This window comes from Streptomyces fungicidicus, assembly GCF_003665435.1.
Taxonomy (GTDB): Bacteria; Actinomycetota; Actinomycetes; order Streptomycetales; family Streptomycetaceae; genus Streptomyces; species Streptomyces fungicidicus.
On record NZ_CP023408.1, the window covers coordinates 790,222 to 903,889 of the forward strand.

100 protein-coding genes and 10 pseudogenes (1 of these 110 cut by a window edge) are annotated in these 113,668 nt (G+C 70.6%); 53 read left to right on the plus strand and 57 right to left on the minus strand.

Translation table 11 applies throughout. The annotated features are described in order from the left end of the window. On the plus strand, positions 1–956 hold the 3' portion of the coding sequence (locus tag CNQ36_RS33790) for an MFS transporter (protein ID WP_121549511.1). The gene continues 295 nt to the left of window position 1, outside the view; 956 of the gene's 1,251 nt are visible here — the last part of the coding sequence; its start codon lies off the left edge, out of view; the stop codon is at positions 954–956. A gap of 21 nt (positions 957–977) precedes the next feature. Here CNQ36_RS33790 and CNQ36_RS35665 read toward each other — a convergent pair whose 3' ends face one another. The 3 genes from CNQ36_RS35665 to CNQ36_RS33805 form a co-directional block, all read right to left on the minus strand. Further along, a complete protein-coding gene (locus CNQ36_RS35665) occupies positions 978–3,890 on the minus strand; it encodes a helix-turn-helix transcriptional regulator (RefSeq protein ID WP_121549512.1) in 2,913 nt (970 codons plus the stop codon). A gap of 193 nt (positions 3,891–4,083) precedes the next feature. Next, on the minus strand, positions 4,084–4,281 hold the full coding sequence (locus CNQ36_RS33800) for a hypothetical protein (protein WP_121549513.1): 198 nt from the start codon (positions 4,279–4,281) through the stop codon (positions 4,084–4,086). 79 nt (positions 4,282–4,360) lie between these two features. After that, positions 4,361–7,444, minus strand: a complete 3,084-nt coding sequence (locus CNQ36_RS33805; protein WP_240659538.1) for a type 2 lanthipeptide synthetase LanM family protein — start codon at positions 7,442–7,444, stop codon at positions 4,361–4,363. 530 nt (positions 7,445–7,974) lie between these two features. Here CNQ36_RS33805 and CNQ36_RS33810 point away from each other — a divergent pair. Together CNQ36_RS33810 and CNQ36_RS33815 are read left to right on the plus strand one after the other, a co-directional pair. Further along, on the plus strand, positions 7,975–8,586 hold the full coding sequence (locus tag CNQ36_RS33810) for a response regulator transcription factor (RefSeq protein ID WP_121549515.1): 612 nt from the start codon (positions 7,975–7,977) through the stop codon (positions 8,584–8,586). Further along, positions 8,583–9,218 carry a helix-turn-helix transcriptional regulator gene (locus CNQ36_RS33815; protein ID WP_240659540.1) on the plus strand — a complete coding sequence of 212 codons (636 nt, stop codon included), beginning with the start codon at positions 8,583–8,585 and terminating at the stop codon, positions 9,216–9,218. Before CNQ36_RS33810 ends, CNQ36_RS33815 begins: the two co-directional genes overlap by 4 nt. Before the next feature lie 73 nt (positions 9,219–9,291). Here CNQ36_RS33815 and CNQ36_RS33820 read toward each other — a convergent pair whose 3' ends face one another. The 3 genes from CNQ36_RS33820 to CNQ36_RS33830 form a co-directional block, all read right to left on the minus strand. Next, positions 9,292–10,032, minus strand: a complete 741-nt coding sequence (locus tag CNQ36_RS33820; RefSeq protein ID WP_121549516.1) for a Type 1 glutamine amidotransferase-like domain-containing protein — start codon at positions 10,030–10,032, stop codon at positions 9,292–9,294. A 149-nt stretch (positions 10,033–10,181) separates the two neighbouring features. After that, the gene (locus CNQ36_RS33825; protein WP_121549517.1) at positions 10,182–10,961 is read right to left on the minus strand and encodes a 4'-phosphopantetheinyl transferase family protein; all 780 of its coding nucleotides are present in this window, start codon (positions 10,959–10,961) and stop codon (positions 10,182–10,184) included. Beyond that, entirely contained in the window at positions 10,954–11,205 is a 252-nt protein-coding gene (locus tag CNQ36_RS33830) for an MbtH family protein (protein ID WP_121549518.1), read from the minus strand. Before CNQ36_RS33830 ends, CNQ36_RS33825 begins: the two co-directional genes overlap by 8 nt. A gap of 244 nt (positions 11,206–11,449) precedes the next feature. On the opposite strand from CNQ36_RS33830, the gene CNQ36_RS33835 reads away from it, so the two are divergent. The 5 genes from CNQ36_RS33835 to CNQ36_RS33855 all read left to right on the plus strand — a co-directional run bounded on the left by CNQ36_RS33835 (position 11,450) and on the right by CNQ36_RS33855 (position 19,011). Further along, the gene (locus CNQ36_RS33835) at positions 11,450–13,774 is read left to right on the plus strand and encodes a lantibiotic dehydratase (RefSeq protein WP_121549519.1); all 2,325 of its coding nucleotides are present in this window, start codon (positions 11,450–11,452) and stop codon (positions 13,772–13,774) included. Beyond that, positions 13,774–15,270: an amino acid adenylation domain-containing protein gene (locus CNQ36_RS33840; protein ID WP_121549520.1), complete on the plus strand. Its 1,497-nt coding sequence runs from the start codon at positions 13,774–13,776 to the stop codon at positions 15,268–15,270. The genes CNQ36_RS33835 and CNQ36_RS33840 overlap by 1 nt, the downstream gene beginning before the upstream one ends. Next, entirely contained in the window at positions 15,267–16,280 is a 1,014-nt protein-coding gene (locus CNQ36_RS33845) for a threonine ammonia-lyase (protein ID WP_121549521.1), read from the plus strand. The genes CNQ36_RS33840 and CNQ36_RS33845 overlap by 4 nt, the downstream gene beginning before the upstream one ends. After that, a complete protein-coding gene (locus tag CNQ36_RS33850) occupies positions 16,277–16,531 on the plus strand; it encodes an acyl carrier protein (RefSeq protein ID WP_040905218.1) in 255 nt (84 codons plus the stop codon). The genes CNQ36_RS33845 and CNQ36_RS33850 overlap by 4 nt, the downstream gene beginning before the upstream one ends. Before the next feature lie 197 nt (positions 16,532–16,728). Continuing rightward, complete coding sequence (locus CNQ36_RS33855) at positions 16,729–19,011, plus strand: lantibiotic dehydratase (RefSeq protein ID WP_121549522.1); 2,283 nt, start codon at positions 16,729–16,731, stop codon at positions 19,009–19,011. 65 nt (positions 19,012–19,076) lie between these two features. On the opposite strand, the gene CNQ36_RS33860 is transcribed toward CNQ36_RS33855, so the two are convergent. Further along, on the minus strand, positions 19,077–19,943 hold the full coding sequence (locus tag CNQ36_RS33860) for a class I SAM-dependent methyltransferase (RefSeq protein ID WP_121549523.1): 867 nt from the start codon (positions 19,941–19,943) through the stop codon (positions 19,077–19,079). A gap of 123 nt (positions 19,944–20,066) precedes the next feature. Here CNQ36_RS33860 and CNQ36_RS33865 point away from each other — a divergent pair, with 123 nt between their 5' ends. Beyond that, positions 20,067–20,651 carry a TetR/AcrR family transcriptional regulator gene (locus tag CNQ36_RS33865; RefSeq protein WP_163013471.1) on the plus strand — a complete coding sequence of 195 codons (585 nt, stop codon included), beginning with the start codon at positions 20,067–20,069 and terminating at the stop codon, positions 20,649–20,651. A gap of 37 nt (positions 20,652–20,688) precedes the next feature. Here the strand turns inward: CNQ36_RS33865 and CNQ36_RS33870 are convergent, their stop codons facing one another. Beyond that, the gene (locus tag CNQ36_RS33870; RefSeq protein WP_390339851.1) at positions 20,689–21,843 is read right to left on the minus strand and encodes a pentapeptide repeat-containing protein; all 1,155 of its coding nucleotides are present in this window, start codon (positions 21,841–21,843) and stop codon (positions 20,689–20,691) included. Between the two features lie 84 nt (positions 21,844–21,927). On the opposite strand from CNQ36_RS33870, the gene CNQ36_RS33875 reads away from it, so the two are divergent. The 3 genes from CNQ36_RS33875 (at position 21,928) to CNQ36_RS33885 (ending at position 23,799) form a co-directional block, all read left to right on the plus strand. Further along, on the plus strand, positions 21,928–22,662 hold the full coding sequence (locus CNQ36_RS33875; protein ID WP_121549525.1) for a translation initiation factor IF-2: 735 nt from the start codon (positions 21,928–21,930) through the stop codon (positions 22,660–22,662). Between the two features lie 172 nt (positions 22,663–22,834). Next, complete coding sequence (locus CNQ36_RS33880; RefSeq protein WP_338058025.1) at positions 22,835–23,437, plus strand: hypothetical protein; 603 nt, start codon at positions 22,835–22,837, stop codon at positions 23,435–23,437. A 29-nt stretch (positions 23,438–23,466) separates the two neighbouring features. After that, a complete protein-coding gene (locus CNQ36_RS33885) occupies positions 23,467–23,799 on the plus strand; it encodes a DUF952 domain-containing protein (protein WP_121549527.1) in 333 nt (110 codons plus the stop codon). A 173-nt stretch (positions 23,800–23,972) separates the two neighbouring features. On the opposite strand, the gene CNQ36_RS33890 is transcribed toward CNQ36_RS33885, so the two are convergent. From CNQ36_RS33890 to CNQ36_RS33900, 3 genes are all read right to left on the minus strand, one after another. After that, a complete protein-coding gene (locus CNQ36_RS33890; protein ID WP_121549528.1) occupies positions 23,973–25,064 on the minus strand; it encodes a M23 family metallopeptidase in 1,092 nt (363 codons plus the stop codon). A 451-nt stretch (positions 25,065–25,515) separates the two neighbouring features. Further along, complete coding sequence (locus tag CNQ36_RS33895; protein ID WP_121549529.1) at positions 25,516–26,163, minus strand: dihydrofolate reductase family protein; 648 nt, start codon at positions 26,161–26,163, stop codon at positions 25,516–25,518. An 81-nt stretch (positions 26,164–26,244) separates the two neighbouring features. After that, a complete protein-coding gene (locus CNQ36_RS33900; protein WP_121549530.1) occupies positions 26,245–27,357 on the minus strand; it encodes an FAD-dependent oxidoreductase in 1,113 nt (370 codons plus the stop codon). 53 nt (positions 27,358–27,410) lie between these two features. Here CNQ36_RS33900 and CNQ36_RS33905 point away from each other — a divergent pair, with 53 nt between their 5' ends. Further along, on the plus strand, positions 27,411–28,136 hold the full coding sequence (locus CNQ36_RS33905) for a TetR/AcrR family transcriptional regulator (protein ID WP_121549531.1): 726 nt from the start codon (positions 27,411–27,413) through the stop codon (positions 28,134–28,136). 78 nt (positions 28,137–28,214) lie between these two features. Here the strand turns inward: CNQ36_RS33905 and CNQ36_RS33910 are convergent, their stop codons facing one another. Next, positions 28,215–28,523, minus strand: a complete 309-nt coding sequence (locus tag CNQ36_RS33910) for a protein kinase domain-containing protein (protein ID WP_121549532.1) — start codon at positions 28,521–28,523, stop codon at positions 28,215–28,217. Between the two features lie 34 nt (positions 28,524–28,557). Between CNQ36_RS33910 and CNQ36_RS33915 the strand changes: the two are divergent. Then, positions 28,558–29,057 (plus strand): annotated as a pseudogene (locus tag CNQ36_RS33915) (transposase); the annotation flags it as partial. Here CNQ36_RS33915 and CNQ36_RS33920 read toward each other — a convergent pair. Together CNQ36_RS33920 and CNQ36_RS33925 are read right to left on the minus strand one after the other, a co-directional pair. Beyond that, positions 29,047–30,744: a protein kinase domain-containing protein gene (locus CNQ36_RS33920; RefSeq protein ID WP_121549533.1), complete on the minus strand. Its 1,698-nt coding sequence runs from the start codon at positions 30,742–30,744 to the stop codon at positions 29,047–29,049. The pseudogene CNQ36_RS33915 and the gene CNQ36_RS33920 overlap by 11 nt on opposite strands. Positions 30,745–30,834: 90 nt before the next feature. Beyond that, positions 30,835–31,431 carry an MBL fold metallo-hydrolase gene (locus tag CNQ36_RS33925; protein ID WP_121549534.1) on the minus strand — a complete coding sequence of 199 codons (597 nt, stop codon included), beginning with the start codon at positions 31,429–31,431 and terminating at the stop codon, positions 30,835–30,837. A gap of 107 nt (positions 31,432–31,538) precedes the next feature. Between CNQ36_RS33925 and CNQ36_RS33930 the strand changes: the two genes are divergently transcribed. Further along, positions 31,539–32,327, plus strand: coding sequence for a class I SAM-dependent methyltransferase (locus CNQ36_RS33930; protein ID WP_121549535.1), 789 nt, complete (start codon positions 31,539–31,541; stop codon positions 32,325–32,327). Positions 32,328–32,361: 34 nt separating this feature from the next. After that, positions 32,362–34,749, plus strand: coding sequence for an ATP-binding protein (locus tag CNQ36_RS33935; protein ID WP_163013472.1), 2,388 nt, complete (start codon positions 32,362–32,364; stop codon positions 34,747–34,749). 416 nt (positions 34,750–35,165) lie between these two features. Here the strand turns inward: CNQ36_RS33935 and CNQ36_RS33945 are convergent, their stop codons facing one another. Both CNQ36_RS33945 and CNQ36_RS33950 read right to left on the minus strand, forming a co-directional pair. Then, positions 35,166–37,478, minus strand: a complete 2,313-nt coding sequence (locus CNQ36_RS33945; RefSeq protein WP_121549538.1) for an FdhF/YdeP family oxidoreductase — start codon at positions 37,476–37,478, stop codon at positions 35,166–35,168. A gap of 36 nt (positions 37,479–37,514) precedes the next feature. Then, the gene (locus tag CNQ36_RS33950) at positions 37,515–38,135 is read right to left on the minus strand and encodes an SRPBCC family protein (protein WP_121549539.1); all 621 of its coding nucleotides are present in this window, start codon (positions 38,133–38,135) and stop codon (positions 37,515–37,517) included. 371 nt (positions 38,136–38,506) lie between these two features. Between CNQ36_RS33950 and CNQ36_RS33955 the strand changes: the two genes are divergently transcribed. Next, entirely contained in the window at positions 38,507–39,493 is a 987-nt protein-coding gene (locus CNQ36_RS33955) for an ATP-binding cassette domain-containing protein (RefSeq protein ID WP_121549540.1), read from the plus strand. A 73-nt stretch (positions 39,494–39,566) separates the two neighbouring features. Then, the gene (locus CNQ36_RS33960) at positions 39,567–40,310 is read left to right on the plus strand and encodes an ABC transporter permease (protein WP_240659544.1); all 744 of its coding nucleotides are present in this window, start codon (positions 39,567–39,569) and stop codon (positions 40,308–40,310) included. Between the two features lie 109 nt (positions 40,311–40,419). On the opposite strand, the gene CNQ36_RS33965 is transcribed toward CNQ36_RS33960, so the two are convergent. Continuing rightward, positions 40,420–42,741 (minus strand): hypothetical protein, encoded by a 2,322-nt coding sequence (locus CNQ36_RS33965; RefSeq protein ID WP_121549542.1) that lies wholly within the window; start codon positions 42,739–42,741, stop codon positions 40,420–40,422. Between the two features lie 219 nt (positions 42,742–42,960). Continuing rightward, positions 42,961–43,530, minus strand: a complete 570-nt coding sequence (locus CNQ36_RS33970) for a dienelactone hydrolase family protein (protein ID WP_121549543.1) — start codon at positions 43,528–43,530, stop codon at positions 42,961–42,963. Positions 43,531–43,596: 66 nt separating this feature from the next. On the opposite strand from CNQ36_RS33970, the gene CNQ36_RS33975 reads away from it, so the two are divergent. Then, on the plus strand, positions 43,597–44,160 hold the full coding sequence (locus CNQ36_RS33975; RefSeq protein ID WP_254895705.1) for an ArsR/SmtB family transcription factor: 564 nt from the start codon (positions 43,597–43,599) through the stop codon (positions 44,158–44,160). A gap of 90 nt (positions 44,161–44,250) precedes the next feature. Here the strand turns inward: CNQ36_RS33975 and CNQ36_RS33980 are convergent, their stop codons facing one another. Then, positions 44,251–44,850, minus strand: coding sequence for a TetR/AcrR family transcriptional regulator (locus CNQ36_RS33980; protein ID WP_121549544.1), 600 nt, complete (start codon positions 44,848–44,850; stop codon positions 44,251–44,253). Positions 44,851–45,032: 182 nt separating this feature from the next. Between CNQ36_RS33980 and CNQ36_RS33985 the strand changes: the two genes are divergently transcribed. After that, positions 45,033–46,481 (plus strand): FAD-dependent monooxygenase, encoded by a 1,449-nt coding sequence (locus CNQ36_RS33985; RefSeq protein WP_121549545.1) that lies wholly within the window; start codon positions 45,033–45,035, stop codon positions 46,479–46,481. A gap of 263 nt (positions 46,482–46,744) precedes the next feature. On the opposite strand, the gene CNQ36_RS33990 is transcribed toward CNQ36_RS33985, so the two are convergent. From CNQ36_RS33990 to CNQ36_RS34005, 4 genes are all read right to left on the minus strand, one after another. After that, on the minus strand, positions 46,745–48,784 hold the full coding sequence (locus tag CNQ36_RS33990; RefSeq protein ID WP_206278598.1) for a TerD family protein: 2,040 nt from the start codon (positions 48,782–48,784) through the stop codon (positions 46,745–46,747). A 350-nt stretch (positions 48,785–49,134) separates the two neighbouring features. Next, positions 49,135–49,392 carry an HU family DNA-binding protein gene (locus CNQ36_RS33995; protein ID WP_040905192.1) on the minus strand — a complete coding sequence of 86 codons (258 nt, stop codon included), beginning with the start codon at positions 49,390–49,392 and terminating at the stop codon, positions 49,135–49,137. A gap of 235 nt (positions 49,393–49,627) precedes the next feature. After that, positions 49,628–49,843: a hypothetical protein gene (locus tag CNQ36_RS34000; RefSeq protein ID WP_121549547.1), complete on the minus strand. Its 216-nt coding sequence runs from the start codon at positions 49,841–49,843 to the stop codon at positions 49,628–49,630. 193 nt (positions 49,844–50,036) lie between these two features. Further along, positions 50,037–51,080, minus strand: coding sequence for an alpha/beta fold hydrolase (locus tag CNQ36_RS34005; protein WP_121549671.1), 1,044 nt, complete (start codon positions 51,078–51,080; stop codon positions 50,037–50,039). Positions 51,081–51,535: 455 nt separating this feature from the next. On the opposite strand from CNQ36_RS34005, the gene CNQ36_RS34010 reads away from it, so the two are divergent. Then, on the plus strand, positions 51,536–51,832 hold the full coding sequence (locus tag CNQ36_RS34010) for a hypothetical protein (protein WP_240659546.1): 297 nt from the start codon (positions 51,536–51,538) through the stop codon (positions 51,830–51,832). A 139-nt stretch (positions 51,833–51,971) separates the two neighbouring features. On the opposite strand, the gene CNQ36_RS34015 is transcribed toward CNQ36_RS34010, so the two are convergent. The 6 genes from CNQ36_RS34015 to CNQ36_RS34040 form a co-directional block, all read right to left on the minus strand. Next, positions 51,972–54,002 carry a hypothetical protein gene (locus tag CNQ36_RS34015; RefSeq protein WP_163013473.1) on the minus strand — a complete coding sequence of 677 codons (2,031 nt, stop codon included), beginning with the start codon at positions 54,000–54,002 and terminating at the stop codon, positions 51,972–51,974. A gap of 266 nt (positions 54,003–54,268) precedes the next feature. Next, positions 54,269–54,628, minus strand: a complete 360-nt coding sequence (locus tag CNQ36_RS34020) for a hypothetical protein (protein ID WP_121549673.1) — start codon at positions 54,626–54,628, stop codon at positions 54,269–54,271. 316 nt (positions 54,629–54,944) lie between these two features. Further along, the gene (locus tag CNQ36_RS34025) at positions 54,945–55,145 is read right to left on the minus strand and encodes a hypothetical protein (protein WP_121549549.1); all 201 of its coding nucleotides are present in this window, start codon (positions 55,143–55,145) and stop codon (positions 54,945–54,947) included. Positions 55,146–55,480: 335 nt separating this feature from the next. Further along, positions 55,481–55,804: a hypothetical protein gene (locus CNQ36_RS34030; protein ID WP_121549550.1), complete on the minus strand. Its 324-nt coding sequence runs from the start codon at positions 55,802–55,804 to the stop codon at positions 55,481–55,483. 133 nt (positions 55,805–55,937) lie between these two features. Continuing rightward, on the minus strand, positions 55,938–56,588 hold the full coding sequence (locus CNQ36_RS34035; RefSeq protein ID WP_121549551.1) for a phosphopantetheine-binding protein: 651 nt from the start codon (positions 56,586–56,588) through the stop codon (positions 55,938–55,940). Next, on the minus strand, positions 56,585–57,184 hold the full coding sequence (locus tag CNQ36_RS34040) for an RNA polymerase sigma factor (protein WP_121549552.1): 600 nt from the start codon (positions 57,182–57,184) through the stop codon (positions 56,585–56,587). The genes CNQ36_RS34035 and CNQ36_RS34040 overlap by 4 nt, the downstream gene beginning before the upstream one ends. A gap of 397 nt (positions 57,185–57,581) precedes the next feature. Here CNQ36_RS34040 and CNQ36_RS34045 point away from each other — a divergent pair, with 397 nt between their 5' ends. Then, positions 57,582–58,073, plus strand: a complete 492-nt coding sequence (locus tag CNQ36_RS34045; RefSeq protein WP_206278599.1) for a hypothetical protein — start codon at positions 57,582–57,584, stop codon at positions 58,071–58,073. Positions 58,074–58,138: 65 nt separating this feature from the next. Here the strand turns inward: CNQ36_RS34045 and CNQ36_RS34050 are convergent, their stop codons facing one another. Continuing rightward, entirely contained in the window at positions 58,139–59,668 is a 1,530-nt protein-coding gene (locus CNQ36_RS34050; RefSeq protein ID WP_121549553.1) for a glycoside hydrolase family 43 protein, read from the minus strand. 140 nt (positions 59,669–59,808) lie between these two features. On the opposite strand from CNQ36_RS34050, the gene CNQ36_RS34055 reads away from it, so the two are divergent. Beyond that, positions 59,809–60,387 (plus strand): DUF6368 family protein, encoded by a 579-nt coding sequence (locus CNQ36_RS34055; protein ID WP_163013474.1) that lies wholly within the window; start codon positions 59,809–59,811, stop codon positions 60,385–60,387. Between the two features lie 221 nt (positions 60,388–60,608). Next, a complete protein-coding gene (locus CNQ36_RS34060; protein WP_476756073.1) occupies positions 60,609–61,421 on the plus strand; it encodes an SCO4651 family lipoprotein in 813 nt (270 codons plus the stop codon). A gap of 144 nt (positions 61,422–61,565) precedes the next feature. On the opposite strand, the gene CNQ36_RS34065 is transcribed toward CNQ36_RS34060, so the two are convergent. After that, complete coding sequence (locus CNQ36_RS34065) at positions 61,566–62,309, minus strand: AraC family transcriptional regulator (protein WP_121549556.1); 744 nt, start codon at positions 62,307–62,309, stop codon at positions 61,566–61,568. A 55-nt stretch (positions 62,310–62,364) separates the two neighbouring features. Here CNQ36_RS34065 and CNQ36_RS34070 point away from each other — a divergent pair, with 55 nt between their 5' ends. Beyond that, positions 62,365–63,552, plus strand: a complete 1,188-nt coding sequence (locus tag CNQ36_RS34070) for an MFS transporter (protein ID WP_121549557.1) — start codon at positions 62,365–62,367, stop codon at positions 63,550–63,552. 228 nt (positions 63,553–63,780) lie between these two features. Here the strand turns inward: CNQ36_RS34070 and CNQ36_RS34075 are convergent, their stop codons facing one another. The 3 genes from CNQ36_RS34075 to CNQ36_RS34085 form a co-directional block, all read right to left on the minus strand. Then, positions 63,781–64,617, minus strand: coding sequence for an alpha/beta fold hydrolase (locus tag CNQ36_RS34075; RefSeq protein WP_121549558.1), 837 nt, complete (start codon positions 64,615–64,617; stop codon positions 63,781–63,783). A gap of 436 nt (positions 64,618–65,053) precedes the next feature. Beyond that, positions 65,054–65,683, minus strand: a complete 630-nt coding sequence (locus CNQ36_RS34080; protein WP_121549559.1) for an MBL fold metallo-hydrolase — start codon at positions 65,681–65,683, stop codon at positions 65,054–65,056. Next, a complete protein-coding gene (locus tag CNQ36_RS34085; protein WP_121549560.1) occupies positions 65,683–66,768 on the minus strand; it encodes an S-(hydroxymethyl)mycothiol dehydrogenase in 1,086 nt (361 codons plus the stop codon). The genes CNQ36_RS34080 and CNQ36_RS34085 overlap by 1 nt, the downstream gene beginning before the upstream one ends. 168 nt (positions 66,769–66,936) lie before the next feature. Between CNQ36_RS34085 and CNQ36_RS34090 the strand changes: the two genes are divergently transcribed. From CNQ36_RS34090 to CNQ36_RS34105, 3 genes and pseudogenes are all read left to right on the plus strand, one after another. Then, positions 66,937–67,950: an Lrp/AsnC family transcriptional regulator gene (locus tag CNQ36_RS34090; RefSeq protein ID WP_121549561.1), complete on the plus strand. Its 1,014-nt coding sequence runs from the start codon at positions 66,937–66,939 to the stop codon at positions 67,948–67,950. Positions 67,951–68,137: 187 nt separating this feature from the next. Further along, on the plus strand, positions 68,138–68,914 hold the full coding sequence (locus tag CNQ36_RS34095) for a restriction endonuclease (RefSeq protein ID WP_420857172.1): 777 nt from the start codon (positions 68,138–68,140) through the stop codon (positions 68,912–68,914). A 306-nt stretch (positions 68,915–69,220) separates the two neighbouring features. After that, a pseudogene (locus tag CNQ36_RS34105) lies at positions 69,221–70,038 on the plus strand (DUF2332 family protein). 338 nt (positions 70,039–70,376) lie between these two features. Here the strand turns inward: CNQ36_RS34105 and CNQ36_RS34110 are convergent. The 3 genes from CNQ36_RS34110 to CNQ36_RS34120 form a co-directional block, all read right to left on the minus strand. Further along, positions 70,377–71,315, minus strand: coding sequence for a sigma-70 family RNA polymerase sigma factor (locus CNQ36_RS34110; RefSeq protein ID WP_121549563.1), 939 nt, complete (start codon positions 71,313–71,315; stop codon positions 70,377–70,379). Positions 71,316–71,325: 10 nt separating this feature from the next. Next, positions 71,326–72,516, minus strand: a complete 1,191-nt coding sequence (locus tag CNQ36_RS34115) for an NAD(P)/FAD-dependent oxidoreductase (protein WP_121549564.1) — start codon at positions 72,514–72,516, stop codon at positions 71,326–71,328. Positions 72,517–73,015: 499 nt separating this feature from the next. Then, entirely contained in the window at positions 73,016–73,684 is a 669-nt protein-coding gene (locus tag CNQ36_RS34120; protein WP_121549675.1) for a DUF2238 domain-containing protein, read from the minus strand. A 341-nt stretch (positions 73,685–74,025) separates the two neighbouring features. On the opposite strand from CNQ36_RS34120, the gene CNQ36_RS34130 reads away from it, so the two are divergent. Further along, positions 74,026–74,574 (plus strand): YciI family protein, encoded by a 549-nt coding sequence (locus CNQ36_RS34130; protein ID WP_121549566.1) that lies wholly within the window; start codon positions 74,026–74,028, stop codon positions 74,572–74,574. Between the two features lie 36 nt (positions 74,575–74,610). On the opposite strand, the gene CNQ36_RS34135 is transcribed toward CNQ36_RS34130, so the two are convergent. The 3 genes from CNQ36_RS34135 to CNQ36_RS34145 all read right to left on the minus strand — a co-directional run bounded on the left by CNQ36_RS34135 (position 74,611) and on the right by CNQ36_RS34145 (position 78,858). After that, entirely contained in the window at positions 74,611–75,765 is a 1,155-nt protein-coding gene (locus tag CNQ36_RS34135; RefSeq protein WP_240659548.1) for a COG1361 family protein, read from the minus strand. A gap of 341 nt (positions 75,766–76,106) precedes the next feature. After that, positions 76,107–76,679 (minus strand): hypothetical protein, encoded by a 573-nt coding sequence (locus CNQ36_RS34140; RefSeq protein WP_217711911.1) that lies wholly within the window; start codon positions 76,677–76,679, stop codon positions 76,107–76,109. Between the two features lie 13 nt (positions 76,680–76,692). Next, positions 76,693–78,858: a DUF3289 family protein gene (locus CNQ36_RS34145; RefSeq protein ID WP_163013475.1), complete on the minus strand. Its 2,166-nt coding sequence runs from the start codon at positions 78,856–78,858 to the stop codon at positions 76,693–76,695. A gap of 536 nt (positions 78,859–79,394) precedes the next feature. Here CNQ36_RS34145 and CNQ36_RS35490 point away from each other — a divergent pair. The 4 genes from CNQ36_RS35490 (at position 79,395) to CNQ36_RS34165 (ending at position 82,564) form a co-directional block, all read left to right on the plus strand. Further along, the gene (locus CNQ36_RS35490) at positions 79,395–79,562 is read left to right on the plus strand and encodes an ALF repeat-containing protein (RefSeq protein WP_240659549.1); all 168 of its coding nucleotides are present in this window, start codon (positions 79,395–79,397) and stop codon (positions 79,560–79,562) included. A gap of 134 nt (positions 79,563–79,696) precedes the next feature. Then, a complete protein-coding gene (locus CNQ36_RS34155) occupies positions 79,697–80,473 on the plus strand; it encodes a hypothetical protein (RefSeq protein WP_121549570.1) in 777 nt (258 codons plus the stop codon). A gap of 352 nt (positions 80,474–80,825) precedes the next feature. Continuing rightward, positions 80,826–81,638, plus strand: coding sequence for a phytanoyl-CoA dioxygenase family protein (locus CNQ36_RS34160; protein ID WP_121549571.1), 813 nt, complete (start codon positions 80,826–80,828; stop codon positions 81,636–81,638). 59 nt (positions 81,639–81,697) lie between these two features. Further along, positions 81,698–82,564 (plus strand): AraC family transcriptional regulator, encoded by an 867-nt coding sequence (locus tag CNQ36_RS34165; RefSeq protein ID WP_121549572.1) that lies wholly within the window; start codon positions 81,698–81,700, stop codon positions 82,562–82,564. 23 nt (positions 82,565–82,587) lie between these two features. Here CNQ36_RS34165 and CNQ36_RS35910 read toward each other — a convergent pair. Next, a pseudogene (locus tag CNQ36_RS35910) lies at positions 82,588–82,952 on the minus strand (helix-turn-helix domain-containing protein); the annotation flags it as partial. Between the two features lie 212 nt (positions 82,953–83,164). On the opposite strand from CNQ36_RS35910, the gene CNQ36_RS34175 reads away from it, so the two are divergent. The 13 genes and pseudogenes from CNQ36_RS34175 (at position 83,165) to CNQ36_RS34245 (ending at position 94,878) form a co-directional block, all read left to right on the plus strand. Beyond that, positions 83,165–83,920 carry a class I SAM-dependent methyltransferase gene (locus tag CNQ36_RS34175; RefSeq protein WP_121549573.1) on the plus strand — a complete coding sequence of 252 codons (756 nt, stop codon included), beginning with the start codon at positions 83,165–83,167 and terminating at the stop codon, positions 83,918–83,920. A gap of 830 nt (positions 83,921–84,750) precedes the next feature. Continuing rightward, the gene (locus CNQ36_RS34185) at positions 84,751–85,164 is read left to right on the plus strand and encodes a hypothetical protein (protein WP_121549575.1); all 414 of its coding nucleotides are present in this window, start codon (positions 84,751–84,753) and stop codon (positions 85,162–85,164) included. A 1,148-nt stretch (positions 85,165–86,312) separates the two neighbouring features. After that, a complete protein-coding gene (locus tag CNQ36_RS34195; protein ID WP_121549577.1) occupies positions 86,313–86,855 on the plus strand; it encodes a hypothetical protein in 543 nt (180 codons plus the stop codon). 45 nt (positions 86,856–86,900) lie between these two features. Further along, a pseudogene (locus CNQ36_RS34200) lies at positions 86,901–87,411 on the plus strand (integrase core domain-containing protein); the annotation flags it as partial. A 276-nt stretch (positions 87,412–87,687) separates the two neighbouring features. Beyond that, positions 87,688–88,575 carry a hypothetical protein gene (locus CNQ36_RS34205; RefSeq protein ID WP_240659550.1) on the plus strand — a complete coding sequence of 296 codons (888 nt, stop codon included), beginning with the start codon at positions 87,688–87,690 and terminating at the stop codon, positions 88,573–88,575. A 56-nt stretch (positions 88,576–88,631) separates the two neighbouring features. Next, complete coding sequence (locus CNQ36_RS34210) at positions 88,632–88,985, plus strand: helix-turn-helix domain-containing protein (RefSeq protein ID WP_240659551.1); 354 nt, start codon at positions 88,632–88,634, stop codon at positions 88,983–88,985. Between the two features lie 197 nt (positions 88,986–89,182). After that, positions 89,183–89,389, plus strand: a pseudogene (locus CNQ36_RS35500) (hypothetical protein); the annotation flags it as partial. A gap of 10 nt (positions 89,390–89,399) precedes the next feature. Beyond that, a complete protein-coding gene (locus tag CNQ36_RS34220) occupies positions 89,400–90,632 on the plus strand; it encodes a sensor histidine kinase (RefSeq protein WP_121549578.1) in 1,233 nt (410 codons plus the stop codon). Positions 90,633–90,644: 12 nt separating this feature from the next. Next, positions 90,645–91,319, plus strand: a complete 675-nt coding sequence (locus tag CNQ36_RS34225) for a response regulator (protein WP_121549579.1) — start codon at positions 90,645–90,647, stop codon at positions 91,317–91,319. 131 nt (positions 91,320–91,450) lie between these two features. Next, positions 91,451–91,588, plus strand: a pseudogene (locus CNQ36_RS35505) (ABC transporter ATP-binding protein); the annotation flags it as partial. Further along, positions 91,582–92,055, plus strand: a pseudogene (locus CNQ36_RS34235) (ABC transporter permease); the annotation flags it as partial. The pseudogenes CNQ36_RS35505 and CNQ36_RS34235, both read left to right, overlap by 7 nt. A 208-nt stretch (positions 92,056–92,263) precedes the next feature. Further along, positions 92,264–93,661, plus strand: coding sequence for an MFS transporter (locus tag CNQ36_RS34240; protein ID WP_121549580.1), 1,398 nt, complete (start codon positions 92,264–92,266; stop codon positions 93,659–93,661). Continuing rightward, positions 93,658–94,878: an FAD-dependent monooxygenase gene (locus CNQ36_RS34245; protein ID WP_121549581.1), complete on the plus strand. Its 1,221-nt coding sequence runs from the start codon at positions 93,658–93,660 to the stop codon at positions 94,876–94,878. The genes CNQ36_RS34240 and CNQ36_RS34245 overlap by 4 nt, the downstream gene beginning before the upstream one ends. Before the next feature lie 378 nt (positions 94,879–95,256). On the opposite strand, the gene CNQ36_RS34250 is transcribed toward CNQ36_RS34245, so the two are convergent. Next, positions 95,257–95,610 (minus strand): hypothetical protein, encoded by a 354-nt coding sequence (locus tag CNQ36_RS34250; protein WP_121549582.1) that lies wholly within the window; start codon positions 95,608–95,610, stop codon positions 95,257–95,259. A 211-nt stretch (positions 95,611–95,821) separates the two neighbouring features. On the opposite strand from CNQ36_RS34250, the gene CNQ36_RS34255 reads away from it, so the two are divergent. After that, the gene (locus CNQ36_RS34255) at positions 95,822–97,102 is read left to right on the plus strand and encodes an MFS transporter (RefSeq protein ID WP_121549677.1); all 1,281 of its coding nucleotides are present in this window, start codon (positions 95,822–95,824) and stop codon (positions 97,100–97,102) included. 40 nt (positions 97,103–97,142) lie between these two features. On the opposite strand, the pseudogene CNQ36_RS34260 reads toward CNQ36_RS34255, so the two are convergent. The 13 genes and pseudogenes from CNQ36_RS34260 to CNQ36_RS34320 all read right to left on the minus strand — a co-directional run. After that, positions 97,143–97,974 (minus strand): annotated as a pseudogene (locus tag CNQ36_RS34260) (transposase); the annotation flags it as partial. A gap of 82 nt (positions 97,975–98,056) precedes the next feature. Next, positions 98,057–98,182 (minus strand): annotated as a pseudogene (locus CNQ36_RS35510) (AraC family transcriptional regulator); the annotation flags it as partial. Positions 98,183–98,520: 338 nt separating this feature from the next. Further along, the gene (locus CNQ36_RS34265; RefSeq protein WP_121549583.1) at positions 98,521–98,820 is read right to left on the minus strand and encodes a hypothetical protein; all 300 of its coding nucleotides are present in this window, start codon (positions 98,818–98,820) and stop codon (positions 98,521–98,523) included. A 1,666-nt stretch (positions 98,821–100,486) separates the two neighbouring features. Then, on the minus strand, positions 100,487–100,765 hold the full coding sequence (locus tag CNQ36_RS34270; RefSeq protein ID WP_121549584.1) for a gas vesicle protein K: 279 nt from the start codon (positions 100,763–100,765) through the stop codon (positions 100,487–100,489). Continuing rightward, positions 100,762–100,992, minus strand: a complete 231-nt coding sequence (locus CNQ36_RS34275; protein ID WP_121549585.1) for a gas vesicle protein — start codon at positions 100,990–100,992, stop codon at positions 100,762–100,764. The genes CNQ36_RS34270 and CNQ36_RS34275 overlap by 4 nt, the downstream gene beginning before the upstream one ends. Next, positions 100,979–101,812, minus strand: coding sequence for a GvpL/GvpF family gas vesicle protein (locus CNQ36_RS34280; protein WP_121549586.1), 834 nt, complete (start codon positions 101,810–101,812; stop codon positions 100,979–100,981). The genes CNQ36_RS34275 and CNQ36_RS34280 overlap by 14 nt, the downstream gene beginning before the upstream one ends. After that, positions 101,809–102,225: a gas vesicle protein gene (locus CNQ36_RS34285; protein ID WP_121549587.1), complete on the minus strand. Its 417-nt coding sequence runs from the start codon at positions 102,223–102,225 to the stop codon at positions 101,809–101,811. The genes CNQ36_RS34280 and CNQ36_RS34285 overlap by 4 nt, the downstream gene beginning before the upstream one ends. After that, positions 102,222–102,467 carry a gas vesicle protein GvpG gene (locus CNQ36_RS34290; protein ID WP_121549588.1) on the minus strand — a complete coding sequence of 82 codons (246 nt, stop codon included), beginning with the start codon at positions 102,465–102,467 and terminating at the stop codon, positions 102,222–102,224. Before CNQ36_RS34290 ends, CNQ36_RS34285 begins: the two co-directional genes overlap by 4 nt. A 1-nt stretch (position 102,468) precedes the next feature. Beyond that, the gene (locus CNQ36_RS34295; protein ID WP_121549589.1) at positions 102,469–103,224 is read right to left on the minus strand and encodes a GvpL/GvpF family gas vesicle protein; all 756 of its coding nucleotides are present in this window, start codon (positions 103,222–103,224) and stop codon (positions 102,469–102,471) included. Beyond that, the gene (gene gvpJ, locus CNQ36_RS34300; RefSeq protein ID WP_121549590.1) at positions 103,224–103,673 is read right to left on the minus strand and encodes a gas vesicle protein GvpJ; all 450 of its coding nucleotides are present in this window, start codon (positions 103,671–103,673) and stop codon (positions 103,224–103,226) included. Before gvpJ ends, CNQ36_RS34295 begins: the two co-directional genes overlap by 1 nt. 48 nt (positions 103,674–103,721) lie before the next feature. Continuing rightward, positions 103,722–104,069 (minus strand): gas vesicle protein GvpO, encoded by a 348-nt coding sequence (locus CNQ36_RS34305; protein ID WP_121549591.1) that lies wholly within the window; start codon positions 104,067–104,069, stop codon positions 103,722–103,724. Between the two features lie 592 nt (positions 104,070–104,661). Next, positions 104,662–105,072, minus strand: a complete 411-nt coding sequence (locus tag CNQ36_RS34315; protein WP_121549592.1) for a hypothetical protein — start codon at positions 105,070–105,072, stop codon at positions 104,662–104,664. Positions 105,073–105,267: 195 nt separating this feature from the next. After that, complete coding sequence (locus tag CNQ36_RS34320) at positions 105,268–106,011, minus strand: ArsR/SmtB family transcription factor (protein ID WP_240659552.1); 744 nt, start codon at positions 106,009–106,011, stop codon at positions 105,268–105,270. Positions 106,012–106,601: 590 nt separating this feature from the next. Between CNQ36_RS34320 and CNQ36_RS34325 the strand changes: the two genes are divergently transcribed. Both CNQ36_RS34325 and CNQ36_RS34330 read left to right on the plus strand, forming a co-directional pair. After that, a complete protein-coding gene (locus tag CNQ36_RS34325; protein ID WP_121549593.1) occupies positions 106,602–107,000 on the plus strand; it encodes a YunG family protein in 399 nt (132 codons plus the stop codon). 399 nt (positions 107,001–107,399) lie between these two features. Further along, a complete protein-coding gene (locus CNQ36_RS34330) occupies positions 107,400–108,512 on the plus strand; it encodes an ABC transporter substrate-binding protein (protein WP_121549594.1) in 1,113 nt (370 codons plus the stop codon). Between the two features lie 59 nt (positions 108,513–108,571). On the opposite strand, the pseudogene CNQ36_RS35520 reads toward CNQ36_RS34330, so the two are convergent. Further along, positions 108,572–108,805, minus strand: a pseudogene (locus tag CNQ36_RS35520) (IS5 family transposase); the annotation flags it as partial. Between the two features lie 75 nt (positions 108,806–108,880). After that, positions 108,881–109,657: a DUF6232 family protein gene (locus CNQ36_RS35525; protein WP_240659553.1), complete on the minus strand. Its 777-nt coding sequence runs from the start codon at positions 109,655–109,657 to the stop codon at positions 108,881–108,883. Positions 109,658–110,359: 702 nt separating this feature from the next. On the opposite strand from CNQ36_RS35525, the gene CNQ36_RS34345 reads away from it, so the two are divergent. From CNQ36_RS34345 to CNQ36_RS34360, 4 genes are all read left to right on the plus strand, one after another. Next, positions 110,360–111,025, plus strand: a complete 666-nt coding sequence (locus CNQ36_RS34345; RefSeq protein ID WP_121549595.1) for a hypothetical protein — start codon at positions 110,360–110,362, stop codon at positions 111,023–111,025. A gap of 37 nt (positions 111,026–111,062) precedes the next feature. After that, positions 111,063–111,407 (plus strand): MFS transporter, encoded by a 345-nt coding sequence (locus tag CNQ36_RS34350; protein WP_240659554.1) that lies wholly within the window; start codon positions 111,063–111,065, stop codon positions 111,405–111,407. Positions 111,408–112,134: 727 nt separating this feature from the next. After that, positions 112,135–112,530, plus strand: a complete 396-nt coding sequence (locus CNQ36_RS34355) for a MerR family transcriptional regulator (RefSeq protein ID WP_121549596.1) — start codon at positions 112,135–112,137, stop codon at positions 112,528–112,530. Positions 112,531–112,636: 106 nt separating this feature from the next. Next, positions 112,637–113,560: an NADP-dependent oxidoreductase gene (locus CNQ36_RS34360; RefSeq protein ID WP_121549597.1), complete on the plus strand. Its 924-nt coding sequence runs from the start codon at positions 112,637–112,639 to the stop codon at positions 113,558–113,560. Positions 113,561–113,668 lie beyond the last annotated feature (108 nt).

Genomic DNA, 113,668 nt, shown 5'->3' on the forward strand with positions numbered 1-113,668 from the left:
CGTCCGTCGGCGTCGCCGGGCTCACCGGCGACCTGACGGTGTGGATGCTGTGCGCCGCGGCCGCCGCCTTCGGCACCGTCGACGCCTTCTTCCAGCCCGCGCGGGTGTCCATCCTGCCCTCGGTCGTCGACGACGAACTGCTCACCCCGGCCAACGCGCTGATGGGCGCGGGCGCGCGGACCGCAGCCGTCATCGGACCGGCCATCGGCGGCCTGGTCATCGCGCTCACCCGGGCACCGGTGGCCTTCCTCGTCGACGCCGCCTGCTTCGCCCTGTGCGGCCTGTGCGTCTCCAGGGTCCGCACCCGGCCCAGGAAGCCCCGCCCCGACACGGACGGCACGCCCGAGAAGCAGGCGTCCCTCGGCGCCCGCATCCGCGAGGGCATCACGTACACCGTCCGCGACCCGCGGCTGCGGACCGTCGTCGCCCTCGACACCGCCGTCAACTTCTGCTACGCCGGGCCCTTCACGGTCGGCTTCGCCACCCTCGCCGACCAGGTGCTGCGCGGCGGCTCGGCCACCCTCGGCGTGCTCAACGGCTCCCTCGCCGCCGGCGCGGTGCTCGGCACGCTCGCCGGCGGCGCCCTCGGCGGGCGGCCCAGGGTGGGCCTGCTGGTGGCCGCCCTGGCCGGCTGGCTCGGCGCGGGAATGGCCGTCCTCGGCCTGGTGCACAGCACCCCGGTCGTCGTGGGAACCGTCCTCGCCATGGGCTTCGCCATCGGCTTCCAGGGCGTGTTCGGGCTGAGCTGGATCCAGCGGAACATCCCGCAGGACGTCCTCGGCCGCGTCGTCTCCGTCGACATGGTCCTCGGCTACGCCGTCGCCCCCCTGTCGCTGATCGTCTGCGGGGCGCTGGCCGGCAGGGACGTCTCCGCACTGTTCGGGGTGGTGGCCGCGGTGCTCGCCGCGACCGGGCTGGCGGTGCTGGCGTCCAAGGCGGTGCGCGAGATGCGGTAACGGGTCTCCTGCTGCCGGGACCTACTCCCTCAGGGCGGCCGACCGCGCGCACAGATCCGCGCGGTTGGCCGCTCCGGTCTTGGTGATCAGGCTCGCGATGTGCTTCTCCGCCGTGCGGGGCGAGATGAACAGCCGGTCCGCGATGTCCTTGTTGCTGAGCCGCTCCGCGAGCAGCCGGAACACGTCGAACTCCCGCACCGTCACACCCTGGGCGCGCAGTTCCTCCGGGATCGCGCGGGTGCCCGAGCGGTGCTGGTGCACCGGGGCGCCGGAACGGCGCAGCGCCGCCCGGCAGGCTCCGGTGACGGCCACGACGTCCCGCTCGTGGAAGTAGTGCTCGGCCTGCCGCAGCCAGCCCACCGGATCTCCCCAGCCGTCCTGGTGCGCGGCGTCCGCGATCAGCCGCAGCCCCAGATGCCGGGCGAGCGGATACGGCCGGGCCGCGGCCAGCGCCGACTCCACCGCCGCCACCGCACGCGGCCCTTCCCCCTCACGGCCCAGCAGCACGGCGTCGGCGAGCAGCACGAACTGGCGGTTCCACCGCATCCGCGCCATCGCCGTGGCGGTGGTCTCCTCGTGCCGGACCCGGTCCGCGTCACCGGCGAGCACGTCCAGCAGCAGGACCAGGCCATGGGTGCCGCCGAGGTGGTAGGTGGAGGGGTTGCCCGCCTCCAGCGACTGCACCGCACGCAGTTCGGCGCGCGCCAGGTCACGGTCCTCCTCCAGCAGCGCGCAGAAGGCCCGGGCGAGACCGAGGCTCAGCGGCTCCTCCTGCGAACCCGCGCCGTCCCACTCGGTGAACGCCGCCAGCGCCTCCTCCATCGCCGCCCGGTCCGCGCGGTGCGCCTCCAGGGTGGCCCGGGCCATCAGGACGTACCGCACCACGGGCGCCAGGCGCAGCCGCCGCGCCACCGCCAGGCAGTCCGCCGCGGCCGACCGCGCGCTCCCGTGGTCGCCGCGCAGCACCGCGTCCAGGACGAGGATGCCGTCCACCGTGTGCACGATGTTCACCGAGCCGAGCCGCAGCGCCTCCTCGCGGGCCGCCAGCAGGCCGGAGGTGTCGCCCTCGGCGAGCCAGGCGTTGCCGCTCATGCGGGTGGCCGCGTACATCCGCTGCAGCGGCAGCCGGTGCCGTTCCGCGGTCTGCAGGGCCTGCCGCAGCATGTCGGCGGACTCCTCGGGGTCCCGCTCGCGGGCGACGGTGGCCAGCAGCTCCCACGCCTGGCAGGCGACGACCGGCAGGCCGTGCCGCTCGGCGGTGTCGGCCGCCGAGCGGGCCAGCTTCTCGGCGTGCTGGGTGCGGTCCGGGCCCGGGGTGTCCAGGGCGAGGTAGGCGGCCGTCACGTCGACGGCCGCCGCCGTCGCCTCGTCCGGGGCCGCCGCCAGGACCTCGCGGGCCCGGACGACCTGCCGGTTGCCGTCGCTCCACCGGCCCGCCGTGTGGGCCACCTTGGCCAGCCGGGTGTGCAGCGTGGCCAGCCGTACGGCGTTCAGCCCGGCCCCGCCCAGCGCGTGCAGGTCCTCGGCCAGGTCGAAGGCGCGGGCGAAGTCGCCGGCCTCCGCCAGTGCGGGCAGCAGGTCCTCCAGCACCGAGGCCCTGGCCTGCGGGTCACCGGCCTCGGACAGCAGCCCCTCGGCACGGCTGAGCAGCGTCACCGCCGAGCCCAGGGCGCCCGCCGCGAGGGCCCGCCCGCCGGCGTCGGCGTACAGCAGTCCCGCCTCCACCCGGTCCCCGGCCTCGCAGCGCAGCCCGGCCGCCAGCGCGCACCAGTCGTCCTCGAGGCCCGGGTGCAGCTCCTCGACGGCGCGCGCGCCGCGCCGTGCCAGCTCCGCCCGCTGCCCCGGCGTCATCTGGGTGAACAGGGCCTCGACGGTGGGGGAGTGGCGGAAGGAGTACCAGTCGGGGGCCGGCTCGTCGGGGATCACCAGCCGGGCGGCGACACCGGCATGCAGATGGCTCAGCAGGGTCCGGTCGTCGACGCCCGTCATGTGCTGGAGCACGGTGAGCGGGAAGCGGCGGCCCAGCACCGCGGCGGCCGACAGCAGCGTCAGCCCTTGCGTGCCCAGCCGGTCGATGCGCCGCAGGATGCCCCGGGCCAGCGTGGAGGAGACGTCCCGCCGCAGATCGCCGACGGTGCGCCAGCCGTCGGCGCCCTGCACCAGGGTGCCCGCCCCGATCATGGACTGCAGCAGCTCCTCGACCAGGTAGGGGCTGCCCGCGCTGTCCTCCCACAGACGCTCCCGGACGGCCGGCGGCACCTCGTGCGGGCCGCCCGCCCCCAGCTGCGCCGACGTCATCTCCTCCACCTGGGACCGGGTCAGCGGCGGGAGTTCGGCGAGGGTGGCCGCACCGCGGCGGCGGGCGGACTGCGCCAGGTCCAGCGCGTCGCTGAAGTCGGTCCGCACGGTGGCCAGCAGCAGCACCGGCGTGTACTCCAGGTTGTCCACCAGGTACTCGAGGACGCCGAGGGTCTCGGGGTCGGCGTCGTGCAGGTCCTCCAGCAACAGCAGTTGCCCCTGCCCGCGCCCGGCGGCCAGCAGCAGCCGCAGCACCGCCTCGCCCAGGATCACCATGGAGCTGCTCTCGCGCTCCCCGGTGTCCCACTCCGGTATCAGCCGCCCCAGGACCGGCCGGTACGGGCCGAGGGCCGCGTCGTCCAGGGGCTCGCCGCCGCGGAACAGCGGCATCAGCGCCTCGGTCAGCGGACGGAACGGCACCGCGGGGCCGGTGGTGCTGCTGCGGCCGCGCAGTACCCGCATCCCGGCGCCGAGCGCGCCGCCCACGGCCTCCGCCGCGAGCCGGGACTTGCCCACGCCGGCCTCACCGACCAGGAAGACGACACCGCCCCGCCCCTGTCGCGCCTCGGCCAAGGCGCTGTCGAGCTGGCTGAGTTGGGGGTCCCGCCCGACGAGGGAAGGCGCATGGGAACGCATGAACGCAGATGATAATCAGGATGTCGGGATCAGGGGCAGACCGCATCGGCGCGGTCACCCGCCGTGAAGCCCCCCGGCCCGCCGCGCCGAACCGCCCTCCGCCGCGGCGGAAGCGGGCGGCCCCGCCGGACGCACCGCGGCGCGGGCCCGTCGCCGGGCCCGCGCCATCACGCGAAGTGACGCCCGAACGGGGTCAGCTCGGCGCCGAGACCGAGGTGTCCAGCGAGGTCAGCGTGATGACGATGCCGCTGGTCAGCACCATCCCGGCCAGGACCCGGGCGCGGGCACAGGCGCGGTTGCGGCCGGTGAGCGTGATCCCGCCCGCCGCGTCCTGCTCCTCGGCGGCGTTCGCGGCGGAGTCGGCGGTGGTGGTGTTCAGGTGCTGGTCCATGGGGGATGCCCTTCTGACGTCCGTACGGCGGGTACGGGGCGGGAGGTGGAAGTGCCGTGGATCTGCGGTGCTCTGCCGGTCAGTCGCCGGGGTGGGACAGGAGCAGGACGGACGGGACGGTGTCGGGATGTGCGAGGCGCAGCAGCCCGTAGCCGATGCCGGACAGCCCGTCGAGCAGTCCGGGGGAGGGAACGTGGTCGGGGGTGGCGCAGCGGTGGTTCTGCGCCTCGACGAGGGCGAGTGCCCGGCCGGCGTGCCGGGTGAGGGTTCCGGCGGCGGCCGTGTCACCCCGTCCGGCGCGGACGGCCAGGGCTTCCAGGGTGCCGAGCGTGCCCTGCCCGAGGCTGAGGTCGGGGCGCACGTCCGGGTCCGCCGGCCGGTCCCCGGCGGACGCTCCGGGTACGGAGGGCAGGTGGGCGGCGACGGCCGCCGCCCCGGCGAGCCCGCGGGACCAGGAGACGTCTCCGGTGTCCCGCGGCGCGGTCTCCAGCAGCGCCCGGGCGGCGGCCGTGTGCGCGGCGGTCTCCCGGGGGAGGCGGGCGGCGTACCGCAGCAGGGCCCACGCGATGCCCGCGGCGCCGTCGGCGAACCCGGCGGCAAGGCCGTGCGGGGCCCCGTCGGCTCCGGACACCGCGCCGAGCAGGCGGTCCGCCAGGGTGGTCGCCAGCCGCAGCGCCGCCGGGTCGCCGGTCGCCTCGTGCACGGCGACGGCGGCGGTCAGGGCCCCGGCCGTACCGCTGCCGAACCCCGGATCGCAGGAGGCGGACGCGGCGTGGCCGAGGGCGGTGAGCGCGTCGGGGAGGCAGTCGGCCGGCCCCGGCCCGAGCAGCGCCGACAGCCGCAGTACCGCGTACACGATGCCGCCGAGACCGTCGTAGGCGCCCGGCCCGGCCGCCGCGCTCAGTTCGGGATCGTCCGCCAGGGCCTTCAGCAGGGCGGGCAGCGGACGGACCGCCTCCCGGGCGAGCGCGGCGTACCTGCCCGCCCCGGCCAGTGCGTCCGTGTGCGCCAGGAACAGCGCCACCCCGCAGTAGCCCTGCGCGAGTCCGGCGCCCATCGGCAGCACCGCCCAGTGCGGGCCGGACACCCTTTCCAGGCCGAGCCAGTTGGTCCGGTTGCCGTCCCGCACCGCGCGGGCGGCGATCTCGTCGGCGATCCCGCACGCGGCGGCGAGCAGCCGGGACGCGTCGGGCGCGACGGCGGGCACCGGCTCCACCGCCAGTTCGGACCGGGGCCGGTCCAGCGGGGAGCCCGCGCCCCGTGCCGCGATCGTGGCCGTGATGATCCACTCCTGGTCGTGGCAGTCGACCTCGTCCATCCGGGCGATCTTCTCCCGCACCGCGGTCATGCCCGCCACCGGCAGCAGACCGGGCAGCCACGTGCCGTCGTCGGCCCGCACCGCGGTCCCCCAGGGGCGGTGGGTGAACAGCGGGACGTCACCGCGCCACAGCGCCGCCGTCTCGTGCTCGATCAGCCGTTGGCGCGCCCGGTCGTGCTCGGACTCCGTCCACAGCACCGCGAAGACCCCTTCCCGGGCGAGCGCGTCGCCCAGCAGCGACGGGTGGGTGGACTCCTCGAGGAGCGTCGCGTACAGCCGGGTGGCGCGGGCGACGAGCCGGGCGGGACGGTCCGCGCCCACTGTCAACGCACCGTCCTCGCGGAGCAGTTCGTGCCCGTCGGCGGCGAGTGCCGCGTACGCGGCACGGAAGCCCTCCAGCAGGGCGGCCCTGTGGTCGGCGCCCTCCAGGGGGCGACCGGCCGGCAGGGGCTGGTTGTGCGCCGCGGGGCTCAGCAGCGGTCCGCGCACGGCCCGCATGGTGTCCAGGCCGCTGTCCCGCCAGTGCAGGCCCTCGCTCGGGTAGGTGCCGTCGGTGCAGCGGCCGAGCGCGGAGATGTCCAGGGCCCCGTGCTCGCCGATCAGCAGGTGCGGCAGCAGGCAGGTGCGGTGCACCGAGGCCCGAAGCGCCTCCGCCGCCGGGTCGGCGCCCGCCGTCATGGACTGCGCGAGCCCGGTGTGCAGCAGCGTCTCGGCGTCCACCAGGACCGGCTGGTCGCCGCAGGCGATGACGTTCTCGTAGTGCATGTCGGCGCCGTCCACCGCGTACAGCAGGGCCAGCAGGGCGCCCTGGCGCCGGTAGAAGGCGTCGGTCTCGGTCACCGAGCGGCACCAGCGGTGCTCGACGAACTCCAGCCAGCCGTACGCCTCGCGGCGCACACTGCGCGGGGTGCGCAGGCCGAGGCCGGGCACCTTGGCGTTGAGCCAGCCCACCAGGTCGTCGAGGAGGGCGTGCTGGCCGAGGGGACGCGGTTTGTAGACCAGCCGCTGCCCGGCGAAGCGCAGGACCGCGACGGACCGGTTGCCCTCGTGGGCGTCCCCGAGGCCCAGGTCCACCGCGGTGAGCGGCCCCGGGTCGCGGCCGTCGAGGAGCCCGGTCGTGAGGTCCTCCCGGTCGGCCGCGAAGCGGGCCGCCAGCTCGGCGGTGGCCGCGGTCGCGTCCAGCGTCGTCTGCGCGAGCATCCGGGCCAGCACCGGACGGGCGGCGAACAGCGCGCCGAGGCCCTGCCGGGTGCCCGCGGCGGCGACGAAGGCGTCGAACCGCTCACGGGGGCCGGCCCCGGAGAGCCGTCCGGCGCGGCGCGCCGTGTCGAGCTCGTGGACCAGGGTCCGCGCCGCCTGACGGACCAGCTGGTGCGTCAGGCGCCGCGCGAACGCCTCCCGCCACACGTCCTGTTCGGCGTCCGAGGGCAGCAGTTCGGTCAGCCGCGCGCTGGCGTCGGCGACGAGCGGCCGGACGACCGGGGCGAAGACGTCGGGCCCCTCGCCCTCTCGGCCGGCCGGCTCCGCCGGCTCCGGGGAGGCGCCGGCCAGGACCGCCTCGGCGTACCGCGCCCAGCCCGGCCGGGCCACCCGGGCGGCCAGCCGCTCGGCGGGCTCGGCGGCCAGCGCCGAGGCCGTGGCCCGGCCCACACCGAGATGGGCCAGCCGCTGGGCGAAGCCCTCGGCGTCCCCGACGGCCCACGGGGCGGGGCCGTCGGCGGCTTCGGCGGGCACCCGGGGAAGGCCGGGGGCGGCGAGCCGTTCCGCGAGGGACAGCGCCGGCGCCCACCACGAGGGCGGGAGGCCGGTGCTCCGGGAAGTCGGGGGGCTGGCGGTCTCAGTCACGAGAAGAAGGTCGCAGACCCCCGGCGACCCCCACATGGGTAAGCGTCCCCCATATTCTGCGCGGCCCCGCCGGCCCCCCGCCCCGCACCGCCCCCCGGCCGACCGAAGCCGCAGGTCAGCGGCGGGGCGCCCGGTCGGTGCGCATGGGTAGCGGAAAGCCGCGGAGAAGCGCGGTTCTGCGCGTTCGGCCCTTGTGCCCGCCCCCGGCGTGTGCGCCGGCCCCCCGCGCCCCCGCTTCCCCCGGGTACGGACCCCCAGGGACCGCCCCCGCCCGCCCCCGCATTGCCCCCTGGACCCTCATCCGCAGATCACCGCCACCGTGCCGGCCGGCCGGCGACCGCCGTGCGACGGCCCGGAAGGCGGTCGCGGGGGAGCCGCTACGGACCGCGCCCTCCCCGCCGGCCGGAAAGGTGGGGACCGGTTACCGATGCCGGCGCACCCCCGCCCACGGCACGGTGGTGCGCAGTCCCCACCGCAGCACCGACCCGGAGCGCGCTCGACCGGGCGGACGAACTTCCAAGGAGTAGCAGATGGGAGCACCCGTAACCGTCGGCGTGGTCGCCCTCGACCCGGTACTGGAAGCCGGCACGCGCACCACCCTGCTGGCCTGCCCGGACCTGACCGTGTGCGAGCCCGTGGACGCGCGGGTCGCCGTCCTCACCGTGGACCGCCCCGGCCCGGCCGAACTCGACATGGTGCGCGCCACCCGCGCGCTGCGGCACAGCCCCGCCGTCGTCCTGGTGGCCGGCGCCCTCGCCTCCGGCGACGCCCTGCACGCCCTCGCCGCGGGCGCCCGCGGCCTGCTGCCGCGCCGGGACGCCGACGCGCCCCGCCTCGCCCACGCGGTACTGGCCGCCTCCCGCGACGACTGCACCCTGCCGCCCCGCCTGCTCGAACAGCTCCTGGACCGCCCGGCCGACACCCGGCACACCCCCGGGGGCTGGACCGACGGCATGCTCTCGGACCGGGAACGCTCGGTGCTGCGGCTGCTCGCCGACGGCCACGAGACGGCCGAGATCGCCCAGCGGCTCGCCTACTCGCCGCGCACCGTTACCACCGTGGTCCACGACATCACCCAGCGGTTCCGGCTGCGCAACCGCGCCCACGCGGTCGCCTACGCGCTCCGGGCGGGCCTGCTGTGACCGCGACCCTGACCGCCGCGCCCCCCGCCCCCGCCGCCGGCGCCGGTCCGAAGGCCGCACCCCTCGTCCTGCGCATCGCGCCCTCGCCCGGCGCGGACCGCGTCCGCTGCGTGGCCCGTCGCGCCGGGCTGGCCTGCGCGCCCGAGCACGCGGGGCCCGGGACCGTCACCGTGATGGCCGCCCCCGACGCCGCCCGGGCCCTGCACGGCAGGCGGGACACCGGCCCCCTGGTCCTCGTGTGCGACACCGTCCGCCGGGCGGACCTCCGGCTCGCGCTGCGGGCCGGAGCGGCAGTCCTGCGGGCCGCCGACCTCACCGAGGAGAACCTGGTGGCCGCGGTGCGGCGCGCGACCCACCCGCAGCCGAGCATCCCCTACCCGGAACTCTCCCACCTGCTGGCCGGCGGGCCACGCTCCGCGGACCCGGCCGACGGCGGCCGGCCGGCCCTGACCGCACGTCAGGCCTCGGTACTGCGTCTCATGGCCGAGGGCCACGGCAACGCGGACATCGCCCTGCTGCTGCGCTGCTCCGAACACACCGTCAAGAACGTCATCTACGAGGTCATGGCCCGGCTCCAGGCCCGCAACAGGGCCCACGCCGTGGCACACGCCGTGCGCCACGGCCTGGTGTGAGGCGATGACGTCCGACGCGGCCGCGGGCGCCCTCCGGCTCCCGCGGCCGGCCGTCCCCGCCTCCCGGAGGCCGTCAGCGGGGAGGCGCGGGCAGCAGCCGCGGCTCGATGCGCTCCTCCACGGCCCGGTCGCCGTCCCGGAACACCACGTAGGCGCCCTTGTCCCGCTGCTCCGCCACCGCCTCGACCAGCTCGGTGCCGCGGTAGACCAGCCCCACGCCGTCGTCGGTGCAGTGCGCCGTCGCGAAGACGCCCTCGGCGACCAGCCGGTGGATCAGCGGGCGCCTGCCCCCGTCGCTGTCGTAGTGCACCCCGTTGCCGTACGGCAGCATCCCCAGCCCGTCGGTGACCGGCCGGAGTTCCGGGCCGAAGGAGTCCGTGGTGCCGCCCTCGTACCAGCACAGGGAGCCCGCGCTCACCCCGGCGAGCACCACGCCGGCACGCCATGCGCGCCGCAGGATCTCGTCCAGCCCGTGCACCCGCCACACGGCGAGCAGGTTGGCCACCGAGCCGCCCATCACCCAGACGACGTCGTGGTCGAGCACCGTGCCCTCTACGTCCTCCACGTTCGGCATCGGGAAGAGGTTCAGCGGGGTGAGGTCGAAGCCCGCCGCCCGGGCGGCCTCGCCCACCCGCGCCGTGACGTGCTCGGCGTCGCCCACCGCCGTGCCCAGGTAGAGGACGCGGGGGCGCCTGCCGTGCACACCGGAGAGATCGACCGCGTGGTGGACCAGGGCGTCGAAGAGAACCCGGGTGCGTGCGCCGACGCGATGACCTCCGGAGGTGGCGACGATGGTCGGTTCCGGAGCGGTCACGCCGGTGATCGTAGCGCGTCAACTCCAGTGTGCCGGTGAGTTATTGGTGAAGGCGTCGCGCTCCCGCCACTCCCGGGGCGGGGATCGCGCGACATGACGGAGGGGACCGGTCCGACGGACCGGTCCCCTCCGTGGTGCGGCAGGCGCCGTCAGGGCGTCCGCAGGGCCACCGCCGCCGCGTAACCCGCCGGGACCAGGACGTCCCGTACGCTCCACCCCGGCGCCGGGGCGGCCGGCAGCGGCCCGGTACCCACGTAGTCCAGCGCCGGATCACGTACCAGACCCGTGCCCAGGCCCTTCAGATAGGCCTCCTTGCGCACCCAGGCCCGGGTGAAGGCGGCCGGACGGCCGTGCGCGGGCAGCAGCGCCAGTTCGTCCGCCTCCGCCGGGTGCAGCGCCGACTGGGCACCAAGCACCGCCCGGTTCGTGGCCAGCCCCTCCACGTCGACGCCGACCGGCGCCGGGGCGAGCGCCACCAGCACCAGGTCCCCGCTGTGCGACAGGGAGAAGTGCACACCGGGGGTGCGCAGGACCGGCCGCCCGTGCGGCCCGCCGCAGCCCGCGCACGGCTCCCGCGACAGCGGCAGCGCCTCGGCGCGCACGCCGAGCAGCACGCTCAGCACGTCCCGCAGCGCCGCGTGCGCGACCACGTACGCGGCCCGGTCGCGGTCGTGCCGGAACGCGCGGGCCCGGGCCCGTTCCTCCGCGTCCAGCAGCTCCCGCGCGTCCCGCAGCGCCCGCTCGTCCTGGGCTCCGACATGGGCCAGGTAGAGCTCCAGCGGCCCCCGCAGACCCCGGGGGCCCGGCGCCCGCGGCCGCTGCCGCAGCCCGGACAGGTCCAGCACGGCCGGGCACAGCAGCCCGGACGGAGCCGTCGGCGGGGCGTGCGCCGGCGGGTCCAGAAGCCGGCCCGCCCGTGGCTCAGGCATCTGCCCCGGCCAGCCGGCGACGCAGGCTGAGCGGGCGCATGTCCGTCCAGATCTCCCCGATGTGGTCCAGGCACTCCTGCCGGCCGCCCCGCCTCCCCTCCGGGTGCCAACCGGCCGGAACCTCGCGGTCCGCCCGCCAGATCGAGTACTGCTCCTCGTCGTTGCGCACCACGAGGTAGACCTCGTCGGTGTCCGGACGGGCCGCGTCGGCGCCCGCGCCGGCCGTGGAGTCGGGTTGCGTCATGGTGAACCTCCCGCAGGTGGTGGGGCCGGCCGCAGGTCGGGGCCGACGCCGACAGCGTGCCGGGCGCCCGCCCGCCACGGGCAGGGACGAACGCGCCGAGCCCGCGGCGCGCGTTGCTGCCGGATCTTCTCTGGTGCCGTACCGGCCCGTCGCGGGACGGTGCTGTCCGGCCGGGGAGCCCGGCGTCCGGCCCGGCGGCCACCGCCCGGCCGGCCCGCACCCCCCTTTCCGGAAGGAGCACGAGATGTCGGACGAGCACGCACCGGTCCTGCTACCGGGCGGAGGCTGGCGGCTCTGGCAGGAGTTCGCGCTGCGCGGCCCCGGCTTCCCCGCCGACGGCGTGCTGCGCCTGGCCCCGCCCGGACTGGCCGAGGCCGCCGACAAGTTCGGCCCCGGCACCGACCCGTCCGGACCCGAGTGGGAGGCCTTCGCCGAGGAGCTGTCGGCGGCGGCCGTGGACACCGCCCGCCACCTCCAGGACATCGCCGGCCGGCCCCGCTTCCAGGCCGCCCTCGCCTGGCAGAACCCGGCCGTGCTGCGCACCGGCATCGCGCCGTTCCTGCGCTGGACGCCGGGCGTGGACAAGCGCAGCAGCATGCCCCGCCAGCGCGAGGAGCTGGTCGCCCACTACTGGCAGCGGTTCTGCGTCAAGAACGACACCATCGGCTTCTTCGGCCCCGTCGGCTGGGGACACTGGGACACGGCCGCACCGCACGCCGTCTCCGTGGACGCCGGCCGGGACTTCCTCGCCGCACAGGAGGTCTACTTCTCCGGCTGGGCCGTCGACGCCCTCGCCAAGGTGCTCGCAGAGGACGCCGGGCTGATGCGGTGGATCCCGCCGCGCCGGATGTCCTTCGTGCGCTGCGAGGACGGCACGGTACGGGTCCCGGGACGGCCCGCCCAGCCGATCGGGGAACTCCAGCAGGCCGTCCTCCGGCTCTGCGACGGCACCCGGCACACGGCCGCCATCGCCGCCGACCTGGACCTGGAGCCCGACGAGGTCGCCGGCGTCGTGGCGGAACTGGCCCGCCGGCGCTGGGTCGCCCAGCGGCTGGAGGTGCCCGCCGCCACCCACCCCGACCTGGCCCTGCGCCGGATCCTCGAGCGCGTCCCCGACGAGACCGCCCGCGACCGGGCCCTCGCCAAGCTCGCCGTGCTGGAGCGCGGCCGGGACGCCGTCCGCGACGCGGGCACCGACGCCGCCGCGCTGACCGCCGCGATCGGCGCCCTGGAGGCCGACTTCGCCGCCCTCACCGACAGCGAGGCCCAGCGCGCCAAGGGCGCACGCACCGCCCCCTGCCGCGGCCTGGTGTACTCCGACGCCCGGCGCGCCGCCACCGCCACCGCCGGCCCCGCCCTGCTGGAACACCTCGAACCCCTCCAGCTGTGCCTGACCGCGGCCCGCTGGATGACGAACCGCTTCGCCGACGCCATCCGCGCCCGCCTGCGCACCGTCCACGACCGCCTGAGCGCCGACGGCGGCCCGGTGGACCTCGCCACCCTGTGGATGCACACCCTGCCCTCCCCGCACCCCGACGCCGGCGACCTGATCGACACCGCCCAGGCCGAACTGCGCGCCAAATGGGCCCGGATCCTCGACCTGCCCTCCGACGCCCGCCGCGTCCGCCTGACCACGGCCGAGCTGGCCGACCGGGTGCGCCAGGAGTTCGCCGAGCCCGGCGACGGCTGGTCCCTGGCCCGCTACATCAGCCCCGACGTGCTGGTCGTCGCCGACGACGCGGACGCCCTCGCCCGCGGCGACGTCGACCTCGTCCTCGGCGAGATGCACTGCGCGCTCAACACCATGGGCGCCTCCCTCTTCGTCCACCAGCACCCCGACCGCGACCGGCTCCTCGCCGAGACCACCCGCGACTTCCCCGGCCCCCGTCTGCTGCCCACGCTGCCCAAGGAGCTGCCCCTGCGCTGGTCCACCCGCAGCCGGCCCTCCCTGGACCGGCCCCAGGACCACTACGTCACGCTGGTCGACCAGACCGGCGACCCGCACCGCCCGAACTCGGTGCCGAGCGCCGACGTCCGCGTCGAGGACCGGGACGGCCGGCTGACCGCCGTACTGCCCGACGGCACCGTCCACGACGTCCTCGACGCCTACGCCAACACCCTCACCCAGCGCGTCATGGACCGCTTCACGCTCCGCCCCGAGGGCGAGCACACCCCGCGCATCACCATCGACCGCATGACCGTCGCCCGGGAGACCTGGCAACTACCCGTCGGAGAAGTCGACTTCGCCGACGAGAAGAGCGAGGCCACCCGGTTCGTCCGCGCCCGGCACTGGCAGCGCCGGCACGACCTGCCCCGCTTCGTGTTCGTCGTCTCCCCGGCCGAACCCCGCCCCTTCTACGTCGACTTCGACAGCCCCGTGTACGTCACCATCCTCGCCAAGGCGGCCCGCCGGCTCGCCCGCAAGGACCCCGACGCCCGCCTGAAGGTCAGCGAGATGCTGCCCACCCCGGAGCAGGCCTGGCTCACCGACGCCGACGGGCACCGCTACACCTCCGAACTCCGCTTCGTCGCCGTCGACCTGACCGTCACCGGCACCCGGGAGGCGTGATGCGCACCGTCGCCGACGACCTCGCCGCGCACGCCGCCCGCCATCCGGCCCGCATCGCGCTGGACACCCCCGCGGGGCAGGTCACCTACGGAAGCCTCGCCGCACGCACCGACGAGCTGACCCTGCTGCTGCGCGCCCACGGCGCCCGGCCGGAGACGGTGTGCGCCGTCGCCGTCGAGCACGGCGCCGACGCGGTGGCCGCCATGGCCGCGGTCCTGCGCTGCGGAGCCGCCTTCCTCACCCTGGACGTGACCCAGCCCCGCGACCGGCTCGCCGCCTTCGTCCGCAGCGCCGGCACCCGCCTGCTGCTCACCACCTCCGCCCACGCCCCCGCCCTCGACACCGACCTGCCGACGATCCTGCTGGACGGTCCCGGCACCCCGCCGGAAACGGCCGCGGCACCGCCCGCCCCGGTCGATCCGCACGCCCTGGCCTACGTCAGCCACACCTCCGGCAGCACCGGCGAACCCAGCCCCGTCCTCGTCGAGCACCACGCCCTCGACGCCTACCTGCGCGACACCGCCCACGCCTTCGGCCTCGGCCCCGACACGGTGGCCCTCCAGGCGGCCCCGCTCGGCTACGACGCGTCCCTCCGGGACACCTTCGCCCCGCTGCTGGCCGGAGGACGCCTGGTGATCGTGGAACGCTCCCGGCTGATGCGGCCCGCCGACTTCGCCGACACCGTGCGCGCCCACCGGGTCACCGCACTGCTCAGCACCACCCCGTCCTTCCTCGCCCACCTTGCCGGACAACCGGATCTGCCCGACCCGCTGGGCGGCGTCACCCTGGTCGCCTCCAGCGGCGAGTCCCTGCGCCCCTTCCTCGCCGCCGGCGGACGGCAGTCGGTCCCGGGCGCCCTCGTCAACCAGTACGGCCCCACCGAGTGCACCATGACCACCACCCGCCACCGCGTCCCCGCCGAACCCGACACGGCCGCGGACGTCGTCGGAACACCCCGCCCCGGCACGGTCGTCCGGGTGCTCGACGCCGACCTCGCACCCGTCCCCGACGGCACGGTGGGCGAGGTGTACATCGGCGGCGCGGGCCTCGCCCGGGGCTACGGCGGGCGCCCGGACCGCACCGCCGAGAGCTTCCTGCCCGACCCCTACGGCCCGCCCGGCGCCCGCCTCTACCGCACCGGCGACCTCGGGCGGTGGGGCCCGGGCGGCCTCACCTACGCCGGGCGCACCGACCGGCAGGTCAAGATCCGCGGCTACCGCGTGGACCCCGCCGAGACGGAAGGAGCCCTGCTCGCCCACCCCCGCGTCAGCGGCGCCGTGGTAACCGCCCACACCGACGACCGGGGACGCACCTACCTGACGGCCCACGTCACCGGCGACCTGGCCGCCACGAAGGACGCACAGCTGCGCGCCCACCTGGCCCGCTCACTGCCCCCGCACCTGATCCCCCGGAACTTCCGTCGCCACGACACGCTGCCCACCACCCGCGCCGGCAAGACGGACCGCCGCCGGCTGGTCGCGGGGAGCACCCGGTGACCGCCACCGGCCTGCGGCCGGCCACGGCCGGCACCAGGCCCGGCCCCGCCGACGTCACCGCGGCCGCCGCCCGCATCGCCCCACACGTCCGCCGCACCCCCCTGCTCAGCGGCCCGGCCCCCGCGGCCCACGCCCCACGGCTGCTGCTGAAGGCCGAACACCTCCAGCACGGCGGCTCGTTCAAGACACGCGGAGCCGCCAACGCCCTCCTCGCACTCGACGCCCAGCGTGTGGTCACCGGCTCGTCCGGCAACCACGGCATCGCCCTCGCCCGGCTCGCCCGCTCCCTCGGCATCCGCCTCACCGTCGTCCTCGCGGCGGGCGCGGACCCCGCCAAGTCCGCCGCCATCCGCGCACTGGGCGCCGAGACGGTCCGGGTGGGCGGGGGAGTGGCCGAGCGGGAGGAACGGGCCGGCGCCCTCGCCCGGGAGACCGGAGCCGTCCTCGTACCCTCCTCGGACCACCGTCTGGTGGTCGCGGGGCAGGGCACGGTCGGCGCCGAACTCCTCGCCGACGCGCCCGAGACCGAGACGGTCTACGTGCCGACCGGCGGCGGCGGACTCCTCGCAGGGATCTGCCTCGCGGCCGCGGACCACCCGGTCCGGATCGTCGGCGTGGAGCCCGCCGACGCCGCCCGCTACGCCCGTTCCCTGGCCGCCGGACACCCGGTCCAGCTGCCGCCCTGCGCCACCGTCGCCGACGGCCTGCGCGGCCAGCGGCCGGGACGCGTCCCCTACCCGATCATCCGTGACCGCGTCGACGACCTGATCGCCGTCGGCGACGAAGAGATCCTCGCCGCCGCCGCCCTGCTGCGCGGCGGCGGCGTCGACGCCGAGCCCAGCGGAGCCGTCGCACTGGCCGGAGCCCTGCGCGCCGGCCGCCGCGAGCGGGCCGTGGCCGTCGTCTCCGGCGGCAACACCCCCGCCCGCCTGCACGCCCTGCACCGTACGGACACCACCCGCACCACGGAAAGCACCGTGGCCACCACCACCGAGGAGCACACGTCATGACCGAGAACGCCGCCACCGCCACCCGCACCGCCGACCTGCTCGTCGACATCTTCCGCGAGGTGCTCGGCCTGCCCGACCTGACCGAGGACACCGACTTCTACGAGGCGGGCGGCGACTCGCTCACCGCCTTCCAGATCACCGGCCGCCTCGAGGAGATCCTCGGCGCGCAGGTCCCGGTCTCCCTGGTCTTCGCCTACCCCACGCCGCAGGACCTGGCCGAGGTCGTCGACACCGACTACGGCCGCCCCTGACCCAGGGCCCCACCGGTCCCCGGCGCCGGCGCGACCCACCCGCACCAGGACCGGGAGCCCGGTGCGGTCCCACCCCTCCACGCCCGCCGCCGGGCAGCCGTCACGCCCGCCCGGCGCAACCGCGTCCCCTTGCCCGCCCGTTCCCCGCCGTGTCCCCGTGCCCGCCCGTTCCCCGCGCCCGCAAGGAGAGCCCCGCCATGACCGAAGACCTCCAGCCGTCCCTCGGCCGCTGGCGCCTGTGGGAGCAGTTCGCCCTGCGCGGCCCCGGCTTCCCCGCCGACGGGGTGCTGCGGCTCGCCCCGTCCGGACTGGCCGAGGCCGCCGACAAGTTCGACACGGACGCCCCCCTCGACGGCTCCCGCTGGGAGGACTTCTCCCGCCTCTTCGCCGACGCCGCCGTGGAGAGCGCGCACACCCTCCAGGACATCGCCCGCACGCCGTCCTTCCGCCAGGCCGTGGCCTGGCAGAACCGCCCGGTGCTCACCTCGGGCATCGCGCCGTTCCTGCGCTGGACGCCGGGCGTGGACAAGCGCAGCAGCATGCCCCGCCAGCGCGAGGAGCTGGTCGCCCACTACTGGCAGCGGTTCTGCGTGAAGAACGACACCATCGGATTCTTCGGCCCCGTCGGCTGGGGCCGCTGGGACGCCGCGACCTCCGGTGCCGCCCTCGACACGGGCTCCGGACTGGTCGCCGAGTCCACCGTCTACTGGGCGAGCTGGGGCATCGACGCGCTCGCCAGGACGCTGGACGCCGACCCCGGCCTGCGCGAGTGGATCGCTCCCCGCCGGGTGCCCTTCGTGACGGTGGACGGCGGCCGGGTCCGCGTGCCCGGCAGACGGCCGGTGACGGTTTCCGCCGACACCGCGGCCGTCCTCGCCCTCTGCGACGGCGTCCGCCCGGCACGGGCGATCACCGACGCCCTCCCGGACCACGACGTGCCCGCCGTACTCGCCGACCTGGTCGCCCGGCGCTGGGTGACATGGCGCCTGGAGGTCCCCGCGGGCACGCACCCGGACCGGGACCTGCGGACCTGGCTGGAGACCGTCGGCGCACCCGGGCCGCGCCGGCGGGGGATCGCCGCGCTGGACCGGCTGGAGGAGGGGCGCGCGGCGGTGGCGGCCGCCCGCGACGTGGACGCCCTGGTCGGCGCGATGACCGATCTGGAGCGGGACTTCACCGAGCTGACCGACACCGCCGCCGTACGGGAGAAGTCCGCGTCGACCGCGCCGTGCCGCGCGCTCGTCTACCACGACTCCCGCCGGGCCGCGACGGCCCGCCTCGGCCCCGAGGTGCTGGAGGCGCTGCACCCGTTGCGGCTCCTCATGGACAGCGCCGGATGGCTCACCTCACGGCTCGCCGCCGCACTGCGGACCGGCATGCGCCCGGTGTACGAACGCCTCGCCGCCGAGGGCCCGGTCGACCTGGCCGCCTTCTGGTTCGCGTGCCTGCCGGTGCTGCACGGCCCCGTGCGCGCCACCGCCGGCGAACTCCAGGAGGAGTTCGCCGCCCGCTGGCGGCGGATCCTCTCGGTTCCCGCCGGCGCCCGCCGCGTGGACGTCCGCTCCGCGGACATCGAGGCCGCGGTGCGGGAGCGGTTCCCCGGCGCCGGCGGCTGGACGGCGGCCCGCTACCTCAGCCCCGACATCATGATCGCCGCCGACGGCACCGAGGCGGTGGCCCGCGGCGACTTCACCCTCGTGCTCGGCGAACTCCACCTGGCCGCCAACACGCTGGGCGCCTCCCTCTTCACCCACCAGCACCCCGACGTGGGCGAACTGATCCGTCTCACCGACCGGGACCACCCGGCCCCGCGCCTGCTGCCGCTGATCCCCAAGGAGCACCGGGCGCGGCTGTCCACCCGGGTCCGGCAGACGCTGATACGGCCCCAGGACTACCAGGTCGCCCTGACCGACTTCACCGCGGACCCCACCCGCCCGCGGGCCGTGCGCAGCGCCGACGCCGTCGTCGAGGAGCACGGCGGCGACCTCGTCGTCCGCCTCCCGGACGGTGCGACGTTCCCCGTCACGGACGTCTTCTCGCACGTCCTGACCACGCTGTCGATGGACCTCTTCCGCCTCCTGCCGCAGGACGACCACACACCCCGGGTCACGCTGGACCGGCTGGTGGTGGCCCGGGAGACCTGGCGGCTGCCGGCCGCCGGCGCCGACTTCGCAGACGAGAAGGACGAGGCCCGCCGCTTCGTCCGCGCCCGCCGCTGGCGCGCCCGACTCGGCCTGCCCCGCTACGTCTTCGTCGTCTCACCGACCGAGTCCCGGCCGTTCTACGTCGACTTCGACAGCCCCGTGTACATCACCATCCTCGCCAAGGCGCTGCGCCGGCTGGCCCGCGGGGACCAGCGGGGCATGGTCACCATCACGGAGATGCTGCCCACCCCCGAGCAGAGCTGGCTCCTCGACGACGAAGGACGGCGCTACACCTCGGAACTCCGCTTCGTCGCGTTCGACACGGAAGCGGGCTGACCGGGCCGGCCCCGCACCGGCGTGGTGGACACGCCGGTGCGGATCGGCCACCCGGCACCGCACCGTCAGGCCCTCTCCGACGTGCCGGCCGGCCGGTCCGCCGTCACCAGCCACGACGTGCTGCGCAGCCGGACCGTGCCGTCCGCCGCCTCCTGGTGGCGCAGGCGCTCCGTCAGGCCCCGGCGGGCGCGGTCCCGTGCCGTGGCGTCGGCCTGCTGCATCAGGTGGCGGCCGGGGCCCGTCCCCAGCAGGAACTCCGCCGCGTCCTCGGCACCGGCGCCCCATGTCCCGTACACCTGTGTCCGGGTGAGGGTGATGCCGGTGAACCCGGCCGCGCTGAGAACGCCGCGGATGCGATCCGGCGCGGCCAGGGAGAACATGCCGGGCGACCCCGCCCGCCCGAAGTCGCCGACCGGCAGGAAGTCACCCAGTGACGTCACCGCCGTCACCCAGTCGTTGAGCACGGCGTCGGCCGGGCAGACGAACGCCAGGCGCCCGCCGGGACGCAGCGCCCGGCCGATGTTGCCGAAGGCCGCCACGGGGTCGGCGAAGAACATCACCCCGTAGCGGCTGATCGCCGAGTCGAAGGAGCCCGCGGCGAAGGAGTGGACCTGAGCGTCGCCCTGCACGAAGGAAACGTTGGCGACGCCCTCCCGCTCGGCGCGGATCCGGGCCTCGGCGAGCATCGGGCCGGACAGGTCGAGGCCCAGCGCGCGTCCGCGGGATGCCCGGAGCGCGGCAAGACGTGTGGTCTGCCCCGAGCCGCACCCGAGATCGAGGATCCGCTGCTCCGCGGTGATTCCGGCGGCGTCGAGCAGCGGCTCGTCGAAGCCTCCGTTCACGGCGTTCCACCGGTCCTGGTTGCGCGCCCAGTGGGCTCCCTCCGGGCCGTTCCACGCCTGCGCCTGCTCGGTGTTGACGATGTCGGACACGGATGCCTCCTGTGCGGGACGACGAGAGAATGGGCGTGCGCCCAAACAGTATGGGCGTATGCCCAATCCCGCAATCCCGATTACCATCGACCGGGGGGTGCCGGCGGAACGGAAGAGAGGCCCATGTCACCGCGCGGAGTGGCGACGCCCGACGTACGCGAGCTGCTGTTCGCGGCCGCCGAGCGCGTCGTGGAGAGAGAGGGGCCCGGCGCGCTCACCAGCCGGTCCGTCACGACCGAAGCGGGCTGCGCCAAGGGGCTGTTGCACGCGCATTTCGCGGGGTTCGACGAGTTCGTCGCCGAACTCTGTCTCGACCGGTTCGCCCGGACGGCGGTGAAGGCGCGGGCCCTGTCGGGGCTCGCCGGGCAGGGCACCGTGGCGCGCAATCTCGAGGCCGTCGCCCTCGCGCTGTTCGACCCCGGCGGTCCCGCCCTCTCCGGCCTGGCCATGACCCGCCCCGCCGCCGCGCTGCGTATCCGCGAGGCACTGGAAGGCGGCGCGCCCGGTTTCACCGCGATCCAGGAGGCCATCACCGGCTATCTGCAGGCCGAGCGGCGACTCGGCAGGGTGGCGGAGACCGTCGATCCCGGCACCGTGGCCCTCGCCGTCGTCGGAACCGCCCACCACCTCCTGATGACCAACTGGCCCGGCGCACCCGACCCACGACCCTCCATGAAGCGCGTGGTGACCGCGCTGGTGGCCGGCTGAGAGCCGCTTCGCAGCCTCGACGCCGGCTGCGTCCCGGTCAGGGAGCGGACCGCAGCGGCGGGGCCTGCCATGTTATCGCCGGTGGCTGGAGCAGGGGCGACGGCTCGGGACCAGGGTCCTCGGTGTCGACGACTCCCGCGGCCGCGTGGTCGAAGCCGGCGGGCCAGCGGGTGCGCTCGCTGGCCAGGGCGCCGGTCAGGCGTGCTGCGACGAGGTCGGCGGTGCTCAGGTCGGTGCCGCGCAAGTCGGCCATGCGGAGGTCGGCGCGGTGGAAGACCGCGCCGTGGGCGCCGGCCTTGCGCAGATTCGCCTCGCGGAGGTCGGTCCCGGTGAAGTCGGCGTCACGCAGGTCGGTTTCGACCAGCTTCGCGGCCCGCAGATCGGCCAGAACGCAGCGGGCCCGGCGGAGAACCGCGGTGGTGAGGTCGGCGTGCCGCAGGTTGACCGAGACCAGCGAGGCCTGCGTCAGATTGGCGTGGTACAGGCTCGCCGCCTCCATGCACGCGCGGTCGAAGTTGACCTCGGGGAACCACAGTCCGTCGCAGTCGGCCCGGCGCAGATCGGTGCTGCTGAGATTGACCCAGGACTGCTCCCGGTCACGGCACAGCACCCCCAGCGCGGTCAACGCCACCTGGGCGTCGGCCGCACGGGTCTCCAGGGGCGCGATGTCGTTGATCGGCACGTCCGCCGCCGGTGACTCCGGCCCGGCGGGCGGCCAGGCCAGGTGCGTACGCAGATACGCGGCCTGGATGGAGATGATGGCCTCGCGGTCGCGGGCGGACTGCTCCGCGATCCGCCACAGCGCGTGCAGCCCGCCGATGCGCACATCCAGCTTGTCGCTGCCCAGTTGGTCGACGGCACGGCTGAACCGGTCGGTGACGTAGCCCTCCTGGGTGGCACGCAAACCGTCCTGGCTCACTCGCAGTTGCCGCCAGGTGGCGTACGCGCCGAAGAGCACCACCAGACCGCCGACCACCTGCAGAAGCGTCGTGCGGACATCGTTCACCGCCTTCAGCCGGTCCTGCGCGGCGACGCTCGCCCCGGAGAGATCGTGGTCGACCACGACACCCGGCAGCACGACGAACACCGCGCCCAGGACGGCCAGCCCCGCCCCGGCCAGCAGACTTGCGGCGATCCGCCGCCCGGCCGGCCCGCCGGGCCATGCCCGCCGCCGACGGTCCGGTTCCCCCATCCCCATGAGCATGAGAGCCTAGGCGCCGCCCAGAAGACGATCAACCGTGTACGGGCAGCCGCCCGCCGCCGGAAGAGTGGATCCATGCGCCGACTTCTCCTGCTCGCCCCGCTGTTGCTGTGCTGCGTCGGCTGCGGGGTGGTGCAGTCCTCCGAGGACGAGGCGACGGACGCCGCACGCGAGGTGGCCAGGAAGGCGGGCGAGCAGCTCTACGGCCAGCGTCCGCGCACGGCGGAGGAGGTCGGCCGCTCCGCTTCCCGCATCGACGGGGTGGAGGTGCTGCGGGTGACGGGCACCTCGACACACGACGGGGACGGCGTCGAGGTGATCGTCCGCACGTCCGGATCGGCGTACGACGGATGGCTCGACCCCGAGGAGATCGCGGTGCGGCGCTGTTTCGCGGTGCGGGTGTCGCCCCGGTCGGAATGGCGTGAGGAGCCTCGTGACGTGGACTGCCCGGACGGCCCTCCGCCGACTTTCGCCCCGCCACCCGAACCGCCCCGGCTGCCGTACGAGGAACTCCGCGCAAAACTCACCGGCGTTCCGGAGGACGGCCGGGTGGACGAGCCGGAGGTGCGGCGTGCCCTCGCCGCCCTTGACCTGGATCCGGCGGTCCGTACCGAGGTGAAGGCGGACGGTGGCCGGGTCGGCGTTCTCCTGTCGGTCAAGGGCAACGGCTTCGACCCGCAGGACTGCCTTCTCGCCCGCGTGAGCCCCGGCGCCACCGAGGTGTGGGTGCCGCCCCGGATCCAGCGGATGCCCGGAGAGGGCGGCTGCTCCGTCGGCAACGCCCTGGACCCGCAACCGGCGCCGCACTGACGGAACCTAGTCCGCCTTGCTGTCATCCGGTGACGATGCGGCGCCCCGCTTCGCTCACCCGAAAAGAAAGCACGGTGATCCTTCCGGGAATCGCGCCCATCGGCATTGCTCCGATCAATCCCGCACCCTTGGCGTCGGTTTCGTGAAGAGGCCATTACGCAGAAAAACCCTCATGGCCACAACGACGTGTCTCGCCTTCGGCCTCGCCGTTGTGCCCGCAACCGCCAATCCCTCGACGTCGTGGACCGCGAACCCCAACCCCGCCGCCATCAGCGGGGTGAACAGCGGTCCTACGAGCCTGACCGCGGGCGTCCCGCTGGTCTGCACGCAATCCTCCCTCCAGGGCTCGATGTTCAGCGCCGTCGGAAATCCGGCCACGGTGGCGACACTCGGCACACTGACCTTCGGCAGCACCACCTCGCCCTGTCAAAGCGTCCTCGGCGGCGCGACCTTCACGCCCACCGCCCCGTGGCGTTTCGTCGCGCAGGACCACAACCCGGCCACGGGCGTCACCACCGGCTACCTCGAAGGCGTCCAGCTGAGCGTCGCCGTGTCCTTCTGCCGCTTCACCACCGCCGGCAAGGCATCCGCCACCTACCGCAGCTCCACCGGCGTTTTCTCGGTCAACAGCGTCCCCGGCGAGCTGGCGGTGACCGGCGCCCTCGGCTGCGGAACGACGATCACCACCAGCACGCTGCCGGTCCTGAAGGGCAACTTCCTCATCAAGATCCTCGGCACCTCCACCGCCCCCACCCTCACCGGCTCCAACCCGTGAGCAGGCGAAGCGAGGTTTAGCGTGGACCCATGTCCGAACGCATGTACATACTCCACATCACCGAGCGCTCCTCCTGGGAGGCGGCCCGCGAGCACGGCGAGTACCGGATGTCCACCCGTGGCCGCACCCTCGCGCAGGAGGGCTTCATCCACTGTTCGACCCGTGCCCAGCTCCCCTCCGTGGCCGCCTTTCTGTATGGCTCCTACGAGGGCCCTGACGAGTTGGTCGTGCTCGTCATAGACCCCGGACGGCTCGACGTGCCGGTGAAGTACGAGGCTCCGAAGCCCGGCGCTGAGAAGTTCCCGCATGTGTACGGGCCGATTCCGGTGGACGCGGTGGTGCAGGTGGAGCCGTGGCGGTGAACGGCCGCAGGTGCCGCGCCCGGGGTCGGCCGACCGGCACGTGCAAGGGCGCGCAGGTCACCGTTGGCCGGTGAGCGCGACATCGAGGTTCGCGACGTACCGCGCTTCGGCCTCCTTGCGGACGTCCGCGAACCTACGGTCGACGTGCGCGTTCACCGGCCGCCGGACCGCCGTCAGCTGGTGCGGTTGTAGATCGCCGTTCCGGGACAGGCGGTGTAACCGAGACGCGTTGCGCAGCCGGAGTACTGGCTGGAGCCGTTCCACCATGCCCAGCCGCCGATGGTGCGGCCGTTCAGCCAGGTGTACTGGCCTACGTAGTTGGCGTCGTACGTGCGCAGGCTCCAGTGCACGTGGGCACCGGTCGCGGAACCACCGGCGCAGGTGTCGGTGCCGATGTTGCCGAGCAGGGCGCTGCTGGAGATCGCCGTCCCGTTGTAGTAGGTCGCATTCCACATGTGGTAGTAGTCCGTGGAGAAGCCGCCGGGGTGGATCACCCGGGTCCAGCCGCCGCCGGCGCCGCACATCGAGGTCGCCGTGCCCTCACGGGATGCGCGGACTCGCCCGCTGGCGTTGCCGCCGGCGAAGTCGAGGGCGCTCCAGTAGCCGGTCGCGCCGTCGTGCGCGTGCGGCCCACCGGTCAGGGTCATGTAGTAGTCCGGCATCCAAGGCAGCAGCAGCCCGTTGGTGTTGGCCAGCGCGCCGGTCGGCGACACCCGCGTCCCAGGCGTCGCCTTGTGCTCGGCGTATGCCGTCATGGTCTGCCGTTCCGCCTTGCCGACCAGCGGGGACCGGGCCACGTAGTCGGCGAACTCGCGGTCGCCTTCGAGGCCCGAGGTCCATCGCCCGTCCTTGCGGTGGGCGATGTAGAGCCAGCCCTCCGGCTCGCCGTGCCGCTTGCGCGACGCCTCGACGTAGGCCACGCCTCGGGCCCAGTCGCGCGAGACGGTGCGCACGTCGACGACCACCTCGCGGCCCTCGGCGGCGAGCTTCGTGACGGCGGCCTCGGGGGCGAGTCCCCTGGCGTCGTGGGACCGGGAGAGGACGTCCGCGGAGACGGCGTCCATCAGCGCCTTGCGGCCGGTGCCGAGACGGTCGGCGACGGTGTCCGACATCTTCACGGTGACACCGGCGGACGGAGACTTGGAGGCGGCCGAGGAGACCGTGGACGAGCCCTGGCCGATGGCCGGCGCCGAAGGCGCGGCGGCGAACAGCCCGGTGACGGCGAGTGCGGTGACGGCGATTCTCATGGAGAGTCTGGAGAACATGGGCGGTGTTCCTTTCGCGAGGAAGAAAGGCACGCACAGGCACCGGTCCAGATGCCGCAGGGGGTTCCACATGAGTGCGGTCGCCGTGTCCGGGATGTCCGGAGCAACGCAAAGCCTTCGGGCACGCCAAGAAGGGGCGCGTCCAGGTGAGTCGCGGGTGTTCCTGCCGTGGGCGAAGTGAACCGGAAAGCCGCCGTCGTCTTGCCGGCCGCCGATGGTGCGAGAACGAGTACTCGTCCTGACGCGGGTTGACGTGTACCTGTCCAAGTGTCATGTGACTCGTCAACGCGTGTCAACCAGCTCAGGATGTCGTCATTCGTCCGCCCAATGACGGTGGAGCGGACGCCACCGGGAAGCGTCCCGCTGCGGCATCGCCGCGGCGACCGGCCCCGTCCGCGACAAACCCGCCCCGGTTCTCACTCCGGAGCGGGCACGTCGTGGTGTCCTCGGGTCACTTCCGCCAGAACAGGTGGTGCGTCACACCGCTCGGGCTGGGCACGACGTCGAGGTGGAACCGGTCGAGCAGTTCGTCGGGGGAGTTCCAGAGCCGCAGTCCGGAGCCGAGCTTCACCGGTGAGACCGTCACGTGCATGGTGTCGACGAGGTCGGCGTCGAGGAACTGCCGGATGGTGGTGACCCCGCCGCCCAGGCGGACGTCCTTGCCCTGAGCCGCCTCCCGTGCCTGCTCAAGGATCGTGGCCGGATCGCCGGCGACGAAGTGGAACGTGGTGTCGGAGAGCGTGAACGAAGGGCGCTCATGGTGGGACATGACGAACACCGGTGTATGGAACGGAGGTTCGTCACCCCACCAGCCGCGCCACTCGTGGTTCTCCCAGGGCCCGCGCTGGGGCCCGAACTTGTTGCGTCCCATGATCTCGGCGCCGATGTTGTGCGTGTAGTCGCGGGTCAAGTAGTCGTCGAGGCCGCGGCTGCCTCCGGGGTCCGTACGCATGGGCCAGCTGGCGGTGGCGCCGGCCCAGGCGAACAGCCTCGCGGGATCGACGCCGCTACCGAAAGGATTCTCGAAGGTCTGGTCCTCGCCGGCACCGATGCCGTCGCTAGAGATGTTGAAGTTCTGGACTCGCAGTAGCTGAGTCACGTGATTCCTCCCGCGTGGACAATGACGGTGCTGAGACTCTCCCGGCCGGGAGAATTCATCGCTGTGTCCAGGATCCACCGATTACCGGAGTTGGTCGAAGAGGGCGAGGGCTTCGGCGGGGTCAGGGCTCACGAGGCGTTCCAGACCGGCGGTCGTGATCTTCGCCCACCTGCCGGCCCGTTCCCACATCCGTTCCTCGAAGGCGCGGACGGCCTCGTTCAGGTCCTCGGGGCCGGCGGCGATCGACTCGGCGAGTTCGGCGCCTTCCAGCATCGCGAGGTTCGCGCCCGCCCCCAGCGGGGGCATCAGGTGGGCGGCGTCGCCCAGTAGCGTCACCCCGGCGACATGGGTCCAGGTATGGGCAACGGGCATGACGTAGAGGGGGCGGTGGACGAAAACGGAGCCGTGACGCAGGAGGCCGAGGACGGGAGCGGCCCAGCCCTCGAACAGAGTCAGCAGACTCGATCGCACGGCCTCCGCGTCCGCCAGGTCCAGGTCCGAGTGCCAGTCCAGCGGCGCGCGGAACTGGGCGTACACCTTGACGTGGCCGCCGCTGTTGCGCTGCGCGACGAGGGCGCGGTTCACGCCGTACACGGCCATGGAACCGTCGCCGATCAGCCGGGCGAGGTCGGGGTGCCGGGTGTCGACGTCGTCCAGGGAGGTCTCGATCAGGGTGACGCCGGTGTACTGCGGCGTCACGGACGAGACTGCCGGGCGGACCCGGGACCAGGCGCCGTCCGCGCCGACCACCAGGTCGAACGTCTCCTGCCGCCCGTCCGTGAAGAGGATCAGTACACCGTCCCCTGACCCCGGCACCACCTGCGTCACACGCCGTCCCCACTGGACGTCGAGAGTGCCGAGCAGCAGGTCACGGAGTTGCCCGCGGTCGATCTCGGGATTGGCCCGGTCGCCTGGACGGGGCCGCCAGTCGCGCAGGACGGTCCCGGCGGTGTCCAGGATGCGCATCGCCTGCCCCTCGGGACGGGACAGCGCGTGGAACCCGGCCAGCAACCCCGCCTTGTCCAGAGCGAGCTGGCCCAGCCCTTCGTGCAGGTCCAGGGTGCCGCCCGGGGGCCGGGCGTCGGGGGAGGGGTCGCGTTCGAGGACAGTCACAGGGTGGCCGTGACGGTGCAGGACTCGGGCGAAGGCAAGGCCGGCAGGGCCGCTCCCGACTACAGCGATGCGATGTCTCATGGCGATACACTGTATTTTCTCGATACACTGCATCGCAACAGTACAATGTGGCCATGACTGTGTGGGACCGACCGGAGCAGCCGACTCGCCCCGTGCCCCTCGACCGGGAGCGGATCGTCGCCGCCGCCGTCGCGCTGGCCGACGAGGGCGGGCTCGAGGCGGTGTCACTGCGCAAGGTCGCCGCCCGGCTGAACGCCGGCCCGATGCGGCTGTACGGATACATCTCCACCAAGGAGGAGCTCTTCGACCTCATGGTGGACGAGGTCCAGGCCGAAATCCTCCCCGAGGAGCAGTCCGATGACTGGCGGGAGGCACTGAGCGCCCTCGCCCACCGCACCAGGCGGACCGCCCTCCGCCACGAATGGCTCGCCGACCTGCTCGGCCGCCGCCCCAGCCTGGGTCCGAACGGCCTCGCCGTGACCGAGGCCACGCTCGCCCCCCTCGAGGGCCTCGCCGACATCGACACCGTCATGCGCGCCGTGGAGACCGTCAGCGCCTACTTCACCGGCGCGATCAGACGCGAGATCACGAATCTGCGGGCCGAGCGTGCCACGGGCCTGTCCAAGCACGACTGGCAGCGCGCCTCCGGCCCGCACGTGACGAGAATGTTGGCCACGGGCCGCTTCCCGGCACTGGCCAAGGCCGTGCACGACGGCACGGACGTGGACGCCGAGACGTCCTTCGCGACCGGCCTTGAGTGGGTCCTCGACGCCGTGGCCGTCAGACTCACCCGAGCCGGCGACCGCGACCACGACGACTCCGGCGAGCCGGCCGCATAATGCATCCGGGTGGCTGATGGCCGAGCCGTCACACCCCCGGGACGGCGCCGCCCCCGGTGTGCGCGGCCTACCGGGATCTCACTTCAGCCGTCTTCGCCGACCGATCCATGGGTGGTCGTCCTCCACCACCACGTCGTGCACGGTGACCACTGCCGGATGGTCCACACGCGCCGCAGCCCGGGCTTCCCGCAGGATCCGCGCGGTCAAGGGGCCGGCGGCCGGCGTGAGCACCTGTTTGACGGCGACCTCTCGGTCCATGCGAGTGTCCCGACCCGCCCAGACCGTGCCCCTGGCGCCGGCGCCCAACCGCCCGATCAGCCGGTAACGCCCGCCGATCAGCCGCTGCCCGGTCGCCGCCGAGCTCTCCGGTTCTTCCCCCGTCGTCATAGCGGAATCATCCTTCAGCCCGGCCCTCTCACGGCGTCTGCCGAAGATCGGCGATGTGCGGGTGAGGTGGTCCCGCGCTCTGCCGTCGGTGCCGTCCACGGTGACCGTGGTCAAGGACAGTGCGGGCCGCGCAAGAACCGGGACAGGGCCAGGGTTAGCGTGGCGCGGGCGCACGCCCGTGTTGCGGACGCGCGCCGGGAGTTCCACCACCGGCTCTCCACGAAGCTGATCCACGACAGCCAAGCGGTCGCTGTGGAGGACCTGGCGGTGAAAGGACTCGCGCGTACGCGCCTGGCCAAGTCCGTGCACGACGCCGGATGGTCGGCGTTCGTGGCCATGCTGGAATACAAGGCCGCCCGGTACGGCAAGGGCGAGCAACGACTCATCCTCAATCGCTCTCGGCATCGACGGCCGTATCCACCTGCTCTTGGCCATCGGACCCGAAGTCGCACGGGACACGGTGACCCGGTTCTACGATCACGCGGCCAAGACTCACAAGCCGTCGGACTGAGTCTGTGTTGTGTCAGGCGTTGAGCCTCACTGATTGCATGGCTGTCAGCCGGTGGACGTAACGTGCCGTCACCACGGCAGTAGGGATGACGAAAAGACGGAGGAGTAGAGGTATCCAACCGAATTCCTTGAGGTCGGCCGTGCCGTCGTCGCCGCCACGGAAGAAGTCCACGCCGAAGCTCAGCCAGTACAGCGGCCAGGTGACGAAGGTGATCAGCCAGAAAACCCACCAGGTACGCAGTGGGCCGGCCGAGGCCATCCCCGCCTGCCCCGGTGTGCTGGAGGCGTGCCAGATGTCGTCGGCGATCTGCTTGGGCAGATACAGGTTGCGAACCGGGATGAACCAGGCGCGGATCGCCATGGACGGTTCGTACCGCAGACGCCCGGGAGCGAAGCTCTCCGCGATGTCGCGCACCTTGGCGAACCACAGCAGCCAGCATCCGACCAGGCCTATCCCGGCAGCCAACTGAGAGATGGCCCAGAGGGCCATGACCTCGTCTTCGTCGTGGGTGAAGTAGTAGTAGCGGGATTCGTTCAGCAGGTAGGTCATGTGGCTGACGATTCCGGCTGAGACCAACGCGAACAGACCGAGCGCGGCATACACGGCGACGGCGTAGTGTTTCGCGCTCCGAACGCCATGAGGTTCCTCGTTGCGTTCGTCAGCGAGCAGACGCTGTGGTTGCTCGTGCGTGCGGCCGCCCCGTGCAGCCGCCCCCTCGCTCCTCAGCCCTGCGGGAACGGTCGGCGCCTCCGAATCCGCCGCGTCAGGCCGTGGCATCCCGGACCGCGCGACGATGTCGACGCGGGTGCCCGGGTCCTCGTGCTCGAGCAGTTGCGCCGCGTCCTGCCCCAGCCTGGCCAGGATCTCCGCCGGCAGCCACGGTCCGAGACGCTGGTGCAGCGTCTCTTCCCGGGCCCGCAGTTCGGGCAGGGTCGGGCGGGCGGCCGGATCCTTGGCGAGGCAGTCCCGGACCAGTCCGAGCAGCGGCTCCGGTACGCCTGTAAGGTCCGGTTCTTCATGCACGACCCGGTACATGAGGGCGTGCACCTGCCCCTCGCTCGCTTCGAACGGCATGCGCCCGCAGGCCGCGAAGACCAGCACAGCGCCGAGGGAGAAGACGTCGGCGGCCTCGGTGAGGCGCTCGCCGCGGACCTGCTCCGGCGCCATGAAACCGGGCGTCCCCACCACCATCCCGGTCGACGTCATCCCACCATGAGTGGCCGCGTCCAGCGCACGGACGATACCGAAGTCGATCACTCGGGGACCGTCGATGGTGATCATGATGTTCGACGGTTTCAGATCCCGGTGCACTAGCCCGGCGGCGTGGATGTCGCCCAACGCCCGGCACAGCCCGAACGCCAGGCTCCGCAAAGACTGTTCCGGAAGCGGACCGTGCTGGGCCACCACCTCTGCCAGCGTCGGGCCGGGCACGTACGCCGTAGCGACCCAGGGCCGCTCCGCGTCGGGGTCGGCGTCCAGCACAGCGGCCGTCCACTCCCCGCCCACCCGCCGGGCCATGGCAACTTCGTTCGCGAACCGGCGCCGGAAGTCCGGCACCTCCGCCAGCTCCGCCTTGATCGACTTCACCGCCGCCATCCGGCCCCTCGGCGATCGAGCGAGGTACACCACGCCCATCCCGCCCTCGCCGAGCCGACCGAGCAGCCGGTAGTCCGCGATCCGGTGCGGATCATGATCTCGCAGCGCCAGCACAGCAGCCCAGCCCCCTCCACCACAGGCGCGCACGGTGCGCGATCAGCCGATCAGGCTAGTGGATAAGACCCGAAGGGGAGGCAAGTCACCTCACACCGAGTCGCCCGGCCTCAGATACCGGTAGCCGCTGTCGGTCTCCTCGGTGAGCCAGCCGTTGACGCTGCTGAGGCCACGATCGTTGATCTGGGCGTCATGGATGGCGAACGCCCGCTGAGGTCGGATCGTGTTGACGAAGTCGATCGCCTCCGTCGTCTTCATCCACGACCCGTGGACCGGGACCAGGAGCGTCTCGACCGGCTGATCGGGCACGTGCAGCGAATCCCCGGGGTGGTAGACCGCCTCGTCGAGGACGTAGCCGAGGTTCGCACAGTCCGGTTGGCCCGCGTGGATGAACGCATGACGACCGCCGACCGCCCCTACCCGGAACCCGCCGGCCGTGAACTCCGTCCCGGAGGACACCCCGATCACCTCCACCTGTGGGATGTCCGCTTCGGCGGGTGCGTAGACCGGCACGCCGAGCCCGGCCAGGCGAAGGACGTCGATGTGATCGGCGTGTTCGTGAGTCACGAGCACGGCGTCCGCCCCGGCCAGGGCAGCCGGCTCGCTCCACGTCCCGGGATCGATGACCAGCACGCGCCCCTCGTGCTCGAGCCGTACACAGGCGTGGGTGTACTTCGTGATCCGCATGGCGCACCAACGTACCCGCCCACGGACTCTTCGAAGGCCGGGGATTCGACACAATGCCGAGGTGGGATATGAGGTCATAGGCACGGCTTGCGAAGGACGGGAGGACGATGGATCTCATCTCTCATGAATACGCGGATCTCCGGCCATTACGCACCCGGCGCATCATCCATGCCACCTACAGCGAGCCGCCCGACCGCGTCGACGAGGTCGCGTTGGCGGCGTTACGCACGGGAACAGCCGCGTCCGGCACGGTGGTCGACGTCGGGTGCGGAACAGGGGCACTGCTGCGCCGCTGCGCCGAATCCGGCCATGCCGGGCGGCTCATAGGGGTGGACACCTCGATCGCCTCCGTTCGTGCCACCGGGGGCAAAGGAGTGACGGCGCTGCAGGGCGACGCATGCGCCCTGCCCCTCCGGACGCGGTCCGTGGACTGCTTGATGGAACGTCACATGCTGTACCACGTGACCGACGTGGAGCGAGCCCTGCGGGAGGCCCGCCGAGTACTGCAGCCCGACGGTACGTTGGTGGTGGTGCTCAATATGCGAGGCACCACTCCCCGCCTGGCCCGGATGCTTCGCGCGTGCGCCGGCCGGGTCGGCCCACCCCTGCCCCGCCAGGCGCTCGTCGACGCCGAGGCCATCAAACCGCTGCTTGCGGCACAGTTCCCACGGGTGACGGAAACCCCCTACAGCGGGCACTTGGTCTTCCGGCACCCCGCCCCGCTGGCGGCACTGGCGGAGTCCCTGCTGGGCTTCTACGGCCTGCTTCGGGGCACGGAAGGGCACCGGCGGGCGGCCGCCCTGTTACGGACGGAGGCCAGGACGTGGTTCGAGGCGAACGAGGGCCCGTGGAGGGACGTCAAGGGGTGGACGGTATTCGCGGCGACAGCCGGGTGAGGGTGAGGACCGGGACATCGTCGGGAGTCCGCTGGTGACCGGTGCGGCAGGAGGGCGTCGAGCCGCCCGCGTCACCGTGCTGGTCGTCGCGTGGTCGGCGGCCGCCGCCATCGCCGCGGTACTCGGCGCCCTCAACTCCCCTCCGCCCTGGGCGATCGGAGTGGGCGCGGCCGTGGGAGCGGTGGGCTCCGTCCTCAGCGTCCGCGTGAATACGCTGCTCGAACATGACCCCGCCCTGTCCCCAGCAGGGTCGGCCAGGCCGACCGTCCACCAACTTCCCCCGGTGGTCGCCCACTTCACCGGGAGGGAGGTTCTGCTGCGCGAGGTGCGGGAACTCGCCATGGGTAGGGCGTCCTTCCCCTGGCTGGGGTCGAGGCGGCCCGGGCGCGGGGAGGCCTCCAGACCCCGCATCCTGACACTCTGGGGCCGTGGAGGGGTAGGAAAGACGGCACTGGCCATCCGGCTCGGTCATGACGTCGCGCCCGGCTTTCCCGACGGACAGATCTACGTCGATCTGCGGGGCGCCCCCGGTTCCCTGCCCCGGTCCCCGACGGACGTGTTGGAGATGCTGCTGCGCGACCTCGGCGCGGACGCCGCCTCGATTCCCGACAACCTCGATGACCGGGCACGGACGTTCCGCACCCGCACCTCGGGCCTGCGGCTCCTGATCATCCTCGACAACGCACAGAGCGAAGAGCACGTGCGGTACCTCCTCCCGGGCACCTCCACCGCGTTGACCATCGTGACGAGCCGATCACCGCTTCCCGGCCTCGACGGGAGCGTGCCGGTGGAGGTCGGCATCCTGGAACACGACCAGGCCGTCGCGCTCCTGGGAAAGCTGGCCGGTGCCGGCCGGGTGGCCGCCGAAGCGGAAGCGGCCACCGACATAGTGCGCTCTTGCGGTCTGCTGCCACTCGCCGTGCGGATCGCGGGAGCTCGACTGGCGGCACGCCCCGGCTGGTCGCTGGCCCGGTTCGCGCAGCGACTTGCTGACCAGCAGCGGCGGCTGGGCGAGCTGGAGACCGGCGGACTCGATGTCCGGGCAAGCATCAGTCTCGGGGTCAACGCCCAGTCGCCCGCCGTCCGGCGCGCGTTCCAGTTGCTCGCCCTGTGCGACGCTCCTTCCTTCTCCACCCGTCCGTTGCAGGCGGCACTCGACATCCCGGCTCAGGAAGCCGAGCAGGTGATGGAGCAACTGGTCGAAGCGCAACTCCTGGAGTTCATGAATCACGACCCCTTTGGTGAGCCGCGCTATCGCTACCACGATCTGGTACGGGACTACGCGGCCGAGCGCCTGGCCATCGAGGTGGCTGAGGAAGACCGCCGAGCGGCACTGTCCCGCATCGTGAGTCTCTGCCTTCACCAGGCAGGCCAGGCCGAGCAGTTGCTGGCGCCCGGGGCGTACCGCCCGCCGATGCGTACCCCGCCGTGGACGCCCCCGAGCGTCATCGGCGTGGACCTGGCCCCGGTGGACGCACTGGCACGATTCGCCACCGAGTACGAGTTCCAGGTGTGTGCCGTCCGGGCGGCGCTCGCCGCGGGCATGTCCGCCCCCGCTGCCGAACTGGCTGGCAGACTCGTCGCGTATCAGGATGCTCACGCCCTGTGGAGCGACTGGGAGCGTCTGCAGCAGTCGGTTCTCGAGGCCTGCCGCCGGGACGGGGACGAGATCGGCGAGGCCGTCACCCTTGCCGACCTCGGGCTTCTGCACAGGCTCCAGGGGCGACTGGAGCAAGCGGAGTCCGAGGGCCACCACGCCCTGGACCTCTTCGCCCGTGCCGGAGAACACGCGGCCACGGCAAGCTGCCTCGCCAATCTCGGATGGCTGTACCGCGTGCGAGGCGAACACGAGCGGGCCCGGGCTCATCTTCGCCGGGCCCTCGCTGTCGCCGAGGAACACGGGGTGGCGCGCACGCGTGGCTGGTCACTGCAGATGCTCGCGGACCTGGAAATCGATGGCGGGAATCCGCAAGCCGCCCTGCATCTGCTGGATCAGTCCCGGCAGGTCTTCGAGGAGACCGGCGACCGGCGGGGCCTGGGCTGGACGTTCCGCATCATGGGTGATGCCCACCGCAAGCAGGGGGACGATGGTTGCGCGCTGCGCCGGTACGAGGAGTCCTCCACCATCATGGAGGAGTTCGGCGACCGCCGGGGCGCAGCGCGCAACCTGGGTGCCATCGGGGCGCTGCACCAGCGGATGGGCCGCCCGCAGCAGGCGCTGACCTGCTACGCGGAGAGTCTGGAGGTGTTCCGCGATCTGGGGGACCGGCAGTGGCAGGCGCGCACCCTGGAAGCGCTCATAGAACTGCACGAGGAGACCGGCCAGGCGGAGCTGGCCGAGTCCCGGAGAACGGAACTCACCGGGCTGATGAGCAGCCTCACTCGCGTCTCCCAGGGTCCCCTGCCCTCACGACGGCTGTGAACCGCGTCCGGCGTACGCGGCACCGGCGGAAGTGCCCGCGGTTTCACACCGCGCTGATCAGGGGACGGGCACCCTTCAACAGTGGTCGCGCGCCGTCCGAGGTCTCCATCGCCTTGCCGTCCTGACCCCGGCCGGCGATTCTGGGCTGGTGCCAGGACAGAGGAAACGCGGAGCTGCGCGCGCAGCTGGGCCGCCTTCGGGAGGCCCGAGTCCACGCGTCGATGCTCCAGATCGACACGCTGTGCGGCCGCCTGGCGCTGCCGACCACCTACCGGCTGAGCCGGTTCGTGGCGGACCCGGCGTGCGACTCCGATCACAGTCACTCCGATCGTTGATCTCGCGGCAAGTCGAGATGAGCCGACGGGTAGCGAGAGGGCCCGCCGTCGTCGCGGGCCCAGTCGGGATCGAGCAGCCGGTCAGGCGGGCGTGGGGCGGGCCCGGTCAGGGGTGGGTTCGAGACGGACGACGAGGCCCTTCGACGTGGGCTGGTTGCTGATGTCGGCGACGCTGTCCAGCGGCACCAACACGTTCGTCTCCGGGTAGTAGGCGGCGGCCGAGCCCTTGGCGGCCGGGTAGGCCACGATCTCGAAGTTCTCCGCCCGGCGCTCGGTGCCGTCCGACCAGACGCTCACCACGTCGACGTGATCGCCCTGGACGAGGCCGAGTTCGGTCAGGTCGGCCGGGTTGACGAGTACGACGTGGCGGCTGCCGTGGATGCCGCGGTAGCGGTCGTTGTTGGTGTAGGGGACGGTGTTCCACTGGTCGTGCGAGCGCAGTGTCTGCAGCAGCAGGTGCCCTTCGGGTGCTCGGGGGACCACCCGCTCGTTGCAGGTGAACAGGGCCTTGCCGACCTTGTTGTTGAAGACGCCCTCGTTGACGGGGTTGGGCAGTTGGAAGCCCCCGGGGCGGGTCACCCGTGCGTTGAAGTCGTGGAAACCGGGCACGACGCGGGAGATGCGGTCGCGGATGGTGCCGTAGTCCCCCTCGAACTCGTACCAGGGGATGTCCGCCTTGCCGTCCAGGGTGCGGCGGGCGAGCCGACACAGGATGGCGACTTCGCTGAGCAGCAGCGGGGAGGCCGGTTCGAGGCGCCCCTGTGAGGTGTGCACCTCGCTCATGGAATTCTCCACGGTGACGAACTGCTCGCCGTCGGCCTGCACGTCACGCTCGGTGCGCCCCAGGGTCGGCAGGATCAGCGCGGTGTCGCCGCAGACGGTGTGCGAGCGGTTGAGCTTGGTGGAGATGTGGGCGGTCAGCCGGCACGAGCGCATCGCCTCCTCGGTGGCCTCGCTGTCGGGAGCGGCACGGACGAAGTTGCCGGCCAGGGCGAGGAAGACCTTGACGCCGCCCTCGCGCATCGCCTTGATCGCGTTCACCGAGTCCAGGCCGTGCGGGCGTGGCGGGTCGAAGCCGAACTCCTCCTGCAGGGCGTCGAGGAAGGTGTCCGGCATCTGCTCCCAGATGCCCATGGTGCGGTCGCCCTGGACGTTGCTGTGACCGCGCACCGGGCAGGCGCCGGTACCGGCGCGGCCCAGGTTGCCGCGCAGCATCAGGAAGTTGACGATCTCCCGGATGGTGGGCACGCCGTGCTTGTGCTGGGTGATGCCCATCGCCCAGCAGACGATGACGCGGTCGCTCCGCAGCACCTCGTCGCGGACCTTCTCGATCTCCTCGCGGGTCAGCCCGGTCGCCGTGCGCACGTCGTCCCAGTCGACGGTGCGGGCGTGCCGGACGAATTCCTCGAAGCCGGTGGTGTGGGCGTCGATGAAGTCGTGGTCCAGGACGGTGCCGGGCCGGGCGTCCTCGGCCTCCAGCAGCAGGCGGTTGAGGGCCTGGAACAGGGCGAGGTCGCCGCCGGGCTTGATGTGAAGGAAGCGGTCGGCGATCTGGGTGCCGCGGCCGACGATCCCGCTCGGTTTCTGCGGGTTCTTGAAGCGCCGCAGTCCGGCCTCCGGCAGCGGGTTGACCGCCACGATCCGGGCGCCGTTGCGCTTGGCCTCCTCCAGGGCGGTGAGCTGGCGCGGGTGGTTGGTGCCGGGGTTCTGCCCGACCAGGAAGATCAGGTCGGCGTGGTGGAGGTCGTCGAGGCTGACGGTGCCCTTGCCGGTGCCCAGCGTCTCGCTCAGGGCGAAGCCGCTGGACTCGTGGCACATGTTGCTGCAGTCGGGCAGGTTGTTGGTGCCGTAGGCGCGGGCGAAGAGCTGCAGGACGAAGGCGGCCTCGTTGCTGGCGCGGCCGGAGGTGTAGAAGACGGCCTCGTCTGGGGAGGCCAGTGCCTGGAGTTCCTGTGCGAGGGCGTTCAGGGCGTCGTTCCAGCTGATGGGCTCGTAATGCTCGCGGCCGGGCCGCTTGATCATCGGTTCGGTGAGCCGCCCCTGCTGGTTGAGCCACATGTCGGAGCGGGCGGCGAGGTCGGCGACGCTGTGCTCACGGAAGAAGTCGGCGGTGATCCGGCGCGTGGTGGCCTCGTCGTTGATGTGCTTGGCGCCGTTCTCGCAGTACTCGTTGCGATGGCGCCGGCCCGGGGCCGGGTCCGCCCACGCGCAGCCCGGGCAGTCGATTCCGCCCACCTGGTTCATGGTCAGCAGGTCCACCCCGGTATTGCGCGGGGAGGTCTGCTCGAGGGAGTACTCCAGGGCGTGCACGACCGCGGGGACTCCGGCCGCCCACTTTTTCGGTGGTGTCACGGAGAGGGTGGTCTCCGGCTCCTCGCCGGGCGGGTTCTGCATCGGTTCGCCTTTCTCTTGCCGTGTGTGGCACGCCGGTCAGCCGACGGGCCACTGGGCCACGCGGCTCCTGGGCGGTTCCGGGTGCTCGTGCTGCACTCGGCCGTTGCGGATGGTGCCGCGCCAGGCCCCGCCCTCCTGCCCCAGTCCCTCGATGAACCGCTTGAAGTTCATGAGTTCCCCGCGTACCAGCCGGGCGGTCAGCCGGGTGGCCCTGGACGAGCGGGTGAGGATCCTCGCGGCTCCCCGCGGTTCCAGGAGCATCCGGACGGTGATCGCGGTGCCACCGGACCCTGTCGGCCTGAACTCGACCTCGCCCTGGTGGGAGGGTTTCTGCTCGAGACCGCGCCAGGCCAGGTAGGCGTCGGGGTCCTGTTCCACCGTCTCGACCGCGAACCGGTGCCGCAGGGGCCCGTAGCCGATGGTCCAGACGGTCACGGCGGGCCTGACCTGCTCGACGGCGTGCACCACGGTCGAGAAACGCGGGAAGGTCTTGAACTGCGTCCACTGGTTGTACGCCGTCCGTACCGGCACCGCGACCTCGACCGTCTCCTCGACGTGCCGCACCCGCAGCGGTCGGCGCCGCGCGCCGCCGGCTCCGTCGGTGTGCATCCCCGGGGTGTCCGGCGCGGCCTCCTGGGCGTCGTCTTCCTGCGCCATCGCGGTCTCTCCTCCGATAGGGGAGCCGGGCGGGCACCCGGCCGTCCCTTGTGCGTCAGGGCTTCTCATCCAGTTCCCCACATCGCGCGGTTCGAGTCACCTTGGTCGCACCCGGTCGTGGAGCGTCTCGGAGCGGGCGTGCTGTGCGCGCGTCGAAGGAGTGCGCGGCTGGTGCTCGGCAGGAGTGAGTGCGGCGAGTGGGCCCGTTGCATCGGCATCGGCATCATGCACCGGCGCCGGAGTCGGCAGGCCGGTTCCGACGCGTCCCCGCGCCCGTGCCCGTCGTCCTGCGGCAGGGAAGGCACCAGGTCAGAATGGAGGGAGGCGAGATCGGGCTGAAGTGATCGGTTACCTCGAGTGAGGGGCAGCCCATGGAACGAGCCGCCATCAACGTCGTCGGCCTCAGCAAGCGCTTCGGGTCGCTGGTGGCCCTGGACCGGGTGACCTTCGAGGTCCGGCCCGGGGAGGTCTTCGGACTGCTGGGCCCCAACGGCGCGGGCAAGACCACCGTGATCCGGATCCTGACGACCATCCTGCACCCGAGCGCCGGGCGCGCCGAGGTGCTTGGGCATGACGTGGTGCGGGAGGCCTCCGCTGTTCGGCGGCTGATCGGGCTGGCCGGTCAGTACGCGGCCGTGGATCCCAACCTGACCGGGCGGGAGAATCTGCGGCTGATAGGCCGGCTGAGCCAGTCGGCCCGGGCCCGGATCCGTCCCCGGGCGAGTGCCCTCCTGGACCGTTTCGACCTGGCGGCGGCCGCTGACCGCCCTGTGCGGACCTATTCGGGCGGTATGCGGCGTCGTCTCGACGTCGCCGCCGCGCTGGTCGCGCAACCGCCCATCCTCTTCCTGGACGAGCCGACCACCGGTCTGGACCCGCAGAGCCGCAACCCCCTGTGGGAGCTGATCCGCGAGCTGGTGAGGGAAGGGACCACGGTCCTGCTGACCACCCAGTACCTGGAGGAGGCGGACCAGCTGGCCGAGCGGGTCGTCGTCGTGGACGAGGGACGGGTCATCGCCGACGACACGCCCGCGGCCCTCAAAGCCCACCTGGGCAACACCGTCATCGAACTGGACATGGGCGACCAACAGCATGCGGCGAGGGCGGCCAAGACCATCGACGGGCGACTCGGACTCGCGGAAGCGACGGAGATCGAGGGGTCGCGGCTCAGACTGCCCTGCCGCGACGCCTTCGAGCTGCTGCGCGACATCCTGAACCTGCTGGAGGCCGACGGGCTCGTCCCGCGGACCGTCGCGGTGCGCGAGTCGAGCCTTGACGACGTGTTCCTCGCCCTGACCGGCCACCGGACATGGACGGGCTCCGGCACCGAGCCGGCCACCGCGGGAGGGTCGGAGTGACCACGACCGCGACGGGGCACCCCTGTCAGCAGGGCGGCTCGGCAGCTGGATCGCCGCCACGGTCCGAGACGGTTTGGCAGTCGCCTGGCGCAACCTCATCGGGCTGCGCCGGGTGCCGCGGCTGCTGGTCTTCTCCACCATCCAGCCGCTCGTCTTCGTGCTGATGTTCCGCTACGTCTTCGGCGGTGTCGTCGGTCCGTCGCTGCCGCCCGGCGTCTCCTACGTCGACTTCCTGATTCCCGGGATCTTCGTGCAGACAGCCGTCTTCGGATCGATGAACACGGCCATTGGGCTGGCCACCGACATGCAGACCGGTCTGATGGAGCGCTTCCGCTCGCTGCCGATGGCGCGCTCGGCCGTGCTGGTCGGCCGGACCACGGCCGACCTGGCACGCAACGTCTTCGTGGTGACGCTGATGACCGGTGTCGGTTTCGCCCTCGGGTTTCGGATTCACGCCGGTGTCCCGGCGTTCCTGGGCGGGGTCCTGCTGGTACTGGCCTTCGGCTTCGCGATGTCGTGGATCTTCGCGGTGGTGGGCATGGCGGTCGGCGACCCGGAGACCGCCCAGGCCGCCGCCTTCCCGGTGCTCGCACCGCTGGTCTTTGCCTCCTCGGCGTTCGTCCCTACGGACACCATGCCGGGCTGGCTCCAAGCGTTCGCGAACCACCAACCGGTCTCGCAGACCGCCGAGGCGGTGCGGGTCCTGGTGCTGGGCGGCCCGGCCACCGGCGACGTCTGGCAGGCGCTCTTCTGGGACGCCGGGATCGTGGCGGTCTTCGCGCCGCTGGGTGTGTGGCTCTACCGCCGGGTCGTCTAAGACCATGTCCTCCTGGTATCGGCCGCTGGTGAGGAGCGTCGCCGTCCCGGGCCACAGTGATGTGAGCGGTGCGTTCCCGGCAGGTGCGCACCGCTCACCTCACCTCACCTCACCTGCGCGACCCCGGCCGTACCCCTGCCCGCCTGCGGACCACGAGCGCGACGAACAAGAGCCCGGCGCCCACCAGCAGCGGCACTGACCAGCCCCCGACAACGCCGGACGGGTCCTCGGAGGACTGCGCGGCGTTCCGTCCCTTGTCGCTTCCGCTCCCGGAGCTGCCCTCTTCGTTGATCGAGTTGTCGCCGCCCATCCACGTCCGGGAGCCGTCCGCAGCGGGGCGGGCCACCTGAGTGGACCGCGCGGTGTCCTGCCGCATGCCCGCCCAGCGGCCGCGGAAGGCATCGGACGAGGCCACCTTCTGCAGCTGGAGCCGGGAGAGGTCGACGCCGCCGTAGATATAGGTCTGCGTGTAGACGTAGTTGCCCTTGCGGCTGCGCTCGGTGACCTTGAACTCGCCATGCTTGTACGAGCGTACGTAGGCGTCGAAGGTGTCGCGCGGCTTCCACCGGGTCCGCGTCTCCCAACGGCTCACATCACCTCGGTCGATGAGATCGCCGTACGTGGACGGGCCCTGGGTGTCGCGCTCGCGGTACCACTCCGCGGCGACCCTGGAGAGGTAGACGCGGCGCAGATCGGCGTACTGCGCTCCGTGGTTCACGGCCCGCTCGATGCCGGGCAGGATCAGGTCCCGGAACGTCTCCTCGTTGCGTTTCTCGGACCCGGGATCACTGCGGTCCTTGCACGAGGCGGCGCCTTCGCTGCCCTGCCCGGAGAGGTGCTGCGACTCCATCCTCACCTTCAGCGGGGCGTCGAGCACATACAGCTGGTCGCCCTGCTCATTGACGCGTGCCTGACCGGGCACGATCCACGTGCGGAACGACATGCACCTGCCGCCGATCCGGTTCCAGAACTTCTTGCCCAGCCGGGTCTTCGGGTGGATCAGGGAGGCCGTCGTCTTCTTCAGCTGGAGGTCGGCCTGAAGCAGGACGCGGCCCACGTCGGTGCGGCCCAGGTCCGCGTCGACGATACGGTCCGGCTCGGTCGGGTTGAGGTTCACCCAGAACGTGGAGCGCGGCATCGACAGCCAGACGAAGAAGGCGTCCGAGCTCAACTTGGCCGCCTTCACCCCGGCCGCCGCATTCTTCTCGTTGGCGGGGCCGCCGGGGCCTGCGCTGAAGGCGTACTGCAGTCCCTGGCCGGAGTCGGACAGGTAGCGCAACTCCAGAGTGGTGAAGTCGATGCCGCCCGGCGCGGAGGCCGGGTCCGCCAGAGCCTTCGCCAGACCGCTGCCGCGCGGCGCGGACGCGTCCTCACGCTCGTCGCAGGGCTGTGAGCGCAGGGAACCGGAGCGGGTGAAGACCGCGGGGTTCGCCGCGGCGACGGAGGAACTGCCGTGCACCGAGGCGTTATTGGCTGAGGTACCGGGGCACGGGGCGCCCGGGACCTTCAGGGTGTCCTTGGTCGCCTCCTGGTACTCCTTCTCGAGCCGCTGCTCCTCTCCGTACTTCTTCCTTGCCTTGGGGATGTCCTTGCTCAGCTGCAGCCGAGTCTCCTCGTTGCGCGGGGAGGCGATCTTCCTGTACTTCGCGTTGATCGCCCTCACCGCCCGTTCCCGGGCCTCGTCCGTGGTGTGCTTCTTCATCGCCACGGCGATCTTCTGGTTGCGCTCGGCGACTTCGGCGTCGGTGAGGTCGTAGTCGTAGGAGTAGAAGCGGCGTGCCCCGCCGTCGACGAGTTCGCGGCACCGTGTGCAGAAGGCCCGTTCCGAGGCCCAGGTGAGCTCGTCGAAGGAGGCGCCCTCGTAGTCCGGGTCGGCGTTCAGGCGTTCCAGGGCGCGCAGGACGAGGGTCTCGGAGTGGCTGCCGGGGTCGGTGGTCTCGTCGGAACTCCGGCGCTTGGGAAAGCTCATACCGCCCACCATCAGCAGGTGGTCGAGGCCCGCGTCGCGCACGCGCTGGTACGCGCCTTCGGGCAGGTAGTCGCGGAACTCGAAGAGGTCGACCTTCCGGTAGACGACGAGCGGCCCGCTGCCCCGGGGCGGGTTGCCGACGACCGCGTCCAGTTGCTCCTCGCTCAAACCGGTCGGGTCGATTAGGGCGAAGGCCACATTGGACCACTCGCTGAACGCCTTGCCCGGCTGCCCCTTCTCCATGGCGAGCCGGATCATCAGAAGCTCTTTCATGAGCTTGTCGTCGTAGTACGGCAGTTTCCCGTTGTCCGGTACGCCGGCCGGCAGAGCAGGAGCCGAGGCGGGTGCGGCGGCGGAAGGCGACGCGAAGGCCGCACTGCCCGCGAGCGGGAGAGTGAGGGCGAAGGCGACGGTGATGGAGCCGACGGTTCTCGTCAGGCGGTGCCGAGTGCGGTGAGTCACGGTGACACATCCCCCGTATGCGCGGTGAGTCGCGATGAAGGTGTCCGTTCCGGTGAAGCGCTCAATGGCTCTTGGCGATACGGAGGGTGACGTGTCGTAAGGGGCCTGCGGTTCCGGCTCGAGGTGGCGCATGGGAGTGGACTCCACCAATGTCCGGAGGATTCCGGCCACAGCTCGACGCCGATGCCTGCCGCAGCCGGCCCGCGCCGGCAAGACGGATCAGACCGAGGCGAGGAACGCGCGCACCCGCTCCAGGAGCAGTCGGGACGCCTCCGGGTCGTACGCGTCGAGCGAGGAGTCGGCGAAGAGATGCTGGTCGCCGGGATACACGAACAGCTCGGCGGCCCCCGTGGAGCCGACGAGCTCGCGCGCGGCCGGCAGGTCCTCGTCGAAGAACTCGTCGCCTTCCTTGCCGTGGATCTGAACAGGCACCCCGACCGGCCACGCCTCCCCGTATTCCGAGACCGGGAGGCAGGAGTCCATGAGCAGTGCCCCGCGGGCCCCGGGCCGGGTCTGCGCGAGCCGCTGGGCGATCGTCACACCGAAGGAGAAACCGGCGTAGACCAGCCCGGGGGCGTGACCGTCGGCCGCGGCGGCGCCGCGTTCCCGGAGCGCGTCAAGACCCTTGTCACGCGCGAAGCCGAATCCTTCCTCGATGCTGGCGAACGTGCGGCCGTCGAACAGATCGGGCGTGTGCACGGTGTGCCCCGCTTGTCGCAGGTCGTCGGCGAAGGCCCGCACGCCGTCGGTCAGACCCTGGATGTGGTGGTAGAGCAGCACTTCGGCCATGTCAGCGGATCCCTCGCCCAATGTTCGGTTCTTTTGGAACGTTCGGCGACGCTAGACTGTTCTGTCGTGGCTGACAACCCCCCGGACTACGAGCTGGCCGAGCGGATGGCGCTGACCGAGCCGGCCCAAGTGCAGGCCATTGGCCACCCGCTCCGCACGACGATCCTGCAGCTCCTCCACGAGCGGGCCGCGACCGTCACCGAGCTCGCGACCGCGGTCGAGCGCCCGAAGAGCACGGTTGCGCACCACGTGGACGTGCTCACCCGCAACGGCCTGCTCCAGGTGGTGCGCACGCGGAGGGTACGAGCGATCGAGGAGCGCTTCTACGGGCGCACCGCGCGCATGTTCACCGTGGCAGTCGAGCCCTCACCCGCCGGCGAAGTGATGCCGGGCGATTTCAACGACTTCGAGGTGGCCGCACGCGAGTCCTCGAAGGCGTTCGAGCAGGGAAAGCTCTGGGGCTTCCTCCGCCATGCGCGCATCTCGGAGGACCAGGCCTCCCAGTTCTGGGACCGGATGGCCGAACTGGTCGAGGAGTTCGACCGGATGCCGAGGTCCGGCGAAACCATGTACGGCTTCGCGCTGGGCGTCTATCCCACCGACCATCCGACCCTGCCGGCAGCGGAGTGACGCCCCTGCGCGCGGGTCCCGTGCACGGGACAGCCTTCCAGCGCCCCAACCGGTCAAGTGGCCCCTGCGGACGCGCATGCTCGGCAGGCCTCAGGGGCTCGGCGCGGTCAGGTACCGCTGGATCGTCGGTGCCAGCCACACCACGATCTCCGACCGCGCCAGCTCCACCGCCGGCGGCATCCGCAGCACGTACCGGGTGAGCGCCAGTCCCAGCAGTTGCGACGCCAGGAGCGCCGCACGTGTCGGGACCTGCTCGGGGTCGGGGCACACCTGCCGGGTGACCGGCAGCAACTGGTCCCGCAGGAGGCCCTGCATGCGCTCCGCCCCTGCCTGGTTCGTCACGCCGACCCGCAGCAGGGCGGTGAGGACCTCGTTGTTCTCCCACATGTCGAGGAAGTGCTCGACGAGGATCCGTCCCGCGTCCTGCCGGGAGTGCGCCCCGCTCAGGTTCGGCAGCCGCAGGTCGATGGCGACGGCCGCGGCGAAGAGGCCCTCCTTGTTGCGGTAGTACCGCATCACCATCGACGGATCGATGTTCGCGTCCCTGGCGATGGCGCGGATGGTGGCTCGCTCGTAGCCGTCGGCCGCGAAGCGCTCGCGGGCCGCCGCGAGGATCGCGCCGCGAGTGGCGTCGGAGCGGCGGGGGCTGCCGGAGCCGGAAACCGTGGAGGTGCTGTCGCCGCTGGTCATGCCAACAAACGTAGGCCAACGGACGTAGGTCAACAAGTGTTCACCCACACTTGTTTGCCAACAGCTGTTGACACGCTCTCGAGGCCTCCCTAACGTTGCCAACGAGCGTTGGTCAACACACGTTGGCCTACGCGCGTTGGCAAAAGGCGTTGGCAAGTAAGCGTTGGCAACAGGAGGCCACCATGAACGGCACCGCCACCCACCGCACCGTGATCGTCGTCGGCTCCGGCCCCACCGGCCTCCTCCTCGCCGGTGACCTCGCCACAACCGGCGTCAGCGTGGCCCTCGTCGAGAAGCGGCCGCGCAAGATCAGCAACCTCTCCCGAGCCTTCGGGGTGCACGCCCGCACCCTTGAGCAGCTCGACGCCCGCGGCCTCGCCGGCGAACTCCTCGCCACCGGCGACACCATCACCGGCCTGCGGCTCTTCCGCCGCCTCTCCCTCGATCTGAGCACGCTGCCCTCGCGCTTCCCGTTCCTGCTCATCACCCCGCAGTACGAGGTCGAGCGGCTCCTGGAGCGGCGGGCCCGGGAGGCCGGGGTCGAGTTCGCGTACGAGAGCGAGGTCGTGGGGCTGCGGCAGGACGACGAGGGGGTCGACCTCGACGTGCGCGGCGCGAACGGGGCGGTCGTCACCCGCCGGGCGGCCTACGTCGTCGGCGCAGACGGTCACCGGAGCGCCGTGCGGGAGGCGATCGGCCTGGACTTCCCCGGTGTCTCCGTCATCAAGTCGCTGATCCTGGCCGACGTCCGGCTGGCCGAGAAGCCCGAGGGCGTCCTCACCGTCAACGGCCGCGGCGACGCCTTCGCGATGATCGCCTCCTTCGGCGACGGCTGGTACCGGGTCATGGGCTGGAACCGCCGCAACGAGGTCTCCGACGACGCCCCGCTCGACCTCGACGAGGTCAAGGAGATCACCCGCCGTGCCCTGGGCACCGACTACGGCATGCACGACGCCCGCTGGCTGTCCCGTTTCCACAGCGACGAGCGCCAGGCACCCCACTACCGGGTCGGGCGGGTCTTCCTCGCCGGGGACGCCGCGCACATCCACTCCCCGGCCGGAGGGCAGGGCATGAACACCGGCCTCCAGGACGCCGCCAACCTGAGCTGGAAGCTCGCCGCGGCCGTCCAGGGCCGGGCGCCCCAAGGGCTCCTCGACAGCTACGAGGCCGAGCGCCACCCGGTCGGCAGGGCGGTGCTGCGCAGCAGCGGCGGACTGGTCCGGCTTGCCCGCGCACGGAATCCGCTGCTGCGTGCCGCCCGCGCCCTCGTCTCCGCGTTCGCCGACATGGCCCCGCCCGTCCGGCGCAAGGCCCTGGGCCAGATCAGCGGGATCGGCTACTCCTACCCCGCTCCCCGCGGCGCCCACCGCCTCACCGGTACCCGCGTCCCCGACGTCGCCCTTGAGGGCGGCCGGCTGTACGAGGCACTGCGCGGCGGCCGCTTCGTGCTGATCACGCCCGGGACGTACGAAGGCCCCGGTGTCCGTGAGGGGTGGCTGTCCGTGAAGCGCTGGGCGGGCGACCGCCGGACGACCGTCCTGGTGCGACCCGACGGATACGTCGCCTGGGCGGCGGAGAGCGCGGAGACGGCGCGGATCGAGGAGGCGGTGGCCCGGTGGTCTCTGGGCTAGGCAGTTCCGTTGTCACCACGTGCCGGAGCCGCAGGGCAACTGGAGAGGCATCCACAACCGGCTCGCTGGCAGCAGGTGCCGGCGCTTGCCTCCTGGGCTGCGAACAGTGCGGCCCGGACCGAATGGCCGGACGGGTGATAACAGGCGGTATGGCACCGGATGGTGCGAGTGCCTCCCCCCAGAACCGGGGCCGAGTGCGGATCCCGGCAAGAGGACGCTCTCGGGCAGGCACGGGCGGCGTTGCCGCCGCCGGTGCCCAGGCGTCATCCCGCTGCCGCGCGCTCCTTGGACGGTGTCCGGCGTGTTGTCGGGGTGTCCAGGTGGACGACCACGGTGGTGTAGAAGCGGTGCACGGCGTCGTCAACGCTGCGGATGAAGCCGGTCTCGGCGTTGCCGCGGCCGCTCCCCATGCTCTTGAGCAGGGACAGGAGGAACCCGGTGATCCTGGCGTTGTCCTTGGGCAGCAGGTCCGCCGGTTCGGGTCGCAACCGCTCCAGCGTCCCGCGCGGACCTCCGCTTTCGCCGTCGACGAGGGTCTCGATGTGCAGGTCCGCCGGTGCCTCGGCCAGGAGCCGGACGAGCCGCTTTGCCCGGCTCAGCGGGTAGCCCTGCTCGGGGGCGGGGACGGCGATGCCGGTGCGCAGTTTGCCCGTGCGCAGGTCGGCGCCGACGGTCAGGACGCCGGGGGTGCCGTCGATGCGCAGCTCCGCCTGAAGCCGCCCGTCGAGGCAGAGCTGATCGGCCAGGCGGGCCCGGCGCTCCTTGGGGTCCGTTCCGCGCTTGGCGCGCTGGACGGGCAGCACCTTCTGTCCGAGTTCGCCGCCCAGCCTGAGGCAGACCTGGCGGATGAGCCGTTCCCAGTTCTCGACCACCTCCAGCGCCCGGGCGTCGCCCTGACAGAGGGTTTCGTCGTCGATGCCGTTGCGGACGGGGACCCAGGCGGGGCCCATGTTCTGGAAGCCGTGGCAGCCGGAGTTCTCGTGCTGCAGGTAGTGCAGCAGTTCCTGCAGGAGCCAGGCGTGCGCGGCGTTGCCCACTCCCTCATGCCTGATCAGCAGCTGTGCCTGGTGGGCGACTTCGGCCCAGGACAGGTGCCAGAGGGCCACCTTGTGCTTCCGCCGCTTGTCGATCTTGACGTCGACGAGCGGGCTGCCCTCCAGCGCGACGTCGTTCGTCAGCGTGATCACGGCCTCGTAGCCGCGGCGCGCGGCGATGTCCATGTACGCCTGCACCTGGTCGGCCTTGAGTACGTTGCCGTTGGTCTTCGTCTCGACCAGCGCGGTCCACAACTTGCCGGCCCGCTCCACGCGAATCACCCCGTCCGGGCGACGCGGAGTGTCACCGTGAGGCAGGGAGACCTCGGTGAACGTCTCCATACGACCCGCCGGAGCCCCGAACCCCGCGGTGAGCCTCCTGCTGAACTCCGGCACCTGCGCCATCACCGACAGCAACACCGAGGTGGCACGCATCTCGCGATCCCGGTCGCTTTTGAGCGCCGACACCGGGAAAAGCCTGGCCTGCCGCCAGGAGTCGTTCTCCGCCAAGGTCTTCTTGACCGTCCTGGGAAGGGTGACCTTCTTCTTGGCGGTGCGAGGACGGGTGGCCGGCTTCCTCGGCTCGCCGGCCTCCGCCTCAGGCCGGCGAGGAGCAGGGACGGCCTCCAGCGGCACCTGCCCGGTCGGCTCCCCGGCCGGCGCGCGATCCGCCGCATCCGCCTGCTCGTCGGCCGCGTCCCCGTCGAGCGCGGCTTCCGCCTCCGTGGCCGCGTCGTCCTCGATGTCGACCCCGAAGTCCGTCGCCAACCCCGCGAGACCGGTCTCGTAGCCCTGCCCGACGGCTCGGAACTTCCATCCCTCACCCCGCCGGTAGAGCTCGCCGAAGATGACCGCCGTCACCGAGCCGGCGTCGTCGACGGCGAACCGCAGGAGGCTCTCGCCGGCCGCGTCGGCCAGCGTGATCCTCACGTCCTCCAGTTCACCGAAACGAGCTTCGCCGTACCTGCTCGCGGCGACGACGATCCGGTCGATCCCGGCCGGCACCGCGGTGAGGTCGAAGCTGATCCGGTCCTCACTGCCGTCCGCCGTCGGCGTCTTCCCCAGAAGCTGCACGCTTCCGTCAGCGGCCACCGGATGGTTGTAGAAGTAGAAGTCGCCGTCGCTGCGCACCTTGCCGTTCGCGTCCAGCAGTAGGACCGACACATCCGCGTCGCCCTCGCCGGTAGGGCTGACCCAGCCCAGACTGACGATCACCGAACCGATGTCGTCGCTCAGGTCCGCCAGGGCTACATTCGAACCCATGATCATTTCCTGCACAAAGCCCCCCAACGGCGCACCCTGGGCATGCGGGAGAACCCGCCCCATCTGTCTCATGCGCGACACAAGATGACGAGTCGCGCGGAGAAGACTGTAATACGCACCGAGCTCGCTCGTGGAGGTTCTGTGAAGCGGATACGTAACAGCGGTGTCCCGGCGGCACGTCACGGCGCAGTCCGGACGGCTCAGGTCTTCCGTTCTCCACCGTGGCCCCGGCGGTCCTCGGGTGCTCGTCGTCTTCCGTCGGCTGGGTCGAGTCCGCTGCTGGAGCGCGTGGGCAAGACGCGCCAGACGTCGACAGAGCGCCGATTCGGGCGCGGCGCGTGCCGTGCCGGCCGGGATCAGCCGACGTTGCCGTTGACGTACTCGTTCAGCGCCTGGCCCGGCCGGAGGATGACCACGGAGTCGTCGAGCTGGAAGGCACCGAACCCGATGACCGTGACGCTCTCGCCCCTCTTGAGGCCCTCGGCGATCACCCCGGGGCGCTCCACCGTGCCGAAGAGCGCGTCGATCACCCGCCCGACCTGATCCGGCGCCAACTCCGCACCTGTCCCTGCCATTTTGCGTGCGGCGGCTTCGGCCAAGGCGTTCTTGTCCATGACTTCCTTTCTGAAGCAGCGAGAAGGCGTCTCCATCAGAGCGCGCTCCGCCGTTTGCTGGGGTGACAGCGGCAACCAAGCGCAGAGCGGCCCCTCGGGTCTGAGAGCACGACGCCGAGGGGAACGGGACGACCGGCGGGTGGTCATGCCCAGTGGCTCGCCTTGCGTCGAGCAATTCGTCGTGCTCCACCAGGGATTCACTTGAATTTCCGCTCACGCCGCCGGTCGAGGGCGGTTATTTCTCGTAGTTCGCAAGCGCCAGGCCGAGGGCGAAGAAGGTGGGAGCCCACTCCCCGACAAAGATTCCCCAGCGGTCGGCGCGCTCCTCACCCTTCTTCTCCACACGCAGGGACGCGCTCCAGGAGACGACGGTCAGGCCGATGGAGATGAATCCTGCAGCGTACGCGTGCTCGGACCGGATCCCTGATTCGTGCAGCTTCTTTACGATCACAGCGGCTCTCGCTTTCGTGGTGGGGGAGCGGGCCAACCATTTACGGCCACTACACCCTCACCACCAGGAGGCCGCCAGTGGACAGGCCCGGTCGGGTCAGTGCCGTGTCCTGTCCCTGGCCCTCGGCTCGGCCGCACGCTCGCTGGTCGGACCCTGGAGCCACGACGAGCAACGGCCAAGAGTTGCGACTGTCCTACGGAGCCGGGCTGATGGCGCCGTTGGTGTCCATGTTGAAGATGCCCTGGGTCTTGCCGTCGACCTTGAGGTGCTTGAGCCAGTGCTTCGAGAGGTTGTGCACGTTCTTGTGCTGCATCTCCCACACCACCGAGTGTCCGGCGCAGTCCAGCTTGACCATCAGCTTGTGGTCGCCCCCGATGGCGTTGTACAGCGCGGGGACCGAGAAGTTGAGTTCCGGGTCTTCGCTGGACGTGTTCGCCTGCCTGTCGTGTTCTCCGTACGCGATGAGCACCGGCACGCTGCCGCCGAGGACGCCACCCTGCGCCGCGGTGGTCCTGTTCCAGCCCCAACGGACGAAGTTCCTGATGCGGTTGAGGCCTTCACCTTCTGGCCCCCACGTGCTGCCGACCGGATCGCTTTGCATGATCGCGTCCCACACCACGTGCTCCATCGCGGGTTCGCGCTGGCCCGCGCAGAGCGCCTCGTTGCCCCACCCGTTCCAGGTTCCCGATTTCGTGCTCACGGACATGGGGAAGCCGGGCCGCGGCAGCGGGTCGGGGGCGTTCGACGTGCCGTCGGGCGGGAAGATCGGCGCCAGCAGGAACAGGCTGGACACCTTCCCGGGGTTCTTGACCGCGTACGGCCCCATCGTGAATGCGGCCGCAGACCAGCCGATGAAGGCGACCTTCTCCACCTTGCGCTCGCGGATGATCCACTCCACGACGGTGTTCAGCTCGTCCCGGTCGCTGTTCGAGTTGGTCAGCTGGAACGGGTAGTTCGGCGGACCTGGCGTGAAACCCGGCGGTCTCGGCTTGAGAAGGTGCTGCTGAGCGGGGTTGACGTTGCGAGGGTCGTCCATCTTCGGCCGAGGCGACAGCCCTGAGCCCTGGAGGTCCATCATGAAGACGTCGTAACCGGCCTTTGCCAGCGCGTCGGCCCAGCTGTACGACTTGTACTCGAGATCGAAGCCCGGGAGCACCGGAATGCTCCGGCCGTGGAGCATCAGCACTGCCGTGCGCTCGTCGGCGTGGCCGGGAGGCGTGCCGTCGCGCTCCCGCACGAAGAGCTGCACCTGTTCCCCCTCGTTCGCGCCGGGGACGGTGGACTTGTGGGGTATGGCATGGTTGTGCACTTCTACGGGCATGGGGATCCCTTCTGCTCGGCCGGAGCGTCGTCGCCCTGCGAGAACCACGCTCAATGCGCGGTACCGTCCGCGCCACAACAGGGAGGCCAGCCGTGTGACGTGCACGTTCGCCAGGCCGGCGGCCTCCTGATGCGGTGGCCGTCCTCGAACAGCGGCAGCGCCGCCCGCCACCCCTATCCGGGTGCGGGACGTCGAGATCCTCGGGCTTCGGCCGGCAGACGGCCGACACCGCGCTGGTCGACGCTGCCCCCGATTCAACGGTTCGCCGACGATCGTGGTGTCGGGTGGCCCGCCCGGGGAGCGTGAGAGGGGTTCTGCCGGCGGAGGCACATGGCGTGGGGAGCGCACGCGAACTGATTATGATCTTGGGCATGTCTGTGCAGAGCTCTGACAAGCCCCTTTCCCGCAAGCAGAGGCTTCAGGAGAAGCAGCGCCGCCAGTTGGCGGTGGTCGACACCGTCGACAAGGCCGAGGCGAAGGTCCGCAAGGCAGAGGTCGAGCTGGCTGGGGCTGTCGCCGAGGCCGTGCAGGTGTTCGGGGACGAGCAGTCGGCGTCCGAAGGGCTCGACATGCCGGTCGCGGCGATCCGCCGTTTCCTCGACATGGTGCGGGACGAACCGGCCGGCGCCGGCGAAGTCGCTGAGGAGGAGGCAGTGGACTCGCCGTAAGCCGACCCGAGCGATCGACCTCCCCTCGACGGCATGCCGGTGGCTTCTTCTACGCTCACCACCGTGACAGGGCGGCGTCGACGAGGTCGTCGACCCGCTCGTTCCGCACGTCGGTGAGGGATGCCGCCGGCCGCCCGGGTCAGTCCTGGGACCGCGCGGAACTGGTCAAACTCTCCCGCAACCAGTCGTGGCGGAACTGGTAGGCCGGCCCCGCCGCTCTCAGGAGGTTGCGGCGCCGGGCGTCCTCGAGAAAGGACACCAGACGCACCGGGGTGCCCTCACTGATGGAGAGCTGGACGGCGGAGAGAGCGGCGGCGACGCCCAGATTTCCGACCGGCCCGGCGAAGAGGCAGGCCCACAGCCCGGCAATGCCACCGACCACGACGCCCTTCCAGACGCCGTACTCGTAGGCCGCGAGCGAGCCGGCGAACACCGCGATGGCGACTCCCGTCAGGAGACCGAGTGCCAGCCTCAGCCCGATGTGGTGCCGCCACACGGCCTGCGGACTGACCGCCCGGGTTTCCGTCACAGGGCGCCGGCTGAGACGGTCCCTGAGTTCGTCGTACTGGGGTCCTGAACCGGTGCCGAGGATGGTCCCGGCCACCAGTTTGTAGCCGCGGCTGCTCACCAGCGTCGTGCCGAATCCGAGCGGAAGTGCGGCGAGATAGGCAAGCCAGGCAGGCAACGGGTCGCTCCCGGGCAGTTGGAAAGCCAACCAGGACGTGGTTCCCGACAACAGCCAGATGAAGGCGCCCAAGGCCACGGCGCCGGGCGGGAAGATGTCGCGCCACCCGGCGCTGGGGAGGGGCTGCTCGTCGCTGAGCTCCGCATGACGCTGGGCGGCGAGTAAGCCTCCGACGATTGCGCAGGGGGGCGCGAGCAGACACGCCCACACCGGGCCGGTCGTCCCCCACAGCGTGAAGAGGCCGCTCACTCCGTACAGCAGACCGATGACGGCCCCGACGAGGATCACCCTGGGCCGGCGGTCCGTCCAGGTGGGGATGTCCCACCAGCGCAGCTCACGGTCTGCCTGGTTCCGGGTGACTTGCGTGGCGAGGTAGCGCAGCGTCCGTTCCGCGGTCTCGGATGAGTACCGTGGGCGCGGGCGTCCCCGTCTCGGGGTGTACGCGGCCGAGACCAACTGGTCCAGGAGGTGGTCCTGGAGTGACCGGGTGCTGGGAAAGCGGACGGTGTCCAGCAGTTCGTCCACAGGACGTCCACCGGTGTCGGCGTAGATGTCCCGGACCAGGCTTACCGCCAGCGGACTGGCCAACGTCTCGGTCACCGCACTGTCGGGTTCGTCCTGAAGTCTGCGGTTGAGTTCCTGCCAGCCGGGCGGGGCCGGAGTCGGCAGGGCATTCATCAGATAGGCGCTGGCGTCCTTGGCGCACACCGGCTGGATCTCCAGCGCCGCGGCTCCGCTCAGCCGCTGCCGCCTGCCAGTGAGAGCCCTGGCCCGCGAAACCACCACAACACGGAAGCTGGCCAACTCCAACGCGCCCAACATGGCGGCGCGTTGCTTCCCACCGACCTCGTCGAGCCCGTCCAGGAACAGCGAGATCCGCCCGTCCGCCAGCAGCTCCCTCGCCCGTACGACCCCTCCTCTGTTCCGGAAAAGGGTGTACTCGCGGGAGATCCGGCCTGCCGCCCAGGCGGTCACATCCTCCTCATCTGGATCCCAGCCAAAGGGCGTGAGCATCACCGGCACGGGGATATGGGGCCTTACCTCGGGCGCCGCCTTCGCACGGTGCTTGAGCGCCTCCCGGATCAGCAGCACCGCGGCAGACGTCTTGCCCACCGCCGGCTCACCCACGAGCAGCAGTCGACCGGAAGCCAACCCACCGTAGACCGCGTGCAGTGCGGGCAGAGCTCCGCCCCGGTGCAGAATGTCGCGGGTGACTGCGGCGCACCCGGGCAGTGGGGCGAAACGGGCGCGGCCGTCGTCGGCGATCGCCCCTTCGATCCGGCCCGCCACTCTGCGTTTGGTCACCTGCCATCGCACCGGAAGGGGCGCAGGCTCCAAGAGCCGCCGCAGCGTGGCCTCCTCCTCCCACTCCTTGCGCACGGCCTTGGCCAGCTCATCGGCGGCGACGTCCAGCGGGGGGCGTGGGGCGGCGGACTGTTGCACCTGGATGAACTTGCGGATCAACAGGTACCCGGTATTGGCCAAGCCGCCGCTGTGGGCAGTGGCGTTCCCGGTACGGCTCACGTGCACCGAGCCTGCGGGCCCTGAGTCAGGTCCGGCATAGTCGGGTACCGCGGTGGCGTCTTCGCGGGGGCCGGCATCGCAGACTTCAGGCGCGGCTGCCTTCGCCCCTTGGCTTTCGGCTGCGGCCTCGGAGAAGACACCAGGGGCGCCGTCCGGGGTACGGCGCCGACGAGGCCATCTCACCATCGGCCAGAACCTCCCGCATGCTGTGGCCTTCGAGGGCCCGGTCAGCTGAAGTCGATACCCGAATTCGCGTTACTGCCGGTACCGTCCGAGGTGGCGTCGCCGGTTCGCTCCACCCGAATCGACCCATTCCCGGCTTCCCGCGGGCGTCGCACGCCGGATGACGCCCGGCCTCCACCGGTCGCCTCGGCCCTCCCCGTATCGGTCACGACAATCCCGCCTTGCGAGTGGGAGGTTGAGGACTGCAACAATGCCCAGACCAGGGCCGCGACGCCAGTGGCGCCCTGGACCGACGCGGCAACCAACTGGCCGGTATCCGGATTGTCCAGCAGCCAGAAGAACGGCGTCGATGCCGTCAGCACGACCGCGACCACGATGACCGTGATCTTCCTGCCTCGCGACATGGTCACTCGTCCCTCCCACCAGCCGACGAACGCCTGCCTTCAGCAGCATCGGACGAACTCCGCCGGTACGCAAGGACGCCGCCGCACGTCCACCGGTTCCTACCAACTCAGAGCTCAAATAGAAGACTTGCCAGACAATCCGATCGCATCGAGGAGCTCGTCATTCCCTGCACAATCGCCCAGCCCGGCCTGGATGTTCCGGCTCACTCACCACGCGCCGCAGCTGTGCTCACCGCGGCCGGCTGCCGCGACGTCGTGCGATGCGGCAGCCGGCCTGAGACAACCGGGCGCCGGAGGCCTGCCGGGGCGGTGACCGTCAGGCCTGACGGGGCCTGTTGAGTGCGCGGATGGCGACGTCGTATGCCATGCCCGCGATCGCGAGGGTGACGGCCGGCCAGACCACGCTGGGCTGGATGTGTCCGGTCGCGATCGCGGCGGTCAGTCCGCCACCGCCACCGACGGCCGTGATCGTGGGGATTGCTGGCAGCTTGGGGGCGGGTACCTCGACACGCCACACACGGCGGCGTCCACCCTCTGCGGTCGTGCTGTCGCCGATGGCAGCACCTTGCTGTGGGAGATTGCCGGCGTTCGGGCGCTGAGGGGTCCGATCCGTGCGACGCTGGGAAGGCATGTAACGCTCCATGGCTGAGTACTGGCCGTGCTCGGGTTGTATGGGGCTTTGCGCAGCGGGTGGGTGCTTGGCGCGCCTAAGAACCCACAGCGCGCCCACCCCTTTACTCTGGGGTTCTCATCGTCGTCTCCTTCGAGCCACGTGGCTCCTTGTGCCGGAACTCGCGCACTGGGTCCTTGGTTCCGGACCACAGAGACTGCTCGGCGCGCAGCCATTCACCGTCATCTCTCTCTCGTGGTGAGTTGCTGGACGCGGGCGGCTCGGCTGTGTGCTGGTTCGTCTGCGGACTCCATGTGGATCGACGCTTGCTGGATACGGACTCGGACCCGGCGCAGACGCGATCTGTCGAGGTACGGCCATGCGATGGCCAGCCTCGCCGTACCGATGGCAGCGCCGACGACGGCGTACACGCCGGCTCCCGTGGGAGTGCCGAATCCCGTGGAGAGCGCGCTCCAGACACCGACGAGAATCACGATGGCCGCATAGCCGCCCAGCTGGTGATGTGCCATCATGCGATCCACAGCCGTCTGATGCAGGTCAGCCACCGCGTATACAGGGCTCCTCTTCCGGCGTCAGCCGTGTACTCCGCCATCGCCTCGTACAGTTCCGCGCGACGCCGGCGAGAGTGATCCCTACGCCGCGCGTCAGGGCGATGGGCAGGGATCGCCTTCGTACGGCTCAACTCCAGGGTTTTGCGCTCGCTCTCCCGGTGCCGTCCTTGGCTCCTGGAACGGCCTGCGAGGCGGCGGCAGCCGCAGAATCCTCCTTGGCCGGAGGAGCCAACAGAGCTGCGATTTTGGCCGGCGTGCGCTCGTCGAACAGCGCGTGAACCCCGAACTCGAAGCCCAGTGCGGACCGGAGGCGACTGAGGAGGCGGATCGCCAGAATGGAATCGCCACCGAGAGCGAAGAAGTCGTCGTCGATACCGACCTCAGGCAGCTCCAGGACTTCTGCGAAAGCTGTGCAGAGGATTTTCTCCAGTGGAGTCGTCGGCGCGCGGCCACGCGTCCTTGCGGCGGGCCTGAAATCCGAGAGGGCAGAGTCCGTGCGGTTGGGTTGAACGTCGCCCCTTGCTGGCAGGGTGTTCTTGACCTTGAGGACCGCCTTGATGTCGTCAGCCATCTGGAGCACGAGGTCCAGGCGGGGGGTGAGGTCGAGACCGTCAGGGACTTCCCAGAGCGACTCGTCCGAAAGGATCGGATGGCTTCCGTCCGCCGCGGCTCCTTCAATGAGCGCCTGCAGGCTGTCACCTGCTTCGGTCCACTCGTAGATGTGGGGGTTATCAGCGATTAGTCCGTCAGTTCTGCCGGGCTTGTCGTTCTCGGTCATTTGATGTCCCCCTCTGCACTTTCCGTCTTCTGGTCCCTTGGAACGAGGTCAGGAGCCAGCTCCCGGAGCATTCGTTGGGCTTTCACCTTGCCCCTGCTGCTGTGTTGCCGTTCGGTGCCCCACTTGACGTCCTTCAACGTCGCGCGTTCCCGGGGGTTGTATCCATCGGCCTCCAGGCCGATCGAGGCTCTGTACACAGGCGCCATCGCCTGTAACGACTCGATGATGCGGCGAGTGTTCTCGTCGGACACCACCTTCTGATGTGGAAGTTCGGAAGGGGAGGTGACCAGCTCAGAGGCAGAGTCGTCGATGTCGGGCCGCAAGCCGAGCCTGGCGAGCAGAGCCCGGCCGTTCATCTGCTTTCTGATCAACGTGCAAGCCATGTTGAGGACCGTTTGGCGAAAGAACGCCTCCGGATGTCTCAACCTTCCCCGCTGCGCCGCCTCCAGGACCACGGCCATGGCTGCGTGAGTCACATCGCGCGCATCCTCGTATCCCAGTTTCAGCCGCGAGCAAGCGGCGATGCCCGACTTCCAGTTGCCCAGGTAGAACTCCGAGAACAGGGTCGGATCAGCGAGCGGATGTGTATCGGACACGGCTCACCCGCCCCATCTTCCAGCACTGGTCACCAGCACTTCCTTCCATCGATGCCGGCCCGCCTCACCGCGGTCCCAGAAGGTAGGTCTTGCCACGCCTCTATCTGTTACAAGTCACCCCGAATTCCTTGACGCGCGTCCTGACCAACATGGTGAAGGTCGCCTGCTTCTCAACTGAGACGCGCCCGCCAGCTGGCTGGACTGGGGCGGCCCCGGAGAGTCCTTCTGGAACGGCGTCAGAAGCCAGGTGAGGGTGTCGTCACGACGACGAGGCGCGGTTGGCCGTCACGGTCGCGAAGACCGCGGCCAGGCCTAGCGCAGTGCTGTGTCCAGCCGCCGGACGCTTTTGGAGGTAATCCGCTGTCCTGTCGGAGCCGTGCTTCCCTAGGATCGTGTCATGACTGCCGATGCCCCGCTCACCCGAGAGTCGTTCCGGCGCCTCCACCCCATCAGCCTGCCCCGGCCGGTGTCCCAGTTGCCGGATCGTGTCTGGACCGACGCGGACTGGGATCGGATCCAGCGTGGATATCGAGCCCGGGACATGGACGAGAAGTGGAACGTGTTCGTCGAGGGCGATGTCCTTTTCATGCACCGGAGTTGGACCGGGCGAGGCGTCTATGAGGTGTCCTTTGCCCCTGCCCCCGAGGCGGGCCGTGGCAGGAGGATCGCCTCTGCTGTGGTCGAGGCCGATGGCAAGCGCAGTCGGAGTAGGGGCGACGAGTTCGACTGCCTGATGATGGAGCTGGTCATCAGTGCGATCGTCCTCGGTGAGCCCGCCGCCGAACTGCGGACGCGACTGGCCGAGTTGACGGCCCAGGCCGGGGGCAGGAGCGATCTCCCCTCGGGCGTGGTGGAGCACAGTGCTCTGGGACTGCGCTCGGAATCGTAAGTTTCAAAGCTCGGAGAGCACTGTCACCACCCTGCACCGTGCGCCTGGATCCCGCGTTGCCGGCGTCACACGGACGGCGCCGGGGCGTACTCGAACCAGTCGAAGGCGACCGCTCCCTCGATGGCGTACATGCCGATCACACGGCCGGTGAAGCCGCAGGCGACCTCGGTGGACAGGTAGCGTCCGTCCAGTTCGGCGAGCGGCTCGGCGTCCGGAGCGTCGGGATCGTCGAGCCAGAAGGCGATCGTGTCGGGGCCCGTGGTGCCTCCGTCGGTGAGTTCGGGCGACGCGGGCACGAGACGGGACGTCCGGATCGTGACGGTGAGGTGCAGCGGCCCGGCAGGGACCGGCCGGCGGGCCACGGTCTGGCGCAGCGGCCCGATCCGGGCGACGACGCCCACCTCCCCGTCCCCGGCCTCGAGTTCGTAGTGGTGGGCCTCGTCCAGGCGTACGCCGAGACCACCGCGTCCCGTACCCGGATCGATCACGGCGGTGACGCGGCAGTCGTGGTGCTGCTGGCGGCGGCCGACGAAGGTGTACCCGGGGCGGTCGAGGGTGGGGCCGGTGGCGCTGAGGACCAGCCAGCCGGGGCGCTCGGTGAGCGACCAGGAGTCCTCCGTGCGGACGAACGGCGAGATCCAGTGCGGCGCGAGAGAGGCCCCGTGGAAGTCGTCGCGGGCGGACGGGTCAGCAACGGGATGCCAGGCACCGCCCGGGGCCGTGTGGCTGTCCGGAACGGGCGCGACGACGGGCCAGCCGTCATCGTCCCACTCCACCGGGGTCAGGAACGTCTCGCGGCCGAGTACGTGCACGTCGGGCGTGAAGCCGCGGGGGCGGACGCCGAGCAGCACCATCCACCAGCTGCCGTCGGGAGCCTGCACCAGGTCGGCGTGGCCGGTGTTCTGGATGGAGCGGTCAGTACCGCTGTGTGACAGCAGGGGATTGGCGGGCGCGCCCTCCCAGGGGCCGCGCGGTGAGCGGCTGCGCGCCATGGACACGCTGTGGCCGCGTTCCGTGCCGCCTTCCGCGATCAGCAGGTACCACCAGTCACCGATGCGATAGAGGTGGGGCGCCTCGGGGTACTTGAGGCCGCTGCCCGACCAGATGGCGAAAGGCCCCTCCAGCACCTCGCCCTTGACCGGGTCGATCCTGGCCAGGTTGACGCCCCCTTCGGAGCCGGAGAAGGCGCACCAGCAGGTGCCGTCCTCCTCCCACGCCAGGTCGGGGTCGATCCCGGACAGGTCGATCCACACCGGGTCGCTCCACGGCCCCTCGGGCCGCTCGGCCGAGACGACGAAGTTGCCGCCGCCGTCGACATTGGTGTTGATGACCCAGAAGCGGCCGTCGTGGTGGCGGATCGTGGGGGCGTAGAGCCCTCCGGACGCCTTGGAGCCGGGGAGGGGCAGCGGCAACTGCCCCGGCCGGTCGAGCACGTTGCCGAGCTGCTCCCAGTGCACGAGGTCCTTGCTGTGGAAGAGCGGCAGCCCGGGGAAGTACTCGAAGCTGGAGCACACCAGGTAGTAGTCGTCCCCGACCCGGCACACGCTCGGATCGGGGTGGAACCCGCTGATTACAGGGTTGTCGTAGACATGCACGGAAACGTCTCCCCTTCGAGCTGCCGGGTGCTTTGGGACGAGTCTAGAGACTTCCCTTCGAGCCCTCGGGCGTGCATTTCCTCGGGACCTGGTAGAACCGGGTCGCATGTGGCGGCGGACCACACGTTTGTGGAGGGACCATGTCGGGACCGGCAGTTGGGCTGTGGATGTTCGAGTCGCGTGGCTTCGAGGACATCCTGGCCGGGGTGGTCCCCTGGTTGGAGACCTTCTGCGAGCCGGTGGCGACCGAGGCCGGCGGTGATCTGGCCTTCCGGGTGCGAGAGGTTTCGCCGTTGGGTTTGCGGAGCTTCGATCCGACCGTCGCCGGTGGCTTCTTCCTGTCGGAAGACGAGTGCATACCGGCGGACGACGAGGATTACTCGGCCTTCTCGACGCCACCGGTGCAAGGCCTGGTGCTCGGCGCCGACTGCTCGGGGTCGGAGAACCATCTGCTGCTCGGCCACATGACCCTCGCCCTTGCACGCCGCCTCGGTGCACTGGTCGACTTCGACGGCGTCCTGGGCTACCCGACTCCTCGCGATGAGACGCGCGACGAGGAGGACCTCACCAAGGCGAGGGCACTGGTGACATCCCTGCCGGGGACGGTCGTAGAGGTGTCCTACAGCACGGGCGGCGGAGGCCGCTGGGTTCGGCACGTCGGTGATGTGGAGTTCCTGACCGCCTGGCTGGGACATCCGGACTTCCACCTGGTCACGTAGTGAGCCCGATTCACCGACCTGTTTCCCTCGCGCGCAGCAGCGTTCGACTACATCGCGGCCGCGACTGGACTGCACGTCGCACGCGAGGGGCCGGCAGAATCCCTGCCCCCAGAAGACCAACTCCTGTTATCAATTAGCACTGTTGTGCGTAACTCCGTAAGATTTCGGCGCGAGGCGGTGCCGCAGTGGCCGAATGCTCGCTCGAACTCCCGGAGAATCCCATGCGCCGTCCCCTCGTGCTGGCCACTGCCGCCGCACTGCTGTGCGCCGGCTGTTCCACGGCCACACCCGGACACCGTGACAAGCCCGCGGACGCGTTGTCACCTTCTGCGGCCTCGGCATCCGACTTGCGTACCGCCGTACGAGCGGCCGTCGTGGCTCTTCGCGAGGACAGCGCCACCTTCCGCCAAGAGGTTGAACTGGAGGACGAGGGCAAGGTCTACGGCCTCACGGTCACCGGCGGTTTCGACTTCGCCGCAGACAAGGGCCACTTGGGGGTAGACCTCCAAGGCGGCGCCATCGACCACAGCGACCAGGTCTTCGCGGACGGCGAGATCTACATCAGCGGCAGCGAGGGGATCGGCAAGGGTGCCTGGGGAGTCATGCCCCGGGACGAGGCGGAGGCCCACTACCTGCTGCGGGCCCCGCTCAACGACCCCGAGCACGTACTGCTGCAGATCGCGGCCATGCACAAGATCTCCCGGGAGGGCGAGGAAGACGTCCAAGGCGTGCGCACTGTGCACTACCGCGGCATCCTCGACCACCGGACCGTCACCCTGCGCATGGCCCCGGAGGTGAGCGCGGTACTGGACGAGGTCCGCGACATGCTGGGCAGCGACCTCCCGGTCTTCGCCGACGCGTGGCTCGACGCGCGAGGACGGCTCGTGCAGACCCGCACGAGCGTGAACATCTCCGGCACACGGGCGACGCTGACCATGGCACTGTCGGACATCGGTGAGCCGGTGCGCGTGACGGTCCCGCAGGCCGCGGACACGATCTCCGTCACCGGGGTCAGTGGCATCCTGAACGGCTGAGCCGGATGCCGGCAGCTGAGACCGCCGGCTCCCAGGACCCAAGCCGTTGTACGGCCTGGCCGATTGGGCCTGGGGAGCAGAGCGTCCTGACAACGACCCACCAGGGCACCGCCGGCGACGGTCGCCCGGCTCCGCCCGTAGAGATCAAGCGGTGGGACGGGTGCCGGGGGTGTGGCCGAAGGCGCGGCGGAATACGTTGATGAAAGTGCTGGCGGATGACCATCCGCAACGGTGGGCGACCGCGGTGACGGGGATGTCATCGGCCAGGAGCAACAGGGCGTGGTGGAGCCTGACCTGGGTGCGCCACTGGGGGTAAGTGAGACCGAGGTCGTCGCGGAGGCGGCGGGACAGAGTGCGGGCGCTGGCACCGATCTGACGTCCGAGGTCTTCGAGAGAACGGTTGTCGGCCGGGTCGCCGCACAGGATGTCGTGCAGTTCGCGGATCAGGGGGTCGGTGGGGACCGGCAGATGCAAGGGCTGCTCGGGGGAGATGGTGAGCTGGTCGAGCATGACGGCTCGCAGGCGAAGGTGGGGTGGGCTGTCGTTGTCGGGGTCGTGGGTGTAGGCGACGATGAGTTCGCGCAGCAGGGGACTGACGGCGAGGACGGCGGGCTTGTCGAGACCGAGGGGGTTGTCCGTGACGGGCAGGCCGACGAGGTGGAGGTCGAGTTCGCCGTGGGCCTGGTGCTGGTGGATGGTACCGGCGGGGATCCAGATCGCGCGGGTGGCGGGGGCGACCCATGAGCCGGCGTCCGTGGTCACCGCGATGGTGCCTTTGCTGGCGTAGGCGATCTGGTGGTCGTCGTGGCGGTGCGCGTCGATCTCGCCGCCGGACGCCAGGCGCTGGGTCCGGGTCGGCGCGACGGGTGTGTGGCGGATTTTCGGCATCGGCTGTCAATCTATCGAAAGCGCGACACGCGGTGGTGCTTCCAGCATGGGAGGGGTGCGAAGGAATACATCGATCTTGCTGCTGGCCGTGGGACACGCCTGCGTCGACATCTACCAGGGTGCCGTCGCGGCGCTGATCCCGTTCTTCGTGGCCGAACGGGACTACACCTACGCGGTCGCCTCCGGCATCGTGCTGGCCGCGTCCTTGCTGTCGTCGGTGGCCCAGCCGGTGTTCGGCGCGCTCACCGACCGGTGGGCGATGCCGTGGCTGCTGCCGGTGAGCACACTGCTGGGCGGGGTGGGCATCGCGCTCAGCGGCCTGAGCGGCGCTTACGGCCTCACCCTGTTCTTCGTCGCCGTCTCCGGCATCGGCGTGGCCGCCTATCACCCGGAGTCCGCCCGCGTGGCCCGGCTGGCCAGCGAAGGCAGCCACAGCGCGATGAGCTGGTTCTCACTCGGCGGCAACATCGGCTTCGCATGCGCCCCGCTCATGGTGGCGGCCGCGATCGGACACGGCTCCCTGCACTGGACACCCGTCCTCGTTCTCCCCGCCCTCGCCGGCGCCGCCCTGTGCGTACCCGTCCTGCGGATGCTCGCCCGAACCCCAACCGGCCACGCCGAAGCACAAGCACCCCGCAGCGCGGACGACGTGGCCTCGTTCGTGAAGCTGTCCCTGGCGGTGGTCTTCCGCTCCATCGTCTTCACCGGCCTGAGCACCTTCATCTCCCTCTACGCCCAGCAGCGCCTGCACGGCAGCACTACCGCGGGGACTACCGCCCTGTTCCTGCTGTTCCTGGGCGGCGCCCTCGGCTCGGTCCTCGGCGGGTCCCTGGCCAACCGCTACGACCGCGTCCGCGTCTCCCGCTGGTCGTACCTGCTTTCCATCGCCGCCGTCACCGGAGTGATCTACACACCCGGCCCGGCCATGCTCCTTTTCGTGGCCCTCACCTCCGCCGGCCTGTACGTTCCCTTCTCCCTCCAAGTCACCCTGGGCCAGGACTACCTGCCCTCCCGCATCGGCACCGCCAGCGGCGTCACCCTTGGCCTCACCGTCAGCATCGGCGGCCTCATCAGCCCTCTGCTGGGCCACCTCGCCGACACCACCGACCTCCAGACAGCTCTCGCCCCCTTGATCGCCATGCCTGCCCTGAGCTGGCTCGTCTTCCGTGCTCTGCCCGAACCCACCGCTCCTGGTACCCGGACCGCCACACTCACACCCGCCACCGCACGACATGACGGGTAAACCCGCTGAAACCAGTGGGCACGCCTATGGCTCGCTGTCACCGCCGTCTGGAAGGCCGCTGCACGACAGTAAGAACCGACGATGCCGGTCCGGACGCCGACCCGGCGGTGATCACCGGCTACACAGCCGCCCGGCAGAGGTCAGCAGCGCACCCGGGGACGCTCCGCGTTCGTGACGGCCCGCAGTACCCATTCGGCCGGGCCGTACCGGTACAGGCCAGCGACAGGCTCACTTTTGGAGGGCCTCGGTTATCTGTGGGGCTACCTTCTTGGGTGCCATGACCACCGCGCCGTGGTTGAGGCCGGGCACGGTGCGGTGGTCGGCCTCGGGCAGCAGCTCAGCCAGGGCGCGGGCGGCACGCTGGAAGGCGACTGGGCTTTTGCCTCCGGTCAGCACCCTGGTGGTCGCGTGCACGCCCGCCCATTCCGCGGCGTTGAGCGGCTTGCCCTGCTGGGTGCCGCCCATGACCGCGATGTCGTAGGGCAGGGTGCGGGCCAGCCCGGTGAGATTGGCCCACACCTTCGGCATGAGCTTCATGAAGAGCACCGCGATACCGGGCATGCCCTGCACCTTGGTCATGAAGTACTTCACTGCGTCGCTGTCGCGGCCCTGCTCGAGCAAGGTGGTGACCTGCTGGGCAAGGTCCCGGGGCGGGCCGTTGTCGGCGGCGGCGACCACGAAGGGCGGCTCATACAGGGCCAGCCGGTCGATGCTCAGTCCGGCGGCCGCGGCGCGCAGAGCGAGCACAGCTCCCGAGGACGAGCCGAAGAGCGACGCCGAGCCGCCGCTGTGCTCGATCAGCGCGGCAATGTCATCGATCTCGCGAGCAACTGAGTATGAACCGGCGTCACCGCTGGCGCCGCGGCCACGGCGGTCGTAGTTGATGACCGTGAACCGCTCGCTGAGCAGGGCGGCAAGTTTGGCGGTATCGGAGCGGTCGGCCAGCGCCGACGCCACCAGGATGACCACCGGCCCGCTGCCCGACTGTTCAAACGCGATCTCGGTTCCGTCGGCGGAGACGACGCGCGCCTCAGAAACGGCTGCCTGCTTTCGCGCTGCGGACATGTCCTTCTCTCCTCACATAGCCGGCGACCGTATCGACGCGGTACGGACTGCCGACCATCTGACTGGAGTGAAGCAGGAAACTCATCGGTGCCCAGACACGCACTTTGAACAGCGAACCTGCACAGTGAGGTTGATGAGTGGTGCCCGTCCCCCTCCTGGATGCTGAGGGGCGCATCGAGAGCCACGCGGGCCCCTGTTCCGGTTCTTCGCCGAGCGGGACGGCCTGACGCTTCCCGGGCGCAGGGCGGCGAGCCCATGTCACAGGCGACGTCGAACGGCGCCGAGGGTTCGCGGAAGGCGCAGTCGGCGACGTGTCCCTGGCCCACCTGTTGCTGGGCCAGGGACACGCCCCGGGAACGGGACGGGCCGATTTCGCGGGCCGCAGTGCGGTCGCCTGCGGTCGCACCGAGGCGGCGGAGTCGGCCGGCGGGGTGGCTCAGCCCTCGCCGGAGAAATCTTGGTCGAAACCGGGGGCCTCCGCAGCGATAGTGGTGCTCGGCCCGTGGCCCGTGTGCACGACCGTGTCGAGCGGCAGAGTGAGCAACCGTCGCCGGATCGAGTCCACGATCGTCGAGCGGTCGGAGAACGAGCGGCCAGTGGCCCCGGGGCCACCCGAGAAGAGGGTGTCACCGGTGAACACCACCCCGAGGGCGGGCGCGTACAAGCACACCGCGCCGGGCGCGTGGCCCGGTGTGTGCAGCACCTGCAGTTCGATGCCCGCGATCTCGACGGCCCGCCCGTCGGCCAGTTCACCGTCCGGCTCGCGGCCGGGGTGGGTCAGCTCCCACACGGGCAGGTCGTCGGGGTGCAGCAGGATCGGGGCGCCGGTCCTCGCGGACAGCTTCGGGGCCTCGCGCACATGGTCGTCGTGCGCATGCGTGCACACTATGGCCCTCAGTGTGCGTTCGCCGACGGCCTCGGCGATCGCGTCCGCGTCGTGCGGGGCGTCGATGACGACCACCTCGGTGTCGTCGCCGACGATCCAGACGTTGTTGTCGACCTCCCACGTCCCGCCGTCCAGGCTGAACGTGCCGGAGGTGACGAGGTGTTCGATGCGGGCCCCCATCAGAGGACCACCACCGAGCGCAGGACGTCCCCGTCGTGCATCCGCGCGAAGGCCTTCTCGACGTCGCCCAGGCCGACCGTCTCGGTGACGAAGGCGCCCAGGTCCAGACGCCCCTGCTGGTGCAGGTCGATCAGCATCGGGAAGTCCCGCGAGGGCAGACAGTCGCCGTACCAGCTGGACTTCAGCGCGCCGCCGCGGCCGAACACGTCGAGCAGCGGCAGCTCGACGCGCATGTCGGGGGTCGGTACGCCGACGAGGACGACGGTGCCGGCCAAGTCCCGAGCGTAAAATGCCTGCTCGTATGTCTCCGGGCGACCGACCGCCTCGACGACGACGTCGGCGCCGTTGCCGCCGGTCAGCTCGCGGATGGCCTCGACGGCGTCCTGCTTACGGGAGTTGACGGTGTGCGTGGCGCCCAGCGCGCGCGCCGTCTGCAGCTTGTTGTCGTCGATGTCCACCGCGATGATCCGCGCGGCGCCCGCGAGCCGCGAACCGGTGATCGCCGCGCCGCCGACACCACCACAGCCGATCACGGCGACACTGTCACCGCGACCGACCTGGCCGGTGTTGATCGCGGCACCGATGCCCGCCATGACACCGCAGCCGAGCAGACCGGCGACGGCCGGCGAGACCCCCGGGTCCACCTTGGTGCACTGCCCCGCGGCCACCAGGGTCTTCTCGGCGAAGGCGCCGATGCCCAGGGCGGGGGAGAGCTCGGTGCCGTCCTCCAGGGTCATCTTCTGCCGGGCGTTGTGGGTGTCGAAGCAGTACTGCGGGCGCCCCCGGCGGCAGGCGCGGCACTGCCCGCACACGGCCCGCCAGTTCAGGACGACGAAGTCACCGACGCCGACCTCGCTGACGCCCTCGCCGACGCTTTCCACGATGCCCGCCGCCTCGTGACCGAGGAGGTAGGGGAACTCGTCGCCGATGCCACCCTGCTTGTAGTGCAGGTCGGTGTGGCACACGCCGCACGCCTGGATCTTCACCACGGCCTCGCCCGGACCCGGGTCGGGGATCACGATGGTGGTGACTTCTGCCGGGGCGTCCTCGGCGGTGACCACGACTCCGCGAACCTGCTGTGACATGTGACGTCCTCAAATCATGAAAAAAAGGGGTGCTGAAGGGGTGCCGGTCATCGCGACTGTGAACCGGTCCGACACCCTCCGTCCGTGGGACTTACGATCACGTGACACACCTGCCGCTCACAGCCGACGCAGAAAAAGCGGCAGACACCGGCAAGACATGAGGGCTCCGTGACCGATACCAGCACCCCGGACCGACTCGACCACCAGCTGCTGCACGCGCTCCAACTCGACGGCCGGGCGCAGTTCCGCCGCATCGCTCCGGTCCTTGAGGTCTCCGAGCACACGGTGGCCCGCCGCTACCGGCGGCTGCGGGGAACGGGCCTGCACATCGTCGGTGAACCCGACGCCGAACGACTCGGCCGCACCCGCTGGCTGCGCCGCCTGCGGTGCGTCCCGGACGCCGCCCTCTCCATCGCCGAGGCCCTCGCCCGCCGCCCGGACACCGGCTACATCAGCCTCGCCTCCGGCGGAACCGAACTCCACTGCACCATCCACACGGGCAGCGCCAAGGAGGACGAGGAGGTCCTGCTGCGCGTCCTGCCCCGCACCCCGCGCGTCACCTCCTTCGACGCCCACTGCTTCCTGCGCACCTTCTGCGGAAACCCGCCCCGCTGGTACACCAAGCTCGGCGCCCTCACCGCGGAACAGCACGCGGCACTCCTGCCCCCGTACACCCCGGAGCCGGCCCCGCCCGTCCCGCCGCTCGCCGCCCTTGGCACCGTCCAACAGACCGTCGAGCTCGATGCGGCCGACCACATGCTGGTCGACGCGCTCGCCAGGGACGGCCGTGCCGGCCTGCCCGAACTGGCCGCCGAGACCGGCCTGTCCCCGTCGAGCGTGCGGCGCCGCCTCGAACGTCTGCGGGAGACCGGCGCGATCCGCGTCAACGTCGACTTCCCACCGTCCCGGCTCGGCTACCGCAAGCGCGCGATGCTGTGGCTGCGAGTGGCGCCGGGCGCGCTGCAACGAGTCGGTGAAACCCTCAGCGCCCATCCGCAGACCGACCTGGTGGCCGCCACCACGGGCCCCTCGAACCTGGTCGCCACGGTGATCTGCCGCAACGCCACCGAGCTGTACCTCTACCTCAACCACCACATCGGTGCTCTGCCGGACATCCAGTCGGTGGAGACTGCCCCGGTCATCCGGGAGGTCAAGCGCCTCACACCGCGCGGCCCTGCCTGACATCGATCCGGATCCTCCGCGGTCGGCAGAACGCTCGCGTCAACGGCTCACGGTTCTCGCGACATTGCCGCCGACGGGAACCGGTCGGTGAAACGGCCCGATCCCGGGGCAGACGGCGTACGTGATCTTGAGTGGTCCCGGTCGCCCCGCGGACCTCATGCCGGATGTCAGAGAGGGGAACCACACGGTGACCACGCCCGAGTGCCGAACGCCCGCGACGCGTCACGGACGCCGCTTCGACCTACGCGCGACCGCCATGTTCTTCGGGCTGCTCGCCACGGCTCTGGTCGCGGCGGGCTTCGCGGTGCGCGCCCTTGCCGGGGTCGTGCAGCGGCGTCCGGAGTGGGTCGTCGTCCTGGTGTGCGTGGCCCTCGCCGGCGCTCTGGCGCACGGACGCAGGCGACGGCGGTTGTCCGCGGCGCGGCTCGCCCGCGGGGCCACCGAGGTCTTGGAGGAGGCCACGGCCACGGCCCTGGGCGCACTCGACGTGCCCCCGCCCGCTCCCTCGGCCGGGCCGGCCGTGACGGAGCCGATGCCCCCGGCGGGCGAGCCAAGGTCCCTTGACCACGAGGCCCTGACCCCGGAGGAGTTCGAGGAGGCGATAGCGGCCCTGTGCGTACGGGACGGGTGCTCCGAGGTGGAGGTAGTCGGCGGAGCCGGTGACCTGGGCGCCGACGTGGTGGCTCTGTCCCCCGAGGGGCGGCGCCTCGTGATCCAGTGCAAGCGCTACAGCGAAGACAACAAGGTCGGCTCGCAGGACCTGCAACGCTTCGGCGGCACCTGCTTCACCGTCCACGACGCCGACGTCGCCCTCGTCGTCACCACCGGCGACTTCACCGCGCCCGCGGAGGAGTACGCCGAACAGTGCGGCATCGTGTGCGTGAACGGCGCCGCCCTGCTCGCCTGGAGCGACGGCCTGGCCTTGGTGCCGTGGGCGGCGGGCGCCGGTGAGGTCGGCGCATAGGTCCCGTTGTCGGTGCGGGATGCCACCCTGCCGTTATGGACCAACTGGGGCATGCGCGGGTGGATCCGACCACGAACCGGCGCCCGCGACCGTCTACCAGCGCATCGTGACGACGTTCAACGAGCACCTCGGGAAGGTGTGCCGCGTTCGCGATCTGCACGAGCACCGCCAGCTCCACGCCGTCCCGCCAGGTGGGGGCAAAGGTCGTGAGGCGGCGGAGCATGCTGGCAAGTGGAGGCCCCGTAGATGCGGAAGGCCGCGTTGTCTGGCCGGTGGTCATAGTCGCGGGCCAGGCGCCGGTGCAGCATGAGGGTGCCGTCGACAGAACGTGGCCGACCGGCCCGACGCTGTGACGTTCACGACACCCGCTCGCCGTGTCCAAAGCCCTCGGCCCGCGAGTTCTTGACGTGGGTGGTGAGGCATTGGGGCCAGGTGAGCTCCCTCATGCTCGCCCGAATGACGCAGACGAACGAAAGCGCCCGGTGTGCCACCTTGCTGCCGGTCCTGGCCGCGTTGCCGCAGCCGCCGGCGCTGATCGAGGTCGGAGCCAGGCGATCGGCCCTGCGGACAGCCCGGTCACCCTTCCCTGCCGCACCACCGGGCCGGTGCCGATCCCGCGTCAGCTGCCCGATGTTGTCTGGCGGACTGGAGTCGACCTCAACCCGCTCGACCCTTCCGATCCTGAAGACGCCAGCTGGCTGGAAAGCCTGGTCTGGCCGGAGCAAGCCGAGCGTCTGCAGCGACTGCGTGGCGCCCTCGATGTGGCACGGGAGGAGCCCGCGCACGTAGTCCGCGGCGACCTGAACGAGACGGTACGCAATTTGTTGGCTCAGGCTCCCAAAGGGGCTACGCCCGTGATCTTCCACAGCGCGGTTTTGGCCTATCTCTCCCCCGAGGCGCGGGCCCAGTTCGCGCGGACGGTGCGGAACCTCCCGTGCCGCTGGATTTCGAACGAGGCACCGAGCGTCTTTCCCGCGCTGCTCGACCTCCTGCCTGAACCGGCCCCCACCGACCGCGCCACTTTCGTGATGGCCCTCGACGAGCGCCCGATCGCATTCACAGGACCCCATGGCGAGCTTCTCCACTGGTTCGTCGATGCCGATCTGCCTGTTGCGAGCGAATGAGGCGCCGCCCCGCCAGTAGAGCGCGCCCGAGTCAGCTGGCCGGATGCCCCGAGATTGCCGCACCCTGACCTTCAACTGACCGCTTCCGCCGCTGGGCTACCGCCCGTTTGTGCCGCCCGGGCGGGGGCGCGGAACCGGCCGCCGGCCCCGGGCACCTTTCGCACCGTTCCCCGCGACGATGACTGTCGATTACGTTCGCTGCTATGGCGAGGGGCACGCCTGAAAGCCCGCGACCTGTCGCGCTGCACGGCGGGGGAGCGCGCGAGTTCTCGGGAGCAGTCGCAGGAGCAGCTGCGCCACGTCGCCCGCTCCGTGCGGCGTTTGTCCGGCGGCTCTCGTCACCATGCGCTGATGACCGGCGTGTCGGGTTGGTGCCGCCGCCAGGCCACGTTGAGACGTGCGAGCCGGTCCGTGGCGGCGATGCCGCGCAGGGAGGCGACCTTGCCGTCGCTGACGTCGAACGCCACGGCGCCCACGACCCGGTCGTCGACCACGGCGAGGACGGCCGGGGAGCCGTTGACCAGCGCGAAGTGCATCGCGGGGGAGCCGCCGGCCAGCCGCCGCTTCGCCGGAGTGGGCTTGAAGCCGGCCCGCACGTAGGAGGCGACGCGCTCGCGCGTCGTGTACCGCAGCAGCCGCCTGGCCAGTCCGGCGCCGTCCGAGACCGCGGTGACGTCTGTGGTGAGCAGCGCCACCAGCCGTTCCGTGCGCCCCGACGCGGCGGCGGCAAGGAACTCCTCGACGATCCGGCGCGCGGACGCGGGGTCCGCTTCGTCGCCGCGGCGGCGCTGGGCGGCGACCCGGCGTCGGGCCCGGTGGACATGCTGCTGGCTCGCGGACTCGGTGATGTCGAGGACCCCGGCGATCTCGGCGTGGGGGTAGCAGAAGGCCTCGCGCAGGACGTAAGCGGCCCGCTCGACCGGCGAGAGGCGCTCCATGAGGGTCAGTACGGCCAGGGATACCGATTCGCGCTGCTCGTAGGTATCGGCGGGCCCGAGCAGGGGGTCGCCCTCGAGGAGTGGCTCGGGCAGCCAGTCCCCGGCAGCCCGTTCGTGGCGGGCCTGCGCCGAGCGGAGCCGGTCGAGGCAGAGATTGGTGACGACCTTGGTCAGCCACGCCTCGGGCGTCTCGATTCGTTCCCGGTCCGCGGCCTGCCAGCGCAGGAAGGTGTCCTGCACGGCGTCCTCGGCGTCGGCCGCCGAGCCGAGCAGACGGTACGCGAGCGAGGCCAGCCGGCCCCGGCTGGCCTCGAACCGGTTGATCGCTGCGCTGTCCATGAAAAGGAGCCTATGCGGCGGTCCTCACACCGTCCTGGTGAGGTGCGGTGGCCAGGCGCCGCCTGCGCTTGGGCATGCCGAAGGTCGGGTGGGCGATGCTCCACCCGGACCCCGTGAGGATGCCCGACTTGAGGCGCGCGGCGGTCCGGCCGCCCAGGTACCAGGACTTCGAGCGGACGTCCCCGTCCACCATCTGGAAGATCGCGTCTTGCCGCCCGAGGCTGATGTGGTTGCCGTGGTACTTCAGCCCGATGATGGGGACTTCCCTGCCCGTCAGGCGCGCGATGATCGCGGCGGTTGCCTGCATGTTGGTGTAGCCGGCCGAGGCGCAGGACATCGGCAGCGGGCGGCCGTTCTCGCCGATCGCGTAGGCGCTGTCACCGGCGGCGTAGACGTCCGGGTGCGAGAGCGAGCGCATGGTGCGGTCGACGACGATCTGGCCGGTCTCGGTGACCTCCAGGCCGCTGGTGGCCGCGACGGGGTGCACGGCGAACCCGGCCGACCACACCGTCACGTCGGACGGAATGGACCTGCCGTCAGCGGTGATCGCCCCTGTCGGCCCGACAGCTTCGATGCCGGTGTGCTCGTGGACGGTGATGCCGAGCCGGTCGAAGGCCTGGAGCAGGTGACGTCGGGCCTTCGGCGAAAGCCAGGCGCCCAGTTCGCCGCGGGCAGCGAGCGCGACCGAGAGGTCGGGCCGTGACTCGGCGAACTCGGTGGCCGTCTCGATGCCGGTCAGCCCCTCACCGACGATCAGCACGGTGCCGCCCTCGCCCAGACCGGCCAGACGCTCGCGCAGACGCCGCGCCGAGGACCAGCCGGCCACATCGAAGGCGTACTCGGACACGCCGGGGACGCCATGGTGGGCGACGGAGCTGCCGAGCGCGTAGAGAAGCGTGTCGTACGCGAGCTCCCCATCGCCGTCCTCGCCGGTCACGGCGACGGTCCGGCGCTCGGGGTCGATGCCGGTGACGCGCGCCAGGCGCAGCCGCACCCCGGTGCCCGCGAATACGTCGGCGAGCTTGCGGAACGCGAGGTCCTGGCCGCTCGCGAGCTGGTGCAGCCGCATCCGCTCAACGAACTCGGGTACGGCGTTGACAACGGTGATCTCGGTGTCGGCGGGGGAGAGCCGACGGGCCAGATTCCCGGCGGCGAAGGCTCCGGCGTATCCCGCGCCGAGTACAACGATGCGGTGTTTCATGGCGATGCTCCTGTCTCGTCCGCGTGCCCCTTGAACGAGACGGCACCTCCATTGCTGACAGAAGCCCGATGTGACGTGGGTCACCCATCATGGGTGAGCGGCCGGCTGCTGCCGCTACCTGCGCTCACCGGCCCGACGCGGGGCGGGCAGAGCCGTGGACCGAGCTTCCTCCGGCAGCGATCCGTCGTCCGCGAGCTCGTGGAGCAGTGTCCGCGCTTCCTCCTCGAATGCCGCGGGTCGTTCGGCGAAGGGGCCGGCCCCGGCGGTGGATGAGGTGCGCAGATGGCCGAGCACCGATTTTGGGGGTCCAGGACCGCGTGACAGGGAAGCGGTACTCGCTCACGTCGCTCCACGCCGAGTCCCGGCTGGTTCCTCCTGACACGGACGCAATGGCTCGGGGTGGTCGCCATCGCCAGTACGTCCGGACCGCTCATCCCACGTCGCGGGCATGTTCATCCGGTCCGCACGGTGATCCAAACGAGACTGCCTGGTGGGGCGCTCAGTTCTTGGCGGCGAACGGCAGGCGAGTGAGGCTGCGGTCGTGGAGGCGGCTGAGGAGCAGCAGTGAGCAGGTGGCGCCGATCAGCGCGCAGAACATGTCCCACTGGGTGTCCCAGACATCGCCCTGAGTGGCCAGGAACGCGTCGGCGGCATGTCCGCCGGTAACGGCCGCCGCCCACTCCAGCATCTCGAAGACGGCGCTGAAGGCGAGGCAGGCGCAGACGGTCAGCGGGGCGAGCCAGCGGCTGCCGCGCAACGGCGAGGTGCGGACGAGGAGTTCACGGACCAGGATCGCCGGAACGAAGCCCTGCATGAGGTGGCCGAAGCGGTCGTAGGGGTTGCGGTCCAGGCCGAACCAGTCGCGCACCCAGTCACCGGCCGGGACCTCCGCGTAGGTGTAGTGCCCGCCCACGATCAGGACCAGCGCGTGAACGGCGAGCAGACCACACAGCAGGCCGCTCAGCGGAAACCGCCGCCGCAGCAGGACCGCCAGGGGCAGGCCCACCATCACCCACACCGTCTCCAGCAGCCAGGTGGTCGGGTCCTTGGCACCCCACGCCGACGCCGCGAGCGCTGAGGCGACGACGGCCACGAGAACGGCGGGCAGTCGGCGACCTGTACCGCCGGGGGCCGGCGGTACGTCCGACGGCGACGGGCTGACGGACATGTTGATGGCGGACATCGTGCGCTCCTCGTGTCTGTGTGGTGCCGCCATCCTCGGGGTTCTCGCGAAGCCCGGCATGAGTGCACCTACTCATCTGACGTGTGGGGGCCGCGGGTGGGGAACTCAGCGGGAGGCCAGGGCCGGAGCTCAGGAAGTGGGCGGCGGCGGCGCGTCGGGCCCAGGTGGTGGTGGCCGTCGTCCTTTGCTCGGGCACCCCGGGCGGCCGGCATGCGGCGGACAACGGGCTCCTGCATGCGGATCACCACCGGGTGCGGCAGGCTCAGCTCCCGTAGTTGCCGAAAGCCGGTTGAGACGGCGTCCTCGGTAGGGGAGGGTCTGTGGTCATGGAGTTCTTCTGCTACCACCGTGATCGGCCTGGCTCCCTCGCCTTACGCGAGGAGTTGCTGGAGGAGCATTGGTCCTACATGGACCGGTACGCGAAGGAGCTGATCGCTCGCGGCCCGACCTTCGCCGATGAGGGTGAAACACCCACCGGCAGCGTGCACATCGTCGATCTGCCCGATCCCGCCGCCGCCCGCGCGTTCGCCTTCGACGAGCCCAACTACCAGGCCGGCGCGTACCGGGACGTGCTGCTGCGCCGGTGGCGCAACGTGCTGGGGCGCACCATGTGGGACTTCCCCGGTGGCCCGAGCGGTGGCAACCGCTACCTGGTGCTCGGTTTCGGCGAGGGTCCGGCCGCCGATCTTGCGCTGCCACCCGACCGGGACGAACTGATCGCGTACGGGCCGCTGCTGTCCGACGACGGCGACACCTGGCTGGGTACGGCGGTGCTGCTCAGGGCCCCGGATCCGGACACGGCACGGGCCCTTTTGAACCCGGACCGGTATGCGGACATCGAGGTCCACGACTGGGAGTTCGGCGGGCGCCGATGAGCTGTCCGGCCCTGGAGGATGCCTCTCAGCGAGAGGTCAGTTGGGCAGTTGGGCGCGGCGACGGCGCTGGACGAGCAGCATGGTGGCTCCCATCGCTACCGCCGCAGCAGCCACGCCGGCGGCCGGCAGCACCGGGGAGCCGGATTCCGCGAGGTTGCCGCCGCTCGTCGTCCCGCTGGTCACCGTTCCGCCGGTGACAGTGGAGGACGATCCGCCGTCCGATGCGTTGGTTGAGCCGCCCACCGATCCGCCGGAGTCACCCGAACCGTTCGAGCCGCCTGCCGAGCCGGAGGAGCCGCCGCCCGAGACGTCCAGGGTGATGTCAGCCTGGTCGTTGGCCTTGTCGGGATCGAACGGCCGGGCTTCGGTGCTCAGGGCTATGGACCCCTTGGCGTCGGGCACGCGCTTGTCGATGCGCAAGCGGAAGGTGTAGGTCTCCCCGCTGCCTTCGTAGAGCGACCGCATGCCGCAGACGTACGCTCCATCATCGGCCCGGCAGAAGGTGCCGCGTTTGACGACCGACGTTCCGGGAGGAGGAGTGATCACCACCCGGACGGCCTCGTCCCCTTCTCTGGGCCATACCCAGGCAGGTCCGGCATTGGTGAACTTCACCGTCATGGTGACCGTGTCCCCGACGCTCCCCCTGAGTGCGGCACCCGTCACCTGGTAGTCGGCCGTGTTCACCGTGGTGACGGGCACGTCGACGATGCGCGCCGACCCCACGCCCCCGGCATCCGTCGCAACGAGCTTCACAGGCGGTGCGGCTCCCGCCACCGGATCACTGCCATTCTCATCAGCTCCCGGATCAGCACTCTCGACACGCAGGCGCAGTTCGTCGTTGAGCGCGCGGTCCAGAGCCGTGACGCGCAGGGGCCTGTCGGTCGTGTAGACGGCGCCGGGCTCCACCGCCTGCTCGAACGCGCACACCGCCGTCCACCGTTCGGGCATCTCGTCGTAGGGCCGCACGTGCTGCACCTGGCAGTTGGAGGGCATCTGGGCGAAGTCGAGTCCTCGGGTGACGGAGTAGGCGACCCACACCTTCTCGGCCGTCACCGTGCCCTTGTTCGCCACGGTGGCCGTGACGTCGATGCCGTCTCCCGGTCTCAGCCCGCTGACCGGCGCGATGCCCCCGACGGCCAGGTCGGGGGTGTTCTCTTCGCCGTAGGCCGCAGGTGCGGGTGCCAATGCCATAAGACCTGCTGCGCCGAGGGCGGCGACAGAAGACCGGAAGGTGCGACGGGCTGGTGAGGGTGTCGGCACGGAAAATCCTTTGCTGGGGCCCAAGTAAACAGACGGTGTCGCCGGGGGATCAGTCCCCGCTCGCTAGACTCCTGCCGATCGAGAACGGTTGCCCATCCGGCACGCGGCAACTGCTCTCCTGGCGCAGACGCACTCCCGGAGCGCTGGCGTTCGTCCCTTCGCGTCCGAGGACGCGCTTCGTGGAACCCGGTTTGCCACGGTCCACCGTGCTCAGGCCTCTTCGTGCCTGCTGCTTCCTTGATGATTTCCGGCAAAGCGTTCCGCGAGCCCTCCTACGGGAACTGCTCTTCCTCGCGGCCGATGTCATCGATCGGGCCGAGGATCGTCCAGCCGGGACCGAGGGGGCGGGTGGAGCGGAAGCCGTGGGCGTTCGCGTACTCCTCGGCCTCCTCCGCGGTGTCCTCGGGGGCGCGCATGATCGTGTAGCGCGGGGGGTCCTCATGGTAGAAGCGGTAGAACGTGCGGCCCTCGTCCTTGGGCTGGTAGAGGATCACGCTGACCCCCCAGAGGGCGTCGTACACCTTCTGGTCCCGCGGGGGCGTCGTCGTGCACGTGTCGGAGGGGCGGCCTGGCTCGCGGACGCAGGTCCGGTACTGGCTCCAGTCGATGCGTTCGGCGCGGGGGTGTTCCGCGATCAGCTTCCGCATCCGGGCGTCGGCCCGGGCGAAGGCGTCCTCGCGGCGGTCGTACTCCTGCTGCAGCCGGTTGAAGCGCTGTTCGTCGAGGCCGCTGCCGAAGTGGTCCTCCAGGCCCGCGAAGACGGCGACTCGCCAGGCCAGGTACCCGGCCGTCACGACGAGCAGCGTGACGACCAGGATCCGGCCCGGCGAGCGCCTGTGGGGCATCAGGTCGGCGAGGTCAGAACGTGCCGCTGATGGGGATCTCGATGTCCGCCTGCGCGATCGGCGGGGGGTACTTCCCGTCGAACCGGTCATAGTGCTGGAGCGTAAACCAGTCGATGAAGCCGTACTCCGTGATCTCGTCGTCCGGGTCGAGACCGAAGTGGTCGTAGGAGTGGAAGACGAGCTTGCCGGAGAAGGAGTTGCCCTCGACCTTGTAGTCCTTCAGCGCGATCGTGTGGCCGTGGAACTGGTGGATCGCGATGGAGAGGGCGCGCTGGTTGGCGTCCCAGAGCGAGAAGTCGTACACCGGGTATTTCACGTCCTGGCGGAGGAACTCCTGGAAGAGGAGGTTCTTGGAGAGGTCTTCCTGGACCTTGAGCTGATCGGTGCGGCCCTGGTTGTCGATGAGGGACTGCTTGATGATCTGGCCGGCCTTGTCGGTGTACGTCTTCTCCTGTGGTGAGGCGCCGACGGCGCGGGAGAGGGCCGTGCCGGAGCCGCGGTAGAGGTAGCGGCCGGGGTCGAAGTTGTCGTCGACGGTGACCGTGCCCGCGCTCTGGCCGCCGAGGCCGTAGCGGAAGGCGTTGCGGAGGTCGTCGACGGACTGGGCGTAGTCGGCGTCGGCGCCGAGTTTGCCGAAGTTCATGATGTCGTTGAACTCGGCCCACATCCAGGACTCGGGCGTGATTCGGGCGACCCAGAACTCCCAGCCGAGGTCGGTGAGTTCGTCGAAGTCGTAGTCGTTGAAGGTGAGGTCGTCGGCGACGCGCGGGTCGGCCGGGACGGGCGGATGCTGGGGGTCGGGGGCCTTGCGGCGGCCCTCGCGGAAGGACGACTGGTGGATCAGCATGTCCGTCGGGGGCGGGTCACCTGGGTCTCCTCCGTCGCCGGGATCGTCGGAGAGAGTTCGCTTGCCAGGGGCCTCGGGGCCTGCCTTGTCGAAGGCGTGGCTGTCGAGGACGACGTACTTGGCGGAGCCGTAGGCCGTGGCGGTTGCGGTGATCGTGCTGCCGCTGCGCTGCTGGCCCGACTGCTTGACGAGGTGGCGGGCCTTCTCGTCGTAGCGGTAGAGGGCCGGTGCGGTGCCCTCCGTACGGTCGGGGTCGAGGCGGAAGGTGAGCCTTGCGGCGCGGTCCGCTGGGGCGGAGACCTGGAAGCCGTTGCCGAGGTAGCCCGGAGTGGACTGCGGGAACTCCCGCTGCTTGGCGGGGAGTCTGGTGACCTGGAAACCGCCGACCTGCTTGGCGCGCAAGCCTTTGAGCGTGGCCTCGGCGGTGGTGGCGCCCCCGTCCGCGCGGCGGGTCAGGTCGAAGGCGGAGTTCTTGGCGCGGGGGGAGGCGTTGAGCCTCGTCTCCTCGCCGTCCTGGACGCCGTCGCCGTCGGTGTCGGCCTGGGTGGGATCCGTGCGGAGCTTCAGCTCGCGGGCGTCCGCGAGGCCGTCCTGGTCGGTGTCGGCGCGGGTGGGCGTGGTGCGGAGCTCGAGCTCGCGGGCCGCCGTGAGGCCGTCCTTGTCGGGGTCCTCGGCGCCGTCCTTGGTGCCGTCGCCGTCTGTGTCGGCCTTGAGCGGGCTGCTGAAGCGGTAGCCGAGTTCGGCGAAGTCGGAGAGGCCGTCGCGGTCGGTGTCCTCGGACTTGGGGTCGAGCTTGGCGCGCACCTCCAGGTCGTCGGGGAGGCCGTCGCCGTCGGTGTCCTCCGTCGGTGAGATGCCGTGCTTGGCGAAGGACGCCCAGGTCGGGGTATCGGCCTCGGCACCGGGCTCGGCGCGGTACCAGACGGTCTCGGTCCTGCCCGGCTGGAGGGTGTTCGTGGGGCCGACGCCCTGGAGCGTCGTGCGCGCGTCCTGGGGGGCGGCGAGCTTCGCGGCGGAGGTGTCCGTGATGCGGTCGGAGAGCTCGAAGGTCAGCGACCATTTGGAGACGGGGTGATCGGAGACGTTCTCGAGCTGGAGCCGGGCGACGTACGAGCCCTCCGTCGCTTTGCCTCGGAGGGCGGCCGGGACCTGGCTCCACGCCGTATCGCCGGGGGTGACCTGGTGGTAGGAGACGTCGACCGTGTCGTCGCGGTAGAGCGTGGCCCCGTCGGTGGTCGCTCCGTCGCCGGGGGTTCCCGCGGCGGCGGGCACGGCCGTGCCGAGGAGAAGGAGTAAGGCCGCGCCGAGGGGCACGGCGGCGCTTCTGTTCATGGGGCCTCCCATGTCTGAAGCCATGCCTGAAGACATGCCTGTCGTCTCGAAGATGCCGCTGTGCCACGGCAGTTCGGAATCGAACCGGGAAGTTAGCAGACGTGGGGGATGGTTCCCAAGGCGTAGTGGAGGCGAAATTGAGACGTTTAGGACTGGTAAGCCCCGCTCCGCTTGCGTTCCTGCTCTGCCTGGGCACCAGCCTGGCCACCAAGGAGGATCTCGCGGTCAACGGCGGCTACGTGCTCTTCCCGAGTAATCCGATCTTCGAGTCCTACAACGTGGTCCTCTCCGGCGGCGTGGTCATGCGGGCCGTGGTGGTCAGCGTCGTCATCACCCTGGTCGGCACGGCGCTCAGCCTGCTCTGCGGGTGGCCCTGGCGTACGGGTGTCACGGCCGGGCACGGTGGCGGGCAAGCCGCTGCCTGCGACGGCTGCGGTGCAACTGCCACTGTCAGACGCAGGTGGCAGCATGACCGAAGTGAACGCCCTGAGGCGTCCGCAACTCACCTTCTTGGCAAACGAAGAGGAGCATTCCCCTTGCGACTGCATCGCGTAGCGCCCGGCGCCGCGGCGGGCACCCTCGCCCCGGCTCTCCCGCTCGCCACCCCGTCCCTTCGCCGCCACGGCGGGCACGCCGCCCTCGACGACAACACACCTGAAGCACTGCGCCACTTCCTGGAAGTCGGCAGATACCAGGTCGCCTGACCGGCACGGCGCCGCACCACAGCGCGCCGCCCGGCAGGCACTGTGACGACTCGGCGCCCTCAGAGCTCTGCGGTCTCGCCGCCCGGTGCGGCATGGGCCACTGACACCTCCGACAGCAGAAAGCACATTCTTCGATGACCACACAACCCGTACGCATCGAGCACAGCGGTCCGAAGACCGCTTCCGTCGTGACCGACCTGCCGTTCAAGCCTCAACTCATCAAAGCGGTGTTCAGGGACGTGACCTCGTTGCACGTCTCCCGGCCGGCCGCGTGGGCCGCCGCGTCGGTGACGCAGACCGTGCTGACGGAGGTGATCGACGGCGCGAGAAACGCGGCGGCAGAGGAGGCCAGGAAGAGGCTGATTCCCAAGGACCTCATCTCGGCGATCGACCGGAACGTCGAGGTGGAGGTGGGATCGACGTGGTACCTGCACAGTCCCACCTTCCACGGACTGATGGGCGAGGTGCGCTACGCCGATGGCCCACCCCTGTCTCTTCGTGAGCGTCGCGGGGCGCGTACACCGAGTGGTGTGGCTGGCGCCCACCGGTTCGAGGCCGGGGTGAGAAGGCTGCTGGGAAGCCGGGGGGTGAGAGCGGTCCCGGCAATGGTCCGCGACCTGGACGGAATCGCGAGCGTGTTCCTGACGGACCTGGCCCGGGACGCGGCCAAGGTCGTCCGCGAGGGCGGGGTCAAGCGGTTCGGGACGGTCAGTCTGGTGGTGCCGGGCGAGCCAGCCCCGGCCCCGCTGCTCGAGGACTCCCTCCTCGCCCTGTCCACCCGCCGCGGGGACCGGCGGACCGTTGGCAGGGACGACGTCCTGGCCGCCGTCACGATGCAGCTGTTCGGCGATCTCAGACAACGCGCCATCACCGAGGCGGCCGAGATGACACGGAACACGTCGGCCAACTGATCGGGCCAGCCCCTGCGCTCTGCCCACTGGCCACGGTTCCCACGTGTGAGCGGCTCCCGGAATCTGCCGCTCGTGGGCGCGGACCGCCGGCCGCAGGCACCCCACGGGGAAGACTGAACCGCTCCGGGTCTGATGGAGGCTCTGACGTGTCCCGGGCCTTGCCACCGCCCCTCCGCGGTGGGCGGCTGCCTCGTCGGCACCGGCCTGTCCCTCGCCGTGCAGGCGGCACCTCTGCCGGGCACGCGCTCAAGCGGGCGGCGTGACCGGGGACCACACGCCCACACTCATACCCGACAAAAGCGGTGCGGAAAATGTCGGGTGAGCGGGGCCGGTGTCGACGCAGGATGCGGGCATGGATGACATGACCTTGGTATCCCGTTTCCTCCGCGACGGCTTCGTCAAGCTGGAGGGCGCCGTCGCGCCGCGCGTGGCCGCAGACTGCGCGCGGCTGCTGTGGCGGGAGACGGGCTGCGACCCGGACGACCCGTCGACGTGGACGCAGCCCGTGCACTGGGTGGGCGGCATGGCGCAGGGGCCGTTCGCCGCCGCACCCAACTCCCCGTCCCTGCAGCACGCGTACGACCTGCTCGTCGGCGCGGGACGCTGGGAGCCCCGCTACTCGCTGGGCACGTTCCCGCTGCGCTTCCCGCACGAGGAGGAGCCGGACGACGCGGGCTGGCACATCGAGGGGAGCTATCTGCCGGAGGGGGAGAGCTGGTACTTCACGAACTTGCGCTCCCAAGGCCGGGCACTGCTGATGCTGTTCCTGTTCAGCGAGGTCGGCGAGGAGGACGCCCCGACCCGGATCCGGGTCGGCTCACACCTCGACGTGCCGAAGGTGCTGGAGAAATACGGGGAGGACGGGGCGAGCGGGCTGACCCTCGCCCCCGATCTGGTGACGGCGTCCGACCACCGGCCACTCGCCCTCGCCACCGGGTCCCCGGGCGACGTCTTCCTGTGCCATCCGTTCCTGGTGCACGCGGCGCAACCGCACCACGGAGTGCGGCCGCGCTTCATGGCCCAGCCGCCGCTGATGCCGGCCGCGCCGTATGAACTGGAGCGGGCCGACGGCGCGTACTCGCCCGTGGAGATCGCCATCCGCCGGGGCCTGGGACTGTGTACCCCCGGTTCGGACGGGGACGGCACCGGCCACAGCGCCGGGTAGACGTGTTTCACGACTATCTTCGGCAAGGTGGCCGTGAAGAGGGAGGAAGGAGGCCAGGCATGCTGGAGCGGCTGAACCAGGCCATGGAGCACATCGAGAGCCATCTCGACCAGGACGTCGACGTGGAGGAGCTGGCACGCATCGCGGCCACGTCGGAGTACCACCTGCGCCGGATGTTCTCCGCACTCGCGGGCATGCCGCTGTCGGAGTACGTCCGGCGCCGTCGGCTCACCCTCGCCGGCGCCGAAGTACTCGCAAGGCGTGAAACGCTGCTTGAGATCGCGGTGCGCTACGGCTACAGCTCCGGTGAGACGTTCGCGCGGGCGTTCCGTGCCATGCACAGCATCGGACCAGGCGAGGCCCGGCGTACCGGCGCCGCACTCAACTCCCAGTCTCGGATGGCTTTCCGCCTCACCATCGAAGGGCGCAGCAGTATGCGCTACCGCGTCGTGGACAGGGCAGACTTCACCGTCGTCGGGTTCAAGACCCGGATACCGCTGGTGCACGCCGGCCCGAACCAGGTGATCATGGACTTTGTCCGTGGCATCCACCCACAGACTCTGGAGCGCTTGGAGAAGCTGTCGGACCAGGAGCCGCGCGGCATCGTCGCGGTCTGCGACGGCATGGACCCCAGCCGCGCCGAGGGCACTGAACTCGACTACCACCATGGCGTGATCACCTCCGCTGCCGCTCCGGAGGGCACGACCACGTTGGCCGTCCCGGCCGGCACCTGGGCAGTCTTCACCACCTCCGGACCGGCACCACAGGCCATCCAGGAGCTGTGGCGGGACGCGTTCACCGAGTGGTTCCCGTCGAACCCGTACCGCACCCGCACCGGCCCCGAGATCCTGCGCACCCACCTGTCGCCGGAGAAGACCGAGGCCGACGCCGAACTATGGCTCCCGGTGGAGCCCGAGCACCGCTGAACACCGCGGCATACCCCGGGCAGGCGGGAGCGGCCCCGGACACGGATCACGGGGGTGTGGCCGCGGCGGGACCAGGTGCGGGTGGTCGGCGGCGTCATCGAGAATCCGGCCTCATCCTCGAAGACGGGCCAGGCGTCGAGCGCCGCCACGGTCCTTCCACACTCGGCCAGGTCTCCTTCCCCCAGCCGGCCACCGCCGCCTCGTCCCGCTCGATCGCCTGCCGGGCGAGGGCAGGTGCCGAGCGCTTGGAGGCCAGGGCCCGGGGCCCATTCCTCTACCAGGCTCTGAGCCAGCGCTGAACCGATCGGACGCTGACCCGAAGGTCGTGCGCGATGACCTGGTTCTCGTCGCCCTGGGCGGTCAGCCCGCTCCCTTGCGCGCACCTCATGCGATCGGCATACCGCAAGGATCTCGAGGCGTCAGCGCTTACGACACCACGCTTTGAAGGTCCGTAACCAGCCGGTGACATCCACTCAGACGGACAATGACAACCCACAAACACCGTCAGAGCCATCCTTGCGAAAACCATTGGTGCCCGGCTTGCTCCGCTGATGGACTGACGTCCTACCGTGAGTGTGCCGCGTGACGGAGGTAGTGGTTGTGACAAGTTATGACGTGCTTGCCGAGGTGTACGAATGGCTCATCTCGGATGCAAAGTTGCCTCCAGCCGAGTTCGCTGCGTCATTCGACGACGTCCTCAATCTCCTGCCTTCGAACGCTCACGTCCTCGACTGCTCGTGCGGAACCGGACAGTTGGCGGTTGGCCTCGCCGGTCGTGGCATGCAGGTTGTCGCAACTGACGCCAGCGAGGCGATGGTTCGTCGGACTGCAGAGTTGTCTGAGGAGTTCGGGGCATCCGTCCAGACCGTACGGGCGAACTGGGAAGAGTTGCCCGACCATTTCCAGGACAACACGTTCGACATGGTGTTCTGCGTTGGTAACTCGCTTCACCATGCCACGGGGGCGACAGGCAGGGGTGCTGCTCTGGAGTCGATGTCACGGCTTCTGCGCCCCGGCGGGCGCTTGGTACTCACATCCCGCACTTGGGAACTCGTGAGGGCCAGAGGTTCCCGGCTGGAGATCAGTGACCGACTCGTCCGTCGGAACGGTCGCGATGCCGTCGTGGTCTACCGCTGGGAGATCGCGCCGCATTGGGAGGAGGAGCACCACATCGAGATTGCGATCGCGCAAGTTGATGCGACCGGGTTGGTTCTTGTCCGCTCGGAACTGCTGTCCTGCTGGCCCTACCGGTACGAGGAACTCGAAGTCGAGCTGCACCGGGTCGGACTCCAGACGGAACTGAGCACGTTCGATCTTGAGGCCGAGAACTACATGGTGGTCGCGAGCAAGGTATGAACACCGGACTCTGAGTACCTGGCTTGACCGCGCTGTTGCTCGCAGGACGCTTGCGCCCTCTCATTGGTGCGGGTTCAAGTGGTCAACGCAACGCCGCGGACGAGGAGTGCTCGTCGCCGAAGGGATCAGCGTCACCACGGCATGGTTCGGCAAAGCCAGCAAGGATTTCGTCTGCAGCGCGCCTGTCCCGTGCCCGGTGCACACCGCGAGCGCGATCAATGAGACCGAGCGTTCCCAGGACGCCTCGAGCATCCCGGAGGGGCGGTGGCCGGTCAGCCCTCGCCGACAACGGTAGGCACCACCGCTGCCAGCTGATGAATGTCACCGCTCGCGCAGCTTGCGGCGGAGAAGGCCCATCGACTTCTTCACGTCTGCGAGCTGGTCACCGAGCACTCGCATGCGCCAGTCCATGCGTTCCGTCCGGGCCGCGACCGCCAGCGATTCGAACGTCTGCGCCAGCTGTGCTGCGCCCGCATCGCCCTCCTGCGCTGTCTTGGCGTAGACCCTGGCGAGCCGTTCGGGCTGTTTTGCGCGTTCCGTCGCTTCTTCGTGTGCGGTCTGCAGTCCCTCCCCGGATTGATCCCTCTCACCGTTGCACCGACCGTGCCGCACAGGCGGGACATGGAGGGGCCGGTGGTCATCGCATCAGCCCTGCCTTTCACTCTCGTGTGGGCCGGAAGTCCTGACAAAGCCCGAGGAGCACCACGGTTTTTGAGCATGTTCAAATAGGGGTTCGGCAGCAGGCCTGCCGTCCGACTACAGGAACGAGGCGCGGACATGGGGGCAGCACAGTGAGGACGAGGGGCGGGGTCAGAAGCGGGTGCGTCGCCGTGCTCCTGGCGGCCGCGGCAGTGCTCGCATCAGGATGTGCAGGGGCGGGCGCGGTCAACGTCGATCCGGACCGCCTGCCGGGGGTGTACCGCGACGACGAGACCGGCGCGGAGATCCGTCTGCACCCCGGCGGACGGTTCTCCGCCGTGGGTATCGCGAAGAGCGAGGCCTATCAGCACGGAAGTGCCACCCGCGTCGACTTCAACGGCACCTGGGATCCCACCCCCTCGAATTTCGTGTACCTGCAGCCCGACAAGATCGGAGGCCGTCAGGTTCTGGGCGACATCCAGCTCTGGACCGCAAGCCCCGAGAAGGTGTTCCTGCACCCGGACGTGGACGGACCGGTGACTCTGGAGCTCGTCAGGAATCCGGGTAATGGACAACCCCCGAATCCCCCTTCGGGGGGAGGCTGACAGCCCGACCTGATCGTTGCTTCCACCCCCGCCCGCTATCAGAGGATGGCGCCGACACATCGACCGTCGCCTGGGTCCTCGGCTCACTTCCGCTCCGGCGGGTATGGTCCCATCCGCGTCTTCGGCGGCGTGTGGGACGGAAACTGCTCCCTGCTCTTGCAGGAGTGTCTGGTATCTGGCGAGCGCAGCGCAGTTGGTGATCGTGCCGGAGGTGCGGCTGCGCAGTGTCTGCGCTTGGCGTTGGCCTGCTGTGGTGGGGTTCGTGGTCGGGGCCCCGGCGGCCGCGGGCGGGTCTGCGCGGTGCCCGGTCAGATTCCGACCATGGCCCTGACCATAGCGGTGCCTATAGGCGCCGGGTGTGCATCCAGTCGACTCGCTGATCGGGGTGGGTGACGGGCTGCCATACGGGCGCTGTGGGGCCGTGGTGGAGCAGTTCGGTCATGGGGACGTCGCTCAGGAATGGGGCGAGTTCGGGTCTTCGGGAGGCTGCGCGTAGGGCGTTGATACGGTTTTCCACCCAGGCTGGGCCGAAGCTGTCGAGGATGAACAGGAGGCGGGGAAGAGGGAGTAGCGCTGGCGCCAGGTCTCTTGGCCGGGTTCGGGGAAGGGTTGTTGTTGCTGCCGGACCACGGGTGCGGGCGCGTAGCTGTGGAGGCGTGCGTAGGAGGACGGTTTGGCGGCGAGGCGTTCGGGTCCCTTGGTGGCCCGGTCGACTTCGACGAACGCCCGCAGCATCACCCCGCCCCTGGCATCGGTTTCGTCCTCGTTACCCCCGTCCGCGCCGCCTGCGCCGTCTCGGCAGTGTGGCGTTGGTAGTAAACAGGGCGTCGGGGATGACGGCTTCGCCGCCCCCGAGGGATGGTGGACTTCCGGGATCCGGTCCAGCGGCCGGCACACCACCGCCCCGCCCGGTCCTCTGCCGCTGAACGCCGCGGGTCACGGGGGATTTACGATCCTCGTCGGCCCGAACGGTCTGCGGCTGCGGCGGGAGACGGCCCTCCTCCTGGGCGCGGCGATGTGTGCAAAACGCGTCTAACACAAGGCATTTGCGCGGAATCCGCTTCCTGCGGCCGGCCGCTCCATGTGGCAACATGCCCTCCGGATCTTCCGTTCCGCCATCGGCCCACGTACCTGTCACGGAGAGAGTCATGCGCGTGTGCGTCATCCTGTCGGCGAGCGTGGCTGCCGCGTTTCTCACCCTCACCGGATGTTCGGCCGACGAGTCCTCGAGCGGCGGTAGGGAGAACGGGTCTTCGCAGGAGCGGACGCTGCCGCTGAAGGACGCGGACGCCGCGCTGACCGAGGCGGTGGAGAAGTACACCGCCGCCTACTTCGGCGGAGACGCGGCGACCACGTTCGGAATGCTCTCGGAGCGCTGCCGGGGCGTGGTCAACGACCAGATGGACCACGCGGCCGAGGGCGAGGAGGGGGAGGCCCACGGCCACGCCGATGAGAAGGGCGGGGACGCCCACGCCGCCGAGCACGGTGGCACCGCGTACGAGGCCGCAGTGGCGCAGGCCGCCGAGAAGTACGGGCCGCGGCGCGCCACCGGTGTCAAGACGCGCGGGGAGACGGCGGGCACGGAGGATGGCCGGGTCCTCGTGGAGTACGAGGTCGAGGGCGTTCCGGATTTCGGCCAGGAGCAGCCGTGGCTGAAGGAGCGGGGCGACTGGAAGTACGACGCCTGCTGAGGCGTTGCACGGCCGGCGGTGGTGTGCTGCCGGCCGGGCGAGCCGGTGACCGGGGCGCGCCTGTACGTCTTCGCCGTCATCGAACACGCCACCAGGCGTATCCGGATGCTGGGTGCCACCGCTCACCCCACCGCGGACTGGATCACGCAGTTCGGACGCAATCTCGTCATGGACCTGAGGACGCAGGCAGCCAGGCCAGGTTCCTGCTCCGCGGCCGAGACTCCAAGTTCACGGCCGCCTTCGACGCCGTGCTGGCCGACGCCGGCCTGAAGGTCGTCACCACCGGCATCCGGACACCCCGCATCAACTCGCTCATGGAGCGCTGGATACAGACCTGCCGCAGGGAACTCCTGGACCGCACCTTGATCTGGAACCAGAGCCACCTGCTCCACGCGCTCTGCGAGTTCGAGACCTTCGACAACCGGCATCGCCCGCACCAAGCTCTGCGCCAAGCCGCTCCGCTCCGACCACTCCCCGACCGATAGACGAACCAGCACAGATCAGACGTCTGGAAGTCCGTCGGCGGGACCGACTCGGCGGAGTCCCCAACGAGTAGCAACATGTCGCATGACCAGGCCGGATGGTTTATCGGCACCCGCACGGCCGAGTTCCGCGCTCTCCTCGCGCAGGTCGTCGCACACGGGCGTCGGATCGGACACGGGACGCTCCCCTCGGGCACGGCAGCGCCGAAGAAAACAAGCAAGAAGCATGCTTGCGTAATTATGGCCGTTCGGTGCACGACCCGGGGCGAGGGCTGCGCGGACCCCGTGTGCTCAATACACTCGGCGATCGCGCCCATCGCAGCGCACACTCGCATATCGGGGGATGAACGATGAGCAACTGGAACCCGGGCGGACAGCCGCCCCAGGGGCCGCAGCCCTACCAGCCGCAGCCACCTCAGCCCTACGTGCGGCCACAGCCCCAGCCGCCCTACCCGGGGCCGCCGGTGCCGCCGCCGGGCGGGCCGATCACCCGGCTGCGGCGGCGGATCGGCCCCATCCACACCGCGCGCAGGGTCTTCACCCCGTCACGGCCGGGCATCGTCTCGGATCGTGAGGTGGCGCGGATGCGGAAGATCAGGACCCTGGTCGGCGTGGGCGCCTTCCTGTGGATGTCCTACGCCTACAAGCTCGCCCCCAAGCTCAGCGATGCGGCGGACGAGCAGGTCGACAAGTCGTGGACCAGCGCCCTCGTGCTGGCGGCGACCCTCCCGGTCGTCGTCGGCGTCTTGTACGGCCTGGCCGCTCCGGCGGCGCGACGGGACCTGCTGCGCCGTGCGGGGCGGTGCTTCGGCGCGATCGTGGCCATGATGGCGGCGGCCTCCGTCTTCCCGATCATCGTGCTCTCAGGGTTCTTCGAGGGCCAGGAACCCCTCGTGGAGGGCCACTTCACCGTGACGAAGGGCCTCATCCTCGCGTTCACCCTCTTCGTCCTCTTCTGGGTGACGCCGTTCGTCGTCTGGGGCGTGGGACTCGCCGTCCAGCACGTGTTCCGCACCGCGGACATCCACCAGACGGTGCCGCCGCTGCTGATCATGGCGTTGGCGTGGGAGATGGCACTGATCGACATGTTCACCGGCGCCCACGAGGGCGTGCCGACGGTGATCCGGTACGTGTTCATCCTGGGCGCCCCGCTCTCCGTCACGGCGGTGGGCCTGTGGGAGCTGCACCGGCTGCGCGTGCACTACGGGCTGGGGATGCGGGGACTGCTGATGCGCTAGGAACGGCGCCTCGCAGGACGTACTAGTGATCCGGTTTTGAGGTCGTGGGTCGCCACATGAGGCGTCCCCTCTTTCAGAGCAAGCGCCGCTCGACCGTCCAGGGACTGGCTGTTCGCGCACGCATCGTGCCGGCGTGCGCGAACGGCTGGAACAACACCGTGGTCGCCGCGCGACTCGGTGTCGGCAGAGATACCGTGCGCCGCTGGCGCACACTGTTCCTCGCCCGGCGACTGGACGGACTCGCCGACGAGCCGCGGGCCCGGGGCGCCGCGGACCATCATCCTTTTACCTCGCCCCGCCGGCCAATGCCCTCGTCTTCGCGATGGACGAGAAACCACAGATCCAGGCTCTTGAGCGGACCGCGGCCGGTCCTGCCGATGATTCCGGGAGTGCCCGGAGCGGCGGAGTAGCGACTACGTCCGGCACGGGGCCGTCAACCTGTTCGCTGCGCTGAACACCGCCACGGGCAAGGTGATCACGAGACTGTCCGCCCAACACCGGGCCGTCGACTTCCGCGACTTCCTCGACGAGATCGACCGTCAGACCGACTAGAGTTTGGCGGTCCACGTCATCTGCGACAGCCTCCCCGCCCACAAGGCGCCCGTGGCCCCGCCCGCACCTGAGGCTCGCCCAGTCCATGGTGAAGGCCCGCTGCCGCGACCTTGGCATCCCCTACGCGGAGACCGACCTCGTCGACTCCCACCGTCAGGCCCTGCGGCACATGTACGAAGTGGGTGAACCGCTGCGTGCCGACAGCCGACATATGAGGAGCCGACGCCTTGCGCCACTCCGGACGCCGTCGCGGTACACATAGGCTGGTTCGCATGACCTCAGTGGAGGAGGAACGCCCGCGCGCACTGCTCGCGGGCGCTTCGCGGCGATGGGTGCGGCTGCTGCCGTGGGCCGTGGCGTTCGTGCTGTGCGTCGCCCTGCTGCCCACGACCATCGTGGTCCTCACCGCCGACTACGGCCTGACCGGCAGTGTCGCCGCCGGGCTGGCCGTCGCGCAGGCCGCGCCGCTGCTGCTCGCCGTCGTACGGCCACTGCAGGCCTGGTACGTGGTCTTCGTCGCGGACGTCGCCGGGGCGCTCGTCCTGCTCACCGTCGACTTCCAGGAGCGGCTGCTGTGGCCGTTCCCGCCCATGGAGATCGTCGGGTACGTCGGCCTCTGCCTCGCTTTGGGCCTGCGTGAACGGCGCCGGACACTGCTGCTGGTGTGGCTGGCCACGGCCGCCGCGAACGTGGCCCTGGGGTTCGTCGGGCCCCATGTATTCGGCGCCATGGGCATGCTGTTCACCATCCTCGGGGGCGTCGCGCTCCTGCTGGGCGGTGCGCTGCGCGAGCGGTCCGAGGTGCAGCGCAGGCTGGTCGAGCAGGAGACGATCAGCGAGGCCGAACGTGGCCGGCGGACGCTGCTGGAGGAGCGCGCCCGGATCGCCCGCGAGCTGCACGACGTGGTGGCACACCACATGTCCGTCATCACGGTGCAGGCGGACACCGCGGAGTACCGCCTCGACTCGCTTCCGCCGGACGTGCGGGAGGAGTTCACTTCCATCGCGGCGACCGCGCGCGAGTCGCTCGGCGAAATGCGACGGCTCCTCGGCGTGCTGCGCAACGAGGAGGCGCACGGCGAGCTCGTGCCCCAGCCGGGCCTGGCGCAGATCGGGCAGCTGGTGGAAGTGACGGCGAGGGCCCGCGGGCCGGTGGAGTTCACCCCCTGCGACGTCGCCGTGCCCGAGACGGTCGGCCTGTCCGCGTACCGGATCGTCCAGGAGGCTCTCTCGAACGTCGTGCGGCACGCGCCGGGTGCCCGCACGCAGGTGTCGCTGTCGGTGACGGAGGCCGATCCGCAGGACGGTGCGCGGCTCACCGTCCTGGTCGTCAACGGACCGCCGCCCCAGCCGCCCGACGGGCCGCTCGAGCTGGGCGGCACCGGGCACGGCCTCGTCGGCATGCGCGAGCGGGTACGGCTCGTCGGCGGCAGCCTCGACACGGGGCCGCTGCCGGACGGCGGCTTCCGGGTCGCCGCCCAACTTCCCCTGAACTTCCCTGAATGAAGAGGACTTCACGTGACGACGCGTGTCATCATCGTCGACGACCAGGCCATGGTGCGGGCCGGCTTCGCAGCCCTGCTGGCCGCCCAGAGCGACATCGACGTGGTGGGCGAGGCCCCCGACGGCGCGCAGGGCGTCGAGCTGAGCCGGCGTACCCACCCGGACGTCGTGCTGATGGACGTGCGGATGCCCGAGATGGACGGGCTGGAGGCCGCACGCCGCCTCCTGGAGCCGGCACCCGGTGTGACACACCGGCCGCGCGTCCTGATGCTCACCACCTTCGACGTCGACGACTACGTCTACGAGGCGCTCCGGGCGGGCGCGAGCGGCTTCCTCCTCAAGGATGCGCCGCCGGCCGACCTCATCGCGGCGGTCCGCGTCGTGGCCTCGGGCGACGCGCTGCTCGCCCCTTCCGTGACGCGCCGCCTCATCGCGGACTTCGCCAAGCAGCGTCCCGCCGTCCGGGGCAAGCACCCGCTGCGGCTCAAAGGCCTGACGGAACGCGAGACGGAAGTCCTCACGCTGGTGGCCCGCGGGCAGTCGAACGGGGAGATCGCGCAGACGCTGGTGCTGGCTGAGCAGACGGTGAAGACACACGTCAGCCGCGTCCTGACCAAGCTTGACCTGCGCGACCGCGCCCAGGCGGTGGTCTTCGCCTACGAGTCGGGGCTGGTCGCTCCGGGCGAGTAGGACGCCCCGCTCCTCCTCCACCCCCTACCGTGGTAGCACCCCACATTGGCTCCCCGGTATGACGCCCGGCGCTCAGCCGTCCCCGCACTCTTCACCCGTCACAGAAAGTGCACGTGAGAGGGAGACGGGACATGAGGCTACGCAGGGGCAAGCGGCAGAAGGCGGACAACCGGCCCGAGGTCCCGGCGGTCACGCCCGGTCTCGCCGTCGAACTGCGCGACGTCCGGCGGCAGTACGGCCGGGGGACAGGCACGGTGCACGCGACAGCACCCTGCTGGTACGGGGCGGCTCGGAAAAGTGGCTCACCGCCCTGGGCGAGGTCACCGACGCCTCCGGCTACGCCACCGAGCAGAACCGCGACGCGAAGACGGGCGCCTGGCTGAACAACACCATGGCCGCGGTCCTCGGCGGGTTCGCCGCCGTCGCCGCCGTCAACACCCTGGTGATGACGGTCCTGGACCGCCGCCGCGAACTGGGCACCCTGCGCCTCGTCGGCTCCACCCGGCGTCAGGTGATGACGATGCTCCGCTGGGAGGGCCAGCTGGTCTCCGTGGTCGGCCTGGTCCTCGGCTCCGTGATCGCCGCGGCCACGCTGATCCCGATGATGAGCGGCGTGACCGGTGCCATGCCGTACGTGCCCCCGCTGGTGTACGGATGCTTCGCGGTCGCCGCCGGCAGCCTGGCCCTGCTGGCGGTCACGCTGCCGGCCCGGGCCGCGCTGCGCCGCTGGCCCTAGCCCATCCGGGGCGGCAGCCGGCAACGCATCGGCACCCGTACCCGGCTCCCACCCTTTATCGGCTCCCGTCTCTCGGGCCGCGGAGCAGCGCACACCGTGCCGCGGCGGCGCTTGCCCGCGTCCGGCACGAGCCGCGGGGCGGCAGCGCCACATCCCGCGCGCGCCCCGTTGCCCCCTACCTCACCCGGCAATGACGGAAAGGACACTCATGACCACAATCCTGGCTCCCCCGGTCCCCATCGGGAAGGCCGCTGTCGGAGCCCTCGGTTTACTGGCACTGTCCACCGGCGCTCTGGAGTCGGTGGTGTCACCGACGATTCCGCTCCTGGAACGCGAACTGGACATGAGCCAGTCCGAAGGGGCGCTGCTCAGCATCGTGCTCCTCATCACCGGGGCACTCATCACGCCGTTGGCAGGCAAGTTCGGCGACCGCTACGGCGGGAAACGGGTCCTGATCCGGCTGATGGCGGTCGTCGCGGTCGGCGGCACGGTGTCCGCCCTGGCCCCGAACCTGCCAGTGCTGCTGCTCGGGCAGGTGCTGCAAGGGGCGATGGTGGGCGCGCTTCCCCTGTCGTTCATCGTCGTGCGCAAAAACCTGCCCCCGGGAGAGTCGAAGGTCGCCATCGGGGTGGTCAGCGGACTCTTCGTCGGGGGAGGGATGGTCGGCATGCTGTCGGCCGGGCCGGTGGCGGAAGAGCTCTCCCGGCACTGGATGTTCGCGCTGCCCACGATCGCGGTCATCGGGGCCACCCTGCTCGTGAACAGGCTCATGCCGTCCGACCAGCCGGGCGGGTCGTACGGCGCCGGCATCGACTGGCCCGGCCTGCTGCTCCTGAGCGGAATGCTGGTCACGCTCATGCTCGTACTCGCGCTGGCGCCCGAAGCGGCCTCGCAACCACTCGTGGTCGGCGCCCTCGTCGTGCTTCTGGCCGTCTTCGTCACCGGTTGGGTGTCCGTCGAACGGCGTGCGGACTCTCCGATGATCGATCTGCACATGCTGGCACGGCCCGCGATCTGGAAGGCATGTGCGCTGACATTCGTGATCTGCCTCGGCACCTCGATGGCGGTCTATCTCGTTCCGCAGCTGCTCGACGAGCGCGGCGACGGGTACGGATTCAGCGCCAGCGCCACCGAGATCGGCTTCTTCCTGCTGCCCGGCGCCGTCGCCGCGACGCTGGCCGGGCCGCTCGGCGGAATCGGGGACCGGCGTTTCGGCTCGCGTGCCGTGGTCAACACCGGGGTCGTCATGATGGCCGTCTCCCTGGTCGCCCTGGCGTCCGTGCACACCGAGGTCTGGCACGTCGTCGTCGGCAAGGCGCTGATCGCGCTGGCCAACGGCCTGTGCGTCACGGCGATGATGACCAGCACCGCCACGGCCGTCGATGCCGAGGACACCGGCATCGCCACCAGCCTGATCCTGGTGAGCCGCGTACTCGGCTACGCCGTGGGCGGGCAGCTCGGTGGTGCGCTCCTCACCGCCGCAACCCCTTCCGGTTCGGAGGCCGCGACCGAATCGGCCTACGTCACCGGCTTCGTCATAGCCGGCGTCGTCACGTCGCTGGCCCTGTTCGTCACTCGCACCATGCCCAAAGGAGTCAAGGAATGACCCTCACCGATCAGCTGACGGATGTCCGTGGCACGCCTAGGCGCAAGGTCCTGATATCCGGGGCCAGCATCGCGGGGCCCGCCCTCGCGTTCTGGCTGAACCGCTACGGATACGCGGCCACGGTCGTGGAGAAGGCGCCCACCCTGCGTGGGGGTGGCTATCCCATCGACGTGCGCGGCACCGCACTCGAAGTCGTACGGAGGATGGGGATCCTGCCGCGGCTGCGGGACGCGCACATCGACCTGCGGCGGCTGGCCTTCCTCGACTCGGACGGCAGCGAGGTCACCTCCCTGCACCCGCATGCCGTCACCGGCGGCGTCGCGGGACGGGACCTGGAGGTACGGCGCGGGGATCTGACGGAAGCGCTGTACACGGCGGTCCGTGACGACGTGGAGTTCCTGTTCAACGACTCCATCGACACCCTCGACCAGAGCGGCCACGGGGTCGACGTCACCTTCCGCGGGGGCGGCAGCCGTACGTTCGACATGGTGTTCGGTGCCGACGGCATGCACTCGCGCACCCGGGAGATACTGTTCGGCCCCGAAGAGCAGTTCCACCACTACCTTGGCTACTGCTTCGCTGTGTTCACCATGCGCAACACCTTCGGGCTCTCCCACGAGACCGTGATGTGGAACGCCCCGGGCAGGGCCGCGGCACTCTACGCCGTGGGAGACGACGACGAGGTGCACGCCTTCTTGAACTTCGCCCAGCCGGAGCCGCCCATGGACACGTTCCGGGACCCGCAGGCCCAACGCGACCTGGTCGCCAAGGTCTTCGCCGACGCGGGATGGGAGGTCCCGGGCATGCTGGCCGCCCTGCGCGAGGCGGAAGACCTGTTCTTCGACGGGGTCAGCCAGATCCGCATGCCACGCTGGTCCAGCGGCAGGGTCGCGCTGGTCGGCGACGCCGCGTACGCGCCCTCGTTCCTCACCGGACAAGGCACCAGCCTCGCGCTCGTCGGCGCGTACATGCTCGCCGGCTGCCTCGCGGACCGGGGGCACGGCGCGGGCTTCGCCGCCTACGAACGCGACACCCGGCAGTTCGTGACCGCGAACCAGGAGCTGGTCGGCCAGGGCGGCGCCACCCTCTTTCCCACCACCGCCCAGGCCCTGGAGCAGCGCAACGAACGACTGCGCAGCCTCAGCGCCATGCCCCCGGCGGAGGGAAAACTGGCTCATTCGGCGCTCACTCTGCCCGAGCCCCTGCGCCCGGCATGACCGCCGAGCCGGGTCGGGCCCTGCTACCACCACCGGGCATCCCTGCTGCCCGCCTACTGAGGCCCTCACAAGATCAGCGCCAGGGCCACGGAAGATGCCCGGCCTCCGTTCCTCCTCAGGCTTGTTGGTGCGTGAATGCTCGGCGTAATCGGGAGGCGATAAGGGCTGGGGTGCTGAACACTTCCCAGGTGACGAGCCGGTCGGCGCGTCACTGGACGTCATCCGCTGCGGCGGAGAACCGGGAGTAGGCCAACTCGCCCAGCAGTTAACGGTGGTGAGAAGCACGATCGAGTTGGTCGTGGGTGAAGTACGTCCCTGGCACCACGTCCCATGGATATGGGTCGACCTCACCATTGCCCATCGGTAGTGGAAGGCGCCTTACGCCCCCGGAGCGGCGTCCCGTTCGGCCAGGAACTTGTCGAACAGCTTGAAGAGCACCTTGAGGACATGCGCTTCCTGCTCCGGGGTGAGCTCCCAGCCACCCTCCCAGCCCGGCAGGGCGACCTGCCGGATCTGGCCTTCCCAGACGAGGTTGCCGCTGACCTGGAAGTTCTCCATCAGCCATTCGCGCCAACCATCCAGGCCTGGCCCGCCATGCCGTTGGGCCGCCTGGTCGTAGCCCACCATGAAGGCCGTCACAACCGTGAGGGACGTGCAGCCCATGAACATACCGGTCCGCTTGGCGAACTGGGCGAAGTACTCGCGCTCGCTCATGTCTATCAGGTTCGTCACCCGCCGAATCCTGCCGCTCCGGCTCGCTGTTGTCGACGAGCAGTTGCCACCTCACCGAGCCCTCAACAGCAGCATCAGCCTGGCTGACTCACGACGGCCCAATACGCGATGCCATCAGTGGCTTTGAGGTGCGTTTGCTGATGGCCTGATCACGCGGTGGAGAGTGACCCGCTTCACTACGCTGAGCGCCTTCGTACCTGGGGAGGTTCGGTTGGCACGGCGGAGCACGCTCGGGCAGGACTTCCGGCGGTTGTGGGGCGCCTACGCGGTCAGTGCAGCGGGCAGTGCCGTCGGCATGGGGGCGTTGCCGCTGATCGCCCTCCTGGTGCTGGATTGCTCTGCGTTCCAGGTCTCTGTGCTTGCTGCGTTGTCCGCGGTGGCCAGCGCGGTGATCGCTCTGCCGCTCGGTGTGGGGATCGAGCACCAGTACAAACGGCCGGTCATGATCGCCGCCGATCTGGCCCGCTGTGTACTGCTGGCGAGCATTTCGGTCGCCGTGGTTTTCGACAGGCTCACCTTCACCCACCTGTGTGTCGTCGGCGTTCTCCAGACGGCGGCATCTGTCGCGTTCGACGCGGCGAGTGGGGCGCATCTGAAGGCACTTGTCCTGCCCGAGCACCGTCTTCGTGCCAACAGCCTGTTCGAGACGACCAACTGGATCAGCGTCAGCGCCGGCCCACCCGTCGGCGGGCTTCTGATCGGGGCACTGGGCGCGGCCGCCACGATGGTGGTCGACGCACTTTCCTTCCTCGCATCGGCCCTGGGGATCCGCAGCATCCGGCAGTCTGAACCCGTGCCACCGGCCCGCGCTGCCACCGCTCACCTGGGCCGCGACATCGCGGCCGGCTGGCAGTACCTCCTACGGCACCCAGCACTGCGGCCGCTGTTCTTCAACGCGCTGCTGTTCGGCGGATCCGTCATGATGGCCTCACCCCTGATGGCCGTCCTGATGCTGGATGACCTCGGCCTGGCACCGTGGCAGTACGGACTCGCTCTGGGACTGCCGTGCCTGGGCGGCGTGCTGGGCTCCCGCCTGACCCCGCTGCTCACCCGGCGATTCGGACAGCGTCGCATTCTGCTGCTGTCGGGTGTCGCACGCACACTGTGGACGATCCTGCTGCCGCTGACGCCCCCCGGTGCCGTCGGCGTGCTCGTCATTGTGACCGCCGACTTCGGCCTGCTCTTCTCCGCCGGGGTCTTCAACCCGTCGTTCACCACCTATCGCATGGCAGCCACACCGGACGCCTTCATGTCCCGCGTCGGCACCTCCTGGTCCGTCGGCGCGAAGACATGCCAGGCCGCCTTCGTGATCGCCGGTGGTCTCATCGCCGCCGCAGCGGGCGTACGCGGTGCCCTGCTCATCGCCGGCCTGCTGTGCATGGCGAGCGCGCTGCTCCTGCCATGGCGCAAGGGACGCCTGTCCAACGGGCATGTTCCAGCGCCCACGACGGAAGCGGTTCCGTCCCCGGCCACGGATAGTCCGGCCGCCTAGTGCTGTGACCGCATAGGTTCGCCGGATTGCTTGGTCGAGTGGCGAGATCCTTCCGCTGGGCGGCGAGCACGTCCGGGTGGCGGGCGTCCTTGTTGCGCCAGCGGAGGTAGGCGTGCAGGGCCCGGGTCTGGACGGCGTGGTTGCGGAAGTTCGAGTTCGCCACGGTGAACTGCCGGAGCGGCCCGAAATGGACCTCGATCGGGTTTGCCCAGGACGCGTAGATCGGTGTGAAGCACAGCTCGACTCGGTCCTTCCTGGCCCAGTGCCGGATCGTCTCGCCCTTGTGGGCGGACAAGTTGTGCAGGATGACGTAGATCGGGGCGCCGTCCGGACGGGCCGCGCGGACGGACCTGAGCGCGGCGAGGGTGTCCCGGTGCCCTTCTTGCGGCGGTTGACGCCCCAGATGGTGTCGTCGCCGACGGAGTAGCAGCCGTGGAAGTACCGGACGCCGCGGGTGCGGTGGTAGGTCGCAGGGTGCCGTTCGGGGCGACCAGCAACGGCCCAGGCCGATCCGGCGGTGGGATGTCGAGCGGGCCGAACTCGTCGAACGCCGCGTCGCGCTCGGGGTCCGGTGACTCCTTCCTGGTCTTGGTGCGCTGGAAGGTGATGCCGCGGCGGGCCAGCAAGCACCGTAACGCCTCGCGGCCAATCCGGATCAAGCGGCCGTGGACCTTCCGCAGGTAGGCGGCGAGATTTCGGATGGACCAGCGGGTGAAGGGCTGACCGAGTTTGGTCGGGCGAGTGGTGGCCGTCCCGACGACGAAGTCCTCGTCGTCAGGACTGAGCAGGCGGGGACGGCCTCCCGCCCAGCGAGGGTCCAGACGGGCCAGGCCGATCTCCTTGAACCGGTGAATCACGTCGCGGACGGTGTCCTAGTCGGCCTAGACCGGTGTGCCCGCCAAGGCCAGCCGGTCACGCAGCTCAGCAGTCGCGGACTGGCCCCACACCGAACTACGCCCGGGTTGGCGTACCGACCACACAGCCATCGGCATACTCCGCCGCGTCGCTGGCGATGCCGGCGCGGATGAGGAACGGCGCCCCGAGATTGACGATGAGCAACGGCACCGGCGCTGCCGGCAGTATCTGACTGCTGCGCGTGTTCGAGCGGTAGCCCGGCCAGGGGCCTGTCCAGCCGCTGTGCGGCGCACGTCGGAGTGGCTGATGGAAGCCCGGTTCCAGCGCCCGTGAGACGCCATGAGACGCCGTGAAGACATGTTCTGGGCTGTGCCGCGGGGCCGTCGCGTGGGGGCGGTCACCGATGAGACCGGGTGTCTGCCCGAGGAAGCGTCGTACCGGCAGCATCCCCCACCCGTGAAGGCCGGTTCTCACAGCCTTGCAGTCATGTGGGTGTTCGTCACCGATCCGGTCCTTGGCCGACCGTGGCCCCGTCGGCCGGGGGCCCGGCCGACGGGAGCGGGTCAGACAGTTGCGGCGAGCCAGCCGATGGTCTCGGTGGTGTGCTTCCCGTCGCTCTTGGTGGCGCCGGCGTACACCTCGTTCAGGCGGATCAGGAAGCCGTTGGTGGTGACGTCGTGGATGCGGATACCGGGCGTCTCCGGACCGTTGAAGGTCTGGGTCAGGGGCAGAACGACGACGCTGGAGCCGGGCGGGAATGGGGTGGGGAACGTGACGCGGGTGAAGGTCGACGTGTTGCCGCCAGCGGTCTCGATCGCGTTGTCGGACTTCAGGTCGATCTTGCCGGTCTGAATGAAGCTCATCACTGACTTCCTGATCTGGGGGATCACTCGGCCGACGGCGTTGGCCGACACGAGGCTTCTCCGGCGGCCGGTCAGGTATGCCGACGTCCTACGGATGAGTGATCGCGTTCCAGCCACAGCCCGCGTGCGCCACGCAACGGGCCGGACGACACCGTGACCGACCCGGACGCGGACATGCCCCACTGCCATCACCGGGCCGCTGCACGGACGTTGTGCCAGAGCCTGAGCTCGTGAATAGAGCCAGGCGAGCCTCACGCAGCTGATGGCTGTGGTGTGGTGGGCAGGTGCTGCGCGTCGGTTGTGCATTTCGCTCTGCTCCTTTGCCCGACGGCTCGTCCTGCTACCCCGCCTCAATGTGCTGCACGGGTGCAGGAAGGCGGCATGATGTCCCGCTGCCCGCCGGGTGTCCCGTCTACCGTGCGGTCTACGGATGCGCAGTGTCTGCGCATGGTGGTGGCCTGCTGTGGTGAGGGCTGTGGCCGGGGCCTGGCGGCCGCGGCCGGGGTCTGCGCAGTGCCCCTCAGAACTCGGCGACGGCCCTGACCATGGTGGTGGTTAGGGGTGTTGGTGCGCATCCAGTCGACCCGCTGCTCGGGGGCAGGCCGCCATACTGGCGCGGTGGGGCGCCAAACCCGGCACCCCCGACCACGACGCCCTCATGGCTCGCGTCCTTACCCCACCGCTACGCCGAGCCGACGACCGCCAACGGATCGACGTCGGCCCACTCGCACAGCGACTACACCCATCGCGCTGACTCACCGCCGGGATCCGGGATCAGGACATGACCTGGACAGCATGGGCACCGCCCGCGAAATCCGAGAGTTCCTCGCCACCCGCCGCGCAAGATCACTCCACAGCAGGCCAGCCTGCCCGCCGAGGAGGAGCGGAGTGCGGCTTGGAGGTTCTGCCAGTACCTGGAATGACAGAACCTTCCGCACGCCTGCCCGGACAGCGGGACTGGGCCTGTCGGCTGGCTCCGGCCGGTCGGTCAGTGCCGGACGGTTCGCGTCGAACTCACGCGGCTTGCCCAGGACGGTGGTCATGTGGCGGCGGAGGCGCCTTGAGGCAATCCGGGGAGCAGCCCGGCGCCACCGTCACCAGCCCGGGCCGGTGACGCCGTAGTCGGAGCGTCCGCGTCGGGAATCACGACGATCCCGCCGACGTGGTCAGTGACCCATGTCGGAGGAGTCCGGCCTTCCAGGACGTCGCGTACATAGCCGGGGACATCGGGGTTCCAGTAGGAACGGACCAGAGAGACGGCGTAGCTGTCACAACTTCTGACATGATGCGAGCGGGGCCGCCCAGGGTAGGGCGGGTGAGTGACGACCCGACCGCGGCCGCGATGTCCACCGACCTCACCGAACGGACCTGACCCTACGCCTTGAAACGCTCCTTGTACGCCGCGGCCGCGCCGCGAACCGCGCGCCCCGCGGCCACACGTCGTGGACCCCGTCAAACTGTGAACTCCGGTTGACACAGATGCGTTTGCCATTGCTTCGGGTGTTCTGGTGCATGCCGTTCAGATCGGCGTGGCCAGCTTGACGGCAACCTGAACGCTTCGGTGAATGCCCTGGTCAGGACGGCGAGTCGGTGATATCCGGAGGTGTTCGCGCAGCGTCGGGGGTGCGGCGGGGGCGGCGCACGGCTCCTGGTCGCCCAGACGTGGTCAGTCGCGCGGCAGCAGGGTGCCCAGCGGCCCGAGATCGAGGTTGAGGTCCTCCGGCCGCAGCCCGTGCTCGTCGCACAGCTCGGCCATCCGCCGCTCCAGCATCATCAGCGTCACCCCGATCCGCTCGACCTGCTCTCCGCTGAGGTCGCCCTGCTCCACCCGGCGGATCGCCTGCCGCTCCATCAGCTGGCGCAGCAGTTCGACGACGGTCAGCACCAGGGCCACCAGATCACGTCCGACCGTGTCGGGGTCCACGTCGAGCCGGGGGTCCCTCACAACGGCCCCGAGTCGGCCCAGGGAGCGGGTACCCGCTCGTTCACCGAGGACAGCAGGGCGCGCAGCGACAGCCGTACCAGTGGCACGTCCGCGATGGCGATCACCAGGTCTCCGCTGAGCACCACGCCCGTGGCCAGGAGCCGGTCCAGCAGATCCACCAGCGGTACGCCGATCGGCCCGGCGAGCGGCTCGGGTTCCTGCCACGGCACGGGTTCAGCGGTCTCCATGGGCCCCGTCCTCTCCCGCGAAGGAGTAAGGCACCCAGGGGCCGGACAGCTCGATCAGCAGAGCTCCGGTGCGCCTTCGCAGCGTGTCCACCACCTCGCGGAACGCTTCCGTCCGGTCCTTCTCCACCAGGTAGGCGCCGTTGAGGACCTGGGCGCCGCGGCGGTCGCCCGACTGCTGGTCCTGGATCCGGAGTCGGCGGGCCGCCACCGCCCGGTCTCGCAGCGCCGAGTGCGTCTCCTCCGCGGCCCGCAGCGCGGCGCTCCGGGTCTCCTCCCGTGCCCGGTGCGCGCCTCGCACCCGCTCCAGATAGGCGCGTCCGGCATCGGGCGCCCGCGGTCCGGCCGGCACGTGAGCGGGGACGGCGGCGCGGACCGGTCCGGCCGCCGCCGACGCCGCGGGGAGGTACCCCTTGACGCCCCACTCGACCCGCCCGGCGACGCGGTCCAGCACGGTGTGGAAACGGGCCACATCGGCGCCGAGCGCCTGCCGTGCGCGCTCCTCGCTGCTGTAGAGGGTGGCCAGCGCCATGGGCGCGACGGGCCCGTGAGCCGCGACGGCCGTCACGACCTGGTGGTGTGCGCGGACGCATCGCTCCAGTTCCTCCGGGTCGGACAGCCGCTCGGTCCAGCTCCGGCGGTCGGCCTCCGCCGCCGGCACCTCCTGCACCACGGCGTGCAGACGCTCGAACGGCAGCGCCCGCACCGGGGCGGAGGTGATCCCCGGCAACAGGGAGAGGACGTCCTCGTCCACGTGGCGGCAGACCGCGAAGACGTAAGTGGCCGCCGCGGCGTGCGGTACGGCGCGGGCGGGCTGTCTCATGGCATCGCCCCCTCCTCGGCTCGTGGGTCTCGTTCGCTCGGTCGGCTCTTCCGGCCGTCGTTCGCGAAGGGGGCGTCCGCACCGTCGCCGGTCGGCCCGGCGTCCTGATCGGACCGGGGCGCCGCGAGCTGCTCGCGCAGGCGCCGGTTCTCCTCCATCAGTTCCTGGTGCGCGGCGCGGGAGGAGAGCGCCGGATCGGTCTCCCACCAGTCGATGCCCGCCTTCTTCGCCGTGTCGACGGACGCCACGAACAGGCGGAGCCGGATGGTGAGCAGCTCGATGTCCAGAAGGTCGATCTTGATGTCACCGGCGATGACGATGCCCTTGTCCAGCACCCGTTCCAGGATGTCGGCGAGGTTGCCGGAGGGCGGACCCGGGATCTGGCCCGCTCTGCGGTGGTCGACGTCGGTCACCCGGCCACCTCCAGACCCGTTCTGGCTGCCAGCAAATCGAGCAGTCGGTCTTCCTCCCGCTCGAAACGGACCAGGTCGATCTCGCCGTCCTCCAGCGCCCGGTTCAGGGCGGTGAGCCGGGCGCGGACGGCCACCGGGTCGTTGACCTCGCGGTCGGCGGCTTCGGCAAGCTGGTCGGCGACCCAGACCACGCCTCTCACAGGAGCCAGCGGCGCGGTGAGCAGTGCGGCGAGCAGCCCCATGTCAGGCCCCTGTCCACGCCGCCGCGGCGGGCGCGCACTCGGGCTCGGCGAAGCTGTAGCAGGGCAGCGGTCCGGCCGCGCGCAGCTCGACCCAGTCCCGGTACCGGCCGGACATGCGGTCGACGGCCGCGCGAAAGTCCATGACGTCCTGCCGGTCGACGAGGAACGACACGTTCAGGACGGCCTCGGACACCTGCGGCCCCGTCGCGCGGGCCACCGCCAGCGCAGCCAGTTCCGGGACGATCCGCTGTGCGACGTCGGCCGCGCGGCGTTCCAGGGCGTGGACCACCGCTTCGCCCAGGCGCACGTTCGCCTCATAGCCCGGGTGGCTCTGTGCGGCCTCGCGCAGCTGCCGGATCCGGGGCTCCTCGGCGACCAGCGCCGCGAGCGCACCGGTGGCGGGCAGCGCCTTGACGTTCATCTCCACACGGCCCGCCAGCCGTTCGAGCGCGCGCAGATCGCGATCCTGGCGGGCTCGCAGCTGCTCGCGAACCGTCTCGGCGTCCGGAGCCAGCATGCCGAACCGCATCGGCAGTGTCGGTCCGTCGAGGGCCAGCCTGAGCAGCACCTCCTGGTGGGTTAGCAGATCCCGCCGCCGTGCGCGGAGCGGGACCGGGGCGGCACTGACCACGGCCGCTGTCGCGCCCACGGGCAGTGACTCCAGCGGCGCCGCCGGTCGGCCCACTCCGCGCAGTTCCGCGGGCAGGGGGTGGTCGCCGGCCACGATGCCGTAGACGTAGGGCCCAGCCGTGGTCATCACTCAGTCTTCCGTTTGCGGCGTCCCCCGGACTTCGCCGGGGCGGTTCGGCGGCGCGGCCGTTCCTCCGGCTCCTCCTCGTCCTCCTCGTCGGAACCGCCGACGACGTCGCGCAGTTTGTCGCCCACCGACTCGATGGTCTTCTTGACCTTGCGTTTCCCCACGGCCTTGGCCGCCTTCCCGCCGAACAGTTCGGGAATGGTGGTGCTGCGCGAGGTCGCCTCCAGGTCGAGCCGGTTGCACGCCTCGGCGAACTTCAGATACGTGTCGACGCTGGCGACCACGATGCGCGCGTCTATCTTCAGGATCTCGATGCCGACCAACGACACCCGGACGAAGACGTCGATGACCATGCCGCGGTCCAGAATGAGTTCGAGGGTGTCGTACAGCGTCCCGGCGCGCGGTACGTACACGACCTCGCTGCTGGAGTAGGTGGTGGTCGTGGCCATGGTCAGGTGGTCCTCTCGGAAGGCTTCCGGCGGGCGCCGGCGGACCCGTCAGTGGTTGGCGGTGCCCCGGTGGTAGCGGCAGACTCTGCGGTACTCGGCAGGCCGGCCGGATCCGTCGAGTTCCACCTCGTACGTGGCGAGCAGGCTGGTTGTGTCGGGGATGCGTGCCACTTCCAGCACGTCGACAGCGACGCACCAGCCGTCCTCGGTGCGCCGCACGGCACACACGCTCTCGATGCGGTGGACGATGAAGCTCTGCAGCCAGTCGCAGGCGGTGCGGGCGGCCTTCTCGGGACCGAAGCGCGTGACCGCTTCCTGACCGGCGGCCCCTGAGGCACCGCGGGCACGCGTGCCCTTGGAAGGCGTACTGGGACGGGTGTGGCGTTGCTCCGGCATGACGCCAGCAGCGTGTCCGTGCGGGGCCCCGCACGCATCTCCACTGCGGCCGATCCGGCGATCACCGCCGGGACGCACCCACCGTACGGCCCCCGGAACCCGTACACCGACCGCGTCCGCACGACGTGCCCCCTCGGCCGGGTCACGGAGACCGCCGGGCGGTGGCGCGCGGCCGGCGCCCGGTCAGGTGGGCGGTGTCCCGTACACGCGGCGGCGCTCGGCGTCCGGCCATTTGATCTCCAGGCCGAGGCCGGGCCGGCCGGTGTCGGGCCCCAGGGCGCCGCCGTCGGGTGAGACCGTCCCGTTTTCGGAACAGCCACCGATCGGGTGACTCTGCGACGGCGGCCCGATGTGCCCCGGGCGGAGACTGCGCTGCCTGGCGGCCTCGTCCACGCACTCGGCGGCCTCGCCCGCATCCCACGCCTGCCGTCGTCCCGGTCGTCTACGGAGGCTCGACGCTCGATTGCTCGTCGATGGCTCGTAGCCCTGCCTCGTCGGGCGACGGGATCAGCTTCCGGGGCGGCGCGTGTCGTTCCACCCCGGGGCCGGGTATGTGCGTCGACGCAAGGCCACTTATCGAGCGGTCGGTGTGTCAGGGCCGGTAGAACAGCTCGCAGTCGAGTGAGGACGCACTGGCGTCGTCAAGGCAGACGACGACGTACGCGGCCCCGCCGGGCACGTCTGCGGGGACTGGCGGGAAGCCGTCGAGCGAATACGTCACGTCGCACTTGGTACTGGTGCTCTTGGCGCCGAGGGGGTTACCCGAGGCGTCGTACGTGCCGACCCACGCCCTGCGGCAGCCGACGGCCCGGAGTGCTCCGTCGACCCCGACCGACCGGTTGTACCAGGTCAGAGCGCCGCTGATGTAGCTGGCGCCATACGAGACGTTTGTGATGGGCGTGGTCGGGTACGCCGCGGTCTGCGCGCCCGCGGCTGGCGCTCCCAGTACGGTGGCCGCGGTCAGAACGGCGGAGCCGACGACGGTGGCGAGTTGGGTCTTCAAGTGGTCCTCCAGAACGCGGCGAGTCGGTTGTCGCCTCATATCCTGGGCAGGTCGACCATCCGTTGCCCATCCTTTAAGCCACAGCTTAAAAGGGGTTGCCACGCCGGTGGGTGCGGCAGTAACTCACACACCTCGGTGCGCTTGTTCGGTGGTGTGTGACAGACGGCGACGTTCGTTCGCGGCCTCCTCGCGCCGTCACGGTTGCGTTAGTGCGCCGGTCCACAGCAGGGCCAGCCCGAGCGGGGTGATGAGGTGGAGTACGGAGCCGCCGCGGCGGCTGGTGGTGATGAGGCCCGTGTCGCGCAGCACGGTCGCGTGCTGGCTGGCCGCGGCGGCCGTGACGTTGAGGCGGCGGGCCAGTTCGCTCGTCGTGCAGCCTTCCGCCGTCACTCGCAGGGCGGCGGCTCGGGTGCGGCCGAGCAGGGACTCCAGGTTCCGGACGGTCGCGCCGTCCGACTCCGCCGCTCCGGTGCCGGTCAGTGGCCGGCGGAGGGCCGGTACGGTCAGGCGGGGTGGCTGAGCGGTGTCGAGCGGGTCCCACAGGAAACTCACCGGGTGCTTCGAGAAGACCGTAGGCGTGATGACGAGTCCCCGCCCCTCGAGGTGCACATCGACTCGGCGCGGGTACGGGGCTTCGAGCACCGGCGGACGCCAGCGGACCTGTGGTGCACAGACCGAGCGCAGCAGGAGATCGACGCCTCCCTCCAACATCAGGCTTGCGCTACGGGTGGACAGCGCGACCAGTTCGGACCGTCCTCTGTCCCAATAGGGCTCCACGGTCAGTCGGTGGCAGGCGCGCAGGGCCTTCGCCAGCTCCCGCAGCGCGTCACGGTCGCCCTCCGCCACCCGTCTGGCCCACGGCAGTTGTCCGGGACGGAAGTCGAGATACTCGATCTCGCGGCGCAGCTGGGACACCGGGGCGTGCAGCAGATTGTCCACGGCGTGGTCCAAAGAGGGCACATCGCCCGTCAGGGCCAGCAGATCAAGCCCGGGACCACGCGTCGGGATTAGGGATGTCAGAGGGAGTGTGTCGGCCCCCATCCTGCCCGCGACCGCCGAGCGCCAGGTGTGGAGGTGCGTAGGCACCCGGTTGCCTCTCAGTAGCTCCAGGCTGTAGTAAACCTCAGCCGCGACACCGATGGACGCGGCCACCCGGGTCCTGGCGAGGTCTTCCGCCGTGAAGTGAACACGTAACACCTGTCGGTCTCCTGCCGCCGAAGGGGAGTGCGTGAACGCCCCTCAGCCTGCCCCACCTCGTACCGCCCAATCGGGCGTCGAGGCGCAGGACCCATGCGTCGGCCTCGCGTTCGAGCCGGTGAACGCCAGCGGCCGTACCGGCTGATGTCGGGGGCGTGCACTTCGACTTCGAGTACGACAGGCCGACCACGCGGCGCCGCAGGGCATGCGCGGCAGCATCACGCACCCGACACCTGACCGGCGGCCACGCCGATGTCGCATACGGGCTCCTGGACGACGATGAGCGGCGCCTGCGTCGTCCTGTTGTCAGTGGCGGCTGCGATCCTGGCGGCATGATCCCTTGGAACCTGCTCGATCTCGACAAGGCGCTGCGCGCCAGCTGGGCCGCCGACACCTGTTCGCCCGATGACCAGGCCGACTGGCAGTCCGACAACCCGGCCTGGGGACACTGTGACATCACGGCCTTGATCGTCAACGACGTCTTCGGCGGCGATCTCAGAGTGGGCGAGGTCCACCGTGACGAGACCCAGCACGGTTTCCACTGGTGGAACCGGCTGCCCAGCGGTGTGGAACTCGACCTGACACGCGAGCAGTTCCGGCACGGACAGACCGTCACGGCGGCCCGAGTCGTCGAGCGCCCGGCCGGCCCGCTGCCCCGCCGCTGGGAGGAGTACCTCCTGCTGCGTGAGCGTGTCATCAAGCATCTCGGTCCGCTCCCGGAGCCTGTCTGAGGAGGCCGGGGTCAGCCGGTCTGGTTCAGGAGCCGGTCGACGGTGGCCCGGGCCGAGATGGGCGGTGAGTGATTCGAGGGTGAATCAGGCTTCCTTCATGCCCTGGTCGATGGCCTTGTGAGCCAGGGCTTCGGCGAGGTGGCTCTCGCCCCGTGCCGGAGGGTGAACTCCGTCGCCCTTGAGCCGACAGTCCCGCAGGATTTTCCAGTTCACAGGAAGCGTAACAGGTAACCGAACGAATATTCGTTTGCCTATCGGGGATGGTGGTGGATCTAATGACCGGCGTGATCCCCCGGGCGCGCCCGATGCGGCGAGACAGACGAATGCGAATCGCTGGCCCCGGCCAGCGCGCGGTTGGGGCGAACGACGACCGGATCATCCCAGGGGAGGCGCCACCTGATGACCACGGCACCATCGCCGTCCGGAGCGGAGCACACGGACGGGTCGTCCGTCCGCCTGGGTGCTCTCGTCCCGCTGACGCGGCCCGGCTGGGTCGAGGCGGGCCGACACCTGCTCGCAGGACTCGACCTGGCCGTTCGCGAGGTCAACGACGCCGGCGGGATCGACGGCAGACCACTGGAGTTGGTGGTCCGGGACACCATGGCCGATGGGGAGCGGGCCGCGGCGGCCGTGGACGAACTGGCCGACCTGGGCGTGGCCGCCGTGGCGGGCGAGTACCACAGCGTGGTCGCCCGTGCCGTCGCCTCCCGGGCCGACGCCCTCGGTGTGCCGTTCCTCTGCTCGTCGGCAGTGATCGACGCGCTCACCGAGGAGCCGACGGAGTGGGTAGCGCGCCTGGCCCCGGCCCAGTCTCACGGCTGGCGGATCTACGCTGACTTCCTTCTCGGCGCGGGCCGGCGTCGGATCGCCGTGGCGACCCAGCCGAGCGTCTATTGGGCGTCCGGCACCCGCATTCTGCGGGACCATCTCGCTCGCGGCGGCGGCACGGTCGTCGAGCTCGACACGACCGCGCTCACCCCCGAGTCCCTGTGCGACATGCTCGTCGACCATGGCGCGACAGCGCTTCTCCTGTTGGTCGGCCATCCGGAGCCGGCGGTGCCGATCGTCAAGGCCGTCCGGCGTGACCGGCGGCTCGCGGAGATCTTGATCGGCGCCCCGGCCGGACAACCGGAGTTCGCCGAATGGGCCGCGATGCTGGGCGGGGAGGGCACGGGAATCCCGTTCCTGCGCTACCTGCCCGAGCGCCTCGGTCCGCTCGGCGAACGCGTCGGGAAGGAGCTGCGCGAGCGGCTGGGCGAAGCGCCCTCCTTCGTTGCTTTCGAGGGCTGGGACACCGTCGCCGTCCTCGCTGACGTGCTGCGTTCCGACGGCACGGACCGGGCGGCCATCGCCGAGGCATGGCCGCGCGTGACGGTCGAAGGCACCCGCGGGCTGATCCGGTTTTCCCGCACGCCGGGCGTTAGCGTGCGGCAATGGGCTTGGACACCAATCCAAGTCGTTGATCGGGACCCGGCGGAACTCGATCGCTTTCGTATCCTCCACGTCGGCTGAGAACGCGCGGAAGACCGGTGTGCGGCAATCGGCGGTGGGGCGTGTTCTAAGCGTGCTGGTCACAGCCACTTGTTGATGGCCGCGATCAGCACGGTTGCCGCGGACGGCGAGTTTGCCGTGCCTCGTTGCCACCGCGCGGCGTCGCTTGAGGCGATTTATTCCGCACGCCACTGCGTGGCGCTCTCGTAGTCGGCCGCATCGAACTTCGGCGGCCGACCACCGTGGGAACCGCGTTTCTCGCGGTTGGCGATCTGATCGCGCTTCTGCGGGATCGTGCAGCGGATACCGCGCTTCGCGCGGGAACCGTGTGCCTGTCTGCTGCTCTGCCTACGGCGTAGGCCATGACCGTATCTGCAAGGGAAGGCCCGTCAGCCCAGCAGCGCGAGCAGCCGGCCCAGCGCCTCCACGACGGGCCTGCCCATCTCGCCCACGGTCGCCGCGATCTGCGAGACGGATGCCAGGATCATGCCGCGCTCACGCAGGGCGGCCCGGTCGGGGGTGAGCGCGGGCAGCGCGTCCTCTACGGTCTGGGCCTGGTCCGGGGTGAGCTCCGGGCGCAGGTCGTTGAGGAGGCGGATGAGGTCCGTCACGGCGGCCTGCAGCTCGGTGTCCTGAGCGGTGCTGTCGTTGTGGACGACGGTGCCGTGGTTGATCCCTGTGTTTCCCCTGCCGCCGTTCATGTTGACGACGGAGCCGAAGTTGTTCGTGGTGTTGTACTGCTCGAGGACGGCGGAGAACTCGTATTCCGGGTGGTCGATCGCGTACACGATCTGGCCGGCGATCGCCCGCAGTTCATCCATGGTCGGCAGGGTCAGGATTACCCTGGAACCGCTGTTCAGCTCGACGACCAGCACCGGCTTCCTCGACCAGAGCAGGACAGCGCAGACAACGACCAGGGTGAACAGGGTCAGGATGCCCGGGGCAGGACCGCTGCCCCCGTCCGTGGAGTCGAGTCGGGCGGAGACCAAGAAAGCGAAGATCACCAACAGGAGGAAGTAGACGCCGGCCTTGCCCCAGGCGGGCTTCAGCCTGAACACTTCGACCCAGCTGACATTGCGCAACGGAGCCGCCGCCGACCCCACCCACAGGATCTGCCGATGGACCTGGAGTTCCAGCGGCTTTCCCCTGCGGGGAGGCAGCGGCATCGGCGGTATCTGAGGAGGCGGCTGCGGCGGCTGAGACGGGGGCCGGGGCGGAAACTGTGGAGGAGGCCCGGGAGGCGGTACGCCGATGCCGCCTGTGTGATCCATGGCCCCCCGTGCTGTTGTCACAACCAACCGCGCAATGCGTGGCGCGGGAGCATCATTAAGCCTCTGTGTGGTCGTGGGACGGCAGACGAGATACGGCCAATGTCATCATCACTCGTCGTCGGCGGCGTCCGGGTCCCGCAGCGGTCGCAGGCGTGGCAGGCCAGGAAGCCGGAAGGAGTACCGGCCCGGCATGCTGCCGTACAAACGGCGAGGCGGGTCAAGCTGCTGACGGAGCGCGGCGTCTTCGCCTCCAGCCTGTGGCGGTCTGCTGTACGGCAGATCAGCGACGCCGTCGTCTCCGGTTGCGATGTGCCGGTATCATCAGCCGCTGCGCCCTGGACGACCTGCTGCCCCGGTACATCAGCGGCGAGACCCGCGTCGACTGATACCTCATCCGAACTGGACGCGCCCCTGCTTCGCCAGCCAACGCAGCCGAACGGAGAGGCCTTACCACGCTGATGCCTGGACGCCACGGAGAGGGAGGACCTGCGAGCGCCGGGGGCGGGTGTCCGCAATGACGGGCTCCCCGTCTACAAAGCCATCGTCGCGCGCATCGGCCCGCCCACGCTGCTGGGCGGCACCGCACACGGGCCCAGCGTGCGCTGGCACGGCAGCGAGCGGATCCTGCTGCTGTCCGGCGACCATGGCGAGGCGCTGCTCTCCGCCCACGAGGCGAAGGCCTTCGTCCAGGAGGAGTACTCCCGCTTCGACTCCGGCAGCCTGCCCTACACGTGGCAGCTGGACCGCCACGGCCCCGGCCACGACCACGGCTGGACCTTCAACGGACACGCGGCCGCCAACGGCTGGGCACAGACCGAGGAGCACCTGGCGCAGATCCTCGTTTCTTGGGCGGAACACATGCCCCTCCAGGCCCCCGGCGACTGGGTGAGCTTCAAACTCTGGGCGTCACGCGACTGGGGACGCACCATGATCGTCTCCTACCAACCGTCGCAGACGGACCGAGAGTTCTGCGCCTTCATCGACGACCGCGGCCACGAGCAGACACCCGAACGTGCGGCACACATGCGCGCCAGGGCCTGGCAGGACCTGGACGACACCGGGAGCTGGTACACCAGACTGCCCGAGACGGACCCGACCGCACCCGCTACGCTCGCGCGCCTGATCGTCACCGATCTGCGCGCCCGCGGCACCGTGTTTTCGCACCAAGTGACCGCCTGGGACATCAGCGCCGGCGATCACGGCAAGCTGTGGGTGCCCGGTCTCGGAGGCGACGTCCACCCGCGCCGCGGCGAGCACTTCTGACGCCGTCCCCCGCCCTACGCCCCCCGGTGCCGTCGGCGTGCTCGTCATCGTGGCCGCCGACTTCGGCCTGCTCTTCTCCGCCGGGGTCTTCAACCCGTTGTTCACCACCTATCGCATGGCAGCCACACCAGACGCCTTCATGTCCCGCGTCGGCACCTCCTGGTCGGTGGGCGCGAAGACGTGCCAGGCTGTCTTCGTAATCGCCGGTGGTCTCGTCGCCGCCGCCACAGGTGTCCGCGGCGCCCTACTTGTCGCCGGCCTGCTGTGCATGGCGAGCGCGCTGCTTCTGCCATGGCGAGGGGCGCGCTTGTCCAGCGGGCATGTTCCCTCGCCTACGACAGAAGCGGCTCCGTCCCCGGCCACGGACGGCCCGGCCGCGTAGCGGCTTCCTGGGCTGCAGGAACGAGGCTTCGTCATCCTGGTCGGGCGTCCGCGCCTTTGGTGCCGGCCTACGGGGCCACAAGCACACGGCCGAAGAATGACCGCGCCCTTCGACACGCGTTCGGCCTTCAACCGGGTCGATGTGCCCTCGGTCAGTCGGAGTTCGCCCTCGTGGTTCAGCCATGCGGTCCGATGAGTCAGCCCTCTGGAACGTCCGGCTTGGTGGGCAAGGACCGACACATGGATCGAATAGTGCAGGGTCGGAGCACTGCCTCTTCGCCAGTAGGTCCGTACCACGGACGCCATCGGCGCGGTTGGTCGCGCGGAGTAGTTGGTCGTACTTCTCACGGTGCCCGTTCGCGCCGGGGGAGGCCGACCGTAGCGGGGGTTCGGGGGCCGGCGGTTGCGTGGCGGCTGCGGGGTTTGGAGTCTGTGCCGGCCGTGCCTGGTTGCTTTCACTGGCCTCATGGTGTCTGGCGGTGCACGCTGGGAGGCGTGACCAGTGTGCCGATTGTCGTGCACCGGCTCTCGCTCACCGGCGGCCGGAGGGTCACTATGCCGCTCCCGTGCGCAGTTGTCGGCGTACCGAAAAGAGTGCTAAGGCGTGTACAGACCAACGTGCTCAGTCGTGGACCGGGAGGACAACCTTGCGCCTGTGGGGGTGTCCGCGAGCATTCATGACTCGCCGGCGGTCTGGCCTTGGAGCACGCGGGCGTAGGCTCTTACGGATGCGGATAGGCGAGTTGTCCAGGCGCACGGGCGTGAGTGCGCGCTCACTGCGGTATTACGAAGAGCAGGGACTGCTGACCAGCTCACGCTCCGACGCGGGGCAGCGTCACTATTCCGATGCTGCGGTCCAGCGCGTGTCACTCATCCGACAGCTGTTCGACGCGGGGATGTCCAGCAGGGTGATCGCGTCTGTGCTGCCGTGTGTGGACGTCCCGGGTGACCTGGGCGTCGCTGAGGAGACGTTCACGTCAATGATGCGCGAGCGCGACCGGATCGACGCCGACATTGCGCACCTGATCGAGACGCGGGATGCACTCGACGTGCTGATCAGGGCCAACAGCCGGCACCGGGCGGAACTGTCCACGGCACCGGAACCGGTGGCGAAGTCGGCCTGATGCTGTGATCTACATCTCATCCGGTTGCCCCTCACATCAGTGTCAGAGGTGAGGATGGCGACAGCGCCCGGAATCACCGGGCCGGTCGTACGAGAGGCGGCGGAAGATGGGACAGGCATGGGGTTTCGGCAGGTATGGCGGACCCGAGGTACAGGAGTTCTTCGACCGTCCCGACCCTGTCCCCGGTCGCGGCGAGGTGCTGATCCAGGTTGACGTCGCCGGCGTGAATCCCCTCGACCACCTTCTGCGCTCGGGTCTGGTCGACGGGCTCGACGGCGGGCGTCCGTTTCCCCGCGTGCTGGGCATGGAGGCGGCCGGAACCGTTCTCGCCCGGGGCGAGAACGTCGAGGGGCTCGAGGTGGGTGACGCGGTCTTCGGCTTCGCACTCACCGGTGGCGGCACCTACGCCGAAACGACGGTGCTGTCCGCGCCGAACACCGCGCGCATCCCGGAGGGTCTGTCCGCGACCGTGGCGGCAACGCTGCCGGTAGCCGGGACGACCGCGGTGGACGTGCTCGACCAGCTCGGCCTCCCGGCCGGTGCCACGGTCCTGGTCAACGGAGTCGGAGGCGGGGTCGGCCTCGCCGTCGCCCGGCTGGCTGTCGGACGCGAGCTGCGTGTGATCGGCGCCGGGAGTACCGCCAAACGCGAACACGCCGAGGGTATCGGGGTGCAATTCATCGACTACACAGCCCAGGACGTCGCCGCCGCGGCACGCGAGCTGGTTCCGGACGGCTTCGACGGGATCGTCGACCTGGCCGGAGGCACCTCGCTGCGGACGGTCGCTCCGCTGGCCCAGGATTCCCGCAACGTCATCGCTGTGGGTGATATGTCTGTGCCCGATCTCGGTGGGCGTTTCGTCGAGCGTCGCGTCGACCGCGAGAACCTGGAGCGGTCCGCCCGGCTGGCCCTCGACGGACTCCTCGCACCCGTGATCACCGCGGTCCATCCGCTCTCCGACGCCCCGGCCGCCCTTGCCACCGTCGAGGACGGTCACACCTCGGGCAAGGTTGTCATCAAGGTGGCATGAGAAGTGCCGGGCCGTCCGACGCTGTCGACCGTCCACTGCGGACTGACGAGAACCCGTGTTCAGCGCATCATCAACTGAGCACGTTCACGTGTACGGGGTTGAGTACTG

Bases quoted from the DNA above. Each gene is read 5' to 3' on its own strand.
- CNQ36_RS35525 (WP_240659553.1), bottom strand. From the start codon at position 109,657: ATGCCGCTGCCTCCCCGCAGGGGAAAGCCGCTGGAACTCCAGGTCCAT.
- CNQ36_RS34080 (WP_121549559.1), bottom strand. From the start codon at position 65,683: ATGGGGGCCCGCATCGAACACCTCGTCACCTCCGGCACGTTCAGCCTG.
- CNQ36_RS35665 (WP_121549512.1), bottom strand. From the start codon at position 3,890: ATGCGTTCCCATGCGCCTTCCCTCGTCGGGCGGGACCCCCAACTCAGC.
- CNQ36_RS34290 (WP_121549588.1), bottom strand. From the start codon at position 102,467: ATGGGGCTGCTCGCCGCACTGCTCACCGCGCCGCTGGCTCCTGTGAGA.
- CNQ36_RS34245 (WP_121549581.1), top strand. From the start codon at position 93,658: ATGACCCTCACCGATCAGCTGACGGATGTCCGTGGCACGCCTAGGCGC.
- CNQ36_RS34240 (WP_121549580.1), top strand. From the start codon at position 92,264: ATGACCACAATCCTGGCTCCCCCGGTCCCCATCGGGAAGGCCGCTGTC.
- CNQ36_RS34275 (WP_121549585.1), bottom strand. From the start codon at position 100,992: ATGGAGACCGCTGAACCCGTGCCGTGGCAGGAACCCGAGCCGCTCGCC.
- CNQ36_RS33885 (WP_121549527.1), top strand. From the start codon at position 23,467: ATGTCCGAACGCATGTACATACTCCACATCACCGAGCGCTCCTCCTGG.
- CNQ36_RS34075 (WP_121549558.1), bottom strand. From the start codon at position 64,617: ATGTCCGCAGCGCGAAAGCAGGCAGCCGTTTCTGAGGCGCGCGTCGTC.
- CNQ36_RS33800 (WP_121549513.1), bottom strand. From the start codon at position 4,281: ATGGACCAGCACCTGAACACCACCACCGCCGACTCCGCCGCGAACGCC.
- CNQ36_RS34195 (WP_121549577.1), top strand. From the start codon at position 86,313: ATGCGCGTGTGCGTCATCCTGTCGGCGAGCGTGGCTGCCGCGTTTCTC.
- CNQ36_RS34145 (WP_163013475.1), bottom strand. From the start codon at position 78,858: ATGAACAGAAGCGCCGCCGTGCCCCTCGGCGCGGCCTTACTCCTTCTC.
- CNQ36_RS34205 (WP_240659550.1), top strand. From the start codon at position 87,688: ATGAGCAACTGGAACCCGGGCGGACAGCCGCCCCAGGGGCCGCAGCCC.
- CNQ36_RS34120 (WP_121549675.1), bottom strand. From the start codon at position 73,684: ATGTCCGTCAGCCCGTCGCCGTCGGACGTACCGCCGGCCCCCGGCGGT.
- CNQ36_RS34010 (WP_240659546.1), top strand. From the start codon at position 51,536: ATGTCTGTGCAGAGCTCTGACAAGCCCCTTTCCCGCAAGCAGAGGCTT.
- CNQ36_RS34210 (WP_240659551.1), top strand. From the start codon at position 88,632: ATGAGGCGTCCCCTCTTTCAGAGCAAGCGCCGCTCGACCGTCCAGGGA.
- CNQ36_RS33880 (WP_338058025.1), top strand. From the start codon at position 22,835: ATGGCCACAACGACGTGTCTCGCCTTCGGCCTCGCCGTTGTGCCCGCA.
- CNQ36_RS33930 (WP_121549535.1), top strand. From the start codon at position 31,539: ATGGATCTCATCTCTCATGAATACGCGGATCTCCGGCCATTACGCACC.
- CNQ36_RS34265 (WP_121549583.1), bottom strand. From the start codon at position 98,820: ATGAGCTTCATTCAGACCGGCAAGATCGACCTGAAGTCCGACAACGCG.
- CNQ36_RS33835 (WP_121549519.1), top strand. From the start codon at position 11,450: ATGTCGGACGAGCACGCACCGGTCCTGCTACCGGGCGGAGGCTGGCGG.
- CNQ36_RS34055 (WP_163013474.1), top strand. From the start codon at position 59,809: ATGTCGGGACCGGCAGTTGGGCTGTGGATGTTCGAGTCGCGTGGCTTC.
- CNQ36_RS33995 (WP_040905192.1), bottom strand. From the start codon at position 49,392: ATGGACAAGAACGCCTTGGCCGAAGCCGCCGCACGCAAAATGGCAGGG.
- CNQ36_RS33980 (WP_121549544.1), bottom strand. From the start codon at position 44,850: ATGACCAGCGGCGACAGCACCTCCACGGTTTCCGGCTCCGGCAGCCCC.
- CNQ36_RS33825 (WP_121549517.1), bottom strand. From the start codon at position 10,961: ATGCCTGAGCCACGGGCGGGCCGGCTTCTGGACCCGCCGGCGCACGCC.
- CNQ36_RS34155 (WP_121549570.1), top strand. From the start codon at position 79,697: ATGACCACACAACCCGTACGCATCGAGCACAGCGGTCCGAAGACCGCT.
- CNQ36_RS33870 (WP_390339851.1), bottom strand. From the start codon at position 21,843: ATGGGGGAACCGGACCGTCGGCGGCGGGCATGGCCCGGCGGGCCGGCC.
- CNQ36_RS34305 (WP_121549591.1), bottom strand. From the start codon at position 104,069: ATGCCGGAGCAACGCCACACCCGTCCCAGTACGCCTTCCAAGGGCACG.
- CNQ36_RS33840 (WP_121549520.1), top strand. From the start codon at position 13,774: ATGCGCACCGTCGCCGACGACCTCGCCGCGCACGCCGCCCGCCATCCG.
- CNQ36_RS33890 (WP_121549528.1), bottom strand. From the start codon at position 25,064: ATGTTCTCCAGACTCTCCATGAGAATCGCCGTCACCGCACTCGCCGTC.
- CNQ36_RS33945 (WP_121549538.1), bottom strand. From the start codon at position 37,478: ATGCAGAACCCGCCCGGCGAGGAGCCGGAGACCACCCTCTCCGTGACA.
- CNQ36_RS33970 (WP_121549543.1), bottom strand. From the start codon at position 43,530: ATGGCCGAAGTGCTGCTCTACCACCACATCCAGGGTCTGACCGACGGC.
- CNQ36_RS34045 (WP_206278599.1), top strand. From the start codon at position 57,582: ATGACTGCCGATGCCCCGCTCACCCGAGAGTCGTTCCGGCGCCTCCAC.
- CNQ36_RS33905 (WP_121549531.1), top strand. From the start codon at position 27,411: ATGACTGTGTGGGACCGACCGGAGCAGCCGACTCGCCCCGTGCCCCTC.
- CNQ36_RS34110 (WP_121549563.1), bottom strand. From the start codon at position 71,315: ATGGACAGCGCAGCGATCAACCGGTTCGAGGCCAGCCGGGGCCGGCTG.
- CNQ36_RS34165 (WP_121549572.1), top strand. From the start codon at position 81,698: ATGCTGGAGCGGCTGAACCAGGCCATGGAGCACATCGAGAGCCATCTC.
- CNQ36_RS33910 (WP_121549532.1), bottom strand. From the start codon at position 28,523: ATGACGACGGGGGAAGAACCGGAGAGCTCGGCGGCGACCGGGCAGCGG.
- gvpJ (WP_121549590.1), bottom strand. From the start codon at position 103,673: ATGGCCACGACCACCACCTACTCCAGCAGCGAGGTCGTGTACGTACCG.
- CNQ36_RS34220 (WP_121549578.1), top strand. From the start codon at position 89,400: ATGACCTCAGTGGAGGAGGAACGCCCGCGCGCACTGCTCGCGGGCGCT.
- CNQ36_RS33925 (WP_121549534.1), bottom strand. From the start codon at position 31,431: ATGCGGATCACGAAGTACACCCACGCCTGTGTACGGCTCGAGCACGAG.
- CNQ36_RS34360 (WP_121549597.1), top strand. From the start codon at position 112,637: ATGGGACAGGCATGGGGTTTCGGCAGGTATGGCGGACCCGAGGTACAG.
- CNQ36_RS34280 (WP_121549586.1), bottom strand. From the start codon at position 101,812: ATGAGACAGCCCGCCCGCGCCGTACCGCACGCCGCGGCGGCCACTTAC.
- CNQ36_RS33875 (WP_121549525.1), top strand. From the start codon at position 21,928: ATGCGCCGACTTCTCCTGCTCGCCCCGCTGTTGCTGTGCTGCGTCGGC.
- CNQ36_RS33900 (WP_121549530.1), bottom strand. From the start codon at position 27,357: ATGAGACATCGCATCGCTGTAGTCGGGAGCGGCCCTGCCGGCCTTGCC.
- CNQ36_RS33985 (WP_121549545.1), top strand. From the start codon at position 45,033: ATGAACGGCACCGCCACCCACCGCACCGTGATCGTCGTCGGCTCCGGC.
- CNQ36_RS33955 (WP_121549540.1), top strand. From the start codon at position 38,507: ATGGAACGAGCCGCCATCAACGTCGTCGGCCTCAGCAAGCGCTTCGGG.
- CNQ36_RS34060 (WP_476756073.1), top strand. From the start codon at position 60,609: ATGCGCCGTCCCCTCGTGCTGGCCACTGCCGCCGCACTGCTGTGCGCC.
- CNQ36_RS34140 (WP_217711911.1), bottom strand. From the start codon at position 76,679: ATGCCCCACAGGCGCTCGCCGGGCCGGATCCTGGTCGTCACGCTGCTC.
- CNQ36_RS34065 (WP_121549556.1), bottom strand. From the start codon at position 62,309: ATGCCGAAAATCCGCCACACACCCGTCGCGCCGACCCGGACCCAGCGC.
- CNQ36_RS33810 (WP_121549515.1), top strand. From the start codon at position 7,975: ATGGGAGCACCCGTAACCGTCGGCGTGGTCGCCCTCGACCCGGTACTG.
- CNQ36_RS33830 (WP_121549518.1), bottom strand. From the start codon at position 11,205: ATGACGCAACCCGACTCCACGGCCGGCGCGGGCGCCGACGCGGCCCGT.
- CNQ36_RS34020 (WP_121549673.1), bottom strand. From the start codon at position 54,628: ATGTCGCGAGGCAGGAAGATCACGGTCATCGTGGTCGCGGTCGTGCTG.
- CNQ36_RS34035 (WP_121549551.1), bottom strand. From the start codon at position 56,588: ATGACCGAGAACGACAAGCCCGGCAGAACTGACGGACTAATCGCTGAT.
- CNQ36_RS34115 (WP_121549564.1), bottom strand. From the start codon at position 72,516: ATGAAACACCGCATCGTTGTACTCGGCGCGGGATACGCCGGAGCCTTC.
- CNQ36_RS34130 (WP_121549566.1), top strand. From the start codon at position 74,026: ATGGAGTTCTTCTGCTACCACCGTGATCGGCCTGGCTCCCTCGCCTTA.
- CNQ36_RS33950 (WP_121549539.1), bottom strand. From the start codon at position 38,135: ATGGCGCAGGAAGACGACGCCCAGGAGGCCGCGCCGGACACCCCGGGG.
- CNQ36_RS34085 (WP_121549560.1), bottom strand. From the start codon at position 66,768: ATGTCACAGCAGGTTCGCGGAGTCGTGGTCACCGCCGAGGACGCCCCG.
- CNQ36_RS34135 (WP_240659548.1), bottom strand. From the start codon at position 75,765: ATGGCATTGGCACCCGCACCTGCGGCCTACGGCGAAGAGAACACCCCC.
- CNQ36_RS34355 (WP_121549596.1), top strand. From the start codon at position 112,135: ATGCGGATAGGCGAGTTGTCCAGGCGCACGGGCGTGAGTGCGCGCTCA.
- CNQ36_RS34160 (WP_121549571.1), top strand. From the start codon at position 80,826: ATGGATGACATGACCTTGGTATCCCGTTTCCTCCGCGACGGCTTCGTC.
- CNQ36_RS34325 (WP_121549593.1), top strand. From the start codon at position 106,602: ATGATCCCTTGGAACCTGCTCGATCTCGACAAGGCGCTGCGCGCCAGC.
- CNQ36_RS34330 (WP_121549594.1), top strand. From the start codon at position 107,400: ATGACCACGGCACCATCGCCGTCCGGAGCGGAGCACACGGACGGGTCG.
- CNQ36_RS33990 (WP_206278598.1), bottom strand. From the start codon at position 48,784: ATGATCATGGGTTCGAATGTAGCCCTGGCGGACCTGAGCGACGACATC.
- CNQ36_RS33865 (WP_163013471.1), top strand. From the start codon at position 20,067: ATGTCACCGCGCGGAGTGGCGACGCCCGACGTACGCGAGCTGCTGTTC.
- CNQ36_RS33850 (WP_040905218.1), top strand. From the start codon at position 16,277: ATGACCGAGAACGCCGCCACCGCCACCCGCACCGCCGACCTGCTCGTC.
- CNQ36_RS33855 (WP_121549522.1), top strand. From the start codon at position 16,729: ATGACCGAAGACCTCCAGCCGTCCCTCGGCCGCTGGCGCCTGTGGGAG.
- CNQ36_RS34295 (WP_121549589.1), bottom strand. From the start codon at position 103,224: ATGACCACGGCTGGGCCCTACGTCTACGGCATCGTGGCCGGCGACCAC.